77 protein-coding genes, 1 tRNA gene and 1 pseudogene (1 of these 79 cut by a window edge) are annotated in these 90,939 nt (G+C 71.3%); 35 read left to right on the top strand and 44 right to left on the bottom strand.

The genetic code is table 11. The annotated features are described in order from the left end of the window. Positions 1–94: 94 nt before the first annotated feature. From IO24_RS0104995 to IO24_RS0104985, 3 genes are all read right to left on the bottom strand, one after another. The gene (locus IO24_RS0104995; RefSeq protein WP_031132224.1) at positions 95–907 is read right to left on the bottom strand and encodes an SAM-dependent methyltransferase; all 813 of its coding nucleotides are present in this window, start codon (positions 905–907) and stop codon (positions 95–97) included. Positions 908–999: 92 nt separating this feature from the next. Beyond that, a complete protein-coding gene (locus IO24_RS0104990; RefSeq protein ID WP_031132222.1) occupies positions 1,000–1,254 on the bottom strand; it encodes a DUF397 domain-containing protein in 255 nt (84 codons plus the stop codon). Further along, positions 1,255–2,115, bottom strand: a complete 861-nt coding sequence (locus IO24_RS0104985) for a helix-turn-helix domain-containing protein (RefSeq protein WP_031132220.1) — start codon at positions 2,113–2,115, stop codon at positions 1,255–1,257. It abuts the gene before it with no gap. A gap of 243 nt (positions 2,116–2,358) precedes the next feature. On the opposite strand from IO24_RS0104985, the gene IO24_RS40360 reads away from it, so the two are divergent. The 3 genes from IO24_RS40360 (at position 2,359) to IO24_RS0104970 (ending at position 5,944) form a co-directional block, all read left to right on the top strand. Beyond that, on the top strand, positions 2,359–3,024 hold the full coding sequence (locus IO24_RS40360) for an ATP-binding protein (protein ID WP_078899157.1): 666 nt from the start codon (positions 2,359–2,361) through the stop codon (positions 3,022–3,024). Next, the gene (locus IO24_RS0104975; RefSeq protein WP_031132216.1) at positions 3,021–3,455 is read left to right on the top strand and encodes a hypothetical protein; all 435 of its coding nucleotides are present in this window, start codon (positions 3,021–3,023) and stop codon (positions 3,453–3,455) included. The genes IO24_RS40360 and IO24_RS0104975 overlap by 4 nt, the downstream gene beginning before the upstream one ends. A gap of 533 nt (positions 3,456–3,988) precedes the next feature. Continuing rightward, positions 3,989–5,944 (top strand): ABC transporter ATP-binding protein, encoded by a 1,956-nt coding sequence (locus tag IO24_RS0104970; protein WP_031132214.1) that lies wholly within the window; start codon positions 3,989–3,991, stop codon positions 5,942–5,944. Positions 5,945–5,953: 9 nt separating this feature from the next. Here IO24_RS0104970 and IO24_RS0104965 read toward each other — a convergent pair whose 3' ends face one another. The 3 genes from IO24_RS0104965 to IO24_RS0104955 all read right to left on the bottom strand — a co-directional run bounded on the left by IO24_RS0104965 (position 5,954) and on the right by IO24_RS0104955 (position 8,445). Then, complete coding sequence (locus tag IO24_RS0104965; RefSeq protein WP_031132212.1) at positions 5,954–6,136, bottom strand: hypothetical protein; 183 nt, start codon at positions 6,134–6,136, stop codon at positions 5,954–5,956. Between the two features lie 155 nt (positions 6,137–6,291). After that, positions 6,292–6,981 carry a DUF899 domain-containing protein gene (locus IO24_RS0104960; RefSeq protein WP_031132211.1) on the bottom strand — a complete coding sequence of 230 codons (690 nt, stop codon included), beginning with the start codon at positions 6,979–6,981 and terminating at the stop codon, positions 6,292–6,294. Positions 6,982–7,080: 99 nt separating this feature from the next. Beyond that, complete coding sequence (locus IO24_RS0104955) at positions 7,081–8,445, bottom strand: amidohydrolase (protein WP_031132209.1); 1,365 nt, start codon at positions 8,443–8,445, stop codon at positions 7,081–7,083. 134 nt (positions 8,446–8,579) lie between these two features. Between IO24_RS0104955 and IO24_RS40355 the strand changes: the two are divergent. Continuing rightward, positions 8,580–9,528 (top strand): annotated as a pseudogene (locus IO24_RS40355) (endonuclease/exonuclease/phosphatase family protein). A 74-nt stretch (positions 9,529–9,602) separates the two neighbouring features. Here the strand turns inward: IO24_RS40355 and IO24_RS0104945 are convergent. Next, a complete protein-coding gene (locus tag IO24_RS0104945; RefSeq protein WP_031132207.1) occupies positions 9,603–11,495 on the bottom strand; it encodes an FUSC family protein in 1,893 nt (630 codons plus the stop codon). Between the two features lie 251 nt (positions 11,496–11,746). On the opposite strand from IO24_RS0104945, the gene IO24_RS0104940 reads away from it, so the two are divergent. Next, positions 11,747–12,694, top strand: coding sequence for an expansin EXLX1 family cellulose-binding protein (locus IO24_RS0104940; protein ID WP_031132205.1), 948 nt, complete (start codon positions 11,747–11,749; stop codon positions 12,692–12,694). On the opposite strand, the gene IO24_RS0104935 is transcribed toward IO24_RS0104940, so the two are convergent. Beyond that, complete coding sequence (locus IO24_RS0104935) at positions 12,681–13,460, bottom strand: nucleotidyltransferase family protein (protein ID WP_031132203.1); 780 nt, start codon at positions 13,458–13,460, stop codon at positions 12,681–12,683. The two genes, IO24_RS0104940 and IO24_RS0104935, sit on opposite strands and share 14 nt — an antisense overlap. Positions 13,461–13,606: 146 nt before the next feature. Here IO24_RS0104935 and IO24_RS0104930 point away from each other — a divergent pair, with 146 nt between their 5' ends. Both IO24_RS0104930 and IO24_RS0104925 read left to right on the top strand, forming a co-directional pair. After that, a complete protein-coding gene (locus IO24_RS0104930) occupies positions 13,607–14,020 on the top strand; it encodes a RidA family protein (protein WP_031132201.1) in 414 nt (137 codons plus the stop codon). A gap of 10 nt (positions 14,021–14,030) precedes the next feature. Beyond that, positions 14,031–14,636, top strand: a complete 606-nt coding sequence (locus IO24_RS0104925) for a gamma carbonic anhydrase family protein (RefSeq protein ID WP_031132199.1) — start codon at positions 14,031–14,033, stop codon at positions 14,634–14,636. Position 14,637: 1 nt separating this feature from the next. On the opposite strand, the gene IO24_RS0104920 is transcribed toward IO24_RS0104925, so the two are convergent. Next, positions 14,638–15,360 carry an aspartate/glutamate racemase family protein gene (locus IO24_RS0104920; protein ID WP_031132198.1) on the bottom strand — a complete coding sequence of 241 codons (723 nt, stop codon included), beginning with the start codon at positions 15,358–15,360 and terminating at the stop codon, positions 14,638–14,640. A gap of 5 nt (positions 15,361–15,365) precedes the next feature. Next, positions 15,366–16,817, bottom strand: a complete 1,452-nt coding sequence (locus IO24_RS0104915) for an NCS1 family nucleobase:cation symporter-1 (protein ID WP_031132197.1) — start codon at positions 16,815–16,817, stop codon at positions 15,366–15,368. A gap of 176 nt (positions 16,818–16,993) precedes the next feature. Between IO24_RS0104915 and IO24_RS0104910 the strand changes: the two genes are divergently transcribed. After that, entirely contained in the window at positions 16,994–17,647 is a 654-nt protein-coding gene (locus tag IO24_RS0104910; protein ID WP_031132196.1) for a GntR family transcriptional regulator, read from the top strand. Here IO24_RS0104910 and IO24_RS0104905 read toward each other — a convergent pair. The 3 genes from IO24_RS0104905 to IO24_RS0104895 form a co-directional block, all read right to left on the bottom strand. Next, on the bottom strand, positions 17,644–18,348 hold the full coding sequence (locus IO24_RS0104905; RefSeq protein ID WP_031132194.1) for a uracil-DNA glycosylase: 705 nt from the start codon (positions 18,346–18,348) through the stop codon (positions 17,644–17,646). The two genes, IO24_RS0104910 and IO24_RS0104905, sit on opposite strands and share 4 nt — an antisense overlap. Before the next feature lie 85 nt (positions 18,349–18,433). Beyond that, positions 18,434–19,747, bottom strand: coding sequence for an MFS transporter (locus tag IO24_RS0104900; protein ID WP_031132192.1), 1,314 nt, complete (start codon positions 19,745–19,747; stop codon positions 18,434–18,436). Beyond that, the gene (locus IO24_RS0104895; RefSeq protein WP_078899154.1) at positions 19,744–20,412 is read right to left on the bottom strand and encodes a winged helix-turn-helix domain-containing protein; all 669 of its coding nucleotides are present in this window, start codon (positions 20,410–20,412) and stop codon (positions 19,744–19,746) included. The genes IO24_RS0104900 and IO24_RS0104895 overlap by 4 nt, the downstream gene beginning before the upstream one ends. Before the next feature lie 122 nt (positions 20,413–20,534). Between IO24_RS0104895 and IO24_RS0104890 the strand changes: the two genes are divergently transcribed. Continuing rightward, positions 20,535–21,104 carry an RNA-binding S4 domain-containing protein gene (locus IO24_RS0104890; RefSeq protein WP_031132189.1) on the top strand — a complete coding sequence of 190 codons (570 nt, stop codon included), beginning with the start codon at positions 20,535–20,537 and terminating at the stop codon, positions 21,102–21,104. Between the two features lie 74 nt (positions 21,105–21,178). Here the strand turns inward: IO24_RS0104890 and IO24_RS0104885 are convergent, their stop codons facing one another. The 3 genes from IO24_RS0104885 to IO24_RS0104875 all read right to left on the bottom strand — a co-directional run bounded on the left by IO24_RS0104885 (position 21,179) and on the right by IO24_RS0104875 (position 23,498). Beyond that, positions 21,179–21,643, bottom strand: a complete 465-nt coding sequence (locus IO24_RS0104885) for a DoxX family protein (RefSeq protein WP_031132187.1) — start codon at positions 21,641–21,643, stop codon at positions 21,179–21,181. 114 nt (positions 21,644–21,757) lie between these two features. Next, the gene (locus tag IO24_RS0104880; protein ID WP_031132185.1) at positions 21,758–22,798 is read right to left on the bottom strand and encodes a protein kinase family protein; all 1,041 of its coding nucleotides are present in this window, start codon (positions 22,796–22,798) and stop codon (positions 21,758–21,760) included. A 19-nt stretch (positions 22,799–22,817) separates the two neighbouring features. Then, on the bottom strand, positions 22,818–23,498 hold the full coding sequence (locus IO24_RS0104875; RefSeq protein ID WP_037667182.1) for a class I SAM-dependent methyltransferase: 681 nt from the start codon (positions 23,496–23,498) through the stop codon (positions 22,818–22,820). Between the two features lie 362 nt (positions 23,499–23,860). Between IO24_RS0104875 and IO24_RS0104865 the strand changes: the two genes are divergently transcribed. After that, the gene (locus IO24_RS0104865; RefSeq protein WP_031132181.1) at positions 23,861–24,124 is read left to right on the top strand and encodes a DUF6343 family protein; all 264 of its coding nucleotides are present in this window, start codon (positions 23,861–23,863) and stop codon (positions 24,122–24,124) included. Between the two features lie 18 nt (positions 24,125–24,142). On the opposite strand, the gene IO24_RS0104860 is transcribed toward IO24_RS0104865, so the two are convergent. From IO24_RS0104860 to rpsA, 4 genes are all read right to left on the bottom strand, one after another. Beyond that, complete coding sequence (locus IO24_RS0104860; RefSeq protein WP_031132179.1) at positions 24,143–24,523, bottom strand: tetratricopeptide repeat protein; 381 nt, start codon at positions 24,521–24,523, stop codon at positions 24,143–24,145. 50 nt (positions 24,524–24,573) lie between these two features. Next, positions 24,574–25,194, bottom strand: a complete 621-nt coding sequence (gene coaE / locus IO24_RS0104855; protein ID WP_031132177.1) for a dephospho-CoA kinase — start codon at positions 25,192–25,194, stop codon at positions 24,574–24,576. A 54-nt stretch (positions 25,195–25,248) separates the two neighbouring features. Beyond that, a complete protein-coding gene (locus IO24_RS0104850) occupies positions 25,249–26,187 on the bottom strand; it encodes a PAC2 family protein (RefSeq protein WP_031132175.1) in 939 nt (312 codons plus the stop codon). 236 nt (positions 26,188–26,423) lie between these two features. After that, positions 26,424–27,923 carry a 30S ribosomal protein S1 gene (rpsA, locus tag IO24_RS0104845; RefSeq protein ID WP_030852955.1) on the bottom strand — a complete coding sequence of 500 codons (1,500 nt, stop codon included), beginning with the start codon at positions 27,921–27,923 and terminating at the stop codon, positions 26,424–26,426. 316 nt (positions 27,924–28,239) lie between these two features. Here rpsA and IO24_RS0104840 point away from each other — a divergent pair, with 316 nt between their 5' ends. Then, positions 28,240–29,100 (top strand): class I SAM-dependent methyltransferase, encoded by an 861-nt coding sequence (locus IO24_RS0104840; protein WP_045296047.1) that lies wholly within the window; start codon positions 28,240–28,242, stop codon positions 29,098–29,100. A gap of 48 nt (positions 29,101–29,148) precedes the next feature. Next, complete coding sequence (hrpB, locus tag IO24_RS0104835; protein ID WP_031132170.1) at positions 29,149–31,671, top strand: ATP-dependent helicase HrpB; 2,523 nt, start codon at positions 29,149–29,151, stop codon at positions 31,669–31,671. Here the strand turns inward: hrpB and pgfA are convergent. From pgfA to IO24_RS0104820, 3 genes are all read right to left on the bottom strand, one after another. After that, positions 31,661–32,653, bottom strand: coding sequence for a cell envelope lipid trafficking protein PgfA (pgfA, locus tag IO24_RS0104830; protein ID WP_031132168.1), 993 nt, complete (start codon positions 32,651–32,653; stop codon positions 31,661–31,663). The two genes, hrpB and pgfA, sit on opposite strands and share 11 nt — an antisense overlap. 25 nt (positions 32,654–32,678) lie before the next feature. Continuing rightward, positions 32,679–32,813, bottom strand: coding sequence for an SPW_0924 family protein (locus IO24_RS44235; RefSeq protein ID WP_107062890.1), 135 nt, complete (start codon positions 32,811–32,813; stop codon positions 32,679–32,681). Positions 32,814–32,962: 149 nt separating this feature from the next. Next, a complete protein-coding gene (locus IO24_RS0104820) occupies positions 32,963–34,708 on the bottom strand; it encodes a lytic transglycosylase domain-containing protein (protein ID WP_031132166.1) in 1,746 nt (581 codons plus the stop codon). 341 nt (positions 34,709–35,049) lie between these two features. On the opposite strand from IO24_RS0104820, the gene IO24_RS0104815 reads away from it, so the two are divergent. Beyond that, positions 35,050–35,907, top strand: coding sequence for a DUF4184 family protein (locus tag IO24_RS0104815; RefSeq protein WP_031132164.1), 858 nt, complete (start codon positions 35,050–35,052; stop codon positions 35,905–35,907). On the opposite strand, the gene IO24_RS0104810 is transcribed toward IO24_RS0104815, so the two are convergent. Both IO24_RS0104810 and polA read right to left on the bottom strand, forming a co-directional pair. Then, positions 35,825–36,421, bottom strand: a complete 597-nt coding sequence (locus IO24_RS0104810) for a hypothetical protein (protein WP_157851235.1) — start codon at positions 36,419–36,421, stop codon at positions 35,825–35,827. The genes IO24_RS0104815 and IO24_RS0104810 overlap by 83 nt on opposite strands. A gap of 496 nt (positions 36,422–36,917) precedes the next feature. After that, complete coding sequence (polA, locus tag IO24_RS0104805) at positions 36,918–39,644, bottom strand: DNA polymerase I (RefSeq protein WP_031132160.1); 2,727 nt, start codon at positions 39,642–39,644, stop codon at positions 36,918–36,920. A gap of 180 nt (positions 39,645–39,824) precedes the next feature. Here polA and IO24_RS0104800 point away from each other — a divergent pair, with 180 nt between their 5' ends. The 7 genes from IO24_RS0104800 (at position 39,825) to IO24_RS0104770 (ending at position 49,253) form a co-directional block, all read left to right on the top strand. After that, positions 39,825–42,104: an FdhF/YdeP family oxidoreductase gene (locus IO24_RS0104800; protein ID WP_031132158.1), complete on the top strand. Its 2,280-nt coding sequence runs from the start codon at positions 39,825–39,827 to the stop codon at positions 42,102–42,104. Between the two features lie 56 nt (positions 42,105–42,160). Further along, positions 42,161–42,649, top strand: coding sequence for a PaaI family thioesterase (locus IO24_RS0104795; RefSeq protein WP_031132156.1), 489 nt, complete (start codon positions 42,161–42,163; stop codon positions 42,647–42,649). A 909-nt stretch (positions 42,650–43,558) separates the two neighbouring features. Then, complete coding sequence (locus IO24_RS0104790; protein ID WP_031132154.1) at positions 43,559–44,788, top strand: branched-chain amino acid ABC transporter substrate-binding protein; 1,230 nt, start codon at positions 43,559–43,561, stop codon at positions 44,786–44,788. 138 nt (positions 44,789–44,926) lie between these two features. Then, the gene (locus tag IO24_RS0104785) at positions 44,927–45,856 is read left to right on the top strand and encodes a branched-chain amino acid ABC transporter permease (protein WP_031132153.1); all 930 of its coding nucleotides are present in this window, start codon (positions 44,927–44,929) and stop codon (positions 45,854–45,856) included. A 4-nt stretch (positions 45,857–45,860) separates the two neighbouring features. Beyond that, complete coding sequence (locus IO24_RS0104780; protein WP_031132152.1) at positions 45,861–47,672, top strand: branched-chain amino acid ABC transporter permease; 1,812 nt, start codon at positions 45,861–45,863, stop codon at positions 47,670–47,672. A gap of 4 nt (positions 47,673–47,676) precedes the next feature. Continuing rightward, a complete protein-coding gene (locus IO24_RS47095; protein ID WP_031132151.1) occupies positions 47,677–48,540 on the top strand; it encodes an ABC transporter ATP-binding protein in 864 nt (287 codons plus the stop codon). Continuing rightward, positions 48,537–49,253, top strand: coding sequence for an ABC transporter ATP-binding protein (locus tag IO24_RS0104770; RefSeq protein ID WP_031132149.1), 717 nt, complete (start codon positions 48,537–48,539; stop codon positions 49,251–49,253). Before IO24_RS47095 ends, IO24_RS0104770 begins: the two co-directional genes overlap by 4 nt. A 70-nt stretch (positions 49,254–49,323) precedes the next feature. Here the strand turns inward: IO24_RS0104770 and IO24_RS0104765 are convergent, their stop codons facing one another. Next, on the bottom strand, positions 49,324–49,980 hold the full coding sequence (locus IO24_RS0104765; protein ID WP_031132147.1) for an ANTAR domain-containing response regulator: 657 nt from the start codon (positions 49,978–49,980) through the stop codon (positions 49,324–49,326). Positions 49,981–50,082: 102 nt separating this feature from the next. On the opposite strand from IO24_RS0104765, the gene IO24_RS0104760 reads away from it, so the two are divergent. Next, positions 50,083–50,169, top strand: a tRNA-Leu gene (locus IO24_RS0104760). A gap of 84 nt (positions 50,170–50,253) precedes the next feature. After that, a complete protein-coding gene (locus IO24_RS0104755; protein WP_031132145.1) occupies positions 50,254–51,042 on the top strand; it encodes a hypothetical protein in 789 nt (262 codons plus the stop codon). A gap of 5 nt (positions 51,043–51,047) precedes the next feature. On the opposite strand, the gene pyk is transcribed toward IO24_RS0104755, so the two are convergent. Both pyk and IO24_RS0104745 read right to left on the bottom strand, forming a co-directional pair. Continuing rightward, positions 51,048–52,469, bottom strand: coding sequence for a pyruvate kinase (gene pyk, locus IO24_RS0104750; protein ID WP_031132143.1), 1,422 nt, complete (start codon positions 52,467–52,469; stop codon positions 51,048–51,050). Between the two features lie 164 nt (positions 52,470–52,633). Next, positions 52,634–53,350 (bottom strand): SIMPL domain-containing protein, encoded by a 717-nt coding sequence (locus IO24_RS0104745; RefSeq protein ID WP_031132141.1) that lies wholly within the window; start codon positions 53,348–53,350, stop codon positions 52,634–52,636. A gap of 161 nt (positions 53,351–53,511) precedes the next feature. Between IO24_RS0104745 and IO24_RS0104740 the strand changes: the two genes are divergently transcribed. Next, a complete protein-coding gene (locus IO24_RS0104740; RefSeq protein WP_031132139.1) occupies positions 53,512–55,308 on the top strand; it encodes a bifunctional metallophosphatase/5'-nucleotidase in 1,797 nt (598 codons plus the stop codon). A 14-nt stretch (positions 55,309–55,322) separates the two neighbouring features. Here the strand turns inward: IO24_RS0104740 and IO24_RS0104735 are convergent, their stop codons facing one another. From IO24_RS0104735 to IO24_RS0104710, 6 genes are all read right to left on the bottom strand, one after another. After that, positions 55,323–56,735 carry a lysine N(6)-hydroxylase/L-ornithine N(5)-oxygenase family protein gene (locus tag IO24_RS0104735; protein WP_031132137.1) on the bottom strand — a complete coding sequence of 471 codons (1,413 nt, stop codon included), beginning with the start codon at positions 56,733–56,735 and terminating at the stop codon, positions 55,323–55,325. Next, entirely contained in the window at positions 56,732–58,132 is a 1,401-nt protein-coding gene (locus IO24_RS0104730) for a pyridoxal phosphate-dependent decarboxylase family protein (RefSeq protein WP_031132135.1), read from the bottom strand. Before IO24_RS0104730 ends, IO24_RS0104735 begins: the two co-directional genes overlap by 4 nt. A 490-nt stretch (positions 58,133–58,622) precedes the next feature. Then, complete coding sequence (gene pepN / locus IO24_RS0104725; RefSeq protein WP_031132133.1) at positions 58,623–61,145, bottom strand: aminopeptidase N; 2,523 nt, start codon at positions 61,143–61,145, stop codon at positions 58,623–58,625. 67 nt (positions 61,146–61,212) lie between these two features. Further along, positions 61,213–61,761: a response regulator gene (locus tag IO24_RS0104720; RefSeq protein WP_031132131.1), complete on the bottom strand. Its 549-nt coding sequence runs from the start codon at positions 61,759–61,761 to the stop codon at positions 61,213–61,215. Positions 61,762–61,898: 137 nt separating this feature from the next. Further along, positions 61,899–62,249 (bottom strand): chorismate mutase, encoded by a 351-nt coding sequence (locus tag IO24_RS0104715; protein ID WP_031132129.1) that lies wholly within the window; start codon positions 62,247–62,249, stop codon positions 61,899–61,901. Positions 62,250–62,269: 20 nt separating this feature from the next. Then, a complete protein-coding gene (locus IO24_RS0104710; protein ID WP_045296041.1) occupies positions 62,270–62,746 on the bottom strand; it encodes a GNAT family N-acetyltransferase in 477 nt (158 codons plus the stop codon). A 123-nt stretch (positions 62,747–62,869) separates the two neighbouring features. Here IO24_RS0104710 and IO24_RS0104705 point away from each other — a divergent pair, with 123 nt between their 5' ends. Next, the gene (locus IO24_RS0104705) at positions 62,870–63,757 is read left to right on the top strand and encodes a hypothetical protein (RefSeq protein ID WP_031132125.1); all 888 of its coding nucleotides are present in this window, start codon (positions 62,870–62,872) and stop codon (positions 63,755–63,757) included. A 195-nt stretch (positions 63,758–63,952) separates the two neighbouring features. Here the strand turns inward: IO24_RS0104705 and IO24_RS0104700 are convergent, their stop codons facing one another. Then, complete coding sequence (locus IO24_RS0104700) at positions 63,953–64,858, bottom strand: SDR family oxidoreductase (protein ID WP_031132123.1); 906 nt, start codon at positions 64,856–64,858, stop codon at positions 63,953–63,955. Position 64,859: 1 nt separating this feature from the next. Beyond that, a complete protein-coding gene (locus tag IO24_RS0104695; RefSeq protein WP_037667176.1) occupies positions 64,860–65,618 on the bottom strand; it encodes an SDR family oxidoreductase in 759 nt (252 codons plus the stop codon). A 55-nt stretch (positions 65,619–65,673) separates the two neighbouring features. On the opposite strand from IO24_RS0104695, the gene IO24_RS0104690 reads away from it, so the two are divergent. From IO24_RS0104690 to IO24_RS0104675, 4 genes are read left to right on the top strand one after another with little or no spacing between them, the layout of a single operon-like run. After that, positions 65,674–66,453 carry an enoyl-CoA hydratase family protein gene (locus tag IO24_RS0104690; RefSeq protein ID WP_031132119.1) on the top strand — a complete coding sequence of 260 codons (780 nt, stop codon included), beginning with the start codon at positions 65,674–65,676 and terminating at the stop codon, positions 66,451–66,453. Beyond that, positions 66,450–67,286, top strand: coding sequence for a CoA transferase subunit A (locus IO24_RS0104685; protein WP_031132117.1), 837 nt, complete (start codon positions 66,450–66,452; stop codon positions 67,284–67,286). Before IO24_RS0104690 ends, IO24_RS0104685 begins: the two co-directional genes overlap by 4 nt. After that, positions 67,283–68,002 (top strand): CoA-transferase subunit beta, encoded by a 720-nt coding sequence (locus tag IO24_RS0104680; protein WP_031132115.1) that lies wholly within the window; start codon positions 67,283–67,285, stop codon positions 68,000–68,002. The genes IO24_RS0104685 and IO24_RS0104680 overlap by 4 nt, the downstream gene beginning before the upstream one ends. Then, positions 68,002–69,051: an NAD(P)H-dependent flavin oxidoreductase gene (locus tag IO24_RS0104675; protein ID WP_031132114.1), complete on the top strand. Its 1,050-nt coding sequence runs from the start codon at positions 68,002–68,004 to the stop codon at positions 69,049–69,051. The genes IO24_RS0104680 and IO24_RS0104675 overlap by 1 nt, the downstream gene beginning before the upstream one ends. Here the strand turns inward: IO24_RS0104675 and IO24_RS0104670 are convergent. Genes IO24_RS0104670 through IO24_RS0104660 form a run of 3 tightly spaced genes read right to left on the bottom strand, consistent with a single transcriptional unit; the run spans position 69,035 to position 71,654 of the window. Beyond that, positions 69,035–70,192 carry an acetyl-CoA C-acetyltransferase gene (locus tag IO24_RS0104670; RefSeq protein WP_031132112.1) on the bottom strand — a complete coding sequence of 386 codons (1,158 nt, stop codon included), beginning with the start codon at positions 70,190–70,192 and terminating at the stop codon, positions 69,035–69,037. The genes IO24_RS0104675 and IO24_RS0104670 overlap by 17 nt on opposite strands. 16 nt (positions 70,193–70,208) lie before the next feature. Beyond that, a complete protein-coding gene (locus tag IO24_RS0104665; RefSeq protein ID WP_045296039.1) occupies positions 70,209–70,850 on the bottom strand; it encodes a TetR/AcrR family transcriptional regulator in 642 nt (213 codons plus the stop codon). Positions 70,851–70,865: 15 nt separating this feature from the next. After that, positions 70,866–71,654: an SDR family oxidoreductase gene (locus tag IO24_RS0104660; RefSeq protein ID WP_031132108.1), complete on the bottom strand. Its 789-nt coding sequence runs from the start codon at positions 71,652–71,654 to the stop codon at positions 70,866–70,868. Between the two features lie 49 nt (positions 71,655–71,703). On the opposite strand from IO24_RS0104660, the gene IO24_RS0104655 reads away from it, so the two are divergent. Both IO24_RS0104655 and IO24_RS0104650 read left to right on the top strand, forming a co-directional pair. Further along, positions 71,704–72,843 carry an acyl-CoA dehydrogenase family protein gene (locus IO24_RS0104655; protein ID WP_031132106.1) on the top strand — a complete coding sequence of 380 codons (1,140 nt, stop codon included), beginning with the start codon at positions 71,704–71,706 and terminating at the stop codon, positions 72,841–72,843. A 63-nt stretch (positions 72,844–72,906) separates the two neighbouring features. After that, on the top strand, positions 72,907–73,866 hold the full coding sequence (locus IO24_RS0104650; RefSeq protein WP_031132104.1) for an acyl-CoA dehydrogenase family protein: 960 nt from the start codon (positions 72,907–72,909) through the stop codon (positions 73,864–73,866). On the opposite strand, the gene qcrB is transcribed toward IO24_RS0104650, so the two are convergent. Together qcrB and IO24_RS0104640 are read right to left on the bottom strand one after the other, a co-directional pair. Continuing rightward, on the bottom strand, positions 73,841–75,496 hold the full coding sequence (gene qcrB / locus IO24_RS0104645) for a cytochrome bc1 complex cytochrome b subunit (RefSeq protein WP_031132102.1): 1,656 nt from the start codon (positions 75,494–75,496) through the stop codon (positions 73,841–73,843). The genes IO24_RS0104650 and qcrB overlap by 26 nt on opposite strands. Before the next feature lie 123 nt (positions 75,497–75,619). After that, positions 75,620–76,354, bottom strand: coding sequence for a vWA domain-containing protein (locus IO24_RS0104640; protein ID WP_031132100.1), 735 nt, complete (start codon positions 76,352–76,354; stop codon positions 75,620–75,622). Positions 76,355–76,529: 175 nt separating this feature from the next. On the opposite strand from IO24_RS0104640, the gene IO24_RS0104635 reads away from it, so the two are divergent. Genes IO24_RS0104635 through IO24_RS0104625 form a run of 3 tightly spaced genes read left to right on the top strand, consistent with a single transcriptional unit; the run spans position 76,530 to position 82,428 of the window. Beyond that, a complete protein-coding gene (locus IO24_RS0104635; RefSeq protein ID WP_234335195.1) occupies positions 76,530–81,638 on the top strand; it encodes an HD domain-containing protein in 5,109 nt (1,702 codons plus the stop codon). Next, complete coding sequence (locus tag IO24_RS0104630; protein ID WP_031132097.1) at positions 81,635–81,979, top strand: hypothetical protein; 345 nt, start codon at positions 81,635–81,637, stop codon at positions 81,977–81,979. The genes IO24_RS0104635 and IO24_RS0104630 overlap by 4 nt, the downstream gene beginning before the upstream one ends. Then, positions 81,976–82,428: a hypothetical protein gene (locus IO24_RS0104625; RefSeq protein WP_031132095.1), complete on the top strand. Its 453-nt coding sequence runs from the start codon at positions 81,976–81,978 to the stop codon at positions 82,426–82,428. The genes IO24_RS0104630 and IO24_RS0104625 overlap by 4 nt, the downstream gene beginning before the upstream one ends. Before the next feature lie 104 nt (positions 82,429–82,532). Here the strand turns inward: IO24_RS0104625 and IO24_RS0104620 are convergent, their stop codons facing one another. The 3 genes from IO24_RS0104620 to IO24_RS0104610 all read right to left on the bottom strand — a co-directional run bounded on the left by IO24_RS0104620 (position 82,533) and on the right by IO24_RS0104610 (position 89,710). Continuing rightward, positions 82,533–83,996 (bottom strand): glutamate synthase subunit beta, encoded by a 1,464-nt coding sequence (locus IO24_RS0104620; RefSeq protein WP_031132093.1) that lies wholly within the window; start codon positions 83,994–83,996, stop codon positions 82,533–82,535. Continuing rightward, complete coding sequence (gene gltB, locus IO24_RS0104615; RefSeq protein ID WP_078899152.1) at positions 83,989–88,596, bottom strand: glutamate synthase large subunit; 4,608 nt, start codon at positions 88,594–88,596, stop codon at positions 83,989–83,991. The genes IO24_RS0104620 and gltB overlap by 8 nt, the downstream gene beginning before the upstream one ends. Before the next feature lie 382 nt (positions 88,597–88,978). Next, the gene (locus IO24_RS0104610; RefSeq protein ID WP_031132089.1) at positions 88,979–89,710 is read right to left on the bottom strand and encodes a VIT1/CCC1 transporter family protein; all 732 of its coding nucleotides are present in this window, start codon (positions 89,708–89,710) and stop codon (positions 88,979–88,981) included. A gap of 214 nt (positions 89,711–89,924) precedes the next feature. On the opposite strand from IO24_RS0104610, the gene IO24_RS0104605 reads away from it, so the two are divergent. Both IO24_RS0104605 and IO24_RS0104600 read left to right on the top strand, forming a co-directional pair. Further along, positions 89,925–90,932, top strand: a complete 1,008-nt coding sequence (locus IO24_RS0104605; protein ID WP_037667172.1) for an ADP-ribosylglycohydrolase family protein — start codon at positions 89,925–89,927, stop codon at positions 90,930–90,932. Further along, positions 90,929–90,939, top strand: the 5' end (the start) of a protein-coding gene (locus tag IO24_RS0104600) for an ADP-ribosylglycohydrolase family protein (protein ID WP_234335194.1). Its footprint extends 1,228 nt past the window's final position; only the first 11 of its 1,239 coding nucleotides appear in the window; its start codon is at positions 90,929–90,931; the stop codon falls past the right edge of the window. Before IO24_RS0104605 ends, IO24_RS0104600 begins: the two co-directional genes overlap by 4 nt.

Raw genomic sequence — 90,939 nt, 5'->3', positions numbered from 1 at the left:
ACCATCTCGCCGACCCACTCACCCATCGCCACATGACGAGTCTGGCCCTGCCGCTGACGCGGCAGGGCCAGAACCCAAGATCTTCATCAGACTTCTAGGCTTTGCGCCCCACGGCCCCGTATCCCGGAATCACCCCGTCGTCCTGCCCGGGCACGGGCTCGCCCAGCTCGGGATGCCAGCGGTGGGGCACCTCGACGCCGGGCTCGACGAGGTCGAGGCCGTCGAAGAAGCGGCTGAACTCCTCGCGGGAGCGCAGGGCCAGGGTGACACCTGCGGCGCGCAGCTTCTCGGTGGCCGCCTTCGACTCCTCCGGGGTGAAGTCGGCGGTCGCGTGGGTCATCACCAGGTAGCTGCCGGAGGGCAGTTCGGCGAGCAGCCGCCGGACCAGGTCGTGGGCGCCGTCCTCGTCGGGGACGAAGTGCAGCAGCGCGACGAGCGACAGCGCGACGGGCCGGGTGAAGTCCAGGACCTTCCTCGCGCCCTCCAGGATGGCGTCCGGGTCGCGCACGTCGGCCTGGAGGTACTCGGTCGCGCCCTCGTCCGTGCCGCGCAGGAGGGCCGCCGCGTGGGCCAGGACGATGGGGTCGTTGTCGCAGTAGACGACCCGGGCGCCGGGCGCGGTCTCCTGGGCGACCTGGTGGAGGTTGGGCTCGGTCGGGATGCCGGTGCCGATGTCCAGGAACTGCCGTACGCCGCTGCGGGCCAGCCAGCGCGTGGCCCGGTGCATGAACGCGCGGTTGACCCGCGCCATCACCGGCACCCGCGGGTCGAGGGTGAGCATCTGCCGGCCCATCGCCTCGTCGACCGGGTAATTGTCCTTGCCGCCGAGGTACCAGTCGTACATCCGCGCGGGATGGGGCCTGGTGGTGTCGATCTGGACGGCCGACGTGGGGTCCTGCCCGGTCATGAGGCACTCCGTAAGGCACAGAGGGTGGTCAATTCAGCACCAGCGATTCATTGTCAGCGTAGGTAGGTCGAGCGACAGCGACGGCAATCGCGTCAGGACAGCAGGAAGTCCGCCTGCCCCGCCTTTGCTCCCTCGATGAAGGCCGTCATCTCGTCGGTGGTGTAGATCAGCGCCGGACCGTCCGGGTCGGTGGACTGCCGGAGGGCGATCCGGCCGTCGGCGAGTTTCAGCGCCTCCAGGCAGTTGCCTCCGTTTCCGCCGCTCCACGGCTTGTGCCAGCCTTCGCTGCCCAAGTCGCGCGCGGGCATGCCGTTGTAGACGTGTTTGCGCGGCTTGATGCGATCCATTCACAGCTCCTTGCGGAGATCCCGGAGGATCTCCTTCGTGCGATGTGCCGTAGCGGCCTGCGCCGCCATGCGGTCCATGACCTCGAGGTGGGTCGCCACCTCGGTGCGCGCGTCGAGATAGACCGCGCCGGTCAGGTACTCGCTGTAGACCATGTCCGGCAGTTCGGGCATGGCGAATCGGAACAGCACGAACGGCCCGTACGTGCCCGGGTGCGGCCCATTGGCGAACGGGGCGATCTGCAGCGTCACGTTGGGGAGCTTCGTGGCGTCGAGCAGTTTGTCGATCTGGGCCCGCATCACCTCCGGGCCGCCGGCCGGACGCCGCAGGGCGGTCTCGTCCATCACGACCCACAGCCGGGGCGCGTCCTCTCGGGTGAGCAGGGCCTGGCGCTGCATGCGCAGGGCGACGTGGCGCTCGATGTCCTCGGGTCTGGTCTGGCCGACGGCGCCCGACCGGAGCACTCCGCGCGCGTAGTCCTCGGTCTGCAGCAGGCCGGGGACGAAATGGGGCTCGTAACTGCGGATGACGCTGGCCGCGCCCTCCAGGCTCACGTACATCGAGAACCAGCCGGGCAGGATGTCGTGGAAACGCTGCCACCAGCCGGGTCTGTTGGCTTCCTCGGCCAGCTGGACGAAGGCTTCGGCCTCGTCGTGGGAGATTCCGTAGGCCTTGAGGAGCAGTTGCAGATACGGGATTTTGAGGGCGACCTCGGCCATCTCCATACGGCGGACCGTGGCGGGGGCGACCCGGAGGATGCGCGCGGCCTCCTCGCGTTTCATCCCGGCGCGTTCCCTCAGGTCCAACAGGCGTCGGCCGAGAACGACCTGACCGACCGTCGGCGCGGACCGCGGTTCACTCACGCTCCACCTCCACGAAGAGTTCTGACGTGCCGGCCACAAAAGAACGCTGACAGCCCGGCGGCGCCATGCGAAGACCCTTTCGAAGAGCCAATCCGAACAAATGTTTCGAACGAAACTTCGACGATCTCAACTGGCGCCGCGTGGGGTGCTGTTGCGAGCAGTGTGCCACGGCCTTCCAGACCGTCACACAGCACTCTGCAATTTTCAGAGTGACACTTGCCAAGTGTTCACGGCGGGGCGATAGTGGCAAGCGTGATTCCGTCCGCGCCCTTAGGAACAGACGTTGCCGCAGGCCCTCTCGGGCTTGGCGCCGCCACGGGAGAGGTCTCCCTCGGGACCGCTGCCGAGCGCCGGTTCCGTTTCGAGCTGGCCGCACATCCGGGTTCCCCCGCCCAGGCCAGACGCCTGACGCGAGCCCGGCTGACCGGCTGGTCGGTGTGTGCGGACACGTGCGACAGCGCGGCCCTGGTGGTGTCCGAGCTGGTCACCAACGCCATCGTGCACACGGCGAGCACCCACATAGTGTGCGAGCTGCACGACGGTGACGACCTGGTGCGGATAGCCGTGCGCGACGAGGGCTGCGCCCCGGGTCAGCCCCACGCCGCCAGCCGGACACGGCCCGAGGAGGAGCACGGGAGGGGACTGCTTCTCGTCGACGCCCTCTGCCATTCCTGGGGTGCCCATGAGAACGGCCCCGGACTGCTGGTCTGGGCCGAGCTGCCGCGCACGGCGGACACCACCCCGCTCGATCCGGCCGAGCCCCAGGGGGACCTGGGCTGGGGCGCCCGCCCCAAGCGCGGCCCGTCCGACGACCCGGACGACGAGGACGGAACCCATCAGGCACGCCACCCGCAGGGCGTCCCCGAGGTTCCCCCGCAGGAGCGCCGCCGACAGCGGGGACACGCATGATCCCCGCGCAGGGAGGCCGCGTGCTGAACCTGGACACACTGGTGCGCGTCCGGCGCGGGCTGCGGACGCCCGGCCCGGCCCTGCGGCTGCCCGTACCCGACGGCATGACCGCCCCGCTCGGCTGCGACGCGGTCGCCGTCCCCGCCCACGTCGGCCCGCTGGTCATGCCGCGGCTGCCTCGCGTGGGCTGCGTCTACGCCGACGAGACGCACTGGTGGTGGCTGGTGCCGTCCGACTCCGACCACGCTCTGGAGTGGCCCGCCCCGGCGCGGTACGTCACCGGCGCGCTCGTCCCGGATCTGCTGGAGATCCCCGGCCTGGTCCATCGCCCGGACGGCACGCTTCCGTACACCCCGCCGATCCCCCTCTACCTGGCGCTGTGCCGCGTGACGGGAACGGCCCCGTCCTGGTCACGCCCGGTCAGCGCGTAGGCCAGGCCCACGACCGGCGCGCTGTGCCGCGTGACGGGAACGGCCCCGTCCTGGTCACGCCCGGTCAGCGCGTAGGCCAGGCCCACGACCGGCGCTCGCACGACCGGTCCCGGCACGACCGCCCGTCGCACGGCAGCCCGTCGCACGGCACTCCCGAGCGCCAGGCCCCGCGCAACCGGCCTCGGCCCGCCCGATCTTCTCGCAAGGTCCCGCGCAACGAACCCGCGCCCGGACCGGCACCCCGCCAACTCGGTTTCCGCACACGCGGCCCCGCACGCCGGGGCCCGACGACCGGCCCGCACATCCGACGCCCGCCCGGCCGGCCTGCCCACCGCCATCCGGGTGCCGCGCCCCCGTCCACACCCCCGGTTCACTCCCCCGGCGCGGCGCCGCGCCGCCCCGCACCTCCCCCGGCCGGGTCATGCGCCCGCGCGCATCCGGCGCCCCGGGCTGCGCCCTGCCCGGGGCGAGGCCCGCCCCGCAATAGTGGGCCGCTCACGGGCGGGGCACGAGGCGGGGGGAGGCGGTCGACGGTGGGGAAGAAGCGGACCGCGCCGGAGGTGTCCGAGTCGGAGCGGCTGCTCTTCGGCGGGCCGCTGCGCTACGACATGGGCTGGAGCCAGCACGCCGACGCGTTCCTGGAGCTGAACTTCCGCGCCATGATCACCCGGCTGCCGTCCCTGCTCGCGTCCAGCCTCCGGCTCGCCCGGCAGGCCGACCGGGCCGCAGCGCGGATCGTGCTGTCCGCGGAGGCGGGCCGGGGCGTGGCGCAGGCGGTGAGCCTGCTCGCGGTGAACAGCGTGCTGGCCCGGCTGATGGGAGGCGGCCCGATCGACGACCGGCTGCGCGGGGCCGTTCCCGCCCTGGTCACGGTGGCCGTCGCGATGTTCCTCGCGGCTCTCCTGCGGGCCGCGAGCACCTACGCCACGGGGCGGCTGGAGCCCAAGGTCGAGCGGGTGGCGACCGAGCGGTACCTGGAGCGGGCCGCGGCCGTGGAACTGGCCGCGATCGAGGACCACGCCTTCCACAAGCTGCTGGACACCGCGCAGTACGGCGCCGCCTCCGCGCGCCGGATGATCTCCTACGGCACCCGCGTGATCAACGCGATGATCTCGCTGGTCGCGGCCGCGGGCGTGCTGACCGTGCTGCACCCGGCCCTGCTGCCGTTGCTGGTCACGATGACCCTGCCGAGCGCCTGGAGCGCGCTGACCGTCGCCCGGCGGCGCTACGAGTCCTTCCACGCCTGGGTGCAGCACGTCCGCGCGGGCCGGCTGCTCGGCAACCTGCTGATCGAGCCCGAGGCGGCCCCCGAGATCCGGGTGCACGGGGTGGGCTCCTTCCTGCTGCGGCACTTCCGCGCGATGTCGGAGACGGCCGAGGCCGAGCAGGCCCGCCTGGCCGGGCTCGCCGCCCGCACGGGCCTGATCGCGGCGGCGTGGACGGGCCTGGCGACGGTGGCGACGTACGCGACGCTGGGCGGGCTGCTGCTGGCGGGCACGATGGCGCTGTCGGTGGCGGGTACGGCCGTGATCGCGATCCGGACCGGCTCGCAGAGCCTCGACACGCTCGTGGTGGAGGTCAACGCGCTGCACGAGGAGGCGCTCTTCGTCGGCGACCTGCAGCGGCTGTACACCGAGGCGGACCAGTGGGCGATCCCCGCGGGCGGCGCGCCGCTGCCGGAGGACCCGCGCGAGATCCGCTTCGAGAACGTCACGTTCCGCTACCCGGGCGACTCGGCCCGCCCCGCTCTGGACGACGTGACGCTCGACCTGCCGCTGGGCCGGATCATCGCTCTGGTGGGTGAGAACGGCTCCGGCAAGACGACCCTGGTCAAGCTGCTCGCCGGGCTCTACATGCCGGAGCGCGGGCGGATCCTGTGGGACGGCGTGGACGCGGCGACCGCGGACCGGCACCGGCTGGCCGAGCGGATCGCGATGGTGGCGCAGGACTTCAAACGGTGGCCTTTCACGGCCCGGGTGAACATCGCCCTGGGGCGCACCTCGGCGCCGGTGTGCGAGGACCGGCTGGCCGCGTCGGTCGCCGAGGCCGGGGCGGAGACGGTGATCGCGGACCTGCCGCGCGGTCTGGACACCCTGCTCGCCCGCGAATTCAGCAACGGGCACGAACTGTCGGGCGGCCAGTGGCAGCGGCTGGGCATCGCCCGGGCGGCCTATCGCAGGGGCAGCATCCTGATCGTGGACGAGCCGACGGCGGCTCTGGACGCCCGGGCCGAGCTGGAGGTCTTCGAGCGGATCCGCGCCCTGGCCGACAGCGGCCAGACGGTCGTACTGATCACGCACCGGCTGGCGTCCGTACGGCACGCGGATCTGGTGCACGTCCTGGACCAGGGCCGGCTCGTGGAGTCCGGGACACCGGACGAGCTGCTGGCGACCGGTGGGCTCTACGCCGAGCTGTACGCGCTCCAGGCGGAGCAGTTCGCCTCGTCACCGGCGCCGGCCATGAAGGTGCCGGCGCCGAAGGCGGGCTGAGGGCACACGTCAGGCTGTGGCGTCGGCCACGTCCCCGCTGCGCACGATCACCAGGAACATGTCCGTGGCGAGGTCCATGACGACCTCGGCAGGCAGGCCCTCGCTACGCCGCGCCTGCGCGAACTCCTCCGCAGGCCAGGAGCCACGCGGCCCACCGGCCGGGAAGCTCTCGAGCACCGTTCGCCCGTTCACCCTGCACCTCCATGTCGCGCTGTACTCGTAGAGTTAAACGCCAACCATGGGGTGAACGGCTCGCGAAGTGACGGTTCTGAGACGTAGTTGACACGCGTTCACCGCCAAGTGTGACCAACCTCTCAGCCTCTTGGCGTATGTGTTCACTTTCCGTATCAGTCGTCGTACTCGTCGTGATATCGGATGCGCTCACTTCCCGCAGGCGCCCCAAAGGCCGACGCGCGCCCCTGGGGCTCCTCCCACTCCTCCTGCCGACCCAGTGCGGTGAGATCCAGCAGGCTGGTGGACGAGCCGAGGCCGTCGAGGCCGCGCTCGTACGTGGAGTAGGTGTGGAAGACCCGGTCGCGGTCCCGCAGGAAGCAGCTGAGGCCGGGCCGCTCGACGAGTTCGCCCTCGCATGCGCGGGTCACCTCGAAGTCACGGTTGAAGTCGCCGCCGTACGACGAATACCAGGGCAGCGCCCAGCCCATCCGCGCCTTGAAGGGCAGGAGTTTCGGGTAGGGCGCGCGGGACACGGCAGCGAACGACGTGTCACGGGCCTTGAGATGGGCGAGATGCCCTATTTGATCCAGGAATCCGGAGCAGCTGCGGCAGCCCGCGTCCCACTCGGGCGCGAACATGAAGTGGTAGACGACCAGCTGGCGCCTGCCCTCGAACAGATCGAGCAGGGTGGCCTTCCCGTCCCCACCCTCGAACACGTACTCCTCGCCGACCTCCACCATGGGCAGTCCGCGCCGCTCGGCGTTGAGCGCGTCCCGCGCGCGAGTGGCGGCCTTCTCCTTGAGCAGCAGTTCCGCGCGCGCCGCGCGCCACTGATCGCGCGAGACGATCTCCGGAAGCGACATGGGCCCTCCTGTGACAACGTTCCGTCCGGGGTGGTGACCGGCATGCGGGGCGGAACTCATCGCTGCCCCGCAGGATTTCCGGCACGTCCTCGCGTGCCGTCAGGTGTCGTACCGCTGGACGCGCCGGCCATGGCCGCGGGCGACGAGCGCGGGCAGCCGCTCCTCCAGCTCCCGTACGACCGCCTGGACGTCGATCGTCAGCAGTTCCCGGTCGCGCATCAGGATCCGCCCGTCGACGATCGTGGTGCGGACGTCGGCGGAGCGTGCGCTGTGCACGAGGGTGGCGGCGAGGTCGTGGACGGGCCGGGTGTGCGGCCCGGTGAGATCGACCAGGACGATGTCGGCCCGCCGGCCGGGGGCGATGCTGCCGGCGCTGTCCCCGAGGCCCACGGCACGGGCGCTCTGCACCGTCGCGTGGTGCAGGGCCTGGCGGGAGGTCAGCCAGCGGGGGTCGCCCTCGGCCGACTTCTGGACCAGAGAGGTGAGGGCCATGGACTCCCACACGTCGAGGGAGTTGTTGGAGGCGGCGCCGTCGGTGGCGAGCCCGACGTCGACGCCGATGTCGCGCAGGGCGCGGACGGGTGTGGTGTCGGGCCAGGCGAACTTGAGATAGCCGCGGGGCGCGGTGGCGACGGCCTTACGACCGTCCGCCCGCTCCAGTACGGGAAGGTCGCTGTCGACGATGCCGGTGCCGTGGGCGAGGAGCAGGTCCGTGTGGAGGATGCCGGTGCGTTCCAGGACCTCGATCGGGGTCGCGCCGTGGCGGGCGAGGCTGGCCTCGGTCTGGTCGCGGTTCTCGGCGGCGTGGAGGTGCACGGGCAGGCCGTGCGTGCGGGCGAGCTCGCCGGTGGCGGCGAGGTCGGTGTCGTCGACCGTGTAGGGGGCGTGCGGCGCGAGCGCGGTGGTGATCCGGCCGCCGGCCGCTCCGCGGTGCCGCAGCGCGAACTCCAGTGACCGCTCCCGGCCTTCGGGGCCCTGCGAGGAGAAGAACGCCTCGCCCAGCAACGCCCGCATGCCGCAGTCCGCGACCACTCCGGCCACCGCGTCCATGGCGAAGTAGTGGTCGGCGAAGCAGGTGACGCCCGCGCGGATCATCTCGGCACAGGCGAGCCGCGCGCCCAGCTCGACGTACTGCGCCGTGAGGTTTGACTCGACCGGCCAGACGACGTCGTTGAACCACTCCTCGGTGGGGAGGTCCTCGGCGAGGCCGCGCAGCGCGACCATCGGGGTGTGCGTGTGACAGTTGATCAGGCCGGGCAGGGCGACCTGGCCGGGGGCGTCGATCCGCTCGGCGGCGGGCAGCCGCGCGGCCTCGACGGTGGTCGTGACCGCCTCGACGACGCCGTTCCGTACGACGATCGCGGCGTCCCGCGCGAACCCGATCCGCTCTTGATCGTCGTGCACGAGGACGGTGCATGCGCTGATGATGAGGTCGGCGGGACCGTCCGCGGCAGAAGGCGTCATCACGCCAACGTACGACGACGGCGTAGGGCGGCATGAGCCGAACCGCGCATCCCGTCACGGCTCTGTCGCGGGGCGGGCCGGGCACACACCCTGGCCCCACCACCCCGTCTGTCGGCTTCTGAAAGGAGCCCGGCATGCTCCTCGGCACCTGGAACCTGGAGAACCTCTACCGGCCCGGCGGCCCGTACGGCCCGGACGACGAGGCCGCCTACGAGGCGAAGCTCGCCGCGCTCGCCGCCGTGATCACGGAACTCGATCCGACCCTGCTCGGCGTGCAGGAGGTCGGTGATCCCGAGGCACTGAAGGACCTGGCCGGGATGCTTGACGACGACTGGCATGTCGCCCTGTCCGAGCACGCGGACAGCCGGGGCATACGGGTCGGGTTCCTGAGCCGTGCACCGCTCACGGTCGTGGCGGACACAACGGCGTTCCCGGCGGAGCTGCGCCCCGTGCAGGCGGACGACCCGGGACTGACGGTGGCGCGGGCGGGGCGGGGCCTGCTGGCCGTGGAGACCGGGGACGGGCCGCTGCGGGTGGCCGTCTGCCACCTGAAGTCGAAGCTGCTGTCGTATCCGAACGGCCGGTTCCAGCCGCGCGACGAGGGCGAACGGGCCCGTTACGGCGCCTATGCCCTGTACCGGCGGGCCGCCGAGGCGACGGCGCTGCGCGCACTCGCGGACGAGTTGCTGGCCGGTGACGGGCGGGCGCGGGACGTCGCCGTGCTGGGTGACCTGAACGACGAGGTGCAGGCGGCGACCACGCAGATCCTGCTCGGCCCGCCCGGCTCGGAGATCGGCACACCGGGCTACGACCGGGCCGACCGGGGCGACGCGACCCGGCTGTGGGACGTGACCCCGCTCATCCCGCCCGGGCAGCGCTGGTCCCGGGTGAACTCCGGGCGGCGCTTAGCTGATCGACCACGTGCTGCTGAGCCACCGGCTGGTACACCGGGCGACGGCGGCGGGCACGGGCCTGCCCGGCGAGGGCCCGCCCGGCCTGCCGTCGGTCGGCCCGGATCCGGCGGAGCGCCGCGGCGAGCCCGGGTCGGACCACGCTCCGGTGTGGGTACGGGTCGGCGGCTGAGCACGCTGCCGGTGCCCGAGCGACCGCTGAGACCAGGGGCGCAGAGGTGGCGGCCCGGCGGCGATGCCGGCGCGCTATCCGGCGAGGGGTGTCCCGGGCGGCCGTAGTCCCACCCGCTCTCCTCGCCCGGCGAGTTCGGTGAGGACGGCCGCGAGGCGTTCCTTGTGGCGAGGGCCGATCCGGCCCGTGTCGTCGAGGTGCACGGCGCAGGCGGTCGTTGTGTCGACGAGACGTTCGAGGAGGTCGGCCACCTCGTCCGCGCCCTCGGTGTGCCGGGCGAGGGCGGGCAGTTCGTGCGCGGAGAGGGAGATGGCCGAGCGGGCCTCGGCCAGGGTGCGGTAGGCCTCGCGGCGCAGGGTCCAGCGGGTGGTGCGGTGGTCGGACGGAGTGCCGGAGCTCCCGATGCGCGGCGCGTCGGCCTCGGCGAGCACGTGCGTGAGGTAGGCGTACGCGGCCTTGCTCGCCGCCGTGAGCCGGGCGCGTACTCCCCCGCCGCGCTGGCCGGGCATCGGCAGGTGCCCGACGATCAGCACGATCGCGCAGGCCAGCAGCGTCTCGCCGATCCGTCCGGCGGAGGCCTGGGGCTCGCCGCCGACCATGACGAGCGCGAGGATCAGGACGGTGGCGACGGCGGTCTGGGCCGCGAAGTGCCGGGTGGCGACGGGGATGAGGGCTCCGCTGAGGGCGACGAGCGCGATGAGCCCTTCCGGGCGGGGCACGACGGCCGCGAGCCCCGCGAAGAGCAGTGCCCCGAAGACGGTCCCGGCGGCCCGGTTCAGCACGCGCGAGGCCAGCGGCCCCAGGTCGGGCTTGACCAGGAACACGGCGGTGGCGGGCAGCCAGTACCAGTGCTCGTGCTGCCCGTACCACTGCGTCCGGTGCAAGGCCTGGGCGACCGCCGAGCTGGCGCCGAAGCAGAGGGCGACGCGGAGCCCGTACTCGCGTCCGGCGCTGCCGAAGGCGGCACGCAGCCGGCCCCCGGCGCTGCGGGGCCGGGTGTGCAGATCGCCGCCCCCGCCCTGGTCGAACACCTCGGCGGCCTGCAGGAGGGCATCGTCGAGGGCGCGCAGGGCGGGCGCCGAACGGGACGGTGCGGGCAGCGGCCCGGTGTGGGAGTTGTCGCGTACGGCGGCGGCGAGCCGCCGGGGGCCCTCGGAGGCCCGCTCGGCGACGGTCTCCTCGGCCCAGGCCAGGGCGGTGGCGGCCTCGGCGAGGGGCAGGGCCGCGGCGTACTGCGCGTGCAGGCGCCGCTCGGTGGAGGAGGAGGCGTACCTCCGCAGGCGGGGCCCGGCGAGGGCGTCCTGGGCGTGGTCGAGGGCGGCGGTCAGGGCGGCCCGGCGGCGGATGGCGTCCGGCCCGCCGACGGCGTCGAGCAGCTCGGCGACGGCCTCGTACACACCGGCCACGGCCTCGCGCTCCCCGTCGAACCGGAAGTCACCGGCGAGGGAGCCGGGCGTGGGCAGGGCGAGCCGCAGCACGAGCAGCCATCCCGCCCCGGCGAGATAGGCGAGCGCCCGTTCCCATCCCGGCTCCGGCAGGGGCATCCCGGCGCCGATCGCCGCGCCGACGAGCAGCTGCGTCCCGACGGCGGACGCGACGGGCCCGACGGCGCTCATCCCCCCGGCGACCAGCCCGACGGCCGTGAGCACCACGGTCAGCACCACCGCCCCCGTCTCCTGCACGGTGTACGTCCCGGCCATGAGCCCCGCCGCACCGCCCAGGGCGGGCACTCCGATCCGCTTGACCGAGACCCGCCGGCTCCCGGGCCGGTCGTTGATCCCGGCGAGCATGGCGGCGACGGCGGCGACGACGCCGAGGGAGGTGAGACCGGTGTGCACGGCCACGAGCAGCAAGGGCCCGGCGGACAGGGCCCCCCGCGTCACCGCGCTCCAGGGCACGGGCCCCCGCTGAGCGCGCAGGGCGTGCGCGAGCCAGGGCGGAAGATGCGGGGCGATGCGGCGGGACACGGGGCTCCTGTCGTCTCGACGAGGGCAGGGGTGAGCCTTCGGGCGACGGCGGCCGGGGCGGGGTGTGGCTGTCCACGGTAGGTGGGGTTCCTGGAGGATAGGTTTCCGGAACGTGTCGGACGGGTCGAAAGCGGCGTTCTTTATGTACGCAATCAGGAGCTGATCCCCGGCAACCTTTCCGGGCCCGGCGGCCACTGTGAGTCGTGAGCGCGCGTTCTCCTGAACCACGCAAGGACCCGAAGGACTCATCCGTGGCATCCGCATCCCACCGCCGTCCCCTCCGCAAGCGGCGCACGGTCCTCTTCTGGGCCGTCGCCGCGGCAGCTGTGGGACTCCTCGTGTCCCTCGTGATCGCCCTGCGCCCCGGCAGCGAACCGGACACGGTACGGGCGGCGGCCGGGGCGGCCACGAGCGCCCGGCCGAGCGCCACGCCGACGGCCCGCAAGCCCACACCGGCTCCGAAGCCCTCCGCGTCCCCGGCCTCCCCGACTCCCACCCCCACTCCGACCACCTCGCCGGCACGGCCCTCGCCCACGCCCACCCGGTCGTCCGCGCCGCGTCCGGCGTCCGGCACCGCGCCCCTGGCAGGACGGATCAAGCCCGCAACGACCTACAACGGCGTCGCCACGCACTACGACGCCGAGGACGGTGACGGTGCCTGCCTGTACGGTCCGAGCCCCGACCTCATGGTCGCGGCGATGAACCACACCGACTACGAGACGTCCCGGGCGTGCGGGGCGTACGTCCTGGTCCGGGCGGCGAGCGGCGCCTCCGTCACCGTCCGGATCACCAACGAGTGCCCGCTGCCGTGCGCGCCCGGGCAACTCGACCTCAGCAAGGAGGCCTTCGCGAAGCTCGCCGGGCTCTCCGCGGGCCGGATACCGATCACGTGGAGCCTGCTGAGCCCCGGCACGTCCGAGACGGTCTCGATCCGCTACAAGACCGGCTCCAGCCGCCACTGGTGCGGCATCCAGGCACTGGGCCACCGCAACCCGCTGGCCCGGCTGGAGGTCAGGGCCGGCAGCGGCTGGAGCCGGCTGACGCGCACCGAGTACAACTACTTCCTCTCCCCCGACGGCACCGGCTGCGGCGGTTCCCTCAGGCTCACCGACATCTACGGCGAACAGCTCGTCGTCGACGGCCTCGCGATCCGCCCGGACACCGTCCAGCCGGCCGGTGTGCAGTTCAGCCGGCGGTGACGGCTCTCACGGCCGCCTCGAGGAGCGTCTCCGCGTCGGCGACGGCCTGGGTGAGCGCGGCCGGGCCGTCCTTGAGGTCGCATAGGACCGCGTCCACCTCCCGCAACCCGGCCCGCGCCACGAGCCCCTTGTCGTTGGTGACCCACTCCCCGCGCGCCGCCAGCACGGCGTGTGCGGTCTGTGTCGCGGCAAGGGCGATCGCGCCGGCGACCTGGGTGGCATCGTTCTTCGGGGCGTGGCCGGCCTTGGCGTAGGCGAGGGTGGCCGCGGCCCTGCCGTGCCAGTGCGCCGGGGCGCCGGCGCGCAGTGCCGGCGGATAGCCGCCCGGACGCGGCAGGTCGCCCCGCAGCACCGTGTTGACGGCGAGTTCGGCGACGAGCAGGTAGGTCGGGATGCCCGCCAGGTGGAACATGAGGGGCTCGACGCGGAAGCGGCCCTGCTCCGCCTCGGCCAGCTCGTGTGCGACGACGGCCAGGTCGCGGTAGTGGACGTCCACCTTCCTGCCCTCGATCGTCAGCCAGGCGCCGCCGTTGAAGACGCCGCCGCCCCAGGCGCCGATCTCGCTGACCTCGCCCTCCCAGCCGACCGCGCGGAGATCGGCCGGGTCGAAGGCGCCGCGGTAGTAGACCGCCAGGTCCCAGTCGCTGTCGGGCCGTTCGGTGCCCTGGGCCCGGGAGCCGCCGAGGGCGACGGCCTCGACGGCGGGCAGGGCGGCGAGGCGGTCGGCGGTGGTGGCGAGGAAGGCGTGGTCCGGGAGGGTGGGCACGGCGGGCTCCTGGGCAGGCGGGGGGTCCAGGGCAGCGTAGGGGGACGGCCCGGCCGCCGGAAACCGAAATACGGGTGCGTGCCCGTGCCTGGGCCCTCATGATCGGTGGGTTGTCCTGTCGCCGCCCGCAGATCGGAGACCCTCACGTGATCCGCCGCGTCACCGTCCCGAGCCTCTTCCCGCCACCCGCCTACTCCCACGTGTCCGTGGTCGAGGCCGGCACGCGGCTGGCCTTCCTCGCCGGGTCCGTACCGCTGGGCCCCGACGGCACGCTCGTCGGGCCCGGAGATCCGGTGCGGCAGGCCGAGCAGGTCATCGGCAATCTGCGGGAGCAACTGGCCGCCGTCGGCAGCGATCTGGCGCACGTCGTGGCGACCGAGGTGTACGTGGTGAGCGGTGAGCCGGCCGTGCTGTCCGCCGTCTGGAGTGTGGTGGAGGCGTCCGGCCTCAGTGCGGGTCCGCACTCGTCGACGCTGATCGGCGTGGCGTGTCTCGGGTACACGGGACAGCTGGTGGAGATTACGGCGACAGCCGTCGTACCCGAGGGGTCGTCCACCTGAGGAGAGTCCCATGTTGATCGAGCACCGCGGGCGGCGTCCCGTCGTCCCCGAGTCCGCGTACGTCGCGCCGACGGCCGTGCTGTGCGGGGCCGTCGTCCTGGGTGAGCGCAGCCGGGTGCTGCACGGGGCCGTACTCACCGCGGAGGACGGGGAGGTGCGGGTCGGTTCCGACGTCGTCGTCATGGAGAACGCGCTGGTGCGGGGGCGGTCCGCGCATCCGGCCGTGATCGGTGACGCGGTACTCGTCGGCCCGCACGCCCATGTCAACGGGGCGACCCTTCAGGACGAGGTCTTCGTGGCCACCGGCGCCTGCGTCTTCCCGGGGGCCGTCGCGGGCGCCGGTGCGGAGCTGCGGATCCACAGCGTGCTGCACGTCAACTCCGTGCTGCCGCCCGGCACCGTCCTGCCCATCGGCTGGATCGCGGCGGGCGCGCCCCGGGCCCGGCTCTTCGCCCCCGGGGAGCACGACGAACTCTGGCAGATCCAGGAGGCGCTGGACTTCCCCGGCACGGTGTACGGCATCCCGCGCGGCACTTCCATGCGGGAGGTCATGGCCCTGCAGGCGGAGTTCTACGGGGCTCACCGGGACGACGTTCCCCTCGACGGACCGGCCTGAGCTACTGCTCCGCGGGCCTCCCCCACGCCCTCCGTTTCGGCAGCGGCTCGGCGTAGCTCCCCCCTCGGCTGGTCGTCAGCCCCAGCGCCACCAGCGACTCCGCCAGTTTGACCGCCGCGGCGACCCCGTCCACGACCGGCAGGCCCAGCTTCTCCCCGACGACCCGTTGCAGCCCCGTCATGCCGGCGCAGCCCAGTACGAGCACCTCCGCCCCGGCCGCGCAGGCACGTTCGGCGGCGGCCAGGAACGCCGTCTCGGTGCGTTCGTCGTCGCCTAGGCCGAGCACGTTCAGGCCCGTTCCGACGATCGCCGCGCAGTTGCGCGCCACGCCCGCCGTCTCCAGGCTGTCCTCGATCTGGCCGCACGAGCGCTCCAGCGTGGTGACGACGCCGTAGCGGCGGCCCAGCAGGCAGGCGAGATGTGCGGCGGCCTCGGTGATGTCGACGACCGGTACGCCCACCAGTTCCCGGACGCCCTCCCGCCCGTGCTCCCCGAATCCGGCCATGACCACGGCGTCGTAGGGCGGTCCGTCGTAGGTCCGCAGGGTGTCCAGGACGGCCGCGGCGGACAGGTAGCTGTCGAGCCAGCCCTCGGCGGACTCGGGCCCCCAGGTGGGGGTGAGTCCGGTCACGGTGGTGCCCGGGCCGGCGGCGGTCCGGGCACCTCGCACGATCTCCTCGGTCATCTCCTGCGTGGTGTTGCAGTTGGTGACGACGATCCGCACGTTGCTCAGACCTCCGCGGTGGCGCGCTCGGGACGGCACAGGGCCGCGTACAGGCCGGCGGCGAGGGCCGTGCCGATGAACCAGGAGTACGGGGCCACGTCGCTGAAGGTCTTCACCAGCGCGAGCACCGCCGCGACACCGGCCGCCGGCAGGAACGCCCACAGCGCCTTGGGGTTGACGCCCTTGCGGTAGTGGTAGCGGGCTCCGGGAGAGGCGTCGAACAGCTCGTCCACGTTCACGCGGCCGCGCTTGACCCAGTAGTAGTCGACCATGATCACGCCGAACAGCGGGCCGAGGAAGGCGCCGAGGCCGCCGAGGAAGTAGTTCACGACGGTCGGGTTGGAGAAGAGGTTCCACGGGGTGACGAGCAGCGCGGCGACCGTGCTGATCATGCCGCCGACCTTGAAGGTGATCTTCTGCGGCCACACGTTGGCCAGGTCGTACGCCGGTGAGACGAAGTTGGCGACGATGTTGACGCCCATGGTGGCGATGGCAAAGGTCAGCGCGCCCACCACGAGCACCCAGGTGTTGCCGATCTCGGCGACGAGGTAGGCCGGGTCGGTGATCTCCTTGCCGAAGACCTCGAAGGCGCCCGCGGTGACGATGACCGACACGATCACGAAGGCGGTGGAGTTGACGGGCAGGCCCCAGAAGTTGCCGCGCCTGACCGACTTGTAGTCGGGGGCGAAGCGGGAGAAGTCGCAGAAGTTGAGCATCAGCGTGCCGTAGGTGGCGAGGACCAGGCCGATCGCGCCGAACCACTGGCGCCACTGCTCGCCGACGGAGACCGGGTGCGGGGTCGAGGTGAGCGAGATCGTCCAGCCGGCCTTGGCGAGGATCCACACGGCCAGTGCGATCATCACGAGCCAGATCGCCGGGCCGCAGAAGTCCTGGAACTTGCGGACCGATTCCATGCCCCGGCTGATGATCGCCGCCTGCACCAGCCACAGCGCGATGAAGGAGACCCAGCCGAGCGCGTCCAGGCCCAGGAAGGAGTTGTGCGTCCACGACTCCAGGCCCGGCCAGGCCGCGAGCAGCATCACGTTGACGGCGACGGAGGCCAGGTAGGTCTGGATGCCGTACCACATGATGGCGATCACGGCCCTGATCAGCGCCGGGATGTTGGCGCCCCAGATGCCGAACGCGATCCGGCTGACCACCGGGAAGGGCACGCCGTGGCGCTGGCCGATCTTCCCCATCCAGTTCATGCCGATGTAGATGATCACGAACCCGACGAGCAGGGACGTGAAGATCTGCCAGACGTTCATGCCCAGGAAGAGCAGCCCGGCCGCGAAGGTGTAGTTGCCGAGGTTGTGGACGTCGGACATCCACATGGCGAAGAGGTCGAAGACCTTCCAGTTGCGCTTCTTGGCGGGCGCGAGGTCTTCGTTGGTGAGCCGGGGGTCTGGGACGAACGCTGGGGTGCCGGTGGTCGCGGCACGGTCGGCGAGGGACACGGGGGCCTCCAGAGCAAGGGGACGACGGAGGACTGCTCAGCAGGACTGCGGACGGCCGCCCTGCGAGGTGTTTGGTATACCAAACTGCGTCATGGTCCCGCCGTCAACCGTTCTGACCGATGTCGCTCTCGTTAACGCCCCGTAAAAGAGACCTCGCGTCGACGAGGATGGACCGCATGACGAAGATCGAACCTCTCGGAGCGGTACGCGAACGCGTCACGGCCGATCTGCGCCAGGAGATCATCGCGGGCAGCCTCCGCCCTGGAGACCGCCTGGTCGAACGCGAACTGGCGGAGCGTTTCGGTGTCTCGCGCGTGCCCGTCCGGGAGGCGATCAGGGCACTCGTCGCCGAGGGCTTCGTCCACTTCGAGACACCCCGCCGCACAGTGGTACGCCGCCTCACCCCGACCGACGTCAAGGAACTGTTCGAACTGCGAGAAGCCCTGGAGGTCTACGCCGCCGGACTCGCCGCATCGCGCGCGACACGGGAGGACCTCGCCGAGGTCCGGGAGCTCATCGACCGCGCGGCCGCCGCCACCGAGGCCGCGGACGCCGAGGTGATCACCGACCTCAACAGCCGTCTGCACGACCGCATCATGGCGATGGCCGGCAACAGCCTGCTGACCGAGGCCCTGGAACCGGTCGCCGGCCGGCTGCGCTGGATGACCCGGCGCAACGAGGAATGGCCCCAGCTCCTCGTGGAGCACCGAGAGCTGTACGAGGCCATCGCCTCGGGCGACCCGGACCGGGCCCGCGCGCACGCGCTGACGCACGTCCGGACCAACTACCGCTCCACGGTCCGCCACCTGTTCGGCGAGCAGGCTCCCTAGCCGCTTCGGATCGGCAGCTCCGCCGCCCGCCCGGCCGCCCGCAGGACATCGCGCAGCATGGTGGGGGTGAGCCGGCCCGTGAAGGTGTTGCGCTGGCTGACGTGGAAGCAGCCGAAGAGCTCCAGGCCGTCGAGGCGGAACCGGGCGCCGTGGGAGAAGGCGGGGCGCGGCCGGGGCACGGGCCAGCCGGCCTCGGCGAACGCCGGCAGCGCGGCCTGCCACCCGAAGGCCCCGAGTACGACCACGGCCCGCAGCGTCGGGCGCAGCAGCCGCAGTTCCTGCACGAGCCAGGGGCGGCAGGTGTCCCGCTCCTCGGGGGTGGGCTTGTTCGCGGGCGGGGCGCAGTGCACGGGCGAGGTGACGCGTACGCCGTACAGCTCCAGACCGTCATGGGCGTGCACGGCGGTCGGCTGGGAGGCGAGGCCGACGTCGTACAGGGCCTCGAAGAGGACGTCCCCGGAGCGGTCGCCCGTGAACATCCGGCCGGTGCGGTTGCCGCCGTGGGCGGCGGGAGCGAGCCCTACGATCAGCAGCCGGGCATCGGCCGGCCCGAAACCGGACACCGGCCGGCCCCAGTACGTCCAGTCCGCGAAGGCCGCCCGCTTGGCACGGGCCACCTCCTCGCGCCAGGAGACCAGCCGCGGACAGGCCCGGCAGTCGGCGATGCGCCGGTCGAGGAGGGGAAGGCCGCTGGCATCCATCACTCCACCGTAGGCGCAGACGGGGTCGCGGTCGTCACGGGGGCGAGATCCGCGCCGACCGGTGCGGGCTCGCCCTCCGCCGGACTCACACGCCGGTGACCCGCACGGCCTGTGCGTCGCTCCGGCGCAGCCAGAGCAGCGCCCCGGCCAGCAATACGGCACCCGTCAGCAGCCAGGGCACAGGGCCCGGGGGCAACACCCCGATGGCCAGGCCGCTGAGCGCGCCGACCAGTTGCCGGGCGAGGGACTGGACGGACAGGGCGGTGGCGCGGCCCGCGTCGGCGACCCGGCGGTGCAGCAGGTCGTTCTCGTTCGGGGCCGCCGCGCCGAGACCGAAGTAGACCAGTGCGAAGCCGACGGCCGCGACGGTCGTGGCCACCGGGTGGGCGGAGGACGCGGTGGCCCCGAGCAGCAGCAGACCGCCCGCACCGGCCGCGAGACCCACCAGCACGGCCCGTTCGCCACTGCCCGCGAGCCGGGCGGTGAGCGGCGCGAGGTGGCTGCCGGCACCGGAGCAGACGAAGCCCGCACAGGACAGTGCCGCGTAGACCATCGCTCCGGAGCCGGTCGCGCCGGTCAGTGCGGTCACCCGCCCCGGTACGAGCAGTTCGATGGCCGCCAGGGCGCTTCCGGTGGCCGCGGCACCGAGCAGGATCCTGCGGACCAGCGCGTCCCGTCCACCCAGCCGCAGCCCGTCCCGCACTGTGACGGGAACGCCGCGCAGCACGGAACGCAGGGTGGCCGGCGGTCGCGGGGGTTCCCGCAGGGCGGTCAGCACGTAGGCGACGAAGGCGACCCTCAGCACTGCTCCCAGCAGCAGGGGAACGGACAGGGACAGCACCGTCCCGGACGTCGCCTCGCTCAGCCGGGCACCCACGTCGGGTCCCAGGCCGAGCAGCCAGGGCAGGGCACCGCCGAGCAGCATGCCGGCCGCGAGCGCGGCGGAGGCCGCGGAGCCGCCCCGGGCCAGGCCTGTGCGCAGTTCGGCGTCCGGGCCGGAACACGCCTGGACGGTGTCGACGTACCAGGCTTCGGCGGTACCGCTGGCCAGGGCCCGGGCCGCGCCCATGAGCACCATGCCGGCCGTGAGCAGCCAGGCGGTGGTGCCGAGCCCGACCAGCGCGAAGGCCACCACGTTCAGTGCGCCGGCCGCGGCCAGGACCGGCCGGCGCCCGAGGACGTCGGAGAGCCCTCCAGTGGGCAGCTCCAGCGCGGCCACGGTCAGCGAGTGCGCGGCGAACAGCCCCGCGACCGCGGTGAGGGACATGCCGCGCTCGCTGAACAGCAGGACCATCGTGGCCATGCCCAGACCCGGCGGCAGCCAGAGGAGCACACAGACGGTGACGTACCGGCGCAGGGCGGCCCGTTCCCCGGACGGCTCGGTCTTGAGCCGCGTCACGGGGCGTCTTCGCTGTCGGGGTTCCCGGGGTGGGACTCCTTGAGGTCTTCGGGCTCGATGACGGGGCCGGTGCCCGCGTGTTCGTGCGCGGCGAGCGGCAGTCCGGCGGCGAGGAACACGACGTGCGCGGCGCGTGGATCGTCCGCGTCCCGGGCGGTCAGCTCCGCCAGCTTCCCGGCGACGGTGTCGAAGAGTTCGGTGAGCGACTCGGCCGTCAGCCGGGGCATGAGGTCGCTGATCCCGGACGGCTCCACCCATTCCTGGCCGAGCCGCCCGGCGGCCATGTCCGCCTCGTGCCGGGCGAGGGATCTCTCCAGGTGCTCGATCTGCCGCCGCCGTGCCAGGCTGACGAAGGCCCGCCCCGCCGCGGTGGACTCCATCGTCTCGTTGCTCCAGGACGTGACGGTGTGCAGTGCCCGCCAGCGCCGCTCCCGCCCGTCGCGGTGCTCGGCCTCGGCGATGAACGCGTACTTCGCCAGCACCCGCAGGTGATAGCTGGCCGACGCCGACGACTCGCCCGTCCGCGCGGCCAGCTCACTCGCCGTGGCGGGCCCGTCCTGCCGCAGCAGCCCGAGCAGTTGGATACGCAGGGGGTGGGTGAGCGCCTTCAGGGCGGCGGTGTCGTGCTCGGGATCGAGTACGCGCTTGCGCTCGTCGCTGTCCATGCCGCGAGGTTAGGCCGCCGGACACCTTCAGCAAAATAGTTTTTGCAAAACTTGTTTGGCATAGTTGGCTCAGGGGCGATATTCCGCCCGGCAGCACGACACGGAGGACTAAGGTCGGGGACATGGCTTCTCAAGGTGCGCGGTACGACAGGGCGGACGGGACCGACGCAGCGGCGCCCGAGCCCGTCGGCGCCTCCGCGGGAGGCGGTGCCCAGCCCGTGGACCCGAAGGTCGCCGCGGCGATCGCCTCGGCGGAGGCCGCGGGCCCGCAGGGCGGTACTACCGTCCGCGTCGACAGCTGGATCTGGTCCGTACGCCTGGTCAAGACCCGTTCCATGGGAGCCACCGCCTGCCGGGGCGGCCACGTGCGGGTCAACGGCGAGCGCGTGAAGCCCGCACACGGCGTCCGCGTCGGTGACGAAGTACGTCTCCGGCACGAGGGCCGCGAACGGGTCGTCGTCGTCACGCGGCTGATCCGCAAGCGGGTCGGGCCCCCCGTCGCCACCCAGTGCTACGTCGACAACTCCCCGCCGCCCCCGCCCCGCGAGGCGGTCGCCCCCGCCGGCATCCGCGACCGCGGCGCGGGCCGCCCGACGAAGCGCGACCGCCGCGAATTGGAACGCCTGCGCGGCCTGGGCGCCCCCGGCCCGGCCCCCGGTCCTGGCCCCGGCCCCGGCGGACCGAAGCCCTGAGCCGGAGCGGCATGCCGGTGTCCGGGACGAGCCTCTCGGCCTCCCGGACACGGCCTCAGTCGCACGTGACACCGTCAGGCCTGTCGCTTCAGCAGGCGCACCAGGTCGGTGTTGTGCTCCCGCCTCGCCCAGGCGATCAGGGCGACCGGCACGATCAGGATGAGCGGCGTCGCCGCGTACTGCCCGTCGAAGACGGTGACCTGGACGACGAACGCGCCCGCCATCAGCGCGCCCAGCGCCATCGCCGCCACCGACTGGAGCACCGGGATCAACAGCGCGATTCCACCGGCCAGTTCGAGCACACCGATCGTGTACATCCCGGCACTGCCCCAGCCCAGCTCCTCGAAGGACTCGACGGCCGACGCGTGCGCGATGAGCTTGGGCAGGGCGCTCGCGATCACGTAGAAGAGGGCCAGCAGCACCTGGAGACCGCGCAGCGCGATCCGGGCACGCCGCCCGCGTGCGGTCGCGGACTCGGCGACGACGCCGGCCGGGACGGAGGCGGTGGGGACGGCGGCGGGAGCGGTGGTCTCTGACATCGAGGTCTCCTGGGGCACGTGGTCCGTGATGCTGTCGCAGGGGTAGACCGGACCACGGCGCCGAACTCATCGCCTCCCAGCCGATTTCGCACGGTTCGTTGCCGCCGCCGTCCCTCACGGGCTGAGCTGCCGGAGTCTCTCCGCCGGATACGAGGTCTTCCTGCTCTCCCTCTGGAGTGCGCGGTAGAAGTTCGTCATCACAGCCGCGACCGGCGCGTGCCGAGCCAGGATCTTCGTGGTCCCGGATGGCGCCCCGGTGGGCCGCCGGCCTTGGGCCCACGCCCGTATCCGCGCCTCACGCGCATCCCCGTCGTCCGCGTACAGGGCGGTGACCAGCCAGTTCACCAGCCAGCTGGCCGTGTAGCAACGGTCGTAGGCGCTGTGCCGGTGGAAGAAGTCGGCCTCGGCGCGCGTCAGGTCGAAACGGGTCGACAGGGCGAGGCCGTAATCGGCGAAGTACAGGCGCCGGCCGTCGGTCAGGATGTTCTCGAAGTGAGCATCGAAGTGGAGCAGCCCGCGACTGTTCATGAAGGCTGTGCCGGCCGCCAGCTCCTTCTCCACCAGGGAGCACGCCCGGTCGAGAGCCTCGCCACCGGCTCGCACCCGGTCGGTGAGCCACGCGTGCAGAGTCCGGGGGATGTACTCCAGGAACAGCGCGACGCTTGCCGAGGACCGGTGCAGCGCCTCGACGCGCCGGCGCACCTCCACGCTCCCGTCCCAGTAGGCCACCATCCGTTCCACGTCCGCGAGTTCCTCCGACAACGTGGGCGCCTCGCCCGGCAGCACCCGCCAGTGGTACATCAGAGGGAAGCCCTGATGCTGCCCGGAGAGCACCCAGTTCGTGGTCATGGTGTGGACGGCGACCTCCCGCCACGTCCCGAACCCGGGCCCTCCGATGCCGTACTGGCAGATGGTCGGCAGTTTGAACAGGTTGGCCGTGGACCGCAGGTGTTCCGGCTGCCGCTCCAGGTCCGTCAGCGGCACCTGCTTCACGAAGACCGGTGTGCCGGACACGTCCAGCCGGGCCGACCTCCCTCCGATGCCCGTGCCCAGCGGCACGGCGGTGTCCAGCAGTTCCCGCAGTTCGGCGTCCCCGCACAATGCGAGGTGCGTCGAGACGGATTCGTAGGCGGTCAGACGTCCTCGCCCGGTCATCCCCACCCCTTCGCCCCGGCTAGTCCCTCGGCACCGCCCTCACCCACGTACGATCAGGCGTCAGATACCGGTCCACCTTCAGGCCCGCCTCCTCCAGCGCCTCCTCGAACTGCTCCTGGGTCAGCGGTCGCGCGCGGAACGTCTGGGTCCAGACCGCGTCCGGGAACTCGTACTCCGCACGCACGGAGTTGACCCCGTCGCCGACCGGCTCCGACGACGCGATCCGCACGGTGAGACCGCTGGGGTCCTTGCGCTCGCGCGGCACGTTGTCGTGGTAGTCCTCGCCCTCCCGCTGGATCAGTACGCAGCCGGCCTCCGAGACATGGCGTGCGCAGGCGCGCAGTATGCCCCGCCGCACCTCGACGTCTCCCGCGTGCACGAGGAACGACGCGAGCAGCACCACGTCGAACCTCTCGCCCAGGTCCAGCTCCTCGATCGGGCGGCATATCGTCCGCGCGCCGCGCACGCGCTCCAGCATCGGGGCGGACTCGTCCACCGCCGTGACCGTGAAGCCGCGCTCCAGCAGTGCGTGGGTCATGCGTCCGACTCCGCTGCCGAGCTCCAGGATGCGCGCGCCCTCGGGGGCCGCGGCGGCGATGACATCCGGTTCGTCCCCTACGGGCAGCCGTGAGTAGAGCTCCACCGCGCAGCCGTCCGGGGTGATGGCCCCCGGTCCCGTCCCCTCGTACCCCTCACGCATTTTCATCTCCATGCCCGTCCAACGGGCCGCGTCCGCACACCCGTTCCCGCAACGGCAGTCTTCACCCGACCGAGTGAACGGGGCGGCGAGCGCCAGGCGCTGAGGACCACGGACGCCTACAGGTGGAGACCAGGCGTGCCCGAGCTCCTCGACGCACTCCGCCAGGAGACTCATGGCCCGGCGTCCGCGGCGCGTGTCCGCCGCAGGGCGGCCCGGTCGTCGATGTCCTCGTGCGGCACCGCCAGGTCGAGCAGGATCTCGGGCGGTGTGTAGCCGTCCGGCGGCATGCGGGGCTCCCCCTGTCGACCTTGGTGAACCCTCGCCACGAGGAGTACGTTGCAAGCAGGAGTGGTGATCGAAGGATGCGCACAGGCAGTGAACCCCGGACCGCGCGCAGTGCCCTGCGGGCGCGCTTCTGGCTGAGCGTGTGGGGGCTGGTCTGGGCGCTCTTCGGGACGGTCGCGTTCGGGCTCGCCGGGCGGACCGGGTGGGCCATCGCCTGTGGTGTGCTGCTGCTGATCGTCACGATCGACCTGGCCGTCGTCCTGCGGCACATCCGTCAGGGTCCGCACTACCAGCCGGGCCCCGACATCCCGCCCTACCGGCCGCCGGACCGACGCCCCTGAAGCAGACGGGGCGGCCGGTCACGAGTCGAAGCGCGCCGCCTTCAGGAACTCCGGATTCGGGTCGAGCGCGGCCGCCAGACGGAAGTGGCGTTTCGCCTGGTCGGGGCGGCCCTGGCGCTCGAAGGTACGGGCGAGCGCGAAGTGCGCGAACGCGTTGTCCGGCTCCCGCTCCAGGACGATCTGGAACTCCAGCTCCGCCGGCCTCAGCTGCGCCGCCGCGAAGAAGGCACGCGCCCGGAGCAGCCGCGCCGCGGTGTTCTCCGGGTGCGTGGCGATGACCCCGTCGAGCAGCTTCACCGCGCCCCGCGGGTCCCGCGCCGCGAGCAGCTGCTCGGCGGCACGGAAGTCGATGACATGTGTCTCCGGGGTAGGTCCGGTCGAACCGCTGGTCTCGGGCACGGCAGAGTCCTTCCCTCACTCGACGGGTTCAACGCCCCCACGGGGTGCCGCTATTCCTCTGGAGACGGCCGGGGCGCCTGCGCCCTGCGCACCAGGTCGGCCCACACGTCCTTCACCCGCTGCTCCAGCTCCTCCAGCGGGACGTCGTTGTCGATCACGATGTCCGCGATCTCCCGGCGCTGCTCGCGCGTCGCCTGGGCGGCCATCCGCGCACGGGCGTCCTCCTCGGTCATGCCGCGCAGCCGGACGAGCCGGTCGAGCTGGGTCTCGGGAGCCGCGTCGACGACGATCACGAGGTCGTACAGCGGTGCCAGGCCGTTCTCCGTGAGGAGCGGGACGTCGTGGATCACGACCGCGTCCCCGGCGGCGGCCTCCTCGAGCTCGCGGGAGCGGGTGCCCACCAGGGGGTGCACGATCGAGTTGAGGGTCGCGAGTCTGTCCGCGTCGGCGAAGACGATGCCGCCGAGGCGGGGCCGGTCCAGGCTGCCGTCGGCGCCGAGGATCTCCTCCCCGAAGGCCTCGACGACCGAGGCGAGCCCCGGAGTCCCCGGTGCGACGACCTCCCGCGCGATGCGGTCCGCGTCGATCAGCACGGCCCCGCGCGCGACGAGCAGCCGTGACACCTCACTCTTGCCGGCACCGATGCCGCCGGTCAGGCCCACCTTCAGCATGTCCCGCAGCTTAGGCCCTGCCGCTGACAGAGCCCTCGCCCAGGTCCACCGGGATCAGTTGTCGCCTTCTCGTTCCGCCAGGAACTTCTCGAACTCCTGGCCGATCTCGTCCGCCGACGGGATGTCCACCGGCTCGGCGAGCATGTTGCCCCGGGTCTCGGCACCCGCGACGGCGTCGTACTGGTGCTCCAGGCCCTCGATGAGCGCGGTGAGGTCCTCGTCGCCCTCGCGGATCTGCCGGTCGATCTCCGTCTGGGTGCGGTGGGCGTCCGAGCGCAGGGCGTGGGCGATGCCGGGCAGGACCAGTCCGGTCGCCGCCGTGATGGCCTCCAGGACCGTCAGGGCCGCGTCCGGGTACGGGGAGCGGGCGATGTAGTGCGGGACGTGCGCCGCGACGCCGAGGACGTCGTGTCCGGCCTGGAGCAGGCGGTACTCGACGAGGGACTCGGCGCTGCCGGGCACCTGCGCCTCCTCGAACGGACTGGGGTGGCCCGGGACGAGGTCGGTGCGGTTGCCGTGCGGGGTGAGGCCCACGGGCCGGGTGTGCGGGACGCCCATGGGGATGCCGTGGAAGTTCACGGAGAGACGGACGCCGAGCCGTTCGACAATCTGCTTCACGGCGGCGGCGAAGCGTTCCCACTCCACATCCGGCTCGGGGCCGGACAGCAGCAGGAAGGGCGCGCCGGTGGCGTCCTGCACGAGCCGCACCTCGAGCGCGGGCTCCTCGTAGTCACTCCAGCGGTCGCGCTTGAACGTCAGCAGCGGGCGGCGGGCGCGGTAGTCGACGAGCCGGTCGTGGTCGAAGCGGGCGACGACCTGGTGGGGCAGAGAGTCGAGCACCCGGTCGACGATCTGGTCGCCCGTCTCGCCCGCGTCGATGTATCCGTCGAAGTGGTAGAGCATGACAAGTCCGGCCGACTCCTGGGCGAGCGCCATGTCGACGACGGCCAGCCCCTTCGGCTCCCAGGCGTACAAATCCTGCGGATCAAGCACAGTGACCGCTCCTCCTCGTGTTCACACTCCACAACGCCGTTGCGGGCGTGGGCATTCCCCGGAGGGCGGGAACATTGATCTTGGCGGCTGGGGCAACGCTCCTCAAGGGGCGCGGGAACCTGCGCGACAAGCCCCCCGGCCGGCCCCCGGCCGAACGACGGGCCCTGAAAACACACTGAAGGCCCGCACCTCGAAAGGTGCGGGCCTTCAGTCAGGAGCTACAGCTCAGTGGGCGTTCAGCTCTGCCCACCGGCCAGCTTCTCGCGAAGCGCGGCAAGCGCCTCGTCCGAGGCCAGCGCGCCGGAGTTGTCCGGGCCCTCGGAGGAGTACGAACCGCCGCCACCGCCGGACGCGGCCGGAGCGGCAGCCTCGCCACCCTCGGCAGCGGCCTTCTCGTCCGCCTCGCGGGACTTGATGACCTGCGCCTGGTGCTGCTCGAAGCGCTGCTGCGCCTCGGCGTACTGGGTCTCCCACGCCTCGCGCTGGGTCTCGTAGCCCTCGAGCCAGTCGTTGGTCTCGGGGTCGAAGCCCTCGGGGTAGATGTAGTTGCCCTGGTCGTCGTAGGACGCGGCCATGCCGTACAGGGTCGGGTCGAACTCGACCGAGGCCGGGTCCGAACCGAAGGACTCGTTGGCCTGCTTCAGCGAGAGGCTGATGCGACGGCGCTCGAGGTCGATGTCGATGACCTTGACGAAGATCTCGTCGTTGACCTGGACGACCTGCTCCGGGATCTCGACGTGGCGCTCGGCCAGCTCGGAGATGTGGACCAGACCCTCGATGCCCTCGTCCACGCGGACGAACGCACCGAACGGAACCAGCTTCGTGACCTTGCCGGGCACGACCTGGCCGATCTGGTGGGTCCGGGCGAACTGCTGCCACGGGTCTTCCTGGGTCGCCTTCAGCGACAGGGAGACACGCTCGCGGTCCATGTCGACGTCGAGGACCTCGACGGTGACTTCCTGGCCGACCTCGACAACCTCGGAGGGGTGGTCGATGTGCTTCCAGGAGAGCTCCGAGACGTGCACCAGGCCGTCGACGCCACCCAGGTCCACGAAGGCACCGAAGTTGACGATCGAGGAGACGACGCCGGAACGGACCTGACCCTTCTGGAGGGTCGTGAGGAACGTCTGGCGGACCTCGGACTGGGTCTGCTCCAGCCAGGCACGGCGGGACAGGACCACGTTGTTGCGGTTCTTGTCCAGCTCGATGATCTTGGCCTCGAGCTCCTTGCCCACGTAGGGCTGGAGGTCGCGGACACGGCGCATCTCGACGAGGGAAGCCGGCAGGAAGCCACGGAGGCCGATGTCGAGGATGAGACCACCCTTGACGACCTCGATGACGGTACCGGTGACGATGCCGTCCTCTTCCTTGATCTTCTCGATGGTGCCCCAGGCGCGCTCGTACTGGGCGCGCTTCTTCGAGAGGATCAGGCGGCCTTCCTTGTCCTCCTTCTGGAGAACAAGGGCTTCGATCTCGTCACCGACGGCGACGACCTCGTTGGGGTCGACGTCGTGCTTGATCGAGAGCTCGCGGCTCGGGATGACACCTTCGGTCTTGTAACCGATGTCGAGCAGGACCTCGTCCCGGTCGACCTTCACGATGACGCCGTCGACGATGTCGCCGTCGTTGAAGTACTTGATCGTCTCGTCGATCGCGGCGAGGAAGGCTTCCTCGTTACCGATGTCGTTGACCGCTACCTGCGGAGTGGTAGAGGTGGTCTCGGTGCTGCTCGTCATGTGGGAAAGGGCTCCGGTACGGACAGTGAGTCGTAGGTACTGCTTACGCCGGGAGCCCGTTTCGCTCTGAAGAAGCCGGACAGCCAAGGAAGCGCCACACAAAACCACTGGTGGCGCCTCGACAACCGAGGGGACATACAACAGATGCGAGCGCGACCTGCTACGTCTGAGGTGCGCAGGCCCGCAGCGCAACTTGTAGCATACGGGGGCAGCCGGGCAGGGTCAATGCGCGAAGCCGCCCACGCGGGGCGGATCACCGCATACCCGGCACAAGTCCTGTCGTCCGAGGCCACGCAGGCCGCACGACGCCCCCTTTGTGACACCGCCGGGACCGGCTGGACGGAAGAGTACGACGAGGGAGCCGATCATCCAAGAGTCCGAAGCGTCCGAACCCGAGGCCACCCGGCGTGACGCCGGTACCACGGAGAGCTCCCGCGCCAATCGTGGCTGGTGGGACCGCAACGCGGACGAGTACCAGATCGAGCACGGCACGTTCCTCGGCGACGACCGCTTCGTGTGGGGCCCCGAGGGTCTGGACGAGGTGGAGGCCGAACTGCTCGGCCCGCCGGAGGAGCTGAAGGGCCGGGACGTCCTGGAGATCGGCGCCGGCGCCGCGCAGTGCTCCCGCTGGCTGACCGCCCAGGGCGCGCGTCCGGTCGCCCTGGACATCTCGCACCGGCAGTTGCAGCACGCGCTGCGCATCGGCGGTTCCTTCCCACTGGTGTGCGCCGACGCCGGTGCGCTCCCCTTCGCGGACGGCTCGTTCGACCTGGCCTGCTCGGCGTACGGGGCGCTGCCCTTCGTCGCCGACCCGCGTCAGGTTTTGCGCGAGGTGCGCCGGGTGCTGCGTCCGGGGGGCCGGCTCGTCTTCTCGGTGACGCATCCGATCCGCTGGGCCTTCCCGGACGAGCCGGGGCCGGAGGGGCTCTCGGTGTCGGCCTCGTACTTCGACCGCACTCCCTATGTCGAGCAGGACGACGAAGGACAGGCGGTCTACGTGGAGCATCACCGCACGCTCGGCGACCGCGTCCGGGACGTCGTGGCGTCGGGCCTGCGTCTGGTCGACCTGGTGGAGCCGGAGTGGCCCGTCTGGAACACCTCCGAGTGGGGCGGCTGGTCGCCGTTGCGCGGGAACCTGATTCCGGGGACGGCGATCTTCGTGTGCGAGCGGGGCTGAGGCAGGCGCGCGTGGGAGCGGCCCTCCCGGGCGTACGACACTGATGGCGTGATCCGTTACGACGCTCTGGACGCCCTGCCCGTACGCGGCGCCCTGCCCGCCCTGGCTGAAGCCCTGGAGGGGCACGGCACCGCCGTCCTCGTGGCGCCGCCCGGCACCGGCAAGACGACCCTGGTGCCGCCGGCGCTGGCGGGACTGCTCGGACAGGGGCCCGAGCGGCGGGTGATCGTGGCCGAGCCGCGGCGGATCGCGGCCCGGGCCGCGGCGCGGCGGATGGCGTGGCTGCTGGGCGAGAAGCCAGGCGAGAGCGTCGGCTACACCGTGCGTGGGGAACGGGTCGTCGGGCGGCACACGCGCGTGGAGGTCGTCACGACCGGGGTGCTCGTCCAGCGTCTGCAACGGGACCAGGAGCTGGCCGGTGCCGACGTGGTGATGCTCGACGAGTGCCACGAGCGGCACCTGGACGCCGACACGGCGGCGGCCTTCCTCTGGGACGTGCGTCAGACGCTGCGGCCGGAGCTGCGGCTGGTGGCCGCCTCGGCGACGACCGACGCGCAGGGCTGGGCGCAGCTGCTGGGCGGGGCGCCGGTGGTCGAGGCGCAGGGGACGGCGTATCCGGTGGAGGCAGTGTGGGCGCCGCCGGTGCGGCCCGTGCGTCCGCCGCACGGCATGCGGGTGGATCCGGCGCTGCTGGCGCATGTGGCGTCCGTGGTGCGGCGGGCGCTGGCCGAGCGGGACGGGGACGTGCTGTGTTTCCTGCCGGGCGTGGGCGAGATCGCCCGGGTCGCCGGTCAGCTCGGGGGGCTGGGTGACGTCGACGTGCTCCAGGTGCACGGGCGGGCACCGGCGGCGGTGCAGGACGCGGTACTGATGCCCGGGGAGCGGCGGCGGGTCGTGCTTGCCACGTCGGTCGCGGAGTCGTCCTTGACGGTGCCCGGGGTGCGAGTGGTCGTGGATTCGGGGCTGGCGCGCGAGCCGCGGGTGGACCACGCGCGCGGGTTGAGCGCGCTGACGACGGTACGGGCGTCGCAGGCTGCGGGGCGGCAGCGGGCGGGCCGGGCCGGGCGGGAGGCACCGGGGGCGGTGTACCGCTGCTGGGCGGAGGCCGAGGACGCCCGCCTGCCGCGGTATCCGTCGCCGGAGATCAAGGTGGCCGACCTGACGGCGTTCGCGCTGCAGGTGGCCTGCTGGGGGGATCCGGACGCGTCCGGGCTCGCGCTGCTGGACGGGCCGCCGAGCGGGGCGATGGCGGCGGCGCGGAATGTCCTGGCGGCGGTGGGGGCGGTGGACTCCGCCGGGCGGGCCACCGAGCGGGGAGTCCGGCTGAACCGGCTGGGTCTGCATCCCCGGCTGGGGCGGGCCCTGCTGGACGGGTCCGGCTCGGTCGGGGCGGAGCGGGCCGCTGAGGTCATCGCGCTGCTCAGCGAGGAGGCTCCGCGGGAGTACGGGGATGATCTGGCCGGTGCGTTGCGTCGTGCTCGGCATGGAGGCGACGCCTATGCCGGACGGTGGCGGGCGGAGGTTCGGCGGCTGCGGGCCGTCGTCACCGGGCTTCCCCGCGCGGCGGGGGCAGAAGCCGAGGGGCCGGAGAGTCTCTCCGGAGAACAGCAGGTCGGGCTCGTCGCCGCTCTGGCCTTTCCCGAGCGCGTCGCCAAGGCCGACGGCGGGTCGTACCTCATGGCGTCGGGAACCCGTGCCGAGGCCGGCGACGCGAGCGTGTTGCGCGGTTCCCCCTGGATCGCCGTCGCGATGGCCGACCGGCCGGTCGGCAAGGGGCACGCGCGCGTGCGGCTCGGGGCTGTCGTCGATGAGGAGACGGCCCGGCTCGCGGCCGGCGCACTGCTGGAGGAGCGGGACGAGGTCGGGTGGGACGACGGGGACGTCGTGGCGCGGAGGGTGGAGCGGCTGGGGGCCGTGGAGCTGTCGGTGCGGGCGCTGAGGGACGCCGGTCCCGGGCTCGTGCGCGACGCGTTGCTCGACGGGTTGCGGCGGGAGGGGTTCGGGCTGCTGCGGTGGTCGGCCGAGGCCGATGCCCTGCGGCAGCGACTCGCGTTCCTGCGGCTGCATCTCGGTGCGCCCTGGCCGGACGTGTCCGACGACGCGCTGCACGCGCGCGTGGAGGAGTGGCTGGAGCCCGAGCTCGGCCGGGCTCGGCGGCGGGCCGATCTGGCACGGATCGATGCCGGGGAGGCGCTCGCCCGGCTGCTGCCCTGGGCCTCGGGAGTGGCGGGGCGGCTCGACGAGCTGGCCCCGGAGCGGATGACCGTGCCGAGCGGGTCGAGGATCCGGATCGACTACTCCCGGCCCGAGCAGCCCGTGCTGGCGGTGAAGTTGCAGGAGATGTTCGGACTCCACGAGTCGCCGCGGGTCGCCGGGGTGCCGCTGCTCGTGCATCTGCTGTCCCCGGCGGGCCGGCCGGCCGCCGTCACCGCCGATCTCGCCTCGTTCTGGCGGGACGGCTACCGGGGCGTCCGGGCGGAGCTGCGGGGGCGGTATCCGAAGCATCCGTGGCCCGAGGACCCGGCGGGCGCCGAGCCGACCCGGCACACCAACGCGCGGCTCAGGCGGTGACCGACGACGGTTCCCCGGCCGCCGTGGGTGCCGGGCCCGAGGGGCGGCGGCTGCGGGCCTCCAGGTACAGCGCGAGAGCCAGCAGGAGGACGCCGAGGGTCAGAAAGCCCCACGGCAGCCAGGACGTCATCAGCAGGATGAGCAGACGCTGGGACTTCACCAGGTCGACCGTGTGCGTGATGTAGTCCTCGCGCATCTTCACGTGGCCGGCGAACGCGGTCACCTTGTCGCGGTCCCCGAGGAGGGCGCCGCCGCGCAGTTCCTCCCGGTGGATCTCTTCTCCGTACACGGGGGCGCCGGTGAGGGGTTCGACCCAGAACTTGCGGACCGTGGTGTACCAGCGGGTCGTGCCGGTCCGGGCCACCGCCTCGGCGGTGAGGCCCTTCACGGGCAGGGTCTTCGGGATCTTCACCTTGGTCCAGGGGATGGTCTGCTCGAAGTAGTAGACCTCCAGGCCGCGGAAGTCCTGGGTGCCCTTGTACGCGATGGGCGCGGTGACGCGGGCCTGGGCGTCGAAGTACTCGTAGTCCCGTTTCTCCGTCAGGAAGGGCCACTTGAACTCGATGCCCTGGCGGCGCACCGGGTCGCCGTCGACCGTCTCGCCGGTGGCGTGGACGGGTTCCTGGGTGTGGGCGTCGAAAATGTAGCGCTCGGGGATCTTGGAGACCATCTTGCCGTCGGGGCCGACGACGTAGGACAGGCCGTCCCAGACGACGACGTCCCGGCCGGCCGACTCCTCGATCCGCTCGGAGGCCTCCACATTGCCCTTGAGGGTCTGGACGATGGTGACCTTGGAGACCTTCTTCGCCCGCATCGTGCCGTAGTCGAGGAGGGTGGCGTCCTTCGCCTCCAGGACCATGTCCTGGTACTGGTGCGCGGGGACCTTGGCGAGGCGCGGGAAGGCGTACCAGCGCAGCAGCGGTGACAGGGCCGCGAAGAACACGGCGAGGGCGAGCAGGACCAGGCCGGCCTTGCGGCGCATCTCGGCCTCCCTCCCGGACGGGCGGTCAGGGGTGTGCGGGCACCGTCGTCAGCAGCGGCTTCGGGGACGTCTCCCCCGAGGGGGAGCCGAGGGCGGTCAGCGTCAGGACCACGGCGAACGCGACGGCGAGACCGGTGGCGGCGGCGGCAAGGGCGCGCACAGGAGCCTCCCCACGGGTCGTGACGGGCAGAACTGATACACCGTCAGGTTTCTCGGCACCGTAGCAACGCGCGGCGGAGATGAGAACACGTTGCACACACAACGACGCCCCTCCTTCACAGGAGGGGCGTCGTCTGTCGTACCGGAGAGCTACGCGCTCGGACTGGCCGACGGGCTCGGCGAGGACGTCTCGGCCGCCGCCACGGTCAGTTCGACGGTGAGCGTCGCTCCGCCGGCCGTGGTGACGCGGAGCAGGAACGTGCCGGTCGTGTCGTCCGCGTACAGCTTGGGCAGCTTCAGCAGACCCTTCGCATCCGTCTTCAGGCCCGTCAGGGTGCGGACGGTCTTGCCGTCGGCGTCCTTGAAGTAGGGGCCCTTGTCGTTGGCGGCCGGGTCGTCCGCCGACTCGACCAGCGTGGCGGTGGCCGCGACACCGTCGGCGACGGCGCCCTTGTACGTGGCCTTCACCTCGACCGGGTTGGCGAACTCGCCACCCGGGGTGCAGGTCAGTGCGGCGTCACCGGTGCGAGCGAGGGCGTCGGCGGCCCGCTCGGTGACGGTGGCCTTGTAGTCGAGGCCCGGGACGGCACGGCCCACCACGGTGGCGCGGACGGTGACGGTGCCGGTCTTCTCCCCCGCCTGCAGGGCGGGTGCGACGGCCACGCCGGAGCTGTTGGTGGCGACCGTGGCCACGCTCTCACCGCCGGTGAAGGTGGTGTCCGTGTCGCCGACGATCGTGAAACGGACCCTGACCTTGGCGACGGCCTTGCCGGCCTCCGTCTCGGCGCGCGTACTGATCCGCCGGCTGAACGCGTCCCCGGCCATCGCGGTGAGCTTGGCGGTTCCGGCGTCCTCCAGGTGGTCCACCGTGTCGGTGGGGGTGGGGGGCGTCGTGGGCGGCCTGGTCGGCGCACCGGGCGGGGTGGCGGGCGGGGTCGTCGGCGGAGTCGTGGGCGGTTTCGGGGTGGTCGGACCACCGCCGGGCTTCTCGGGCTTGGGGCCGGGCTTCGGCGTCGAGCTGCCCGGAACGGTCGCGCCCGGTGTGGTGGGCGATGCGCCGGCGCCGTCGTCGCTGCGGTTGTCGGGCAGCGTGCCGGTGCCGTCGGGGACCTCGTGCGTGCCCTTGCGGTAGTACTCCAGCCACCTCATGACGAGGTTCAGGTACTCCCGCGAGTTGTTGTAGCTGAGGATCGCCCGGTCGAGGTCGCGCTGGTCGGACAGGTCCCAGTTGTTGCGGCACAGGTAGTGGCCGGCGGCGAGCGCGGCGTCGTAGATGTTGTTGGGGTCCTTCTTGCCGTCGTCGTTGCCGTCGCGGCCGGCCCAGGCCCAGGTGGAGGGGATGAACTGCATGGGGCCGACGGCCTGGTCGTACGTGCTGTTGCCGTCGTACGCGCCGTCGTCGGTGTCCTTGATGAGGGCGAAGCCGTTGCCGTCGAGCTGGGGACCCAGGATCGGCTTGATGGTGGTGCCGTCGGCCCTGACCTGGCCGCCGCGGGCCTGCCCCGACTCCACCCGGCCGATGGCCGCGAGGAGTTGCCAGGGCAGGTTGCAGCCGGGCTTGGTCTCGCGCAGCGCGCTCTCGGCCTTCTTGTAGGCGTCGAGGACGGTGGCGGGGATGCCGGCTTCCGTGGTGCCCGTGCCGCCCGGGCCGGGGCCGGTGGACGGTGACGGGTTCGGGCTCTTGAGCGGGGGCAGGTCCGTGTAGTACGGCGAGTTGCCGGTGGCGCTGCCGTCGGAGGCACTCGCTTCGGGTGAGGGGGTGGCGTCGGCAGCGGCCTGTCTGCCGTGGTCGTTCACGCCCGGAGCCTGGGAGGCGGACAGGGCCGCGACCGCTACCGCGGCCACGGCGGTGGTCGCCGCCCCCTTGCACAGCCTCCTGCCGAATTGCGCCGCCATAGAGTGAACCCCTCCCGTGGACGCCCGAGCGTCCGGTCTACGTCTGCAGTGTTCGCCCTGTTGTGACGATCCAACCGCCCGAGGGGTTGCCCTCCGACGGCCACAACTCTGTTCTCTTGTGTGCTCTGCTCTTTACCGCGTTCACATGGTCGACGCACTCCCCGCGCGGCGACTCTGGCGACCCTACGACAACTTCCTTTGCTCGGGCACCCGTTCGTGACCGTTTTTCACCAGTTGGTCATGTGTGCTCATGACGTCGTCGACGCAGCCGCATCCCGCATACTGGGCCACTGACCGCCGGGCATCCCGGCCTGCTGCAACGACCGTCACGAGGAGCCGAGTTGCCGTTCACGCTGAGCCATGCGGCAGCCGTACTGCCCGCCGTACGCACCGACGGCACCGGCCGGGGCCCGCTGGTGCCCGCTGTGCTCGTGGCGGGTTCCTTCGCGCCCGACATGACCTACTACGCGGCGAGTGTGCTGTCCGGGGCGATGGAGTTCGGTGACGTCACGCACGCGTTCCCGGGCGTCTTCACGGTCGATGTGCTCATCGCCTGGGCACTGGTGGGACTGTGGCTGCTGGTGCGTGAGCCGCTCGTGGCGTTGCTGCCGCGGGCCCGGCAGGGGCGGGTGGCGTTCCTGCTGCGGTGTGGGGCGCCGCGCGCGCGGGTGCGGCCGTCGCTGGTGGCACGGTGGTACGTGTCCGCGGTGGTCGGTGCGTCGACCCATGTGGTGTGGGACGCGTTCACGCATCTCGACCGGTGGGGGATGCGGCTGTTTCCGGCGCTGGGCCGGGAGGTGGCGGGCTCCCCGCTCTACTGGTACTTGCAGTACGGCGGTTCGGCGGTGGCCGCGGTCGTGATCGGCGTCTTCGTGGCGCACGCGCTGCGGCGGGCTCCCGCGCGCGAGCCGGTGGGGGTCCCCGTGCTCGCCGTACGGGACCGGTGGGTGGCCGCTGCCGTGATCTGCGGCTTCGCGCTGGCGGGGGCGGTGCAGCGGGCCTCGCGGTGGTGGGCGTACTGGGGCTCGGCGGCGAAGCCGTGGGAGATCATTCCGACGGTGTGCTTCGGCGCGGGCGCCGGACTCGTCCCGGCGCTGCTGCTCTACGCCGTGGGAATCAGGGTGTGGCGTCCGGTTCCGGTCCCCACCGGTCCTGGCCCTGCCGCCGCTGCGGAGCCGAGCCGCCAGGCCGCTCACTGAGGACGCTGTCCGTCGTCGTGATGTACACGGTGATGGTGGTGTGCGCGGGGTGGGGGCGCGGGAGCAGGGTGCGGACGAGGGTCAGGTAGCCGCGGGCCAGTCGGGCCCAGGGGCGGGAGGGTCTGCCCGGGATTCCGGAGGTGCCGGAGGGCCGGACCCCGGTGGGTACGTGGCCGGTGACGACGTGCGGACCGGTGCCGGTCGGCGTGGTGCCGGCGCCGATGAGGCCGGTGAGGGCAGCCGGCACCTCGGTACCGGCGAGGGCAGGAGCCGCGGCCAGGTCGCCGGCGCCGCCGCCGGGGAGCGCCGCAGCGGGTGTCGGGTCGCCGGTGCCGGCGGAGGCGGGCCGTCGTACGCGGGCGGTCAGGCGCTGCCGGAGGTCCGCCGTCGCGTGGCGCAGGGCCGTGCAGAAGGTGACGGGGACGCGGACCGTACTCGCGGCGGCCTCGCATGCCGGGAACGGCGGCGGTGCCACTCCTGGTGCCGTGCGGCTGAGGAACGTGCGTATACCCATGCCCCGCATCTTTGCGACCAGCGGGAGCGCAGGCGCCTTCTCGGGGGCCACGAGAGTGACGGTTTCCGCAGGGGCCGGGGCGGCCGGGCACCCCGGAGCCCGGCTCGGGCGGACGCCCGGTGTCCCGGCTCGGGCAGGTCCCTCGGCTCGGGCCGACGCCCGGTGTCCCGGCTCGGGCGGACGCCCGGTGTCCCGGCTCGGGCAGGTCCCTCGGCCCGGGCCGACGCCCGGTGTCCCGGCTCGGGCGGAACGGGCTGGGTGAGTGCTCTCCGGCCGGCCCGGCCCCACCACGCCCGAGCTCCGGCCGAGGCGGAACCGCAGTGCCCCGGCTCGAGCAGGCCACGGTCGGCGCCCGTCGGACCTCGACCCGGCCGGGCCCCCTGCGCGCTTCAGCCGGGACGGGACTGCGGTGGCCCGGCCGAAGCGTGGGGGCCGGGCTGCGCGGGTACTCCCCCGCCCCGCCCGCCGGGCCTCGTCCGCGCCGCCGCGCAGCGGGCTAGTGGGCCGCCGACTCCCAGTCCGGGCCCGCGCCCACCGAGACGCCCAGCGGTACGCGGAGGTGTACGGCGTTCGCCATCTCCCGGCGGACCAGTTCCTCGGCGGCGGCCCGCTCCCCGGGGGCGATCTCCAGCACGATTTCGTCATGGACCTGGAGCAGCATGCGGGAGGCGAGGCCGGCGTCCTTCAGGGCGTCGTCGACCTTGAGCATGGCGATCTTGACGATGTCGGCCGCCGTGCCCTGGATGGGCGCGTTCAGGGCCATCCGCTCGGCGGCCTCGCGGCGCTGGCGGTTGTCGCTGTTGAGGTCGGGGAGGTAGCGGCGGCGCCCGAAGAGCGTCGCCGTGTAGCCCGTCGCCCGGGCCTCGTCGACGGCCCGGCGCAGATAGTCCCGTACGCCGCCGAACCGCTCGAAGTACGCGTCCATCAGGGCGCGGGCCTCCGCCGCCTCGATGTTCAGCTGCTGGGACAGGCCGAAGGCCGAGAGCCCGTAGGCCAGGCCGTACGACATGGCCTTGATCTTGCGGCGCATCTCGGCGTCGACCGCGGTGGGCTCTACCGCGAAGACCTGGGAGGCGGCCGTGGTGTGCAGGTCCTCGCCGGAGGTGAACGCCTCGATCAGGCCCTCGTCCTCGGAGAGGTGCGCCATCACGCGCAGCTCGATCTGGCTGTAGTCGGCCGTCATCAGCGATTCGAAGCCCTCGCCGACGACGAATCCGCGGCGGATGGCGCGGCCCTCGTCGGTGCGGACCGGGATGTTCTGCAGGTTCGGGTCGGTCGACGACAGGCGGCCCGTCGCGGCGACGGTCTGGTTGAACGTCGTGTGGATCCGGCCGTCCGTGGCGATCGTCTTGATCAGGCCTTCGACGGTCACGCGGAGCTTGGCCTGCTCGCGGTGCCGGAGCATGATCACCGGAAGCTCGTTGTCCGTCTGGCCGGCGAGCCAGGCGAGGGCGTCGGCGTCCGTGGTGTAGCCGGTCTTGGTCCGCTTGGTCTTGGGCAGGGCCAGCTCGCCGAAGAGAACTTCCTGGAGCTGCTTGGGGGAGCCCAGGTTGAACTCGTGCCCGGCCGCCGCGTGGGCCTCCTTGACCGCCTGCTGGACGGCACCGGCGAACATCTGCTCCATGGCCTCCAGGTGGGGCCGGTCGGCCGCGATGCCGTGCCGCTCCATGCGGGCGAGCAGCGCGGACGTGGGCAGCTCCATGTCGCGCAGCAGGTCGGCGGCGCCGACCTCCTCCAGGCGGCTCTCGAAGACCTGGCCCAGGTCGAGGACGGCCCGGGCCTGGATCATCAGGGCCTCGGCCTCGGCGCCCTCGTCCGCGCCGAAGGCGAGCTGGCCGTCGGCCGCGGCGGCCGGGGTCAGCTCGCGGTGCAGGTACTCCATGGACAGCGCGTCCAGGTCGAAGGAGCGGCGGCCCGGCTTGACCAGGTAGGCGGCGAGGGCGGTGTCCATGCGCACACCCTCGACGCTCCAGCCGTGCTCGGCGAAGACGCGCATGGCGCCCTTGGCGTTGTGGAAGACCTTGGGCCGGCCGGCGTCGGCGAGCCAGGCCGCGAAGGCCTTCTCGTCGGCCTCGTCCAGCTCGGAGGGGTCGAACCAGGCGGCGGGGCCTTCGGGCGCGGCGAGGGCGACCTCGGCGACCGAGCCGGCGCCGAGCGCCCAGGTGTCGACCGTGGCGATGCCGAGGGGCTGTGTGCCGTGCTCGGTGAGCCAGGCGGGCAGCTCGCCGGTGGAGAGCACAGCGCCGTCCAGCTGCACGCCCTCGGTGCTGACCGGGGTGGTCTCGGCCTCCTCGGCGCCGGGGTCGACGGCGAAGAGCCGCTCGCGCAGCGAGGGGTTCCTGATCTCCAGGGTGTCCAGGATCATCGCGACGGCCTTGCGGTCGTAGGCCGCGCGCTCCAGCTCGGTGACGCCCTTGGAGAGCTCGACCCGGCGCTCCAGCTCGGTGAGCCGGCGGTTGAGCTTGACGGATTCCAGGTGGTCGCGGAGGTTCTGGCCGGCTTTGCCCTTGACCTCTTCGACGCGCTCGACGAGTTCGGCGAAGGAACCGAACTGGTTGATCCACTTGGCTGCGGTCTTCTCACCGACGCCGGGGATGCCGGGGAGGTTGTCGGAGGGGTCGCCGCGCAGGGCCGCGAAGTCGGGGTACTGCGCGGGCGTCAACCCGTACTTCTCGAATACCTTCTCCGGGGTGAAGCGGGTCAGCTCGGAGACGCCCTTGGTCGGGTACAGCACCGTGGTGTGCTCGCTGACCAGCTGGAACGAGTCACGGTCGCCGGTGACGATCAGCACGTCGAAGCCCTCGGCCTCGGCCTGGGTGGCGAGCGTGGCGATGACGTCGTCCGCCTCGAACCCGTCGACGGCGAAGCGGACGGCGCCCATGGCGTCCAGGAGTTCGCCGATCAGCTCGACCTGGCCCTTGAACTCGTCCGGGGTCTTGGAGCGGTTCGCCTTGTACTCCGTGAACTCCTGGGAGCGCCAGGTCTTGCGGGAGACGTCGAAGGCGACCGCGAAGTGCGTGGGCGCCTCGTCGCGCAGCGTGTTGGCCAGCATCGACGCGAAGCCGTAGATCGCGTTCGTCGGCTGGCCCGTCGCGGTGGTGAAGTTCTCCGCGGGCAGCGCGAAGAACGCACGGTAGGCCAGCGAGTGCCCGTCCATGAGCATCAGTCGCGGCCGGCTGCCGCCGGAGGTCTGGTCGGTCGTCTTCGATGCTGTCTCTGCCACGCCCCCGATCCTGCCACGCCCCACTGACACTCGGCCCCGGCCCCGCGGGGGTGCCGGGTCGGGCGGACCCCGCGGGGCACCGCACGGGCCCTTGCCTCCCCGGCCCGCCCCCGACTGCTGTCACCGCCCCGTGCGAGGATCGGAGACGTACCTCACAGCGCAGCCGAAGGGGAGTGTGCGATGGCGTCGAAGCCGCCCAAGAGCGATCCGGTTCAGGACGCGCCGCAGGTCGCCGAGCCGAAGCACGCGGCCGCGGGGCTCCCGGCGATCGGGCACACGCTGCGGATGGCCCAGCAGCAGATGGGTGTGAAGCGCACCGCGCTGACGCTGCTGAGCGTGAACCAGAAGGACGGCTTCGACTGCCCGGGCTGCGCCTGGCCTGAGCCGGAGCACCGGCACAGGGCGGAGTTCTGCGAGAACGGCGCGAAGGCCGTGGCCGAGGAGGCCACCCTGCGCCGGGTCACGCCCGAGTTCTTCGCCGCGCACCCGGTCGCCGACCTGACGGGCCGCAGCGGCTACTGGCTGGGCCAGCAGGGCCGGCTCACCCACCCCGTGTACCTGCCCGAGGGGGGCACGCACTACGAGCCGGTCACCTGGGAGCGAGCCTTCGACATCATCGGCGAGGAGATCGCCGCGCTCGCCTCCCCGGACGAGGCCGTCTTCTACACCTCCGGCCGCACCAGCAACGAGGCCGCGTTCCTCTACCAGCTGTTCGCCCGCGAGTTCGGCACGAACAACCTCCCCGACTGCTCGAACATGTGCCACGAGTCGTCCGGTTCGGCCCTGTCGGAGACGATCGGCATCGGCAAGGGCAGCGTCCTGCTGGAGGACCTCTACAAGGCCGACCTGATCATCGTCGCCGGGCAGAACCCCGGCACGAACCACCCGCGGATGCTGTCCGCCCTGGAGAAGGCCAAGGCGGGTGGCGCGCGGGTCATCAGCGTCAACCCGCTGCCCGAGGCGGGCCTGGAGCGGTTCAAGAACCCGCAGACACCGCAGGGCATGGTCAGGGGCGCCGCGCTCACCGATCTGTTCCTGCAGATCCGCATCGGCGGCGACCAGGCCCTGTTCCGCCTCCTGAACAAGCTGATCCTCGAGACGGACGGCGCGGTCGACGAGGCGTTCGTGCGGGAGCACACGCACGGCTACGAGGAGTTCGCGGAGACCGCCCGCGCCGCCGACTGGGACGACACGCTCACCGCGACCGGCCTGAGCCGGGAGGACATCGAGAAGGCCCTCCGTATGGTCCTCGACTCCAAGCGCACCATCGTGTGCTGGGCGATGGGCCTCACCCAGCACAAGCACTCCGTCCCCACGATCAGGGAAGTCGTCAACTTCCTCCTGCTGCGCGGCAACATCGGCCGCCCGGGCGCGGGCGTGTGCCCGGTGCGCGGGCATTCGAACGTGCAGGGCGACCGCACGATGGGCATCTTCGAGCGGCCCGCCCCGGCGTTCCTGGACGCCCTGGAGAAGGAGTTCGGCTTCGCGCCCCCGCGTGAGCACGGCTATGACGTCGTGCGCGCCATCCGCGCCCTGCGCGACGGCGAGGCGAAGGTCTTCTTCGCGATGGGCGGCAACTTCGTCTCGGCGTCGCCCGACACGGAGGTCACCGAGGCGGCCATGCGCCGGGCCCGGCTGACCGTGCACGTGTCGACGAAGCTGAACCGCTCGCACGCGGTCACGGGCGCGCGGGCCCTGATCCTGCCGACGCTCGGCCGCACCGAGCGCGATCTGCAGGGCAGCGGCGAGCAGTTCGTGACGGTCGAGGACTCGATGGGCATGGTGCACGCCTCCCGTGGCCGCCTGGAGCCCGCGAGCCGGCACCTGCTGTCGGAGCCGGCCATCGTCAGCCGTCTGGCCCGCCGCGTGCTCGGCGAGAACAGCCGCACGCCGTGGGAGGAGTTCGAGAAGGACTACGCGACGATCCGGGACCGTATCGCACGCGTGATCCCGGGCTTCGAGGACTTCAACGCGCGCGTGGCACGCCCCGGCGGCTTCGCACTCCCCCACGCGCCGCGCGACGAGCGCCGTTTCCCCACGGCCACCGGCAAGGCCAACTTCACGGCCGCGCCCGTGGAGCACCCGGAACTGCCCGAGGGCCGTCTGCTGCTGCAGACGCTGCGCTCGCACGACCAGTACAACACCACGATCTACGGCCTCGACGACCGCTACCGGGGCATCAGGAACGGCCGTCGGGTGGTGCTGGTCAACCCCGAGGACGCGCGGTCCCTGAAGCTGGCGGACGGCGTCTACGTCGACCTGGTCAGCGAGTGGAGGGACGGGGTGGAGCGCCGGGCGCCCGGTTTCCGCGTCGTGCACTACCCGACGGCCCGGGGCTGCGCGGCCGCGTACTACCCGGAGACCAATGTGCTGGTGCCGCTGGACGCCACGGCGGACACCAGCAACACCCCGGCCAGCAAGTCCGTGGTGGTGCGTCTGGAACAATCGGCGACCGACTGAGCGTTCGCTCAGTGACAGAGGCAGCCGAGTGACGAGGACGAACGGAGCCGGGCCCGATGGGTGAGCAGCAGCATGTGAAGTTCCCGCAAGAGGTCATCGACGAGTACGCCGCGCTCGGCGTGGACCTCCTGGCCCTGTTCTCCGCGGGCCACCTCGGGAACCGGATGGGTGTCCAGATCTCCGAGGCGTCGGCGGACCGGGTCGTCGGGACGATGCCGGTGGAGGGCAACACCCAGCCCTACGGACTGCTGCACGGCGGGGCCTCAGCGGTGCTGGCCGAGACTCTCGGCTCGATCGGGTCGATGCTGCACGGCGGCAGCTCCAAGATCGCCGTGGGCGTCGACCTGAACTGCACCCATCACCGCGGGGTGCGTTCCGGGCTGGTCACCGGTGTGGCCACGCCCGTGCACCGGGGGCGGTCGACCGCCACGTACGAAATCGTCATCACGGACGAAAACGATAAAAGGGTGTGCACGGCCCGGCTGACCTGCCTCCTGCGCGACGTGAATCCGGGCGAGGAGGAACTCATCCGCGCCGCGAACTGAACGACGCGGAGAACCCCGGGGCGGCGGGCGCACTCTCGTCGCGACCGCCTCCCGAGCGGCGCCGTCCGTGAAGCCGCCGCACCCCGTACCGACGCCACCCCCGCCGGCCGCACGGCACGGTCCACCACCCCGCCGCAACGCGCACCCCACTAAGCGGCGGGGCAACACCCCCGTTCAGACTGGCCAACTCAACGGACAACAAACGGAGTTGGACGTGGCGGGCGCCGAACCGCCGCGCGCCCCCGACCGCCGCACCGACCGCCGCACCGACCGGCTCACCGATCGCCGGGGCGAGCTGCCGCCCGGGCGAAGAAGGGTCGCCGGCGCGGCGCACTCAGCGGCTGGGATCACTGTCGCGGCCGCCGCAACAGCAGCCCTTCCGCAGGCCCACCCGACCGGCAGCTCCCGCGTCGCACTCACCGCCCGCGTCGGCCGGCACCTCCCGCGGAACACCGCGAAAATCGCCGATTCCGATGGCTCGGCACCGCCCCCGCACACCGGCCATCCACTTTCTCGGCGTAACGCTCCGTAACGCGCGCGCAATACAACGCCATAGTCTCATCTCCGGCCGCGCCCCCGCCCGGGACCTTTCCGATCCCTTCCGCGCCACATGCGGACCGACCACCGCATGATCTCAGCCACGGCCAACCGGAAGTGCGAGTTCTCAGAATGCGGACCTCGGCGAAAATCCACCAAACCCGTCGAGAGGGTCCGCCGTCGAGACCGGGCATCCACCACGTCATAACAAGAAAGTCACAAGCCAGCCCGCGCCGCTGACCCTGCCCTTACCCCGGGCTTAGAGTCACGGCCAGTCACCGCCTCCATCGGGAGTTCGGTACCAGCGCGGCACTCACCCCCCGACCAGGGCGGGGCCTGCCTGTGAAAGGACTGATTGTGCGACAGCGTTCCTTGGTGATTCTTACCTCCGTGCTCACGACCGGAGCTCTGACTCTCACCGCCTGCGGCTCCCGAGACGACAGCGGTGACAAGGGCGGAGACAACGGGAGCGGCACCACGCTGACCATCGGCGTCGACGCCCCCCTCTCCGGTGAGAACTCCACCACCGGCCTCGGTATCCAGTACGGCGCCCAGATAGCCGTCGACGACGCCAACAAGAACAACTGGGTCCCGGGCGTGAAGTTCAAGCTCAAGGCCCTGGACGACAAGGCACAGCCCGCCAGCGGCCAGTCCAACGCCACCAGCATCGTCGGCGACAAGACCGCCGTCGGCGCGGTCGGCCCGCTGAACTCCGGCGTCGCCCAGACGATGCAGCAGGTCTTCGCCTCCGCCAACATGGTCCAGATCTCCCCGGCGAACACAGCCCCCGAGCTGACCCAGGGCAAGAACTGGCAGACGGACAAGAAGCGTCCGTTCAAGACGTACTTCCGCACCGCCACCACCGACGAACTCCAGGGCAGCTTCGCGGCCGGCTACGCCTACAACGGCCTCAAGAAGAAGAAGGCCTTCGTCGTCGACGACAAGCAGACCTACGGCGCAGGCCTCGCGAAAATCTTCAACGAGCAGTACAAGAAGCTCGGCGGCAAGGTCGTCGGCACCGACCACGTCAACACCGGCGACAAGGACTTCGGCTCCCTCGTCACCAAAATCAAGAACTCCGGTGCCGACCTGCTCTACTACGGCGGCCAGTACGACGAGTCCGCACTGATCACCAAGCAGCTCAAGGACGCCGGCGTCAAGATCCCGCTGTTCGGCGGCGACGGCATGTTCGCCACCACCTACATCGAGGCCGCCGGCAAGTCCTCCGAAGGCGACCTCGCCACCGCCATCGGCGTCCCCGCCGACACCCTGCCCGCCGCCAAGACCTTCATCCAGACGTACAAGGACAAGGGTTACAAGGGCGACTACGGCGCCTACGGTGCCTACGCCTACGACGCCACCACCGCCATCATCAAGGCCGTCAAGGCCGCAGCCGACGCCAACGGCGGCAAGGTGCCCACCGACATCAACGACCTCCGCTCCAAGGTCGTCGACGGTGTCCAGAAGTCCGACTTCGAAGGCCTCACCGGGAAGATCTCCTTCGACCAGTACGGCGACACCACCAACAAGCAGCTGACGGTCTACCAGGTCGAGAAGGGTGCCTGGAACGACGTGGAGACCGGCACCGCCGACCTGCAGTAACACGGCCCGCCACAACGCCGCACCACGGGCCGCGCGGAAGGGGACCCCAACCGCGCGGCCCGTTTCCACACCCCCACACAGCACGCGACCACGCACACATCCAGTGCACACGACCACCAGCGACATGGAGGCCATGCGGTGAACACCCTGCCGCAGCAGCTGGCCAACGGGCTGCTTCTAGGCTCGATGTACGGGCTGATCGCCATCGGCTACACGATGGTGTACGGCATCGTCCAGCTCATCAACTTCGCGCACGGCGAGATCTTCATGACCGGGGCCTTCGGCGCCCTCACGGTCTACTTCTACATCCTCCCCGACGGCACCTCGATGGCCCTCGCCGTACCCCTCATGCTCCTCGGCGGAGCCATCGTCGCCATCCTCATAGCCGTCGGAGCGGAACGATTCGCCTACCGACCACTGCGCGGAGCACCACGCCTGGCACCCCTCATCACCGCCATCGGCCTCTCCCTGGCCCTCCAGGAGGTCGTACGCAACTTCTACCCCGGCGCCGACCGCCCCCGCGCCTTCCCCGGCCTCGACGCCACCCACGACATCGGCTCCGTCACCATCAAGGACGCCGACATCTTCCTCATCCTCGCCGCCATCGGCTGCATGGCCGCCCTCGCCTTCTTCGTACGCCGCAGCCGCACCGGCCGCGCCATGCAGGCCACCGCACAGGACCCCGACACCGCACAGCTCATGGGCATCGACACCAACCGCATCATCGTCATCGCCTTCGCCATCGGCGGCTTCTTCGCCGCCGTCGCCGCCGTCGCCTACGGACTCAAGTACGGCAACGTCGACTACCGCATGGGCTTCCTCATGGGCCTCAAGGCCTTCACCGCGGCCGTCCTCGGCGGCATCGGCAACATCTACGGCGCCATGCTCGGCGGCGTCGTCCTCGGCGTCGCCGAAACCCTCGCCTCCGCCTACATCGACGAAATCCCCGGCATGCAGCAGCTCGGCGGCCAGAGCTGGGCCAACGTCTGGGCCTTCGGCCTCCTCATCCTCGTGCTCCTCTTCAGGCCACAAGGCCTGCTCGGCGAGCGCGTCGCGGACAGGGCGTGATCACATGACCGAGACGACCAAGACCGAAGTGCCGGACGCCGTCCCCACCCCGACGCCCGCACAGCGCGGCCTCGTCCCGCTGCCCGTCGCAGCCGCCCGCGGCCTGCTGCTCGCCGGCGGCATCGCCACCGCCGCCTCCGCGTTCCTCGCCTGGACCTGGACCGCCGAATTCCCCGGCGACCTCACCATCAACGGCTACCCCGGCGGCCTGCAATGGCTGACCTTCACCGCCGGCATCCTCACCGCACTGTTCGCACTCGCCTCCTACGGCATCCGCGGCCTCGGCTGGCTCCTGCCCGCCCGCAACAACGCACCCCTCGCCCTCACCGCCCTCGGCGGCTTCGCCGTCACCTGGTTCACCGTCATCGCCATCAGCACCAAACTCGGCGGCGTCGTCAACCTCGAACCCGGCGGCTGGATCGCGGCCGTAGCCTCCCTGCTGCCCGTCCTCGGCGCCTTCGCCCTCCCCCAGGAGCACACCGGCGACGGCACCAAGGCAGCCCTCAAGGCCTACATCGCCAAACCCGACCGCATCCCCGCCACCCAGGCCATCGCGCCCTGGATCCAGCGGGCCGTCATCACCGTCGTGACGATCATCGGCCTCGGCGTCTTCACCTACGGCATCGACACCGAGTACGGCGAACTCTTCGTCGGCTACCTCTTCGTCGTCGTCTTCGCCATGTGGGCGCTGCACACCGCCGGCCTCCTCGACCGCTTCTCCGCGCTCGTCGCCCGCAACCGCAGCTTCACCCTCGCCATGGGCTTCGCCGCGGCCATCGCCTTCCCCTTCACCCAGACCGACGACCACTACGCCAACATCGGCGTCAACATCCTCATCTTCGGAACCGTCGCCCTCGGCCTCAACATCGTCGTCGGCCTCGCCGGACTCCTCGACCTCGGATACGTCGCCTTCCTCGGCGTCGGCGCCTACACCGCCGCCCTCGTCTCCGGCTCCGAGTTCTCCACCATCTCCGGCGTCCACCTGCCCTTCTGGGCCTCCGCCCTGGCCGGCGCCGCCGCATCCCTCGTCTTCGGCGTCCTCATCGGCGCCCCCACCCTGCGACTGCGCGGCGACTACCTCGCCATCGTCACCCTCGGCTTCGGAGAGATCTTCCGCATCGCCGTCAACAACATGGACGGCCAGTCCGGACCCGACGTCACCAACGGCCCCAACGGCATCCCCTCCATCCCCGACCTGAACCTCCTCGGATTCAACTTCGGGCAGGCCCACGACATCGGCGGATTCACCCTCGGCCGCTTCGCCAACTACTACCTGCTGATGGTCCTCATCATGGCCATCGTCGTCCTCGTCTACACGCGTGCAGCGGACTCCCGCATCGGCCGCTCCTGGATCGCCATCCGCGAAGACGAGACCGCCGCCACCGCCATGGGCATCAACGGCTTCCGCGTCAAACTCATCGCCTTCGCCCTCGGCGCCGCCCTTGCCGGCCTCGCCGGCACCGTCAGCGCCCACGTCACCTACAGCGTGGTCCCCACGCCGTACCAGTTCGCCGGCTCCACCCCGCCCAACTCCGCGTTCCTCCTGGCCGCGGTCGTCCTCGGCGGCATGGGCACCGTCGCAGGCCCCCTCCTCGGCGCCGCCCTGCTCTACCTCCTCCCCGAGAAGCTCGTCTTCCTCCAGGAGAAGTCCCTCCTCGCCTTCGGTATCGCGCTCATCCTCCTGATGCGCTTCCGCCCCGAAGGCATCATCGCCAACCGCCGACGCCAACTCGAATTCCACGAGACCGGCCAACTCGACGTACCCAAACAGACCACGCTGACCGACGAACCGGCCGTCACCAAGGCGGGGGCGTAAGAACATGACGACACCTGTACTCGAAGCACGCGGCGTCACGATGCGCTTCGGCGGCCTCACCGCCGTACGCTCCGTCGACTTCACGGTCAACGCCGGCGAGATCGTCGGCCTCATCGGCCCCAACGGCGCCGGCAAGACCACCTTCTTCAACTGCCTCACCGGCCTCTACGTCCCCACCGAGGGCACCGTCTCCTACAAGGGCACCGTCCTCCCCCCGAAGCCCCACCTGGTCACCCAGGCCGGCATCGCCCGCACCTTCCAGAACATCCGCCTGTTCGCCAACATGACGGTCCTCGAGAACGTCCTCGTCGGCCGCCACACGCGGACCAAGGAAGGACTGTGGTCGGCCCTCCTGCGCGGCCCCGGCTTCAAGAAGGCCGAACGCGCCAGCGAGGAACGCGCCATGGAACTCCTCGAGTTCATCGGCCTCGCCCACAAGCGCGACCACCTGTCCCGCAACCTCCCCTACGGCGAACAGCGCAAGCTCGAGATCGCACGCGCCATGGCCTCCGAGCCCGGCCTGCTCCTGCTCGACGAGCCCACCGCCGGCATGAACCCCCAGGAGACCAGGGCCGCCGAGGAACTCGTCTTCGCCATCCGCGACAAGGGCATCGCCGTCCTCCTCATCGAGCACGACATGCGCTTCGTCTTCAACCTCAGCGACCGCGTCGCCGTCCTCGTCCAGGGCGAAAAGCTCGTCGAAGGCACCCCCCAGGTCGTCCAGGCCGACGAACGTGTCGTCGCCGCGTACCTCGGCGAACCCTTCGAAGGCGACCCCGGCGCAGCCGAAGCCGCCGAGGTCGAGGCCGCCGCAGCCGCCGCCGACGCGACCAGCACCACCAGCAGCACCAAGGGAGAAGCCAAGTGACCGCACTCCTCGAGGTCGAAGACCTCCGGGTCTCCTACGGCAAGATCGAAGCCGTCAAAGGCATCTCCTTCAGCGTCGAATCAGGCCAGGTCGTCACCCTCATCGGCACCAACGGCGCCGGCAAGACGACCACCCTGCGCACCCTCTCCGGCCTGCTGAAGCCCACCTCCGGGAAGATCCTCTTCGACGGCAAGCCCCTCAACGGCATCGCCGCCCACAAGATCGTCGCCCTCGGCCTCGCCCACTCCCCCGAAGGCCGGCACATCTTCCCCCGCCTCACCATCGCGGAGAACCTCCAGCTCGGAGCGTTCCTCCGCAAGGACAAAGAAGGCATCGAGAAGGACATCCAGCGCGCCTACGACCTCTTCCCCATCCTCGGGGAACGCCGTAAGCAGGCCGCCGGAACCCTCTCCGGCGGCGAACAGCAGATGCTCGCCATGGGCCGGGCCCTGATGTCCCAGCCCAAGCTCCTCATGCTCGACGAGCCCTCCATGGGCCTCTCCCCGATCATGATGCAGAAGATCATGGCGACGATCTCCGAGCTGAAGTCCCAGGGCACGACGATCCTCCTCGTCGAACAGAACGCCCAGGCCGCGCTCTCCCTCGCCGACCAGGGCCACGTCATGGAAGTCGGCAACATCGTCCTCTCCGGCACGGGCCAGGACCTGCTCCACGACGAATCGGTACGCAAGGCATACCTGGGCGAGGACTGACGTCCCACCCGGAACGCCGAGAGGCCCGCTCCCCTTCCGTCCGGAAAGGGAGCGGGCCTCTCGCGTGGTCTCAGCCCTTACCGGCCTTCTTCTCATCGGCGTCCTGAATGACCGCCTCCGCGACCTGCTGCATCGACATCCGACGATCCATCGACGTCTTCTGAATCCACCGGAAAGCAGCCGGCTCCGACAACCCGTACTCCGTCTGCAGAATCGACTTCGCCCGGTCCACCAGCTTGCGCGTCTCCAACCGGAGCGTGAGGTCCGCGACCTCCTTCTCCAGCTCCTTCAACTCCGTGAACCGCGACACGGCCATCTCGATCGCCGGCACGACATCCGTCTTGCTGAACGGCTTCACCAGATACGCCATGGCCCCGGCATCCCGAGCCCGCTCCACCAGATCCCGCTGCGAGAACGCGGTCAGCATCAGCACCGGCGCGATGCTCTCCTCCGCGATCTTCTCCGCCGCCGAGATACCGTCCATCTTCGGCATCTTCACGTCGAGGATGACGAGGTCGGGCCGATGCTCACGAGCCAGCTCCACCGCCTGCTCACCGTCCCCGGCCTCACCGACGACCGTGTACCCCTCCTCTTCCAGCATCTCTTTGAGATCGAGCCGGATCAGCGCCTCGTCCTCGGCGATGACGACCCGCGTCGTCATCGGAGGCACGTGCGACTTGTCGTCTTCAGGCACGTCAACAGGCTGGGGCGACTCGGGGGCACTCACGTGGGCTCCTTGGTAGGGGCAGGCCGGTACTGCTCCCAAGCAGCGTACCTAGCAGCAAGGGCCCACAGTGAACCGGTACACTGCTCATCGGTCCCCTGACTTGCCCGGTTGGAGGAACTGGTCAGACTCGCGGCACTCAAAATGCCGTGCCCTTTGGGCATGTGGGTTCGAATCCCACACCGGGCACCACAAGATCAGAAGCGGAGGATCACGTTCGCGTGGTTCTCCGCTTTTTGCTGCTCATCGTCACCGTCAGTGACCCACAGTGGTCGCATGAACTTCCATGGCACTGATGTGCGACAGAAAGCTCTCACACTGCTGCGCGGCGGCGCGAGGAACGCGGACGTGGCCCGCAGCCTCAATGTACCGCTGGGGACGGTCAGCTATTGGAAACACCTGGACCGGGCGAAGCGCGGCGAGTGTCCCGGCCGCCACGACCCGAAGTGCCCGCGGTGCGACGGACGGGACTTGGACGAGCCCGCCTATGCGTATCTGCTCGGCCTATATCTCGGGGATGGACATATCAGCCACTACTCCGAGCACCGCGTACCCAACCTCATGATCACCTGCACGGAGTCATGGCCAGGACTCATGGACGACTGCGAACAGGCCATGCGTGCGGTCTTCCCCGACAATTCCGTCTGCCGGGTCCGTAAGACAGGCTGCCGCAACGTGAAGGTCTACTCGAAGCACCTGCACTGCCTCTTTCCACAGCACGGCCCCGGCAAGAAGCATGAGCGGTGCATTGTCCTCGAACCCTGGCAGCAGGGCATCGTGGACGCCCATCCCTGGGAATTCATCCGCGGGCTCATCCACTCCGACGGGTGCCGGATCACGAACTGGACCACCCGGATGGTGGCGGGCGAGCGCAAGCGCTACGAATATCCGCGATACCTCTTCGCCAACAAATCGGACGACATCCGGAGGCTTTTCACGGAGGCCCTCGACGAGGTGGGCGTCGAGTGGACCACATTGGCCCGCGGGAGCGACCCGTTCAACATCTCTGTCGCCCGCAAAGCCTCAGTCGCTCTCATGGACGCCCACGTCGGTCCCAAGTACTGACCTGGTTACTCCGCGATGTGGTGGACCCGGACCAGGTTCGTCGAGCCGGAGACGCCGGGCGGGGAGCCGGCCGTGATGACGACCGTGTCACCGGGGCGGCAGCGGCCGTAGCGGAGCAGTAGTTCGTCGACCTGGTCGACCATCGCGTCCGTGGAGTCGACGCTCGGGCCGAGGAATGTCTCGACGCCCCAGGTGAGGCTGAGCTGGGAGCGGGTCGCCTGGTCGGGGGTGAAGGCGAGGAGGGGGATCGGGGAGCGGTACCGGGAGAGGCGGCGGGCGGTGTCGCCGGACTGGGTGAAGGCGACGAGGAAGCGTGCGCCGAGGAAGTCGCCGATCTCTGCTGCCGCTCGGGCGACGGCGCCGCCTTGGGTGCGGGGTTTGTTGCGTTCGGTCAGAGGCGGGAGGCCCTTCGCGAGGATGTCTTCCTCCGCCGCTTCGACGATGCGGGCCATCGTGCGGACCGTCTCGATCGGGTGCTTGCCGACGCTGGTCTCGCCGGACAGCATCACCGCGTCGGTGCCGTCGATGACCGCGTTGGCGACGTCGGAGGCTTCGGCTCGGGTGGGGCGGGCGTTGTCGATCATGGAGTCGAGCATCTGGGTGGCGACGATGACCGGTTTGGCGTTGCGTTTGGCGAGTTTGACGGCGCGCTTTTGGACGATGGGGACTTGTTCGAGGGGCATTTCGACGCCGAGGTCTCCGCGGGCGACCATGATGCCGTCGAAGGCGGCGATGATGTCGTCGATGTTCTCGACGGCCTGGGGTTTTTCGATTTTGGCGATGACGGGGAGGCGGCGGGCTTCTTCGTCCATGATGCGGTGGACGTCCTGGATGTCGCGGCCGGTGCGGACGAAGGAGAGGGCGATGACGTCGAAGCCGGTGCGCAGGGCCCAGCGGAGGTCGTCTTCGCCTTTCTTGGAGAGGGCGGGGACGGAGACGGCGGCGCCGGGGAGGTTGAGGCCCTTGTGGTCGGAGATCACGCCGCCTTCGAGGACGGTGGTGTGGACTCGGGGGCCGTCGACGGAGGTCACCTCGAGGCAGACCTTGCCGTCGTCGATGAGGATGCGTTCGCCGGTGGTGACGTCGGTGGCGAGGCCGGGGTAGGTGGTGCCGCACATCCGGCCGTCGCCTTCGACGCCGTCTTCAACGGTGATGGTGAAGGTGTCGCCGCGTTCGAGGAGTACGGGGCCTTCGGTGAAGCGGCCGAGCCTGATCTTCGGGCCTTGAAGGTCGGCGAGGAGGCCGACGCTGCGGCCGGTCTCGTCGGCGGCCTTGCGGACCCGGTGGTAGCGCTCCTCGTGTTCGGCGTGGCCGCCGTGGCTGAGGTTGAAGCGGGCTACGTCCATTCCGGCGTCGACCAGGTTCTTGATCTGGTCGTACGAGTCGGTGGCGGGTCCAAGGGTGCAGACGATTTTGGCTCGGCGCATGGGGCGAGCCTATGAGTTACCGACTGGTAGAGAATTGGTCGGGCGTGACTACTCAACAGACTTTGCGTGAAGCGTTATTGACAAGTGTTGAATTGTGCGGTGGGACGCTCCGATGAGCAGTCGTTGAATTCGGTCGGGTTTTCGGAGCGGGTACGCGGGAGCGTTTACAGCTGCGGCGGCACCATCGTGAAGCGGGCGTTGATCTGGGCGTGGACGCGCTGGCGCTGGGGTTCGAGGTCGAGGGGGGCCGGGGTGTCCTCGGCGGCGCCGGCGAAGGCGGCGGAGCGCATGCGGCCGGGGGCCTGGGGGTAGGCCGGTGGGGCGCTTTCGGCGCCGATGTCGGCGAGTTCGACGAGGGCGGAGAGGCTGGTGCCGAGGGCTTCGGCGTATTCGCGGGCGCGTTGGACGGCTTCGTGTACGGCTTTCTTGCGGGCTTCGCGGTGGGCGGGTGAGTCGGGGCGCAGGGCCCACCAGGGGCCGTCGACGCGGGTGAGTTCGAGGTCGGCGAGGCGGGTGGTGAGTTCGCCGAGGGCGGTGAAGTCGGTGAGTTCGGCGGTGACGCGGACGCTGCCGTGGTAGGTGCGGACGCGTTCGCCGCGGCCGTGTTTGGTGAGTTCGGGCGTGATGGAGAAGGCGCCGGTCTCCAGGCGTTCGACGGCGTCGCCGTAGGACTTGACGAGGTCGAGGACGCCGGCGTTGCGGCGGGTGAGGTCGTCGAGGGCGGAGCGGCGGTCGCGGCCGCGGGCGGCGACGGTGATGCCGATGCGGGCGATCTCGGGGTCGACTTCGAGGCGGGCCTCGCCGCGGACGGCGATGCGGGGGGCCTCGGGTGTGCCGTAGGGGACGGCGGGCTGGGAGGCGTCTGCCGTGGGCGCGGTCATACGCCCCACTCTGTCATGTCTTGGCTGGCCAGAGGGGCGGGATGCGGGGACCGAGTCATCAGATCGCAACCTGGCGGGTCTGTTGCGGCCGGTCGCGGGCGGGTCAGAATCTACGCGCGTTATCTACGCGCGTCGTTCACAGATTCCGCGAGGAGCCAGACATGCCGTTGAACCGCCGGAAGTTCCTGGAGAAGTCCGCCGTGACCGGGGCGGGGGTGGCGCTGGCCGGTGCGGTCGCGGCGCCGGGTGCGCAGGCGGCCGAGGCGAAGCGCGGCGCCAGGCGGTACGCGTTCACCGTGCTGGGCACGACGGACCTGCACGGCAACGTCTTCAACTGGGACTACTTCACGGACAAGGAGTTCGACGACAAGGACCACAACGACGTCGGCCTGGCGAAGGTCTCGACGCTGGTCAACCGGATCCGTGAGGAGAAGGGCCGTCGCAACACGCTGCTGATCGACGCGGGCGACACGATCCAGGGCACGCAGCTGTCGTACTACTACGCCAAGGTGGACCCGATCACGGCCGAGGGCGGCCCGGTGCACCCGATGGCGCAGGCGATGAACGCCATGGGCTACGACGCGGCGGCGCTCGGGAACCACGAGTTCAACTACGGCATTCCGGTGCTGCGGAAGTTCGAGCAGCAGTGCCGTTTCCCGCTGTTGGGTGCGAACGCGCTGGACGCGAAGACGCTGCGGCCGGCGTTCGCGCCGTACAGCATGCACCGGTTGCGCACGCCGCACGGGCGGGACGTGAAGGTGGCGGTGCTGGGGCTGACCAACCCCGGGATCGCGATCTGGGACAAGGCGAACGTGCAGGGGAAGATGACGTTCCCGGGTCTGGAGGAGCAGGCGGCGAAGTGGGTGCCGAAGCTGCGCTCGATGGGCGCGGACGTCGTCATCGTGTCGGCGCACAGCGGTTCGTCGGGGACGTCGTCCTACGGTGATCAGCTGCCGTACATCGAGAACGCGGCGGCTCTGGTGGCCGAGCAGGTGCCGGGGATCGACGCGATCCTGGTCGGGCACGCGCACACGGAGATCCCCGAGTACTTCGTCGCCAACAAGAAGACGGGCAAGCAGGTCGTGCTGTCGGAGCCGCTGAAGTGGGGGCAGCGGCTGACGCTGTTCGACTTCGAGCTGGTCTGGGAGAAGGGCTGCTGGAAGGTCGAGAAGGTGGGCGCGAAGGTCCTCAACTCCAACACGGTGGAGGAGGACCCGAAGATCACGAAGCTGCTCACGGACGAGCACGAGAAGGTCGTGGCGTACGTCAACCAGGTCATCGGCACGAACGCGGCGGAGATGACGTCGGCCGAGGCGCCGTACAAGGACGTGCCGATCATCGATCTGATCAACCACATCCAGGCGGACACGGTGAAGCAGGCGCTGGCGGGCACGGAGCACGCCGCGCTGCCGGTGCTGTCGCAGGCGGCGTGCTTTTCGCGGTCCGCCCGGATCCCGGCGGGCGAGGTGACGATCCGGGACGTGGCGGGTCTGTACGTCTTCGAGAACACCCTGGAGGCGCGTCTGATGACGGGTGCGCAGATGAAGGCGTACCTGGAGTTCTCGGCGAACTACTTCGTGCAGACGGCACCGGACGCCGCGGTGGACCCGGCGAAGCTGACGAACGCCAACGGCACGCCGGATTACAACTACGACGTGGTGAGCGGTCTGTCGCACGAGATCGACATCGCGAAGCCGGCCGGGTCGCGGGTGACGGACGTGCGGTTCGAGGGGCAGCCGCTCGCGGACGACGCGAAGTTCGTGTTCGCAGTGAACAACTACCGGGCCAACGGCGGCGGCAACTTCCCGCATGTCGCCGCGGCCCAGCTGCTGTGGTCGAACTCGGAGGAGATCCGCAACACCATGATCGCCTGGGTGAAGGCGAAGGGGGCGATCGACCCGGCCGGGTTCGCGGCGGTGGACTGGAAGCTGACGCGCAATGGCACGCCCGTCTTCTGACCCGCTCGGCTTCGTCACCTTCGGTCGTCGACGAGCGGGGTCAGGGCCGGTGCCTCGCGGGGCGGCGGCACGTGCCGGCGCTGGGTGAGGCCGAAGGTGGTGAAGGCGGTGCGGGCAGGGAGTGCGTAGGCCTCGCCGCCCGTCAGGGAGTTGAGGATGAGGGCGCTGCGCCAGGGGGCGAGGCCGAGGTCGGGGGCGCCGACGCCGTGGGTGTGGGTTTCGGCGTTCTGGACGTACACGGTGCCGGTGACGGACGGGTCGAGGACGAGTCGGTGGTCCTCGTCGATGCGGGGGCGTTCCTGGTTGTCGCGGCGCATGTAGGGGTCGAGGCCGGCGAGGATCCGGTCGAGGGGGCGTTCGCGGTAGCCGGTGGCGAGGACGACGGCGTCGGTGGTGAGGCGGGAGCGGCTGTCCTGCCGGCCGTGTTCGAGGTGCAGCTCGATCTTGGTGGTGGCGACGCGGCCGGCGGTGCGGACACGGACGCCGGGGGTGAGGACGGCGTCGGGCCAGCCACCGTGCAGGGTGCGGCGGTAGAGCTCGTCGTGGACGGCGGCGATGGTGGCGGCGTCGATGCCTTTGTGCAGCTGCCACTGGCCGTCGACGATCCGGTCGCGGGTGGGCTCGGGCAGGGCGTGGAAGTAGCGGGTGTGGTCGGGGGTGAATTGTTCCAGGCCGAGCTTGGAGTACTCCATGGGTGTGAAGGCCTCGGTGCGGCCCAGCCAGTGCAGTTTTTCGCGTCCGGCCGGTTTGTTGCGGAGCAGGTCGAGGAAGATCTCGGCGCCGGACTGTCCGATGCCGACGACGGTGACGTGCTCGGCGGCGAGGAGGGCGGCGCGGTGGTCGAGGTAGTCGGCGGCGTGCAGGACGGGCACGCCGGGGGCTTCGACGAGGGGCTTGAGGGGGTCGGGGACGTAGGGTTCGGTGCCGATGCCGAGGACGACGTTGCGGGTGTGGGTCCGGCCGAGGGCCTCGGCTTCTCCGTCGGTGTCGAGCTGGGTGAAGTCGACTTCGAAGAGGTCGCGTTCGGGGTTCCAGCGGACGGCGTCGACCTGGTGGCCGAAGTGCAGGCCGGGGAGGTTGTCGCAGACCCAGCGGCAGTAGGCGTCGTACTCGGCGCGCTGGATGTGGAAGCGTTCGGCGAAGTAGAAGGGGAACAGCCGTTCGCGGGACCTGAGGTAGTTGAGGAAGGTCCAGGGGCTGGTGGGGTCGGTGAGGGAGACCAGGTCGGCGAGGAACGGGACCTGGAGGGTGGCGCCGTCGATGAGCAGGCCGGGGTGCCAGCCGAAGGTGGGGCGCTGGTCGTAGAAGACGGTGTCGAGGCCGCCGAGCGGGTCGGCGAGTGCGGCGAGGGAGAGGTTGGCGGGGCCGATGCCGATGCCGACGAGGTCGCGGGGGGCGTCGGGGTCGGGGCTCTGGGCGGGGTTCATCGGGAGGTGTGTCCTTCCACGAGTGTCGCTCGGCTCGCTGCCGCGAGGTGCAGCAGGGCGGCCAGGTCGTCGGGCCCGGTGGCGGGGTTGAGGAGGGTGGCCTTGAGCCAGAGCCGGCCGTCGAGGCGGGCCCGGCCTAGGACGGCGCGGCCGTCGGTGAGCAGTGCGCGGCGTACGGCGGCCACGGTGGTGTCGGTGGCGTCCGTGGGCCGGAACAGTACGGTGCTGATGACGGGCGGGGCGTGCAGTTCGAAGCCGGGGTGCGCGTCGACGAGGTCGGCGAAGTGCCGGGCGTGGGCGCAGACCTGGTCGACGAGCGTGCCGAGGCCGCTGCGTCCGAGGGTTTTGAGGGTGACGGCGAGTTTGAGGACGTCGGGTCGGCGGGTGGTGCGCAGGGACCGGCCGAGCAGGTCGGGCAGTCCGGCCTCGGTGTCGTCGTCGGCGTTGAGGTAGTCGGCGTGCTGCCGCAGGGCGGCGAGATCGTGGGCGTCCCGGACGGCGAGGAGGCCGGCGGCGACCGGCTGCCAGCCGAGTTTGTGCAGGTCGAGGGTGACGGTGTCGGCGGTGTCGAGGCCGGTGAGCATGTTCCGGTGCCGGTCGCTGAAGAGGAGGCTTCCGCCGTAGGCGGCGTCCACGTGGAGCCGGGCGCCGTGGGTGGTGCAGCGGGCGGCGATGTCGTGCAGCGGGTCGATGTATCCGGCGTCGGTGGTGCCGGCGGTGGCGGCGACGAGCAGCGGTCCGGTCAGGCCGGTGAGGGCCTGGTCGAGCGCGTCGGGGTCGAGCGTGCCGCGGGGGGCGGGTACGGCGACGGGTTCGGGCAGCCCGAGCAGCCAGGCGGCGCGGGGCAGCGAGTGGTGGGCGTTGGTCCCGTACACGAGCCGGACGGATCCGCCGTGGGCCTCCCGGGCGAGGAGCAGGGCGAGCTGGTTGGCTTCGGTGCCGCCGGTGGTGATGAGGGAGTCGGGTTTTCCGGGCCCGCCGCTCCCGTGGATCTCGCGGGCCAGTGTTGCCGTGAGGAGCCTCTCCAGTTCCGAGGCTCCCGGTGCCTGGTCCCAGGAGTCCAGGGAGGGGTTGAGGGCGGAGGCGGCGAGGTCGGCTGCCGTGGCGACGGCGAGCGGGGGGCAGTGGAGGTGGGCGGCGCACAGGGGGTGGGCCGGGTCGGCGGCGGTCTCGGCGAAGGCGTGGACCAGGGTGCGGAGGGCGTGCGGGTCGCCCTGGTCGGGGAGGACGTCGCCAACCGCCGCTCGCGTGCGGGCCGCGACCGCCTCCGGGCCACCTGCCGGCAGCGGTCCGCCCCGTGCCCGGGCTCCGGTGTCCAGCGCTTCGAGGACGGTGTCGAGCAGCGGCCGCAGGGCGTGGGGGCCTTCGGGTCCTGAGGCGAAAGGCGGCGTGCTCATGGGACTGACCTCCGGGGCGCGGGGCGGCGCGCCCGAAGAGCCCAACGATCCAACCCGGGTGGAGGTACCTCCGTACGGGAAAACCGGTCGGAGCCGGGTGGCCCACGGAGCCGGTCCCCGAAGTCGGCGCGCGGCCCACGCTGGGGTTCCCGAAGACGGTCACGCGGCCCACGGAGCCGGTCCCCAAGAACGGGCAAGCGGCCCGCGGATTCGGTCCCCGAAAACCGGCACGCGCCCGACGAAGTCGCCCCCGAAAACCGGCACGCGGCCCGCGGTGCCGGTCCCCGAAGTGGGCCGTGTGGTCCGCGGCCCGGGCGGAAGGGGCTGGGCCATGTGGCGCGCCCCGGTGACGCGGGCGGCCGTCAGGGTGCCGGGGGTGCGGCGCCGGCCGCCTGGACGGACGCCACGGACGCCCTCGAACGGCGCGGCCGGCCCGCCGCATCGGCGAAAGGGGGCCGGCGGCCCGCAGGTGCGCTGCGCGTGGGCGGTCCTAGTCCTTCCCGGTGCCCTGGACCCGCAATGCCCGTGCCAGGTCGTCCAGTTGGTCGACGAGTTTGCGGCGCAGCGCCGGGATCGGGTCGGCGTCGCGCAGGCAGGCCTCGCCCAGGCGGAGGGTGTCCGTGTCGACGGCGTGCGCGGGGAAGGCCCAGCGGCCTGCCGCGTCGGCGATGGCGGGGCCGCGGCGGTCGGCGACGGCGACCGCGTCGGCGTAGTAGCGCGCCACGTACTCGCGTACCAGGTCGGCCTGTTCGGGCTGCCAGAAGCCGCGGGCGGTGGCGGTGAAGAGGTAGTTGGACAGGTCGTCGGAGCCGAACATGGCTTCCCAGGCGTGGGCCTTGGCCTGCGGGTCGGGCAGGGCGGCCCGGCAGCGGGCGGCGCCTTCGCGGCCGGTGGCGCTCGGGTCGCGTTCCAGTTCGGCGGCGATGGCGGCCTCGTCGGTCGCGCCGAGGACGGCGAGCCGGGCGAGCACGCGCCAGCGCAGTTCGGGGTCGAGTTCCGGGCCGCCGGGGACGGTGCCGTCGGCGAGCCAGGCGGCGATGGTGTCGGGGTGGGCGGCCACGTCGATGCGGTGGCGTACGGCGATCAGCCGCAGGCCGGGGTTGTCGCCGTCTTCTGTGCGGCGGATGAGGTCGCGGCACAGTTCGGAGAGGGTGGCGAGTGCGGCGGGCCGTTCCTCGGGCGTGAGGTAGCGGTCGGCGATGTAGGTGGAGGCGAAGGCGAGGACGCCTTGGACGATGGCGAGGTCCGTCTCCAGGGGGAGGTGGGCGCGGGCGGTCTCCAGGTAGGCGGCGGGGGCGAGTTCGCCGTCGCGGACGGCGTCCCTCAGGGCGTTCCAGACGACCGCGCGGGTGAGCGGTCGGGGCAGGCCGGACAGTTCCTTGCGGACGGTTTCGAAGGACTCGGGGTCGAAGCGGACCTTGGCGTAGGTGAGGTCGCCGTCGTTGAGGAGGAGCAGGGCCGGCCGCTTGCCGATGGGGTGGGCGTCGGTCTGCGGGAGGTCCAGGTGGAGGCGTTCGCGCAGGACGAGCTGCCCGCCGTCGGTGCCGAGGTCGCGGTCGTAGAGGCCGGCGGCGATGTGGTGGGGGCGGCTGCCGGCGCGGTCGACGGTGAGGGCGCAGGTGCCGTGCTCGCCGGGGGTGATCCGCGGGGTGAGGGTGTCGACGCCGGTGGTGCGCAGCCAGGCGTCGGCCCAGGCGTGGACGTCGCGGTCGGTGGCTCCGGCGAGGTTGTCGATGAAGTCGGCGAGGGTGGCGTTGGCGAACTTGTGCCGGGCGAAGTGGGTGTTGATGCCGGCGAGGAAGTCCTTCTCGCCGAGCCAGGCGACCAGTTGCCGTAGGGCGCTGGCGCCCTTGGCGTAGGAGATGCCGTCGAAGTTGAGCAGTGCGGAGGCGGTGTCGTCGACGGCCTCGGGGGCGACGGGGTGGGTGGAGGGGCGCTGGTCGGCGTCGTATCCCCAGGACTTGCGGGTGATGCCGAAGTCGGTCCAGGTGTCGGTGCCCCACTTCCTGGGGGTTCCTTCGGACCCGGCGAGGGTCGCTTCGGTGAGGGTCTGGTAGCCCATGTATTCGGCGAAGGACTCGTTGAGCCAGATGTCGTCCCACCACTTGAGGGTGACGAGGTCGCCGAACCACATGTGGGCCATTTCGTGGGCGATGACCATGGCGCGGGTCTGGCGTTCGGTGTCGGTGACGGCGGAGCGGTAGACGAACTCGTCGCGGAAGGTGACCAGGCCCGGGTTCTCCATGGCGCCGGCGTTGAACTCGGGGACGAAGGCCTGGTCGTAGGAGTCGAAGGGGTAGGGCTCGTCGAACTTCTCGTGGTAGCGGTCGAAGCAGGCGCGGGTGACGTCGAGGAGTTCGTCGGTGTCGGCGTCCAGGTAGGGGGCGAGGGAGCGGCGGCAGTGCAGACCGAAGGGCAGGCCGCGGTGCTCGGTGCGTACGGAGTGCCAGGGGCCGGCGGCGACGGCGACGAGGTAGGTGGAGATCAGCGGTGTGGGGGCGGCCTTCCACACGCCGTCGGCCCTGTGGGTGATGCCGTTGGCGAGGACGGTCCAGTGCTGCGGGGCGGTCACCGACAGTTCGAAGACGGCCTTGAGGTCGGGCTGGTCGAAGGCGGCGAAGACGCGTTGGACGTCGTCCATGAACAGCTGGGTGTAGACGTAGGTCTCGCCGTCGGTGGGGTCGGTGAAGCGGTGCATGCCCTCGCCGGTGCGGGAGTAGCGCATCCGGGTGTCCACGCGCAGTTCGTGCTCGCCGGCGGTGAGGTTCGGCAGGGGGAGCCGGTTGCCGTTCAGGGTTTCCGGGTCCAGGGGGTGTCCGTCGAGGGTGACGGAGCGCAGCTCGGCGGGCTTGAGCTCGACGAAGGTGTCCCCGTCCACGCGGGTGCCGAACCTGATCAGGGTGCGGGAGTCGAAGGTGTCGTCTCCGCTGGTCAGGTCGAGTTCGATGGTGTAGCGGTGGACGTCGAGGAGCTCTGCTCGGGTCTGCGCTTCGTCGCGCGTCAGTACGGACATGCGTGACATGCTGCCTGATGGCGTCGGCACGGCACAGAGGCGGATCGGTACGTGCCCAATGTCCGGTCTAGGTGCGGTCCTTTTCGAGCTCCCCGGCGTGCGCCCCCATGGGTCGTTGCGCCGGTACGCGCGCGTCGGGATGTGGTAGGCCGGGGCGAGGGTGTGTGGCGGTTTCGGTGTGCTCCCCGGTGAGGGCGCGCAGGCGGTGCACCTCCTGTTCCAGGGCGAGCTGGCGCCGGTGGGTGTCGTAGAGGTAGCGGACCTTGGTGCGCAGGGCCCAGGGGTCCACGGGTTTCAGGACGAGGTCGGCGACGCCGAGTCCGAAGGCGGTGGTGGTCAGTTCGTGGTCGGCGCCGAAGCCGGTGAGGAGGATGACGGGGATGTGCTGGGTCTGTTCCACGCGCCGCATGTAGCGCACGACCTCCAGCCCGCTGACGCCGGGCATGCGTACGTCGAGCAGCAGCAGGCCGACCTGGCCGCGCAGGACCTGCTTGAGTGCCTCGTCGCCGCTGGTGGCCCGGCCGAGCCGGTAGCCCAGCGGGGCCAGGGCGCTTTCCAGCGCGTACAGCGTGTCCTCGTGGTCGTCGACGATGAGGATCCTGGTATCCGACGGCATGGCCCGACGCCCCTCCCTCGTGGAGGACCAGAGTAGTCCGGGACACTGACGCGCAGTGCTCGTCAGCTGACATGCTGTGTACAGCGCAGCATGCCCCCGGCGGGCCGCCGTGTCACTCCCCCGGGGCGCGCGTGGGGTCAGTTGGCGCCGGTGGTGGAGCCGTTGAGCGCCTCGTCCGCGATGCGCTCGTGGTGGCGGATGACCTCGGCGACGATGAAGTTCAGGAACTTCTCGGCGAAGGCCGGGTCGAGTTTGGCGCTCTCGGCGAGTGCGCGCAGGCGGGCGATCTGGCGGGCCTCGCGGGCGGGGTCGGCGGGCGGCAGCTGGTGCTGGGCTTTGAGGTGGCCGACCTGCTGGGTGCACTTGAAGCGCTCGGCGAGCATGTGGACGACGGCCGCGTCGATGTTGTCGATGCTGTCGCGCAGCCGGGCGAGCTCTTCGCGGACGGCGGGGTCGGCGTCGCGGGAACCGGTGTTGCTGGTGGTCATGGGGCGTCAGCCTACGGGGATCATGCCGGGTGGCCGTCGGCTGTCTCATTCTTCGGCGGTGTGAGGCGCTTGTGGAAGCAGACGTCCTCGTGGCCGCCGGGGACGCCTTCGAGCCGGCCGCGTTCCCGGTAGCCGAGCCGTGGGTAGAAGCCGGGCGCCTGGAAGCTGTACGTGGAGACGATCATGTCGGTGCAGCCGCGCCGGGCGGCCTCGGTCTCCGCGGCGCGCATCAGCCGGCCGCCCCAGCCGGAGTGCCGTTGGTCTTCGCGCACCCAGAGCATGTCCACCGAGCACAGGGTGCCCCAGGTCCAGGCGGTGAGCCCGCCGACCAGGCCGCCGGTCTCGTCGGTGGCGCGGACGGAGAGGGGCTCGGTGACGGCGCCGTCGGCGGCGGCGGTGTTGAAGGCGGTCAGTTCCTCGTCGAGCCGCTTTTCGAGGTCGTCGTCCTGGCCGCCCACCCGGAGTGGGGCGGCCACGGTGTGCTGTTCGCTGGTCACGGCCCGGATTCTGCCGGAGGTGCGCCACGGCGACGACCGGTTTTCGCCGTGGCAGGGCCCGTCCCCCGCGGGTCGCGTCCTCGTACAGTGGAACCGGGTTCAGGGGCGTCTTGGGGGTGAGGCGTGGCGAACGACGGGCCGGTCGAGCACGGCTACCCGCATCTGGAGACGATGCGGGCCGCCATCACGGCGCTGTACAGGCGGCTGTCGTACGACACCGTCCAGACGTTCGCGACCAGCGTGGTCCCCGCCGACGTGGCGTTCTGCGACACCGACGACCTGTATGCGGGGGTGCAGCGGGTGGCGCACGAGCTGGTGCGGCACTACCGGCTGCCGGATGCCCGGCTGATCGTGAGCTTCCGGGAGATGCGGCACGCGGCGAACGTGGAGCTCGCGGCCGGGCCGGAGTACTTCGTCGAGTTGAACGACCGGTTCCGTTCGCATCGGCGGGACATCGGGGCGGCTCTCGCGCACGAGGTGATGCACGTGTACCTGCATCGTCTCGACCTGTCCTTCCCGGGCGTCCGGGACAACGAGATCCTCACGGACACGGCGACGACGTATCTGGGCGCGGGGTGGCTGCTGCTGGACGCGTACCGGGAGGACGGGGCGTCGTCGCAGAAGCTGGGCTATCTCACGCCGGAGGAGTTCGGGTACGTGCTGGCCAAGCGGGCGCTGGTGTTCGGGGAGGACCCGTCGGTGTGGTTCACCAGTGCGCAGGCGTACACGGCGTATGTGAAGGGGATGGAGCTGGCCCGCCGTGACGAGCGGCAGCCGCCGTTGACCGCGGCGGGGTGGGCGGGGCGGCGGCGGTACGCGCGGGACCGGCGGCACGGGTCGTCGGATCCGCCGCAGCCGGGGGTGCGGTACGCGTTCTCCCCCGATGGGGGCGGGCGGTTGCGGGTGTCGTTCCCCTGCCCCACGTGTCACCAGCGGATCAGGGTGCCGGTGCGGGGGCGGGTCCGGGCGCGGTGCGCGCTGTGCCGGAGCGTGCTGGAGTGCGACACATAGGGCGTGTGGGCGGGGGTGCGCCCCTGCCGTGCGGGCCGGAGCGGGGGACGTGGGCAGATCTTGCGCCCCTGTCATCCGGCCCGGAGCGGCGGACGTGGGATGTGCTGGAGCCCGCCCCCAGGCCCCCGGCTTACGCCCGACTCGCAGGCGCTCCGGTCGCCGGCGCCGGCGCGTGCGAGGTGGGGGCGTGTCCTCCTAAGCGCCGTAGACGGCCCCGGGCACCCCGGCCTCCGCCAGCAGTTTCCGTGCCTGTTCCCCCGCCTCGGCCGGGCTCCACCGCCGTTTCCTGTCCGCGCTCGGGCCGGGCCTCCACCCCTCCATCACGGTGATCCGGCCGCCCTCCGTCTCGAAGACCCGGCCTGTCACGCCGGTGCTCGCCGCCGAGCCCAGCCAGACGACCAGGGGCGAGACGTTCTCCGGGGCCATCGCGTCGAAGCCGGAACCGGGGGCCGTCATGGTGTCCGCGAAGGTGCGTTCCGTCATCCGGGTCCGGGCGGCGGGGGCGATGGCGTTGACCTGGACGCCGTAGCGGTGCAGTTCGGCCGCCGCGACCAGGGTCAGGGCGACGATTCCGGCCTTGGCGGCGCTGTAGTTGCCCTGCCCGAGCGAGCCCAGCAGTCCGGCTCCGCTGCTGGTGTTGATGATCCGGGCCTGTGGCGGGCGGCCCGCTTTGGCTTCGGAGCGCCAGTGCGCGGCCGCGTGCCGCAGGGGCAGGAAGTGGCCCTTGAGGTGGACGCGTACGACAGCGTCGAAGTCGTCCTCGTCGAGGTTGACGAGCATCCGGTCGCGCAGGAAGCCCGCGTTGTTGACGAGGGTGTCGAGCCTGCCGTACGTCTCCAGGGCCGTGCGGATCAGTGAGGCGGCGCCGTCGGTCGTGGCGATGTCGCCGCCGTGCGCCACCGCCTCGCCGCCCGCCGCGCGGATCTCCTGCACGACGCGGGCGGCCGGGCTGTCGGGCCCGGGCGTGCCGTCGAGGCCCACCCCGAGGTCGTTGACGACCAGCCGTGCCCCCTCGGCCGCGAAGGCGAGCGCGTGGGCCCGGCCGAGCCCCCGTCCCGCGCCCGTGACGACGACGACCCGGCCCGCGCAGATTCCGCTCATGTCAGTTCTCCTTGTCCGCGGCGGGCCGGTGGCCGGCGCCGGCCGCGTCCAGGAACGCCGGCCGCTCCCCGCCCCCGTGCACCAGCAGGCTCGCCCCGCTGATGTAGGCGGCGGCGTCGGACGCCAGGAAGACGGCCGCGGCGCCCACGTCGGACGGCTCGGCGAGACGCCCCAGCGGGACCGTGCGGGCGACCGCGGCGATGCCGTCCTGGTCGCCGTAGTGAAGGTGGGACCGTTCGGTGCGGACCATGCCCACGACGAGGGTGTTGACCCGGATGCCGGGCGCCCACTCCGCGGCCATGGAGCGGGCGAGGCTCTCCAGGCCCGCCTTGGCGGCACCGTAGGCGGCGGTCCCGGGCGAGGGGCGGCCGCCGCTGACACTGCCGATCATGACGATCGAGCCCCTCGTCCGCCGGAGGTGCTCGTACGCGGCGAGGGACACGGTCATGGGCGCGAGCAGGTTGAGCTCCACCACGCGCGCGTGCCGGTCCGCCCCGGCCTCGGTGAGCAGCCGGTGGGGTGCGCCGCCCGCGTTGTTGACGAGGACGTCCAGCCGGGGCAGAGCGGCGAACAGGCGCCCGACGGCGTCGGCGTCCCGGACGTCCAGCGCCGCGAACGAGGTGCCGGGGAGGGGGACTTCCGGTGGCCGGCGAGCGCAGACCACGACCTCGGCACCCGCCCGTACCAAGGCACGCGCGATGCCGGCGCCGACGCCACGGGTACCGCCCGTGACGACGGCGACCTTCCCGTCCAGCTCCATGCGCTGCTACCTTTCCACCTAACAAACGTTTGGTGGAAAGGTAGCTGATGCGGCCATGGGTGTCTCCACCTCGTGCAGGGAAAAGGGCATCGCCGTCGTCACGGTCGACTTCCCACCGGTGAACGCCCTGCCGGTGGCGGGCTGGTTCGCCCTGGCCGGCGCGGTGCGCGCGGCCGGACGCGACCCGGAGGTCCGGTGCGTGCTGCTGGCCGCCGAGGGGCGTGGGTTCAACGCGGGTGTGGACATCAAGGAGTTGCAGGCCGACGACCGGGAGCACCGTGCGCTGCGAGGCGCGAACAGCGGCTGCGCGGAGGCCTTCGCGGCGGTCTACGAGTGCGAGGTGCCGGTCGTGGCGGCCGTGCAGGGCTTCTGCCTGGGCGGCGGCATCGGCCTGGTGGGGAACGCGGACGCGATCGTGGCCAGCGAGGACGCGGTGTTCGGGCTGCCCGAGCTGGACCGCGGCGCCCTGGGCGCGGCCACGCACCTGGCCCGGCTGGTTCCCCAGCATCTGATGCGGGCGCTGTACTACACGGCGCGCACGGTGAGCGCGGCCGACCTGCACGCGCACGGGTCGGTGTGGCGGGTGGTGCCGCGTGGCGGACTGCACGCCGCCGCCCTCGAACTGGCCCGGGAGATCGCCGCCAAGGACGGCCGGCTGCTCCGCCTGGCCAAGGCCGCGCTCAACGGCATCGACCCGGTGGACGTGCGCCGCAGCTACCGCTTCGAGCAGGGCTTCACCTTCGAGGCGGGCCTCAGCGGGGTGGGCGCGCGGGTGCGCGACACCTTCGGCGGCCCCGGCAGCCCGGGGACATCCGGTCAGGAGGGAGCGCGATGAGGGACAAGACGATGTCAGCGGACGAGGCCGTGTCCCGGCTGTCCAGCGGCATGACCCTCGGCATCGGCGGCTGGGGCTCGCGCCGCAAGCCGATGGCCCTGGTGAGAGCACTGCTCAGGTCGGAGATCACCGACCTGACGGTCGTCTCGTACGGCGGCCCGGATGTGGGCATGCTGGCCGCGGCCGGGCGGATCCGCAGACTGGTCACGGCGTTCGTCACCCTCGACTCGATCCCCCTGGAGCCGCACTACCGGGCGGCCCGTGAGCGGGGTGCCTTCGCACTGACGGAGATCGACGAGGCGATGTTCCTGTGGGGCCTGCGGGCGGCGGCGAACCGGCTGCCGTTCCTGCCGGTGCGGGCCGGGTTCGGTTCGGACGTGATGCGGGTCAACCCCGGTCTGAAGACGGTCACTTCGCCGTACGAGGACGGGGAGACGTTCGTCGCCGTGCCCGCCCTGCGGATGGACGCGGCCCTGGTGCACGTCAACCGCGCGGACCGGTCGGGCAACGGGCAGTACCTGGGCCCGGACCCGTACTTCGACGACCTGTTCTGCGCGGCGGCCGACACGGCGTACGTGAGCTGTGAGCGGATCGTCGACACGGCCGAGCTGACGAAAGAGGGCCCGCCGCAGACTCTGCTGGTCAAGCGCCACACGGTCACCGGTGTGGTCGAGACCCCGAACGGGGCGCACTTCACGTCCTGCGCGCCCGACTACGGGCGGGACGAGGCCTTCCAGCAGACGTATGCGACCACGCCCTGGCCCGATTTCGAGGCCGGGTACCTCGGCGGGGACGAGCAGGCGTACCAGGCGGCCGTGCGGGAGGGGACATGACCGGGCCCAGTCGCGCCGAGTACTGCGTGATCGCCTGCGCAGAGGCCTGGCGGGACGACGGCGAGGTGCTGGCGAGCCCCATGGGGCTGATCCCCTCGATCGGCGCCCGGCTGGCCCGGCTCACCTTCGCGCCGGACCTGCTGCTGACCGACGGCGAGGCGCTGCTCGTCCGCCCGGACGGGACGCCCGAGGGCTGGCTGCCCTACCGCGAGCATCTGGCCTGGGTCACGGGCGGGCGGCGGCACGTGATGATGGGCGCGAGCCAGATCGACCGGTTCGGCAACCAGAACATCGCGTGCATCGGCGACTGGGAGCGCCCGAGGCGGCAGCTGCTGGGGGTGCGTGGCGCGCCGGTCAACACCCTCAACAACCCGACCAGTTACTGGATCCCGAGGCACTCCCGGCGGGTCTTCGTCGAGCGGGTCGACATGGTCTGCGGAGTCGGCTACGACCGTGCGGCCGGCGCGCGCTACCACCGGATTCCGCGGGTCGTCTCCGACCTGGGCGTCTTCGACTTCGCCACCTCGGACCGCTCGATGCGGCTGGCCTCGCTGCACCCGGGGGTCTCGGTCGAGCAGGTCACGGAGGCGACGGGTTTCGAGCTGACCGTGCCGGACGAGGTGCCGCCGACCCGGGAACCGACCGGCGAGGAGCTCCGGCTGATCCGCGAGGTCGTCGACCCGTCCGGGGCCCGGGCCGGGGAGGTCGCGTCGTGATGGAGACGGCACTGACCCGGCTGGCCGGCGTCCGCCATCCGGTCGTGCAGACCGGGATGGGCTGGGTGGCCGGCCCCCGTCTGGTCTCCGCCACGGCGAACGCGGGTGCCCTCGGCATCCTGGCCTCCGCCACGATGACCCCGGGCCGGCTGCGCGAGGCCGTACGGGAGGTGAAGGCCCGGACCGACGCGCCGTTCGGGGTGAACCTGCGTGCCGACGCCGCCGACGCGGGCGACCGCGTGCGGATCCTGATCGAGGAGGGCGTCCGGGTGGCCTCCTTCGCCCTCGCCCCCTCCCGGGAGCTGATCGGCGAGCTCAAGGAGGCCGGTGTGGTCGTCATGCCGACCGTGGGGGCGCGGCGGCACGCCGAGAAGGTCGCGGCGTGGGGCGCGGACGCGGTGCTGGTGCAGGGCTCGGAGGGCGGCGGGCACACCGGCGAGGTGGCCACGACCGTGCTGCTGCCGCAGGTGGTGGACGCGGTGCCGGTACCGGTCGTCGCGGCGGGCGGGTTCTTCGACGGGCGCGGGCTGGCCGCGGCCCTCGCCTACGGGGCGGCGGGCGTGGCGATGGGCACGCGGTTCCTGCTGACCTCGGACTCGACCGTGCCGGACGCGGTGAAGGCGCGGTACCTCGCGGCGACCGTGCGGGACGTGACGGTGACCCGGGCGGTGGACGGGCTGCCGCACCGCATGCTGCGTACGGAACTGGTGGCCGCCCTGGAGGAGGCCGGCCGGGCCGGGGCGCTGGTGCGGGCCGTGCGCGCTGCGGCCGGCTTCCGGAGGCTGTCCGGGCTGACCTGGCGGCAGCTGGCCCGCGACGGGCTGGCCCTCAAGCACGGCAAGGACCTGTCCTGGAGCCAGGTGCTGCTCGCCGCGAACACGCCGATGCTGCTGAAGTCGGCGATGGTGGACGGCTGTACGGACCTGGGCGTGATGGCGTCCGGGCAGGTCGCCGGGGTGATCGACGACCTGCCCTCGTGCGCGGAGCTGGTGGAGCGGATCATGGAGGAGGCCGCGGAGACGCTGAGGCGGCTCACAGCCGTTCGATGACCGTCACGTTGGCCTGGCCGCCGCCCTCGCACATGGTCTGCAGGCCGAACCGGCCGCCGGTGCGTTCCAGTTCGTGCAGCAGGGTCGTCATGAGTTTGACGCCGGTCGCGCCGAGGGGGTGCCCCAGGGCGATCGCGCCGCCGTTGACGTTGACCCGCTCCGGGTCTGCGCCGGTCTCCTTCAGCCAGGCCAGGACGACCGGGGCGAAGGCCTCGTTGATCTCGACGAGGTCGATGTCGTCGATGGTCAGGCCCGTCTTCTTCAGGGCGTGCGCGGTGGCCGGGATGGGGGCGGTGAGCATCCGGATCGGGTCCTCGCCGCGCACGGAGAGGTGGTGCACGCGCGCGCGTGCGGTGAGCCCGTGGTCGCGCACGGCCCGCTCCGAGGCCAGCAGCATTGCCGCCGCCCCGTCGGAGACCTGCGAGGAGCAGGCGGCGGTGACGGTGCCGCCGTCGAGGACCGGCTTGAGGCCGGCCATCTTCTCCAGGGAGGTGTCCCGGCGCGGCCCCTCGTCGGCGGCGACCTCCCCGTAGGGCACGGTCTCGCGGCCGAAGCGGCCCTCGTCGACGGCCCGTACCGCCCGCTGATGGGAGCGCAGGGCGAACTCCTCCTGGTCCTGCCGGCTGATCCCCCACTTCGCGGCGATCATCTCGGCGCCCACGAACTGGTTGACGGGCCGGTCCCCGTACCGTGCCCGCCAGCCGGCGCTGCCCGCGAAGGGGCCCTGCGTCAGCCCGAGCGGCTCGGCGGCCTGCCGGGTGGCGAAGGCGATGGGGATCATCGACATGTTCTGCACCCCGCCGGCGACCACCAGGTCCTGGGTACCGGACAGCACGGCCTGCGCCGCGAAGTGCACGGCCTGCTGCGAGGAACCGCACTGCCGGTCGACGGTCACGCCCGGCACCTCCTCGGGCAGCCCGGCCGCCAGCCAGCAGGTCCGCGCGATGTCCCCGGCCTGCGGCCCGACCGCGTCCAGACAGCCGAGGACGACGTCCTCCACGGCGGCCGGGTCGGCGCCCGAGCGGTCCATCAGCTCCTTCAGGACGTGCGCGCCGAGGTCGGCCGGGTGGACCGCGCTCAGCCCTCCCCCGCGCCGCCCGACGGGCGTGCGGACCGCTTCGACGATGTAGGCCTCGGCCATGACGACTCCCTCGCACCTAGGGTTGTTCGCGTACGGCGATCCCGTCCAGCACCATCGACAGGTACTGCCGGGCGATCTCGTCCGGGCTGTGCTGTCCGCCCGGCCGGTACCAGGACGCGGCGACCCACACCGTGTCGCGCACGAACCGGTAGGTGAGCCGGACGTCGAGGTCGGCCCGGAAGGCCCGCTCGGCGACGCCGCGCTCCAGCGTGGACAGCCAGGCCTTCTCGAACCTGCGCTGCGACTCGGCGAGGAACGCGAACCGCTCCTGCGCCACGAGCTGCCTGCTCTCCTTCTGGTAGATCGCGACGGCCGCGCGATGCCGGTCGATCTCCCTGAACGACTCGGTGACCAGGGCCTGAAGCGTCTCGCGCGGGCCGAGCCCGGCGCCCAGCACGGCGTCGTAGCCGTCCCACAGCTCATCGAGGAAGGTGCGCAGGATCTCCTCCAGCATCGACTCCTTGGAGTCGAAGTGGTAGTAGAGGCTGCCGGCGAGCATCCCCGCGTGGTCCGCGATCTTGCGGACGGTGGTGGCGTTGTAGCCCTGCTCGGCGAAGACCTCGGCGGCGGTGCCGAGGAGTTCGCCGCGACGGTCGCGAGCAGCGGCGGCTGGGGGCTCGGTGGCGGTCACCTGGGGATTCTTCTTCGTAGGAGGCACGGGTCCATTGTCGTCCTAGGGGTGCCGGCTGCTGACGGACACCACTTCTCCCGTCATGTACGAGGAGTAGCCGGACGCCAGGAACACGATGACGTTGGCGATCTCCCAGGGCTCGGCGTGCCGCCCGAAGGCCTCTTGGGCGGTCAGCTCGGCGAGCAGCTCGGGTGTGGTCACCTTCACCAGGTGGGGGTGCATGGCGAGGCTGGGCGCCACGGCGTTGACCCGCACCCCGTAGCCGGCCGCCTCGACCGCCGCACATCGGGTCAGCGCCATCACGCCCGCTTTTGCGGCGGCGTAGTGGGCCTGCCCGGCCTGGGCGCGCCAGCCGACGACGGAGGCGTTGTTGACGATCACCCCGCCGCCGGTGTCCTTCATGTGCCGGAGCGCGGCCCGCACGCACCGGAACGTGCCGTTCAACGTCACGTCCAGGACGCGGGACCACTGGTCGTCGGTCATGTCGACCAGTTCCGCCGTGCCGCCGAGCCCGGCGTTGTTGACCACGACGTCGAGGCGCCCGTGCTCCGCCGCGGCCGTCTCGAAGAGCACGCGTACCTGCGTCTCGTCGGTGACGTCGCAGGGCACCGCGGCGACCGACTTCCCGCCGAACTCACCGGCCAGCCGCGTCTCGTACTCCTTGAGGCGGCGCGCGTGCGCGTCGCTGATCAGCACGCGCGCGCCCTCCTCCAGGAAGCGCCGCGCCGTGGCCCCGCCGATGCCCGCGCCGGCCGCCGCGGTGACGACGGCGGTCCGCCCCTTCAGCAGGCCGTGGCCGGGCACGTACGACGGACTCTCGACGTCTGTCATGGGCTCACGCTAACCTACCAAACACTTGTTAGGGAAGAAGGGAGCGGCCGTGGACCTGGCGTTCTCCCCCGCGGACGAGGAGTTCCGCGCGGAGGTGCGGGAGTGGCTGTACGCGCACGTGCCGCGTGCTCCCCTGCCTTCCCTGGAGACCGAGGAGGGCTTCGCCGCGCACCGTTCCTGGGAGGCGGAGCTCGCCGCGGACCGCTGGTCGGTCGTCAACTGGCCGTCGCGGTACGGCGGCCGGGACTCCGGGCTCCTGCGGTGGCTGCTCTTCGAGGAGGAGTACTGGGCGGCGGGCGCACCGGGCCGCGTCGGTCAGAACGGCATCCAGCTGCTCGCCCCGACCCTCCTCGATCACGGCACCGAGGAGCAGCGGACCCGAGTCCTGCCCCCGATGGCCTCCGGCGAGGTGGTCTGGGCGCAGGCCTGGTCGGAGCCCGAGGCCGGTTCGGACCTGGCGTCCCTGCGGGCGAAGGCCGTGCGCACGGACGGCGGCTGGCTGCTGAGCGGCCAGAAGACCTGGTCCTCCCGGGCCGCGTTCGCCGACCGCGCCTTCGGCCTGTTCCGCAGCGACCCGGAAGCGGCGAGGCCTCACCAGGGCCTGACGTACCTGATGTTCGGCCTGCGCGCCCCCGGTGTCACGGTCCGCCCGATCGCCCGCCTGGACGGCAAGCCGGCCTTCGCGGAGCTGTTCCTCGACGAGGTGTTCGTGCCCGACGAGGACGTGATCGGCGAGCCGGGCCGGGGCTGGCGGATCGCGATGTCGACGGCGGGCAGCGAACGCGGCCTGATGCTCCGCTCCCCCGGCCGCTTCCTCGCCGCCGCGCACCGGCTGGAGGAGCTGTGGCGGGAGCGGGGCAGCCCGCGGTCGGCGCGGGACCGGGTGGCCGACGCGCTGATCGGCGCCCGCGCCTACCAGCTCTTCACGTACGCGGCGGCCTCCCGCCTCCTGGAGGGCGAGGCCGCCGGCCCGGAGTCGAGCCTCAACAAGCTCTTCTGGTCCGAACTGGACATCGCGCTGCACGAGACGGCCCTCGACCTGCTCGGCCCCGACGGCGAGAGGGCGGACACCGACTGGGCGGAGCGGTACGTCTTCGCCCTCGCCGGACCGCTCTACGCGGGCACGAACGAGATCCAGCGCGACATCATCGCCGAGCGCCTGCTCGGCCTGCCGAAGGGACGCCGCTGATGCCGGGGACTCTGTCCGAGGAGCACCTCTGATGCCGGGGCCCCTGCTGGAGGAGCACCTCTGATGCGCTTCCTCCTCGATCCCGAGCAGCGGGCCTTCGCCGCGTCCCTGGACGCCCTGCTCACGGCGGCGGACACACCGGCGGTGATACGGGCCTGGAGCCGGGGCGACCATACGGGCGGGCGGGCGCTGTGGTCCCGCGTGGCCGGAGCGGGCGTGTTCGCGCTGGCGGTGCCGGAGGCCTGCGAGGGGCTGGGCCCGCGGCCTGTCGAACTGGCCGTGGCCTTCGTGGAGCTGGGCCGCCACGCGGTGCCGGGACCGCTGGTGGAGACGGTCACGGCGGCGGTGCTCCTCACGGGGGCCGGCCCCGGGGCCGCCAAGCGGCTGCTGCCGGCACTGGCGTCCGGCGAGACGATGGCGACGGTGGCCCCCGAGGGTGCGTACGCCCTGGACGGCGACGCGGCCACCCTCCGGCTCTCCTGGGAGCCCGACGGCATCCGGCTCTCCCCCGGCCACGGCCCCGTCCTGCCCTCCCTCGACCCGGCCCGCCGGCTCACCCCCCTCACCCCCGGGGGTGAGCTCCTCGGTCCCCCTCCGGAAGAGGCCCTCACCTGGGCCCGCCTCGCCACCGCCGCACAAGCCCTCGGCGTGGGCCTCGCACTGCTCGACAGAACCGTCGGATACGTCACGCAGCGCACCCAGTTCGGCGTCCCCGTCGGATCGTTCCAGGCGGTCAAGCACCGGCTGGCCGACGCGAAGACGGCCCTGGAGTTCGCGCGCCCGCTGCTCTTCGGTGCCGCGCTCACGATGCGTCCGGCCGACGTCGCCGCCGCCAAGGCCGCCGCGTGCGAGGCGGCGTACGCCACCGCCCGTACCGCGCTGCAACTGCACGGGGCGATCGGCTACACCGCGGAGTACGGCCTGTCGCTGTGGCTGACCAAGGCCCGGGCCCTGCGCACGGCCTGGGGCGGCCCCGAGGCATGCCGGGGCCTGGTCGTCAGTGCCGGTGATCGCCGCTGGTGATCTCCCGGTACTCCTCCACCGTCGGCTTCTCGATCCGCGCGTCGGGCCCGAACATGGCCTTCGCCAGCCGGGCACGCAGCCGCTCGGACCGCTTGACCCTGCGGCGGACACCCCCCGCGTCGACCTCGCGCCCGACCTCGTACGGCGGGTGCTGCTCGTGCTGGGTGAGCGTGAACAGGTCGGCCCGCGTGAGGGGCTCGTGAACCTCGATGTACTCGCCGGTCGGCAGCCGCTTGATCGTGCCGCTCTCCCGGCCGTGCAGCACCGCGGCACGGTCGCGGCGCTGCAGGCCCATGCAGATCTTCTTCGTGACGACGAAGGCGGCGACCGGCAGCACGAAGGCGCCGATCCGCACGAACCAGGTGATCGCGTTGATGGACAGATGCAGGTGGGTGGCGACGATGTCGTTGCCGCCGCCGATCAGCAGTACTGCGTACAGGGTCAGCCAGGCCACGCCGAGGCCGGTGCGCACGGGCGCGTTGCGCGGCCGGTCCAGGATGTGGTGCTCGCGCTTGTCGCCGGTGATCCACGCTTCGATGAAGGGGTAGACGCCGAGGGCGAGCAGGATCAGCGGGAAGAGCGAGAAGGGGATGAACACGCCGAGGACGAGCGTGTGCCCCCAGAGGTTGATCTCCCATCCCGGCATCACCCGGATCAGGCCCTCGGAGAAGCCGAGGTACCAGTCGGGCTGGGCGCCGGTGGTGACCAGGTCGGGGCGGTAGGGACCGAACGCCCACACGGGGTTGATCTGGGCGATCGCGCCCATCACCGTCAGGACGCCGAAGACGAGGAAGAAGAACCCCCCGGCCTTGGCCATGTAGACCGGCAGGAAGGGCATCCCGACGACCGAGCGCTCCTTGCGTCCCGGGCCCGGGAACTGGGTGTGCTTGTGGTAGAAGACCAGGATCAGATGGGCGGTCACCAGCCCCAGCATGATCCCGGGCAGCAGCAGGACGTGGACGGGGTACAGCCGCGAGATGATGTCCTCGCCCGGGAACTCCCCGCCGAACAGGAAGAACGCCACGTACGTCCCGACGATCGGGATCGACAGGATGGCGCCGTGCGCGAAACGCAGGCCGGTGCCGGACAGCAGGTCGTCGGGGAGGGAGTAGCCGGTCAGGCCGGTGATGATGCCGAGCATCAGCAGGGTCCAGCCGAACACCCAGTTCAGCTCGCGCGGCTTGCGGAAGGCGCCCGTGAAGAACACCCGCATCATGTGCACCAGCATGCCGGTGATGAAGACCAGCGCCGCCCAGTGGTGGATCTGCCGGATCAGCAGCCCGCCGCGCACATCGAAACTGATGTCCAGGGTGGACTCGAACGCCCTGGACATGAGGACGCCGTTGAGCTCCGTGTAGGAGCCGTCGTAGACGACCTCCTGCATGCTCGGCTCGAAGAACAGGGTGAGGTAGACACCGGTGAGGATCAGCACGACGAAGCTGTAGAGCGTGACCTCGCCCAGCATGAAGGACCAGTGGTCCGGGAAGACCTTGCGCATGTTGGCCTTGGCCAGGGCGTAGAGCCCGAGCCGCCCGTCTGCCCAGTCGGCGAGCTTCTCGCCCTGGCCGGCGGGAGGTCTCCTGCGGGCGGAAGCCGTCCCGTACACCCGTCGTGCGCCGTCGTCGCCCATACGTCGTCGCCTCCCGGTCGGATCCTTCCCAGCGTGGCACGGCGTCGCGGCCGTGCAAACGGGGCGTACGGACGGTTGGGCCAAGGGGCGGAGCGGCTGGGCCAGGGGGGGCGAGCGGGCGGCTCAGCGACTGCCGGGATCCTTCACGATCCCCTGCGCCCGCGCGGCCACGAGCCACTTCGGGAACTCGCCCACCAGCCGGTCGTACAGCTCGGCGTCCGGGACCTGCCGCGGATCCTGCCCCGCGTGGAAGAACCCGGCGTTGTCGACCACCCGCTTGCCCGGCACGGCCAGCTCGTCGAGCTTGCGCAGGAAGTCGAACTGCTTGCTGCCCGGGTCGCCGAACCCGACGAACTGCCAGAACAGCGGAAGCCCGGCAGCCTTGCAGAGGTACCGCTCGGCGGCGAGCTTGTTGATGGGCCCGCCGTCGGTCTGGAACACGACCAGGGCGGGCTCGGCCGCCCCGCTGTCGAGGTAGTGGTCGATCACGGTGTCCATCGCCAGGTGATAGCTGGTCTTCCCCATGTGCCCGAGCCCGGCCACGATCCGCTCGACCCTTCCCCGGTGGTCGGCGAGCGCGATCTCGGTGACGGCGTCGACGTCGGTGGAGAAGAACACCACGGGCACGCTGCCGTCGTCGTCAAGATGCGCCGACAGCCCGAGCACCCGGTCGGCCAGCGCCTGCACACTGCCGTCCTTGTAGTACGGCTTCATCGAGCCGGAGTAGTCGACCACGAGATAGACCGCGGCCCGCAGCCCGCCGATGCCGTGCTTGGCGAGGGAGACGCCGGCGCTCTTGTAGAGGTCCACCAGGGCGGGGGCGGTCTCTTCGACCTTGGTGAGACTGATCGCGGCCATATGAGGTCCCCCTTACCACCCGGCTCTCGATCACCGGGACTGGGCCAGAGAGTACGGCAAACGGCAGCTCGGAAGATGTCTGCTCTGCGATGATTGCCTACTCGTCACACAAGGGGGACGCGTGGGATCGGGGCGGGCAGAGGCCACTGGAGCAGGCACGCGGCGGGCGTTGGTCGTGGGGGTCGCGCGGACGGCCGCGCTGGAGAGGGACGAGCATCTCGCCCAGCGGTTTCCCCCTCTCGAGTCCGCCTTCGAGGACGTCGAACTCGTCAGCCGGGCGTTGCGTCAGTCGCACTACGAAGTACGGCAGGAGCGCAACCCGGGCGGCTCCGAACTGCTGGGCGCCCTCCAGGAGTTCTTCGACACGTGCGCACCCGGTGACACAGCGTTTCTCTACCTGTCCTGTCACGGCACGACCGTGGGCAAGCGGGACCACCTCCTGCCCGCCGACGCGCAACCGGGCCGCTCCGACCCGGCCGGGGGCCGGTCGTTGCTCGACCGCACCCTCATACCCGCCGACCCCGAGGGACTGCTCGACGGGCTGCCCGACGGTGTGACGACGGTCGTCTGTCTGGACACCTGCCGCGCCGAGGAGCCCACCCCCCAGGCCGAGCAGAGCAGGAAGACCGTGCTCTCGGCTGTCGAGGACGTGTACTGGCTGTACAGCTGCAGCCGGGGCGAACGCTCCTACGCCGACCCCCAGGAAGGCAGCTGGTTCGGCCGTGCCCTGGCCAAGGCTCTCGCACCGACGACCCAGCCGACCACGTTCGCCGACCTCGTCCGGTACACCCGAACGACGGTACGCAGGAACGCTTCGGACGCGGGCGTCAGACCACCCACCGTCGAGCGGTACTTCCCTCACGGCCTGAACGCGGACGGCCCGGGGCCGGTGCTGTGCGAGGGCGCGCAGGAGGCGTACCGGTGGACCACCATGATCGAGCAGTCGGTCCTGTGGCAGTACACCTCGGGCACCGGCATCGTCCACGAGAAGGTCAAGAAGCGGCTCGGCGCGCTCGTGGAGCACATCGTGGACTCCCTCTCCACCGAGGGCGCGCACCACGACGACCCATGGACCGACCCGACGTATCCGGTCCGGGTGGTCGATCAGCTGGAGGGCCTCGTGACGCGGGCCCGTCTGGAGGGCCGTGACCTTCTGTCGCCCGCCGAGACGGCAGCGCTGCTCGCCGCGCCCGTCGTGCAGGAGGGCGTCGCCGCGATCGCGCTCGAGGACCTGCGCAGGGCGATGCCCGAGGGCATGGACGTCAAGGGCCCGGACGACACACCCGAAGAACACGACCGCCTGGTCCGGGGCGCCGCCCACGACGTGGCCCGTGCGCACTCCCAGGTCCGGCGCACGGTCGCGACCCTGCGCCGCCGTGGTCTCAAGGAACAGACAGCGGCCGCGGACCATTGGCTGCGGCACCGCTTCATCACCGACTGGGACCTGCTCTGGGAACGCACGGGCGACTACACGGCCGTGGACACGATCCTGGACCTGCTGGTGAGCGCGATCCTGGACGCGGCCGCGGCCCCGTCGGCCGCACCGGTCCGCGACACGACCCGACTCACCATCGACGGCCAGGTGCGCCAGGTCCTCGGCCATCTCACGGTGCACCCGAGTTCCAGTCCGCGCATCAACGACGTGCGCAGCGGCGATGACTGGAACACCTACCCTCCGGTGCCCGGCAACCAGTGGCGCGCCTCGGACCTCGCCCGCCTGCTGTGGACGGCCGGTCTCCAGGCGGCCGACCCGCGCCGGATGTCGAGCGTCCTCGTCGACCACCTCGGCGCGCACGACCCGCTGGACCCCGACGACGTGGTGGCCGCCCTGTCCGCCGACTTCGGCTACGACGTGACGCCCCTGGGTGACCGGGACGACCGCTCCTATGAACTCACCGTGCGGTTCGCCTGCCCCCATCCGGCGCTGCATGTGGCCGTCGAGGAACTCGCCGCGCGGACGAACGCGACCGTGAGCCTGCTGCACCAGGAGTGTCAGAAGGCCCGGACGACCCCGCCGGCCCTGCTGCGCGGATTCCCCGAGCGGGTCACGTGTGAGCAGCTCGTCCCGCTGGACGACGGGTACAAGCAGCCCTTGGAGCGCTTCCGTCTGGCCGAGGACGAGATCCGCCCCCTGCTGATGGGCACGCAGCTCTACGGCGACCCGATGCTGGCGGTGCGGGAGCTGTACCAGAACGCTCTGGACGCCTGCCGCTACCGCGACATGCGTCGCCAGTACGGCGCGACTCAGGGGAGGCCGGGGCCCGACTGGCATCCGAAGATCACGTTCACGCAGGGCTGGGACACCGAGGGCAGGCCGTACATCGAGTGCACGGACAACGGTTCCGGCATGAACCGCGCCAAGCTGACCTCAATGTTCGCCCGTGCCGGCAAGCGGTACGAGCAGGACCCCGAGTTCGTCCAGGAACGCCGCAACTGGCGCCGCGCCGAGCTCGGCGAGATGCCCCTCAACTCCCGTTTCGGCATCGGCGTGTTCAGCTATTTCATGCTGGCGGAGGAGGTCGTGGTCTGGACGAGTCCCGTGGACCACTACGGACGTGCCTTGCAACTGGAACCATTGCGCGCGGAAATTCAGTCGGGCTCGGGGCTGCTGCGGATCGGTGAGGATCCCCGTCTGGCACTGGACGGGGGGACCCGGGTGCGGCTGTACCTGGGCGAGGACCTGGCTCAGCGGTCTTCGTTGATCAAGACCCTCGAGTCCTTTCTGTGGGTGGCGGACTTCGAGGTCGAGGCCCGGGAGTACGCGAGGCAGGACGCCGCATCGCCCGTGGAGCAGTGCCGTTGGGAACCGGGCATGCTCACGCCGCCGGCTCCGAAGCCCTGGCGCCACAAGGCCGCTCAGGGCATGCGGGACATCTGGCTGGTGCAGGGAAGGGGCCAATGGCTGCTGGACGGGGTGGTGATCAAGGATGCGCCGGAGGTTTTCGGCCGGATCGTCAACCTGCGTGAACGGCACCGTCCGGAACCGAGCGTGGACCGCAACAACCTCATCTCCTGCGACTGGCGGGCGGTGACCGCCGAGCTCCTCGAGGCCACCGAACGAGCCGTGACCCAGTGGACCGAGGTCTCGCTCTCGTGGCTGTGGGAGCTCGCCGCCCAGTCGCCTCAGCTGGCCGTCAAGGTGCTCGACTCGCTGCCTCGTGACATGACCGCGGTCATCGATCCGTCGAGGACGGCCCGCCGCAAGCACCTGCCTCGGGCGGTCAACCTGTCGACCGCGGGGTGCCTGCCCGTCGACGGTGACGTCTCCGCGACCGGTTCCCCCTGGCGTTCGGTCATGGGGGAGCATGAGGCCACCCTCGTGCGGAGATGGCAGGACACGCGGCTGTGTGTGCCGGACGCGGGGCCGCCGTTCCTGCCCCCCGGGTATCCGGAGCCACGCAGCCTGGACGCCGTCCTCTTCCCCAAGAACTCCGAGCCACGCGGGTGGGAGACCGCCCTGCACGCGGCCCGAGTCGCCGTGGTTCCGGTAGGCGACACGCTGAGAGCACTGCGCCGCTACGCGATAGCCGGTCTCGACGTTCCCGCGGCCGGGAATGTGCGCGCCCTGCGCTCCGTGTGGCCGTCCAGGGCACTGGTCGACCTGTGCGCCGCATACGGATCCGCGCTCCGTGGGAACGGCATGAACGCGGCGCGCAAACCGGCCTTGCACGCGCCGCTGCTGCTGATCGCCGCGCGGCACCACATGCCGCTGGGCCGGGCCGTCGCGCTCCTGGAACAGCTCCGGGCCTGGCAGCCCGACCTGCCGGCGCCTCCCAGCCTCGACGAGGAACTGGAAGCGGTGACTCCCGCGACGCTCGACGCGGCGCTGCTGGTGAACGAGGAGCTGGACCCGGACGCAAGGATGTGGCCCGGCGAGCTGGGCGTCATCGATCTCCTCACGCGAGGCGACGCGAATGTCTCACTCGCTGACTTGATGGCACGCATCCGGCGCTTCGAACCGCTCGGCTTCTCGCTGCGCGCGCAGCCGTCCGGGGCAGCACTGGATCACGGCCCTCTCAAACCCTCGGAGCGGGCTCTGTTCGTCCGCCTCGGCGGACCCGTCATGAGGCAGTCGTATCGCGGCGACGATCTGTCCCTCGTCGACCTGCTGTTACTCGCCGCCGAATTGGGGCTGCCGCCGAATGAGCTCGCGACGCGTGTGAACGCTCTCACGCCGGTGACGGGCATCAGGGCCGCGCTGCCGCCGCACGATCTGGCCGACTGGATTCCGTCACGCCTGGCCTCGGAGGCACTCCGAGCAGTCCGTCGCAACCCCCACAAGCGCCTGTCTCCCTGGGACTTCGTCAGGGCCACCGTGGGGCCGGGGGCTCCGTCCGCATTCGAGCGATTCGGCTCCGGGGTTGATCTCCAGGAGGCCGAGGAGGTACTGCACCGTCTCGAGAAGGCCGGTCTGCTCACCGACGATTTCGAGGGAAAGATCGACCAAACGCTTCGCCAGCTGGAGTCCACGGGCCATCCTCTGGTGCGGGTCTTCCCGTCCCGGGGGGTCACGCGGCAGCCCGGGTTCCGCGTCGAGGCGCCCGCCCTGATCCAACTCAGTGTCAGCGAGCGGCGCCCCATCGGGGACGTGGTGGAGAGGCTCACCGGTGAGCAACTGCACCTGCCGCTGTCCGTCGCCCGGCCCGCTCGCGACGTCCTCGCTCTGCAGGCGACCTCCGAGGACACCAACGTTCTCTTCACCATAGGGGGGTTCATCACAGAGCTCACGATCCAGGCACTGCTGCGCCATGCCAGGAGCACGCGCCGCACGGTCGCCGCTTCCATCGAGCACCTCGGCCGTTTCACCGCTCTGGGCGCTCCACCGACCCTGTGCGACCTCGCCGCCCCTGAGGCGGCCGCCCTGCACGACTTCACACCGCACCTGTTCGACCTGGCCGCGTTCGATCACGGCCTGCTCGGCCCCGGCCTCCTCGGTCCCCTCGAGCTGGTCCGCACGGCAGGCCGCTTCGACTGGACGCTCGGCAAGACCTACGCCCGCTACGCCCCCTTCGCCTGCCTCGGACTCGACGTCACCGTCCGCAGACCAGAAGGGCAGGTGGCCGACCGCGTACCCGACTGGCAGGACCTGATCCTCCTCACCGAGCAGCTCACCGGCCGGTCGCCCGCCTTGACCGGCGCGGTCGGCCCGGAGCACATCACCCTCTGCGCGGAGGAGACGGAATTGTCCGAGACAAAGGTGCGCGAGCGTCTGGCGCGGTATGCGGACCTGTTCTCCCTCGAACTCCCGGCCGACGGCCCTCACCTGGAAGGCACCACCGAGTGACGCCCCCGATCGAGTACGATCCCGACGCCGTCCACCCTGCCCTCCTCACCTTCCGCTGGATCGTGCGCAGGAACGGCGACGACGCCTCGTACGAAGCATCCGGGACCTGTCCGGTCTGCACCTGTCCGATGACGAGGAGATGGACCTTCGGACAGCCTCCGGTGGCCAAGGGCGGCTTCTTCGGCCGACGCGAGGAGCCGGGGCCGGAGCCGTACTACACCGTGTGCCAGTGCCGCACGCTGCATATGAACCGTCCCCCGAGTGAGCCCCTGGGCTGTGGTGCCCTGCTGGCCATCGCGCCCCCGCCCGCCCCCGGATCGTCCGCCGGAGCGACGCCATGACCTTCACGCCCACCCCCCAGCAGATCCGCGACGCGGACCGCCGGGGCCGCGAGACGGCCTCTCCGGAACGGCAGTTGCAGGCGGCGACACAGCAGGCGGAGGGATACCGGAACTTCCTGGCCTCGCTCACCGGTCTGCTCACGGCCGTCTTCGTGCTCAAGGGCCAGGAGGACCTGAGCAAGCTGGCCGACACGCCGCGCTGGTGGGTGATCGGACTGCTGATCACCGGCTTCCTCGCCCTCGTCGTCGCCTCCTGGCTGGGCGTCATCGCCGCGCACGGGCGGCCCGGTGAGGAGATCCTGCTGGAGGCGGGCAGGCTCTTGCGGTACGAGAAGGAGCGGGCGAGGACGATCTGGCTGCTGGTGGAGTGCGCCCGCTGGCTGGCCTTGGCCGGCGTCTTGTGCGTGGCCGCCGCCGTCATCGTCACCTGGGTCACCCCAGGGACGTAGGCGGACGTGCGACAGCGCCCGCCCTGTCGTCCGGTCGGGGACTGCTGGGCGGGCGCTGTCAGTGTTCCGCACGCCGTTGTGCGGGACGTCTTTCCGGGGTGTGGTCAGACCATCAGGGCCCGGTCCGTCGGGCGGATCGGTGCCGGCAGCTCGCTCGCACCCGTGAGGGCGCGGTCCACCCCGCGCGCCGCCGAGCGGCCCTCCGCGATGGCCCAGACGATGAGCGACTGGCCGCGGCCGGCGTCACCGGCGACGAACACGCCCGGCACGTTGGTCTGGTAGTCGTCGTCGCGGGCGATGTTGCCGCGCTCGTCGAGCTCCAGGCCGAACTGCTCGACCAGGCCGTTCTCGCGGTCGGTGCCGGTGAAGCCCATGGCGAGGGTGACCAGCTGGGCGGGGATCTTGCGTTCCGTGCCCGGCTTCGGGGTCAGCTTGCCGTCGATGAACTCCACCTCGGTGAGGTGCAGCCACTGGACGTTGCCGTCCTCGTCGCCCTCGAAGTGGGTCGTCGAGACCGAGTAGACCCGCTCGCCGCCCTCCTCGTGGGCCGAGGTGACCTTGTACAGCATGGGGAAGGTCGGCCAGGGCTGGCTGGTCGGGTGCCGCTCGTCGCCCGGACGGGGCATGATCTCCAGCTGGGTGACGGAGGCCGCGCCCTGACGGTGGGCGGTGCCCACGCAGTCCGCGCCGGTGTCGCCGCCGCCGATGACCACGACGTGCTTGCCCTCGGCCGAGATGGGGGGCGCCACGAAGTCGCCCTCCTGGACCTTGTTGGCCAGCGGCAGGTACTCCATGGCCTGGTAGACGCCCTTGAGCTCACGGCCCGGCACCGGCAGGTCTCGGGCCATGGTCGCGCCGACGGCCAGGACGACCGCGTCGTAGCGCTTCTTCAGGTCCGTGGCCTTCAGGTCGCGGCCGATCTCGATGCCCGTGCGGAAGCGGGTGCCCTCCGCGCGCATCTGCTCGATACGGCGGTTGATGTGCCGCTTCTCCATCTTGAACTCGGGGATGCCGTAGCGGAGGAGGCCTCCGATGCGGTCCGCGCGCTCGTAGACGGCGACGGTGTGGCCGGCGCGGGTCAGCTGCTGGGCGGCGGCCAGGCCCGCGGGGCCGGAGCCGATGACGGCGACGGTCTTGCCGGACAGGCGTTCCGGGATCTGCGGGGCGACGTCCCCGGTCTCCCACGCCTTGTCGATGATCGAGACCTCGACGTTCTTGATGGTGACCGGCGGCTGGTTGATGCCGAGCACACACGCCGACTCGCACGGAGCCGGGCACAGGCGGCCGGTGAACTCCGGGAAGTTGTTGGTGGCGTGCAGGCGCTCCTGCGCGGCCGCCCAGTCCTCGCGGTAGGCGTAGTCGTTCCACTCGGGGATGAGGTTCCCCAGCGGGCAGCCGTTGTGGCAGAACGGGATGCCGCAGTCCATGCAGCGACTGGCCTGCTTGCTGATGATCGGCAGCAGCGAGCCGGGGACGTAGACCTCGTTCCAGTCCCGGACGCGCTCCTCGACGGGGCGGGACTTGGCGAGCTCGCGCCCGTGGTTCAGGAAGCCCTTCGGGTCAGCCATTGATCGCCGCCTCCATCATCTTCTCGTGGGTCTCGGTCTCGGAGAGACCGGCTCGCTCGGCGGCTTCCTTGGCGGCGAGCACTGCCTTGTACGTGCTGGGGATGATCCTGCTGAAGCGCTCGACAGCGGTGTCCCACTCGGCCAGGAGCTTCTCGGCGACGGTGGAGCCCGTCTCCTCCTGGTGGCGGCGGACCACGTCGTGCAGCCACTGCTTGTCGGTGTCGTCCAGCGCCTCGACGGCGTCCAGGTTGCCGACGTTGACGTTGTCGCGGTCCAGGTCGATCACGTAGGCGATGCCGCCGGACATGCCGGCCGCGAAGTTGCGGCCCGTCTCACCGAGCACCACCGCGTGGCCGCCGGTCATGTACTCGCAGCCGTGGTCGCCCACGCCCTCGGAGACGACCGTCGCGCCGGAGTTGCGGACGCAGAACCGCTCGCCGACCTTGCCGCGCAGGAACATCTCGCCGCCGGTGGCGCCGTAGCCGATGGTGTTGCCGGCGATGACGCTGTACTCGGCGAGGTGGTCGGCCGCGCGGTCCGGGCGGACGACGATCCGGCCACCGGACAGGCCCTTGCCGACGTAGTCGTTGGCGTCGCCCTCCAGGCGGAGGGTGACACCGCGCGGCACGAAGGCGCCGAAGGACTGGCCGGCGGAGCCGGTGAAGGTGATGTCGATGGTGTCGTCGGGCAGGCCCGCGCCACCGAACTTCTTCGTCACCTCGTGGCCGAGCATGGTGCCGACCGTGCGGTTGATGTTGCGGATCTGCACCTGGGCGCGCACCGGCTGGGCGTCGGTGGCACCGGACGCGGCGAGCGCGTCGGCGGCCAGCTTGATCAGCTGGTTGTCGAGCGCCTTCTCCAGGCCGTGGTCCTGCGCGATGAGCTGGTGGCGCGCCGCGCCCTCGGGCAGCTCGGGCACGTGGAACAGCGGTGCGAGGTCCAGGCCCTGCGCCTTCCAGTGGTCGACGGCCCGCGTGACGTCGAGGGTCTCGGCGTGGCCGACGGCCTCCTCGATGGAGCGGAAGCCCAGCTCGGCGAGGATTTCGCGGACCTCTTCGGCGATGTACTTGAAGAAGTTCACGACGTACTCGGCCTTGCCGTTGTACCGCTCGCGCAGGACCGGGTTCTGCGTGGCGATGCCGACCGGGCAGGTGTCCAGGTGGCAGACGCGCATCATGACGCAGCCGGAGACGACGAGCGGCGCGGTCGCGAAACCGAACTCCTCGGCGCCGAGCAGCGCGGCGATGACCACGTCGCGGCCGGTCTTCAGCTGGCCGTCGGTCTGGACGACGATGCGGTCGCGCAGGCCGTTGAGCAGCAGCGTCTGCTGGGTCTCGGCGAGGCCGAGCTCCCAGGGACCGCCGGCGTGCTTGAGCGAGGTGAGCGGCGAGGCGCCCGTACCGCCGTCGTGACCGGAGATCAGGACGACGTCCGCGTGTGCCTTGGAGACACCCGCGGCGACCGTGCCGACGCCGACCTCGGAGACCAGCTTCACGTGAATCCGCGCCTGCGGGTTCGCGTTCTTCAGGTCGTGGATCAGCTGGGCCAGGTCCTCGATGGAGTAGATGTCGTGGTGCGGGGGCGGCGAGATGAGGCCGACGCCCGGCGTCGAGTGACGCGTCTTGGCGACCCACGGGTAGACCTTGTGGCCGGGCAGCTGGCCGCCCTCGCCGGGCTTGGCGCCCTGGGCCATCTTGATCTGGATGTCGTCGGAGTTGACCAGGTACTCGGAGGTCACACCGAAGCGGCCGGAGGCGACCTGCTTGATGGACGACCTGCGGGCCGGGTCGTACAGGCGCTCCGGGTCCTCGCCGCCCTCACCGGTGTTGGACTTGCCGCCCAGCTGGTTCATGGCGATGGCGAGGGTTTCGTGCGCCTCCTGGGAGATGGAGCCGTACGACATGGCGCCCGTGGAGAAACGCTTGACGATCTCGGAGACCGGCTCGACCTCGTCGACGGAGATCGGCTGCCGGCCGGACTTGAAGCCGAAGAGACCGCGCAGCGTCATCAGCCGCTCGGACTGCTCGTTCACGCGCTCGGTGTACTTCTTGAAGATGTCGTAGCGGCCGGAGCGCGTGGAGTGCTGGAGGCGGAAGACCGTCTCCGGGTCGAACAGGTGCGGCTCGCCCTCGCGGCGCCACTGGTACTCGCCGCCTATGTCCAGCGCGCGGTGCGCCGGGGCGATGCCGGAGGCCGGGTAGGCCTTGGCGTGGCGGGCGGCGACCTCCTTGGCGACGACGTCGATGCCGACACCGCCGATCTTGGTGGCGGTGCCGTTGAAGTACTTCGCGACGAAGGCCTCGTCGAGGCCGACGGCCTCGAAGACCTGGGCGCCGCGGTAGGAGGCGACGGTCGAGATGCCCATCTTGGACATGACCTTCAGCACGCCCTTGCCGAGGGCGTAGATGAGGTTGCGGATGGCCTGCTCGGCCTCGATGCCGGGCAGGAAGGTGCCAGCGCGGACCAGGTCCTCGACGGTCTCCATCGCCAGGTACGGGTTGACGGCGGCGGCGCCGTAGCCGATGAGCAGGGCGACGTGGTGGACCTCGCGGACGTCACCGGCCTCGACCAGCAGGCCCACCTGGGTGCGCTGCTTGGTGCGGATGAGGTGGTGGTGGACGGCCGCGGTGAGCAGCAGCGACGGGATCGGCGCGTGCTCGGCGTCCGAGTGGCGGTCCGACAGGACGATCAGGCGGGCGCCGTTCTCGATGGCGGCGTCGGCCTCGGTGCAGATCTCCTCGATGCGCGCGGCCAGCGCGTCACCGCCGCCGTGCACCCGGTACAGGCCGGAGAGCGTCGCGGCCTTGAAGCCGGGCATGTCGCCGTCGGCGTTGATGTGGATGAGCTTGGCCAGCTCGTCGTTGTCGATCACCGGGAAGGGCAGCAGGACGCTGCGGCAGGAGGCCGCGCTCGGCTCGAGCAGGTTGCCCTGCGGGCCGAGCGACGAGCGCAGGGAGGTGACCAGTTCCTCGCGGATCGCGTCCAGCGGCGGGTTGGTGACCTGCGCGAACAGCTGGGTGAAGTAGTCGAAGAGCAGCCGCGGGCGGTCCGACAGGGCGGCGATCGGCGAGTCGGTGCCCATCGAGCCGATCGGCTCGGCGCCGGCCTTGGCCATCGGCGCGAGGATGACGCGCAGCTCCTCCTCGGTGTAGCCGAAGGTCTGCTGGCGGCGGGTGACCGAGGCGTGCGTGTGCACGATGTGCTCGCGCTCGGGCAGGTCGGACAGTTCGATCTCGCCGGCCTCGACCCACTCCGCGTACGGGTTCTCGGCGGCGAGTTCGGCCTTGATCTCGTCGTCCTCGATGATGCGGTGCTCGGCGGTGTCGACGAGGAACATGCGGCCGGGCTGCAGGCGGCCCTTGCGGACGACCCTGGCCGGGTCGATGTCCAGGACGCCGACCTCGGAGCCGAGGACGACGAGGCCGTCGTCGGTGACCCAGTAGCGGCCGGGGCGCAGGCCGTTGCGGTCGAGGACCGCGCCGACCTGGGTGCCGTCGGTGAAGGTGACGCAGGCCGGGCCGTCCCAGGGCTCCATCATCGTGGAGTGGAACTGGTAGAAGGCGCGCCGGGCCGGGTCCATGGAGTCGTGGTTCTCCCACGCCTCCGGAATCATCATCAGCACGGAGTGCGGCAGGGAACGGCCGCCCAGGTGCAGGAGTTCGAGGACCTCGTCGAAGGAGGCGGAGTCGGAGGCGTCCGGCGTACAGACCGGGAAGATCCGGTCGATGGCCTTGTCGTCGGAACCGAACAGGTCCGAGACGAGCTGCGACTCGCGGGCCACCATCCAGTTGCGGTTGCCCTTGACGGTGTTGATCTCACCGTTGTGCGCGACGAAGCGGTAGGGGTGGGCCAGCGGCCACGAGGGGAACGTGTTCGTCGAGAACCGGGAGTGCACGAGCGCGATCGCGGAGGCGAAGCGGCGGTCGGACAGGTCCGGGAAGAAGGGCTCCAGCTGGCCGGTGGTCAGCATGCCCTTGTAGACGATCGTCCGCGAGGACAGCGACGGGAAGTACACGCCGGCCTCGCGCTCGGCGCGCTTGCGCAGCACGAAGGCCTTGCGGTCGAGGGCGATGCCCGTGGCGGGCGCGGCCGTGCCGTCGCTGACGAAGATCTGGCGGAAGGCCGGCATGGTCGACCGGGCGGTGGCACCGAGCAGCTGGGGAGCGACCGGCACCTCGCGCCAGCCGAGGACGGTCAGGCCCTCGTCGGAGGCGATCGTCTCGATCTGCGAGACGGCCTCGTCGGTGAAGTCCTCCGGCAGGAAGGCGATACCGACGGCGTAGGCACCGGCGTCGGGCAGGTCGAATCCGGCCACGTCGCGGAAGAAGGCGTCCGGGACCTGCGACAGGATGCCGGCGCCGTCGCCGGAGTCGGGCTCGGAGCCGGTGGCGCCGCGGTGTTCGAGGTTGCGCAGGACGGTCAGAGCCTGCTCGACCAGGGTGTGGGACGCCTCGCCGGTGAGGGTGGCGACGAAGCCGACGCCGCAGGCGTCGTGCTCGTTGCGGGGGTCGTACATACCCTGCGCAGCAGGGCGAGCATCCATGAAGGACCAGTTCTGGCCATTCGCGGAATGCTGGGACGGCTGGCGCGGCGTACGCATCGGCTCTCCCGTCGTCGTCATGTGGCATATGCAAGTGCCGAGGGACGACGTTGGCCCTCGCGTGATCGCAAAATTTCGTGCAGGTTACATGATGGAGCGGTTCTCGGGAAGCGGGATAATCCGTTCCAGCATGCGGACACTGCGGGTTCGCGGCGGGGGTACCGCGCCAGCAGTGGAAGCTATGGAGGGACCGCACGGAACGATCGGGTCAGATCGATTTCCGCCGGCCCGGGGAGCGGGGCGGGCGTCTTCGCCCACCCAGCTGAGGGTGCGCGGCGAGCGTCGTTGCCCGCAGCGCTTACGGCTCATGCCCGGTGGTCGCACATTCGAAACCAGCGAGTAACGGCTACTTATGCGGCCTCACGCATAGATCCGAGCCGCACTATCCTACGGCCGTTCCGAACAAGGTGCCCAGGGCGTACGTCACACCGGCCGCCGCGCCTCCCAGGAGCAGCTGCCGCAGCCCGCTGTACCACCAGGTGCGTGCCGTCACCTTGGCCACCACCGCACCGCACAGGAAGAGCCCGAGCAGCGCCAGCAGCACGGCCGGCCACATACTGCTCGCCCCCAGCAGATAGGGCAGGACGGGAATCAGCGCACCCAGCGCGAAGGAGCCGAAGCTCGACACGGCGGCCACGGTCGGCGAGGGCAGATCACCGGGGTCGATGCCCAGCTCCTCCCGGGCGTGGATCTCCAGCGCCTGCTCGGGATCCTTCGACAGCTGCCGGGCCACCTCGCGGGCCAGTGGCGGCTCGACGCCCCTCGACTCGTAGAGCGCGGCGAGCTCGGCCTCCTCGTCCTTGGGGTGCTTGCGCAGCTGGCGCCGCTCCACCTCGAGCTCGGCCTCGACGAGCTCTCGCTGCGCGGCGACGGAGGTGTACTCGCCGGCGGCCATGGAGAAGGCGCCGGCGGCCAGACCCGCGAGCCCGCTGAGGACGACGGTGTGCTGGCCGACCGCCCCGCCGGCGACACCGGTCATCAGGGCGAGGTTGGAGACGAGGCCGTCCATCGCACCGAACACCGCGGGACGCAGCCAGCCGCCGTTCACGTCCCGGTGCGTGTGGTTGTCCCGATGCGCCTCGTGCAGCGCCGCCTCGGTCTCGATGATGGCCATGGAAGATCCTCACTCCCCGTTCTTTGGACACGTTCCAGAGTTTTACAACGACAAAACTACGCCCCGAATTCCATCGCCGCCAGCAAGGAAAGGCTGCGCTAACCTGCGGTTTTACCGTTTCGCGCTCACCTGATCATGGCCGCGCGCAGATGTCGACCGGGTGATGCTGGGGCTCGTGAGGCTCGGCGGAGTCACGGAGTGGGACACATGCCGTATGGCATCCATCGCCTGCATCCCCTCCCTCCCGGCGCCCGGGGACGCCGCCGGGCTTCGCGAACGGGCCCGCGGCGCGCTGCTGGGCCTGGCCGTCGGCGACGCCCTCGGGGCGCCGGCCGAGAACATGAAGCCCTCCGAGATCCGCGCCCGGTGGGGACGGATCACGGGGTACGTCGCCGAGAAGCCGGCGGGCACCGACGACACCGAGTACGCGATCTTCTCCGGCCTCCTGCTGGCCCGGCACGGCTCCGCACTCACCCCGGCCCATGTGGAAGCGGCCTGGCACGAGTGGATCGCCGACCGCGACGAGGGCCCCTTCCGGGGCGCCGGTTTCAGCGAACGCGGCACGCTGGAGAACCTGCGCCGGGGCCTGGCCGCCCCGATCTCCGCCCAGCACCGGCACGCCTGGAGCGACGGTCTGGCCATGCGCGCGGCCCCCTTCGGGGTGTTCGCGGCGGGCCGCCCCGCGGAGGCGGCCCGGCTGGTCGCGATCGACGGTTCGGTGAGCCACGACGGCGAGGGCATCTACGGCGGCCAGGCGGTGGCGGCGGGCGTCGCGGCGGCGATGGCGGGCGCCCCGTCGATCGCGGTCGTGGCCGCGGCCCTCGCGGTCGTACCCGACGACTCCTGGACGGCCCGCAGCCTGCGCCGCGCGGTGGCCGTCGCCCACCGCGGCGAACGCGCGGTCCGCTCCGCGGTCGTCATCGGCGGCTACCCCTGGACGGATCTGGCCCCCGAGGCGGTCGCCCTCGCCTTCGGCGCGTACGCGGCGGCCGACGGCGACTTCGAGCAGTCCGTCCTGACCGCGGTGAACATGGGCCGCGACGCGGACACGACGGCGGCGGTGGCGGGCGCGCTGGCGGGTGCGAGCCGGGGTGTCTCCGCCATTCCGCCGGCCTGGGCCACGGCCATCACCCCGGCCCGCGGGTCATGCCTCCCGGCGATGGCGGGCTACCACGTCCTGGACGTGGCGGACCTGCTGACACCGGCGGAGGTTCTCTCGTGACGACGTA

Source organism: Streptomyces flavovariabilis (genome assembly GCF_000725785.1).
In the GTDB taxonomy this organism is placed as follows: Bacteria; Actinomycetota; Actinomycetes; order Streptomycetales; family Streptomycetaceae; genus Streptomyces; species Streptomyces hawaiiensis.
Note: the sequence above shows the minus strand (reverse complement) of the source record. Positions and strands in the feature narration are given on the sequence as shown.

Coding starts and splice junctions, on each gene's coding strand:
- pgfA (WP_031132168.1), bottom strand. CDS start 32,653: ATGCGCCGCAAGGCCGGCCTGGTCCTGCTCGCCCTCGCCGTGTTCTTC.
- IO24_RS0104700 (WP_031132123.1), bottom strand. CDS start 64,858: ATGAGCGGAATCTGCGCGGGCCGGGTCGTCGTCGTCACGGGCGCGGGA.
- IO24_RS0104810 (WP_157851235.1), bottom strand. CDS start 36,421: ATGGGTATACGCACGTTCCTCAGCCGCACGGCACCAGGAGTGGCACCG.
- IO24_RS0104880 (WP_031132185.1), bottom strand. CDS start 22,798: ATGACCGGGCGAGGACGTCTGACCGCCTACGAATCCGTCTCGACGCAC.
- IO24_RS0104795 (WP_031132156.1), top strand. CDS start 42,161: ATGGGTGAGCAGCAGCATGTGAAGTTCCCGCAAGAGGTCATCGACGAG.
- IO24_RS0104740 (WP_031132139.1), top strand. CDS start 53,512: ATGCCGTTGAACCGCCGGAAGTTCCTGGAGAAGTCCGCCGTGACCGGG.
- IO24_RS0104730 (WP_031132135.1), bottom strand. CDS start 58,132: ATGAGCACGCCGCCTTTCGCCTCAGGACCCGAAGGCCCCCACGCCCTG.
- IO24_RS0104990 (WP_031132222.1), bottom strand. CDS start 1,254: ATGGATCGCATCAAGCCGCGCAAACACGTCTACAACGGCATGCCCGCG.
- IO24_RS0104910 (WP_031132196.1), top strand. CDS start 16,994: ATGACGAAGATCGAACCTCTCGGAGCGGTACGCGAACGCGTCACGGCC.
- pyk (WP_031132143.1), bottom strand. CDS start 52,469: ATGCGCCGAGCCAAAATCGTCTGCACCCTTGGACCCGCCACCGACTCG.
- IO24_RS0104625 (WP_031132095.1), top strand. CDS start 81,976: ATGACCTTCACGCCCACCCCCCAGCAGATCCGCGACGCGGACCGCCGG.
- IO24_RS0104905 (WP_031132194.1), bottom strand. CDS start 18,348: ATGGATGCCAGCGGCCTTCCCCTCCTCGACCGGCGCATCGCCGACTGC.
- qcrB (WP_031132102.1), bottom strand. CDS start 75,496: ATGGGCGACGACGGCGCACGACGGGTGTACGGGACGGCTTCCGCCCGC.
- IO24_RS0104660 (WP_031132108.1), bottom strand. CDS start 71,654: ATGACAGACGTCGAGAGTCCGTCGTACGTGCCCGGCCACGGCCTGCTG.
- IO24_RS0104685 (WP_031132117.1), top strand. CDS start 66,450: ATGAGGGACAAGACGATGTCAGCGGACGAGGCCGTGTCCCGGCTGTCC.
- pepN (WP_031132133.1), bottom strand. CDS start 61,145: ATGTCCGTACTGACGCGCGACGAAGCGCAGACCCGAGCAGAGCTCCTC.
- IO24_RS0104695 (WP_037667176.1), bottom strand. CDS start 65,618: ATGGAGCTGGACGGGAAGGTCGCCGTCGTCACGGGCGGTACCCGTGGC.
- IO24_RS0104690 (WP_031132119.1), top strand. CDS start 65,674: ATGGGTGTCTCCACCTCGTGCAGGGAAAAGGGCATCGCCGTCGTCACG.
- IO24_RS0104875 (WP_037667182.1), bottom strand. CDS start 23,498: ATGCGTGAGGGGTACGAGGGGACGGGACCGGGGGCCATCACCCCGGAC.
- IO24_RS0104820 (WP_031132166.1), bottom strand. CDS start 34,708: ATGGCGGCGCAATTCGGCAGGAGGCTGTGCAAGGGGGCGGCGACCACC.
- IO24_RS0104975 (WP_031132216.1), top strand. CDS start 3,021: ATGATCCCCGCGCAGGGAGGCCGCGTGCTGAACCTGGACACACTGGTG.
- IO24_RS0104735 (WP_031132137.1), bottom strand. CDS start 56,735: ATGAACCCCGCCCAGAGCCCCGACCCCGACGCCCCCCGCGACCTCGTC.
- IO24_RS0104675 (WP_031132114.1), top strand. CDS start 68,002: ATGGAGACGGCACTGACCCGGCTGGCCGGCGTCCGCCATCCGGTCGTG.
- IO24_RS0104680 (WP_031132115.1), top strand. CDS start 67,283: ATGACCGGGCCCAGTCGCGCCGAGTACTGCGTGATCGCCTGCGCAGAG.
- IO24_RS0104650 (WP_031132104.1), top strand. CDS start 72,907: ATGCGCTTCCTCCTCGATCCCGAGCAGCGGGCCTTCGCCGCGTCCCTG.
- IO24_RS0104955 (WP_031132209.1), bottom strand. CDS start 8,445: ATGACGCCTTCTGCCGCGGACGGTCCCGCCGACCTCATCATCAGCGCA.
- coaE (WP_031132177.1), bottom strand. CDS start 25,194: ATGCTGAAGGTGGGCCTGACCGGCGGCATCGGTGCCGGCAAGAGTGAG.
- IO24_RS0104720 (WP_031132131.1), bottom strand. CDS start 61,761: ATGCCGTCGGATACCAGGATCCTCATCGTCGACGACCACGAGGACACG.
- IO24_RS0104620 (WP_031132093.1), bottom strand. CDS start 83,996: ATGGCTGACCCGAAGGGCTTCCTGAACCACGGGCGCGAGCTCGCCAAG.
- IO24_RS0104610 (WP_031132089.1), bottom strand. CDS start 89,710: ATGGCCATCATCGAGACCGAGGCGGCGCTGCACGAGGCGCATCGGGAC.
- IO24_RS0104800 (WP_031132158.1), top strand. CDS start 39,825: ATGGCGTCGAAGCCGCCCAAGAGCGATCCGGTTCAGGACGCGCCGCAG.
- IO24_RS0104640 (WP_031132100.1), bottom strand. CDS start 76,354: ATGGCCGCGATCAGTCTCACCAAGGTCGAAGAGACCGCCCCCGCCCTG.
- IO24_RS0104755 (WP_031132145.1), top strand. CDS start 50,254: ATGAACTTCCATGGCACTGATGTGCGACAGAAAGCTCTCACACTGCTG.
- IO24_RS0104895 (WP_078899154.1), bottom strand. CDS start 20,412: ATGGACAGCGACGAGCGCAAGCGCGTACTCGATCCCGAGCACGACACC.
- IO24_RS0104865 (WP_031132181.1), top strand. CDS start 23,861: ATGCGCACAGGCAGTGAACCCCGGACCGCGCGCAGTGCCCTGCGGGCG.
- IO24_RS0104890 (WP_031132189.1), top strand. CDS start 20,535: ATGGCTTCTCAAGGTGCGCGGTACGACAGGGCGGACGGGACCGACGCA.
- IO24_RS0104605 (WP_037667172.1), top strand. CDS start 89,925: ATGGCATCCATCGCCTGCATCCCCTCCCTCCCGGCGCCCGGGGACGCC.
- rpsA (WP_030852955.1), bottom strand. CDS start 27,923: ATGACGAGCAGCACCGAGACCACCTCTACCACTCCGCAGGTAGCGGTC.
- IO24_RS0104925 (WP_031132199.1), top strand. CDS start 14,031: ATGTTGATCGAGCACCGCGGGCGGCGTCCCGTCGTCCCCGAGTCCGCG.
- IO24_RS0104960 (WP_031132211.1), bottom strand. CDS start 6,981: ATGTCGCTTCCGGAGATCGTCTCGCGCGATCAGTGGCGCGCGGCGCGC.
- IO24_RS0104745 (WP_031132141.1), bottom strand. CDS start 53,350: ATGACCGCGCCCACGGCAGACGCCTCCCAGCCCGCCGTCCCCTACGGC.
- IO24_RS0104995 (WP_031132224.1), bottom strand. CDS start 907: ATGACCGGGCAGGACCCCACGTCGGCCGTCCAGATCGACACCACCAGG.
- IO24_RS0104780 (WP_031132152.1), top strand. CDS start 45,861: ATGACCGAGACGACCAAGACCGAAGTGCCGGACGCCGTCCCCACCCCG.
- gltB (WP_078899152.1), bottom strand. CDS start 88,596: ATGCGTACGCCGCGCCAGCCGTCCCAGCATTCCGCGAATGGCCAGAAC.
- IO24_RS0104885 (WP_031132187.1), bottom strand. CDS start 21,643: ATGTCAGAGACCACCGCTCCCGCCGCCGTCCCCACCGCCTCCGTCCCG.
- IO24_RS0104715 (WP_031132129.1), bottom strand. CDS start 62,249: ATGACCACCAGCAACACCGGTTCCCGCGACGCCGACCCCGCCGTCCGC.
- IO24_RS0104670 (WP_031132112.1), bottom strand. CDS start 70,192: ATGGCCGAGGCCTACATCGTCGAAGCGGTCCGCACGCCCGTCGGGCGG.
- IO24_RS47095 (WP_031132151.1), top strand. CDS start 47,677: ATGACGACACCTGTACTCGAAGCACGCGGCGTCACGATGCGCTTCGGC.